Here is an 81,488-nt window from a genome sequence, read left to right as displayed (position 1 = left end):
TGAGCTCTGCTTCACAGCTGTCTGCTTGACATCATAGCAATGACAGGTTTTGAGCAACTACATCCCTGACAGCTCAGGTGTCATTGCGAGCGAGTCTTCGAGCGCGGCAATCCTTGTTGCGAGCGAAGCGAAGCAATCTCGTGTTAAGGCTGTTTCAAGTTTTTACGATTTTTGCTCATGATTAATGCACATTTGCCAGAAAAGTTCCCTCAAAGATGGAAGCTTTGCGCTTGGCACAGCTTCCTGCCCGGAGGCTTACAGCCCGGAGGGGGACTGTCCCTCGCTGTGTAAATTTTTCCATTAAAACAAATCTCTACCAGGAACCAATGCAGCATCAATCTTTTTTATTGTACCTCGCGGGGACTGTCCCAATTTCCAGAAAAGTGACAGTTCTTCGAGGTGGAGGCGGCTTCCAGCCGCATGGAATTTAATAGCCTGCAGGATGCAGGCTCCACTTTAAAGAAAGTTACTCACAGGTTCGGTCCCGGGCCCCCCAGGGGAGGAGCTGTTAAGAAACACGTAATGCTACCGATAGTGCTTGCAAGCCAAAAATTTCTGAGTTAATATTACCCTTATGGAAAACGAAATCATTCGCCGGGCACATGATAAATGCTTTAAAGGTTTCTTCAAAAGAAAGAACGTAGTTGCTGACTATATCAGGTATTATATTCCATACGAGATACGAAGACATGTTGACCTGAACAGTCTGCACATATCTATGACTGGATTTATATCCAGAGAAATGAAAGAGTATTTCTCAGATGTCATGGCCACACTCGATATCATTGGCAGTGCTAATTCTCTGCGCCTCTATTTTTTATATGAGCATAAAAGTTATCCTGACTGGTTTGCCAGAGTGCAAATGCTCAACTATGAAATTCAAAAATGGATTGAGTTAAAAACCAGTGATCAACTAAGCTCACACTTGCCTGTGATTATTCCGGTGCTTATTTATAATGGCAAAGACAAATGGAAGTTCAGCACTCATTTTGAGGATTACTTTGAACTGCCATCAGAACATTTTTTAGATTTCGTACCTAAATTCCGCCACATTCATCATGATATCGGCCGGATGGATGATGCAGCTTTTAAGACAAGCATAGTAATGGAGATATTTCATTTACTGCTCAAATACATCCATTATGATGAGCTTGAGTCAAAAGTTGATGAAATATACAGCCTGATAGCGAAATTGCCGGATGGAGACGAAGCCAGAGATTATCTGGAAATATCCATCAGATATATTCTTTCCATAGGGAAAGTTTCTCAGAAACGACTTGTCCATTCTGTAAAATACTTTGCAGGGGGTGAAAAAATGTACGGTGTAGCAGCACAAGAAATAATCAGCGAAGCTATTGCAAAAGAAAAACCTTACTGGGAGCAGCAAGGTGAAATCAAAAAATCTCAACAGTATATCATTGAAAATCTAACTGAAAGATTTGATGTGGTTGGACAATCATTATCTGAAAAGATTAAATCCATTCAGTCTTTAGATATCCTTAATATGCTGTTCAAAAAAACACTTCGTGTCAACTCAGTGGAAGAGTTTGATCAACTGGTAAACAAAGTTCTCAACTAAACAGCTTTTCATTAATTCCTCTCACTTTCCCTGGCCGCCTATTCCTTAACTGGAGCAGGCGGCTTTTTTGAGCCTTTGTAAGCCAAACCTTTAGTCTTCAGCCTTCAGCATGAAAAGTCCAGTTTTAGCCACAACTTGACGATTCTTGTTTAATGTGGGTTGTGGGCATAGCCTACATTAGACATCCTAACGTGCCTAAATTATAAGCGTTTGAAATTATGGAGCTTATTTTTTAAACTGTTAACACTTAACTGATAACTCACAAGACAAAAAGATGTTGAAAGCAAGCCTCAAGCTCCGTGAAAATGAAATTTCTTCTCTATATCCATAATCAGCTCAAAGAATTGGTCATCGGTCAGAATTCCCATTTCAAGTTCACTGGCAAAGCGATTAATAAGCTCATCTAACATTCGTTCCAGGTCTGCCACGGCCTGGTCGGTAAATTCCTGAATCACTTTTTGAGCCGCATTCCTATCTTGCTGCCAAAGCGCAAGATACTCTGTTTCCATGGAGGACTGTCTTACTGCGAGATCCGCTTCAAACTCTGCAATGGCTTGATGAGCCGTGGAGGCCAGTAGCGGATAGTCCTGCAGAACCAAAGCCTGCATCTTGCGAGAGCGCCAGAACATGGAGTGATCATCTATCTGCCCGGTAGCTCCCTGATAAGCAGAAGGCAAATCTATCAATCCCTTATAAAAAGGCATATAAACTCCAAGATCGGGCATACCCAGGGCTATGTAGTTGATAACCGCAATATCACGGGGTAAATCAGGACGCGTCTGGGTAATATGGGAAAGGGATGCGCGCATGACGCTAATAGGTCGGTAAACTTCTTTGGGGTTCTCATTCATATAGGGATCGTGTGGTGTTCCCTGGTAGCGGTTGCGCAGGCCCTCGGCAACGTCCTGTACAGTTAGTTTACGTTTCGGCTGGACAAAAACCGGAAAGAGGCCGTCCTGATACTCATACTCAATGCCGGAGAAAAGACGCAGCAATTCACGCACTCGTGGATAATTGTAGGTATGATCGTCCTTGCTGTTGCTGATGCAGCATTTGAAAAAATTGAAAGCCTCTTTTTCCGGGCTGTAAAGATGGTTTTGAATCAGAAATTCTTCAAATCCTTGAGAGGTCATGACATTCATGGGATCCTGAAAATCCAGCTCCTGAAAACGGCCCTGATTGGCAGACACAAAAAAAGTGTCTGCAGGCAGTCGCTGAGCTACCCAGTGATGGCCGGATGCTGTTTCCAGGTACCAAATCTCATTACGGTCGCTGAGTGCTACTCCAAAACCATCATCGCTTACTCCTGCATTTTCAATCATATGCCCCAAAAGGCGAATGCCTTCCCGGGCAGACGTTGCGTAGGGCAGAACAACCGAAGTGATGGAGTCTTCCGTAATACCAGTTCCCTGCACATAGGGATCTATGGCCAGAATGGATTCGCTGTTGAAAATGGTTTCAGTGGCTGAAATGGATACGCCATAGTCGTTAACCCCGGTTTCTTCAAAAGAAAGGTTTGTTTTGCCCTGGGACTGCCATTTGGGAAAAGCAACATATCCTAAGGCATTGGGAGGCATAGGCCAGGTAAAATCATTATCATTGGCAAAAAATACTTGCGCATCGCTGCGTGGAGCATGCCGGATGATATTTTGAGCATCTGATGCTCCGGCATTGTCTTCATTACGGGCAATGATAAGGGATCCGTCCTCAGTGGCCTCCGGCCCAATGAGGATGGTGGTGCAGGCTGCAACCGGTGCAGCAGGCAGAAAAAAAAGTACGGAAAAAACAAACAAAGCCAGCGTTGCAATCCCTGAAGCTGAGCTCCAGGAAGAATCATAATCACATTTCATAAAGTAATCTCCTGTTTCTCCGGTTTTTAAATTAGCATGATTTCTATAGTCGCCACGACATGTTGATTAAAATGCTGATAAGACTCAGATCTATATATATTCTGGTGCAAATTCAATGAAAACTTGAAAGTTAAAAGTTACGGTTCGCAATGAAACCTGAGATGTCAGGGATGTGGTTGCTCAAAACCTGTCGCCCACGAGGGAGCCTAAGCGACCGAAGCAATCTGCATGGTAAAACCATAATGCTCTGAATTTATTACATATACGATTGTAGTTACTTGTAAGCTCCCCACCCGGGCGGCCCGGGACCGAACGTGAGAGTAACTTTACGACTCTGTCACTTTTCTGTAAATTGGAACAGTCCCCGCGAGGGATTATAAAAAATGATTGATGTTGCATTGGTTCCTGGAAGAAATTTGCCTTAATGAAAAAATTTACACAGCGAGGGACAGTCCCCCTCCGGGCAGGAAGCTGTGCCAGGCGCAAAGTTTCCATCTTTGACGGAACTTTTCTGGCAAATGTGCATCAACCATAAGCAAAAATCGTAAAAATGTGAAAACTGTAAACATCTGATTTTATAAGCAAAACGATTATAGTTACTTGTAAGCTCCTCACCCGGGCGGTCCGGGACCGAACTTGTGAGTAACTAAAAAATCAACCTTAACACGTTAGAGATTGCCGCGCTCGAAGACTCGCTCGCAATGACAGCTGAGCTGTCAGGGATGTAGTTGCTGAAAACTTGTCACCCACGAGGGAGCCTAAGCGACCGAAGTAATCTGTATGGCAAAACCATATTACTTTGAATTTATTACTTATTTGGTTTTAGTTACTTAGAAGCTCCTCACCCGGGCGGCCCAGGACAGAGCCTTTGAGTAAATTTACGAGCAAGTCCCTGTGCAACTTCCAAAGGCCTGAATTATTTCCTGTTTTTTAAAAACAAACCATTATGCAGATACTCAACTTACATCATCTTTTTTCCGTCATTAAGCAGATGCCTGGTCTTACACTCATACTTGTAATCCTGCTTGCTTTATCAGCATGTGCTCCAAAATCTGTTCACACCCAGGAAAGAGCAGAGCCGATTATCACCCCTGAAGCTCCTTTTGGCCCCCCCCAGAGCTTTGAAGCTTTCATCAATACAGCTTTAAACAGGCAGCACTCGCCTGTTGAGACCCTGTTTACACCTATGGACAACGGAGAACCTGAAGCTTTATATCTCATTGTCAGAGAACGTCCGGTTCTTATTCTGGACAATAATGTTACCTCTTTTCAAGGAGGGCCTGACTACCTTGCAACCGGTTATACGGACGGGAGCATCCGCATTTTAGGCCGGCAATCCTGCTCCGGAGTTGTGCTTCCTGCCCGGGAAAATGTCCGTGGCGTCTGGTGGGACGGGTATGGACCATACCTGGCTGCAGCAGGCGAGGATAAATCAAAGCTGACACTGTTTGACTTAGACAGGTGCGCCGGAATACATGAAATCTCAGCGCCTGGGCCGGTATTTCTAACTGCCCTGTCTCGTTTCGGAAACCATATCGCCATCGTGGATGAAGGCAGAAGACTATGGGTCGGCAAAACAGGAAATGAACTTGAACACCTTGCAACGCTGCGCTATGATCCGCTGCAGATGGTTTTTTCTCCTGGCTCTGGAGTTCTGGTGCTGGTGGATGCTGCAGGCTGGCTTACTTTATGGACTGTGGACGACTATGAAATTCTTGAACAGGTTCTTATTCCAGGAGGCATATTCCAGCAGGCTGATTTTATTGGTGCAACACTTGTCCTGGACAACAATCTGCCCTCCCAGACTGCCTGGGATATTCCATCAGCCTCCAAAGCCAGCTTCTCAGAACTCTATGGCAGCTTTGTCCTTGACGACCGACTTCTTTATTATATGTACCCTGATTTTCAGTATATCAAAAAAACCTTCATGGGCAAACCTGAGTTTACAGTCGTAGCTGACCAGGATACAATGACCATCAAGGTGGTGGAAATTGCAGGCCGGGAAACATTTTACAGGGCGGCTGACGGAAACTTATCCCAGCATCAAACTCTGACTGATCCTGAAGAAATCAGTGTTGACATTTACGGTGGATTTACATGGGCAGGCGCTGAATATATCCTTGCAGACCCGGTCATGATCACAGATCAGCATGCACTCTGGGCAAGATATGTTGAAGGCCGCGGATATTACCTGTGGTGGACTCCTAATCCCGGATTAGATAAAATGAATTTTCCCCAAAAGCTTCCCCAGCGCGATAATATTCGAAAAGACATTCCTCCGCACTGGGAAAATATTTATTAACATCTTTATAGCTAAAAGCGTCACATCTAAGCGCGCTTGACCAGGTAAACATGCGTAAACATCAGACACACGGTTTCAGCCTCATAGAACTTATGATTGTTGTGGTCATTCTGGGACTTCTGGCTGGTCTGCTGGTGCCCAGAATCATGGACCGTCCCGATGAAGCCAGAGTCACCAAGGCTAAAATGGATATCAGGGTTCTGGAATCAGCCCTGCGCTTCTATCGCTTAGACAACGGAATGTATCCCACCACGGAACAGGGACTGCAGGCCCTGATCCAGCAGCCTGAGAGAGGACCTGAGCCGCGCAACTGGCGGCAAGGCGGATACCTTGAAACCTCAACCGTACCAAAAGATCCCTGGAGTAACGACTATATATACCGTTCTCCAGGCGCTCAGGGACGCGACTTTGAAATCATCAGCCTCGGTGCTGACGGAAGGGAAGGAGGGTCAGGATTTAACAGCGAAATAAGAAACTGGGAGATGGATCCTTGAATAGGGGACTCACTCTTGTGGAACTGCTCATAGTTCTTTTAATATTCAGCCTCGGCTGGTTCGCTTTATTGCCCCGTCTTGACTTGACCCGGGCAACCCCGGATTCCTGGCAGACACTGAACTCTCACCTGACTGCCATCCGTCAGGCAGCCATTGAAAGCGGCGTGCGTCAAAAAATCAGTTTTGCTCCTGGTCAGGACTATTTCCAGTGGCAGGATGAAAGGCTCAGACTTTCCGCGCCTGTTTCAAGGATTATGGTTAACAGCCAGCAGGCATTGTCCGGTCCTTCAAACTTTTTTATCTACCCGACAGGCCACATGGATGAAGTATTACTGGTTCTAAGCACTGGTGAATCAATGCGCTCTGAGCCTCTGTCATGTCTGATGATTCAATCAGAGTAAAATATTAAATGAACGTATCTATTCACCATGCTTTGAGGACAGCCTGCATCCTGGTTTGTTTTCTGTTGCTGCAAACTCCCAGCCGTGAGCCCGTAAGTCAAAACCAGTAACTTATTCACGTAGCTGAGAGTCCGTCTTCATATCCATGATTTTGACTAACGCGGGCTTTACCAGCAACTCCAAAAAAGATATTTGAACCGCCCGTTCGAAGACTCACTCAAGACGCAAAGGGCGCAAAGGAAGAAAGAAGTTTTTTCATTTGCCGGGGAACGGCAAATGAAAAGACAGCCTTTTTGAAAACCGATGCCCGGTTTCCAAAAAAATATTTTCTTTATTATCTTTAACTTTGAGTCCTTTGCCTGCCCAGTTGAATTGCTCGAAGAGCAAGCCCGAAGGGCATTCAACCGGGGCGCCTTTGCGGTTTAAATATTCTTGTTTTTTTATGTCATAGTTTCAGGAGTAAGTTACTTACGGGCTCACGGCTGGTCAAACAGGCAGCAATGGCGAAAACCAATCAGGATGCAGGCTTTACATAAAATGAAAAAATGTGGTGAACAGTTACAAATGGTCAATCAGGAAGGTTTTTCCCTGGTGGAAATCATTGTGGCCCTGCTGGTCGGCACTATACTCATATCTGCCTTATTCAGAATTCAGGGTTACAGCTTAGATCTGTATAGTAGAGACAATGCTGTGTGGGAAAACATCAACTTCTTTCAGGATATTTCCGTCAGGAAAGACATGGATGAGCTTGCCCGTCCTACAGGCATATGGACACAAGACCAATATCAATCTCAGATTGCATGGAGGACCATTCACATCTCCCGGGACAGTCATATGACTGAATGGGTTGGTCTGGAAACCAGGATCGACGAAACAGTATTTCGATGGTCATGGCCTTCGGTAAATTGAACATCAAAGGCTTTACCCTGGTAGAAGTTCTGGCAGGGCTAATCATTGCCGGCATCCTGTCCGCTATTCTGGCTTCAGTTATAAACCAGGGAATTCAGACAAGCCAGGCTTTGCTTGAAGAGCGAGACAGCAGCATTCACAAAGCAGCGCTGCGCAGAATTATACACCGGGATATTAAAAACATGGAAGTAAGAACTTCCATCAAACCTGAAACCTCAGGATTCAGCCTGATAACTTCTCACAATATTCTAACTTCAAATCCTTTGCCTGTCACAGTGAACTGGAATTTTTCCAATGGCAAAATAGTCAGGTCTGAGGAAAATGAAGAGCTACTCTACAGTGCTGAACAGATTATTCATCAAGATTTAAACAGCTATGAGCTGGATTTCTTCTGTATGACTCAAGACAGGTGGATCAGTTTAGACAACTGGCTTTTAATTGCTGAGAGAGGGGAACCTGTGGGTTTACGCCTGCGAATACAGTTTAAAGATCAAAAACCTTTTGCAATTATTGAAAATGCCCGGAAAATACAATAGCCTGAGCAGCACAAGAGAAAAGGGAGCAGCCCTGATATTAGTCCTTGCCGGACTGTTGAGCCTGTCAGTTGTTGTTTTGCGGGCAGGCGAAAAAACAGCAGTTACCTCACGGGAAATGTCCATGCTGCTTCTTGAATACAAAGCATCCGTCATGGCTCGGGAAGGAATCAAAACCGGCCTGAACCTGTTTGCCATGCATCAGGAGCAAGCTGAGGAACTGGGTTTTCAGCCCATTGTCTGGTCTGATCAGGGACTGTACATCTCCATAATCCCCTGCGCTTCCAAAATCAATATTGGAGCTGCCACTGAGACTCAAGCAGTGGGAGAACGATTCAGGCAAGCCATTTACAATCTTCTTACAACACAAGGCCTTTCTCTAAATGAAATGAACAGCCTTTTGTACTGGATAGGTGCTTCAGAGCCAATGGGGCCACATAATGATTTTTCTGTATTGCAACTGTCGGATGCACTGCCCTTTCAACCTCCGGAACGTATTCCAGACCGTCCTGAAGAACTCAAACTTGTGCCAGGTTTGGAAAATATTTCTGCAAGCTGGATTAGCAGCAAATTAACTGTCTGGAGTGCGTACCATGCCATAGACATCAATACGGCGTCTCAAACCATTGTTCTGGCCGTTTTACCGGAGCTTGAACATTATTGGGACCAGATCAGCCGCCTGCGCCAGAGCCAAAGCATTACTCATCCCAACGAACTTCTCAACAGAGTCGGCTTGGATATGGCCACCTACACTACTGTGCTGCCATATATTTCATTTCAGCCTGAATACTTTGAAATGACCGTGGAAGTACGTCAGGGGGCCTGGATGGAAAAGCACAGGATTATCCTCAAAGCCCATCTCATGGATCATGACACAGCACCGGAAATAGTAGCGAGGGATGTGCTGGAGGCAGGAAAGATATGATTTTACCCATACTTAGAAAATTCAGGGAATTTTACGCCATTACTTTTGAGAACCAGGAGTCTCTTGTCCATCACTGGAAAGAAGGCGCAGGCATTAGAGTCGAGGCTTCCCAACTAAAACGCAGACTTCCCATCCTGATCATTATTCCGGACCATTATTTTTTCTTTCATTTTATGCCCCACCTGCAGGGCTCAAAACGCAAGGCTCTGCGCCAGGCAGCACAATTACAGATTGGCAATCTTTTTCCAGAACCCCGGACAGATGAACGACCTGTAATTATTGATACCGGTAAATACATTTTAGGGTGTTATCCATCTTTAGAACTGAATTCCTTGCTCAAAAAACACAGCCACTACTTTGCCAATGCCCACGGCATAACCACCGGATTGCTTCTGGCCTTAGAAATGCTGCCTTTAGACAGCGATACTTCCTGGCTTTTGAGCACTCCGGGACAACCAGTTACCCTGATAAACCATAACACATTACAGTATTTTTCCGGAGATCAGCGCGAAATTGATCAGCGCGTAAATATGCTTTCCCATGAATATAGGCTTGAAAAAACAACTCTCAATGATTTGATCAGCCAGCTTTCCGTATCTGGCAGGCCATGGACAGGACTGCAACTGAGCCTGCCTCATTTTGAAAAGGACAACAATCTGACAGGCACAGTGCTGAAAGCAGCATTGATAATACTGACAACTGGGCTTCTTTTTTGCGCAGGCCAGTTTTTTCAGCTCCGCGCCGTCCAGACTGAACAGAAAGCATGGGAACAGGAACTCCAGTCATTATATGTCAGAGCTCTTGGGCCTGACCATGGAAGTGACCCTTACGGGCTCCTTTTATTCAGAGCCAACCAGACGCAAAACAAATCTCAAGGTGTAAATTTTATTCAGTTACTGGGACTCATCAGCCAGCACGCCCCTCAGGGTATGAACATTGAAAATATCTCCATGAGCACGGATACCGCCACCATTACCGTTAACATGGATAATTATCAGCAAATGGAAAAACTTCTGGAAGATCTTGCAGATAGTTCTGTCTACCGGTTTACGTTAGATCAGGCTGATTCAGTAGAGGGAAGAATAAACGCGGTGATGAGTGTAAGCATGCCGCATTCATAGTGCTAAATTATTACCACTGCAGCAACGATTTATTTATGTTGGGAGGGGACTGGCTATTTTTTCTGCTTAAGGTCGGCAAAAGTGCGTGCCCCCATGGACGAGGCAATTATTTAAACAAAATATCGCTGTAGCGCTACAAGACAGGAAAAAATGATCAAAATTACCAGCCTGCTGAACAATATGAATTTCAGCCGCGTCATGTCCCCTGCCCAGCAGAAAAGGGCTGCCTGGATGTTGATGGGCCTGTCATTCCTTTTACCTCTGTTGATCTGGTCATGGATTGACTCAGCATCTCAAAGCAGCCAGGAACGTAAAGAACAGGTAGTCTATCAATACAACAGAGCTCTTCCTCTGACAGCCGGGTTAGAGGCCCAGTTGTCCGGAGACAGATCCACAGACCGCTATCGTAACGTATCTCCTTTTGCAGCAGTCCAGCAGGCTGTCAGAGACATCAACCTTGAGCCCAACCTGACTTCTGTCCGCCCGGCTTCAACTCCAGGAGGGCGTGAAGGGGTTCGCATACTCGTTGAGAACCTCAATCTGCCTCAAATGATCTCTTTGTTTGACAGCTTCCAGAACCAGGCTGGCCTGGAGTTAGTATCGGGCAATATCAATAAAAGAGTGGACAATCCACAGCGCGTTGATATTACCTTACTATTGACCCGGTAGTGTCCTTCAGATCATTTCCTGCATGCCTGCAAAAAAATGTTCTTTGTCAAAAACATCGCTGTGATCAGCTGCAAAATTTTTTAATGCAGGGAAAAAGCTCTCCCACTCCTTAACTTCATTAACCTTTTTACCATTGACGAAAAATTTAAAAGTGGTGTCAGCAGGGCAACGCACCATGGCTATTTCTGCAGATCCATTGGAAGACCTGTCTGACCAGAAAGCGGTATAAGTATTGTCATCTCCTTCTGTTTTTTTGTACTTTTGAAAAAAATCTTCAAATATCTGCTTTATCTGCTGCCTGTCCATAAAATCTCCTTTTGGATATATTTTCCAGACAATCCGGACACATGGTATAAATCACTGTGTAAGTCTTTTCTAATGTTCCCTCACCCGGAGGGCTCAGATACTCAGCCTCTTCCCAGCTGTCCTGAGTCCTTAGCCGTCCACAGGAACTGCACCTTTGCTTCAATTGCAGAGTCTGATTTTCAGAATAGTTAAAGTGAACATTATGGCTGCGCTTTTCTGTAAACAATACGGTATGTTCCATCCTGAATGCCCCGCTTTCTTCTGGTACAATCTTCATGGACATATACCTTTTCATTTCAGGAGAATCACAGCGATAAGGCCTTTCCACAACTTTACCGGTAACCATGGCGAGCTTGATCAATGTGTCCACCCACATTCTGGTGGTATTGCCTTTGATAAAATGCCAGATAGGCCTGCCCTTAACATCCGGCTCCACTACGTTGCGTCCATTATTCTCAATGGCAAACTCATCCCAGGGACCACTTACAGCAGTAATGCGCATATCTTTGTCTAACCAGTAAATTATCTTTTTCTCCTGATTACTTTTTGTCATGGTCTTTCAGCCCGTCCAGTTCCTGCAAAATGTTGAGGGCCTCCTGATACTGCAAGCCTTCAAGGAGGGCTTCCATCAGACTGGTCTTTTCTTCACCCAGCTGTGCTGAAATTATTTTTTTTAACTCAGCAAAAAGCTTTTTGGAGTTCATGCTGTTATGGCGCAAACCTTGTGTCAGCCTGTATAGCTTTGCGCTGTATTCCTCATCAGACAATAGTGTTTCCTCTGTCCCCTGGTCTGATTCATGCCTGCCCAACTCTGCAATATGCTTCGGGGCAGCTTCAAAAACATCCTGAAGCTTCTGGTCAAGTTCTTTAATCAATACATCATACCCCATTCCCCCGGTGTTGAACTCTTTTTCCAGCCTGGATGCAATCCCGGCCAGCTTTTCAGCGCCCAGTGAAGATGCAATGCCTTTTAAAGAGTGAACCCTCATCCGTGCACTTTCAAAGTCTCTGCTCGCAGCCATGGTCTGCAGCTCAGAAACAACTTCCTGGTACTCATTGATAAAATTCTGCAAAAGATTTTTTACCAGCAAAGGCTTATCACCTGCGGTTCTAACGGCGAATTCGATATTCAGTACAGGACAGTCAGCATGCAGGCACAGGCTGTCGTGATCTTTTTCTGTACCGTATTGAGCACCTGCCATGATATCTGGAAGGTTTATATTCAGGATCCAGCGCATCAGTGCTATTTTCAGCGCTGTCGGTGCAATGGGCTTGGTCAGATGTTCATCCATACCTGCTTTAAGTGTTCTTTCCTTATCGTCTGCCAGGGCATGGGCTGTCATGGCCAGGATTGGCAGTCGCGGCACTTCAGGCTGTTCAGCATCCTGATCTGCAACTAAAGCCCTTTGTCTTTGAGCTTCAATCCTTCTAATCTCCCTGGTGGCATCATATCCATCCATGACCGGCATTGAAATATCCATAAGCACAAGATCAAAGCTGCCATCCATGGCCTTGGTCACAGCCTCCCGGCCATTATGGGCAAATTCGGTCTTTATGCTTAGATCCTTCAAAAGCTCATATATAATATCCCTGTTCATAAAATTATCATCAACCACCAGCACCTTTTTACCTTTAAGACCCGACAGGTCAACGTCTGCAGGCAATTCCCGGCTGAACCCGTAGTTTAACCCAGCAAAAACACTGGCCTGGTCTGCAACCTTTAATAAAACTGTGAAAGTAAAGGTGCTGCCTTTTCCTGGCTCGCTTTGCACATACACATCCCCGCCCATCATTTCCACCAGCTGCTTGGTAATGGACAGCCCCAGTCCGGTTCCGCCATATTTTCTGGTCGTGGAACTGTCCTCCTGCCAGAATGGGGAGTAAAGAAGGCTCAACTTGTCGGAACTCATGCCTATACCAGTATCCTGGACAGAAATCCTGATTGTTACAGGATCTCCTGTTTTGAAGTCAGTCTTTTTTGACATCTGCTTGCTGGTTTGGTCCAACTCAACCTTTATGGAAATTGTTCCCTCATGGGTAAACTTGACTGCATTACCTGCAAGATTGATAAGCACCTGGCCCAGACGAAGAGGATCTCCCTCAAAAGCGGCAGGCAGGTCCGGGCTTAATTCCACTGTCAGTTTAAGACCCTTTTCCTTAGTATTGATGGACATGATGGACTGCACATTGTCAAGAACATCCTGAAGTCGGAAAGGTACCTCTTCAAGCTCCAGATGACCTGCCTCAATCTTGGAAAAATCTAAAATATCATTAATTATGCCGATTAATGACCTGGAAGCCATGTCTATCTTTGCCACGAAATCACGCTGCTTTGGGCTCAGGTCGGTCTTCAGTACAAGATGAGTCATGCCGATTATCGCGTTCATGGGCGTTCTGATTTCATGGCTCATATTGGCGAGAAAGGCACTTTTGGCCTGGGTAGCCACATCTGCAGCATGAGCCATTTCATTAGCAAGCCTGGTGGCCTTTCTCAACTCTTCATTACTTTTAATCAGCTCCTTTTCTGCTGTTTTACGCTCAGTAAAATCAACTGCATTGCCTACAAAGTATAAAAGTTTTCGGGCATCATCAAATACAGGGGTAATTACGGAACGATGCCAGCGAATGGATCCGTCTTTGTGAAAAACCCGGTATTCCTGACCATCAACAGCCTTTTTCATGGTTAAAGTCTTCTGCATGTGTTTTTGACACTTGTCCAGATCATCAGGATGAATCAGGTTCTTAAAGTCTTTGTGCAGTATCTCTTCAGGATCATGTCCCAAAAGTGTTTTCCAGCTGGGTGAAACAAAATTGACTACTCCGTCCAATGATAAGGCATAAATAATACTCTGGCTGTTATCTATCAGGATCCTGTAATGTTCTTCAGCTTTTCTGAGGCTTTCTTCCATGAGTTTACGCTCGGTGATGTCATGGGCCACCCAGAGTACCTGATCGTGTTTATACTTAAAGACTTTGGCTGCAAACCAGTGTAATTTCCCCTCTATTTCCATGTTGTAATCAAGAGTTTGCGGATTGCCATCTGCAAGAACCGATCTTACTATATTATAGAACTCAACCGCTGCCTCTGCAGGCAGAACATCGCTGAAAGTTTTACCAAGCAACTCTTCCTTGGGCAGATAGAGAAGGTTCAGACCGGTGGGGGCGACCTCTACATACCTGCCCTCATTATTTATAACCAGAATAACATCCTGCATGGCTGCAAAAAAAGAGCGAAGCTTTTCTTCCGACTCCTGCAGGGCCTGTTCAAACTCTCTTCTTTCAGTAATATCTTGAGCCGAGCAGACCACATAGTCCACCTCTCCATCCTTGCGTTTGATGGGAGCTTTATAAACGGAAAAATATCTTGTACGGCCATACTGATCCTTGAACCATTCTTCCGCATGTACGGGCTCACCAGTCTCAAAAACTTTTCTGTTGGTTTCTAAAACCTTGCTCACCACATCTTCAGGGATAACATCATACATATTCTTGTAAGCAAGCGCTTTGGAGTCAAGACCGTAAAAATCAGCATGCGCCTTGTTGACAGCACCATAAGTATGCTCATTGGTCAGATGCCAGATCTGAATCTGAATATTATCAAGCAGTATCTTTTTTTCCTGATTCAGTTTCTTCAAGCGCAGATTCCATGCTATTCCAAAGATTAGCAGCAGAAAAGCACCGAAAGCATATTTATACAGAACTGTATAGTCAAAAGGTGTTTCCACAGTAATGTTTACATGTTCATTGACTATTCTGTCCCTCTCCCGGGGGGTTATGGTGACAATGGCCTTGCTCAGAATATCCCTGAGCTCTGTTTTATGTTTGAGCACCCCCATGCGCAGACGATTGATATAGTGCTCCCCGGGAGGCTGACCTGCAATTTTCAGGTTAAACCATCCATCCCTGCGAATGGTGTAAGCTGCTATGGTCAGGGAACGAAGGGTCATGTCAGCTTCTCCAGAGGAGACCATCTGATAACATTCGGCTTCAGTTTCTACAGTGATAATATTCAGGTTGGGGTAGTCCCTGCGCAAAAATTCCTCCATGGAGGTTCCATGTGGCAGAACTACTGTCCGGTCAACAAGCTCAGCTGGATCGGAGATATAAGGATGTTCATTTCTGGTTACAAAAACATTGGGGTCAACAAAAAGAGGCTCTGTAAAAATCAGCCATTCTTCTCGCTCTGCAGTCTGATTCAGGAAGGGTAAAAGCATGCAGCCGCCCTGCCTGGAAACCATCAGAGTTTCAGGCCAGTCTTCCGTTGGTACGATAGTAAAGGGAATATTCAGGCGATCTGCAACCAGGTAAACAAGATCAGCAGCAATGCCAGTAAAATTACCATCTGCATCCATACGCTCATAAGGTTCCCAGTCCGGATCAACGCACATGGTCACCTCACCGAGATCATTTAAATACTGTCTTTCCTGCGGGGTTAACTCCAACCCTGCAAGGATGTGACCTGGTGCAAGGGAGACAAATATATAGAAAAGAGTAACTCTAAACAATCTTGCAAGCATTTATAATCTCCAGAACTGAGCGATTCATAATTTCATAGTATATTATCGATATTTTCTTGGTCTCTGATTTATCTTTGATCTATTTTTTTTGACAAAAATTTACAGGTAGCTACAATCGTATATGTAGTAAAATCAGGGCACTATGGTTTAGCCATACAGATTGCTTCAGTCGCTTAGGCACCCTCGTGGGTGACAGATTTACAGCAACCACATCCCTGACAGCTCAGGTGTCATTGCGAGCGAGTCTTCGAGCGCGGCAATCCCTAACGCGCTAAGGCTGATTCTTAGCTACTCCCAGGGTCGGTCCCGGTCCGCCCAGGTGGGGAGCTTCTATGTAAGTAAAACAAAATTGATGGCAAATAAGACAGTTGATGTATTGTGATATAACTTTCACAATACATATCTGTCAGCCAATACGCAACAGCTATGTTCTGATTATATGTAATTATTAGTTGAGTTTTTTTGGGGTAGTGGCTATAAATTCAGCTGTCGGACTGTTTCCAGGAATCTGACAAGAAAATTCAGGAGGTTATGAATGAGTGAGAAAAGGGATGCCTTTGTCCAGAAGGTCAAAGGCAAAATTGATGAATGGAATGCTGAGATTGATCGCTTAAGCGCAAAGGCTGAGCAGGCTGAAGCAGAAGCCCGAATGGAGTATGAAGATGAGATAGCATCTTTGAAGTCATACCGGGATGATGCCCGAAAAAAACTGGATAAGCTGCAGAAAGCCGGTGAAGGCGCATGGGAAGACTTCAAGGCTGGAGCTGAAATGGCTTTTGACGCCATGAACGAGGCAATGCAATCTGCAAGGCAGAGATTCAAATAGTCATCCTTCTCCAAAGAACCCGGATATTTAACTGTTCGGGTTCTTATAATACTATTTTAATCAGTTCTTTCCAGTGTGAGGGGCATTCAAGACCCTGGAAAGTTTCGGTAAATACAAGATTTGCTTGAGAACTTTTATCTGGAGAGTTCCCGAGAATATAACTTTTAGCCAAGGATTTTTATGAGTTCCAGTTTTAATATTGATGATTATGATATCGGACCGTTTTACGACGAAATGTTCCAGGCTTCAGGGCAGCCCAGGCCTGGCACAACTCTTCTGCTGGACAAGCTTTCAACTCTGTCTAAACAGGATATTCTTGCCAGACAGGCCGCTGCTGAAAAGGCATTTTTTGACCTCGGCATCACCTTTGCTGTTTACGGAGACACTCAAGGGACAGAAAAAATATTTCCTTTTGATATTATTCCCAGGGTAATTGGAAGCGATGAATGGCAAGTCTTGGAAAATGGCCTTAAACAGAGAATCTATGCTCTGAATCTTTTCCTTGATGATATCTATCATGACCGGAAAATAATCAGGGACAAGGCAGTTCCTGCTGATATTATTGATTCATCAGCTGCTTATTTTCCCGAATGCATGGGCCTTAACCCGCCGCGTGGCGTATGGTCGCACATCACTGGAACTGACCTGGTTCGCGATGAGCACGGCCTGTTTCATGTTCTGGAAGATAATCTTAGGTCGCCTTCCGGGGTGTCTTATGTACTTGCCAACCGGCAGATCCTGAAAAAAACCTTTTCCCAGGCCTTTAGCGAGTCAAATGTCAAGTCAGTAGACAACTATCCTTCTCTTTTGCTGGACATGCTCCATGCCATTGCTCCACAGGCAAATCCTGCACCCAATGTTGTTTTACTTACACCAGGGGTATTCAACTCTGCCTATTACGAACACTCATACCTGGCTCAGCAGACAGGAGCAACACTGGTTGAAGGCAAAGACCTTGTAGTGAATGATGGCCTGGTTTATATGCGCACCACTAAGGGACTCATCAGAGTAGATGTAATTTATCGGCGTATTGGTGAAGACTTTCTAGACCCAAAAGTTTTTCGCAAGGATTCCCTGCTTGGCGTGCCAGGGATTATGGAAGTGTACAAAAAGGGCAATGTGGCACTGGCTAACGCTCCGGGTACAGGTGTAGCTGACGATAAGGCAGTGTATGCCTATGTTCCGGACATCATAAAATATTACCTTGGTGAAGACCCCATAATTCCCAATATACCAACCTATATCTGCAGAGAAAAAAGCCAGCTTGATCATGTTCTTGAAAATTTAGACAAGCTGGTAGTCAAAGCTGCCAACGAATCCGGAGGGTATGGCATGTTAGTCGGCCCGGCCTCCACAAAAAAGGAACAGCAGGAATTTGCCTCCAAAATCCGCTCTGATCCGCGTAATTACATTGCCCAGCCCACCATATCCCTGTCTCGGTGTCCGGTGATTGTTGAAGACCATTTCGAGGGCAGACATGTAGATTTCAGGCCCTATGTTCTTTATGGGCAGGATATTGAGGTTATTCCGGGCGGCTTGACCAGAGTAGCCCTGAAAAAAGGATCTCTCGTTGTCAACTCATCCCAGGGTGGCGGGAGCAAAGATACATGGGTTTTAAGTCAATAATTTTCCAAAAAAGGACAAGTCTTTATGTTAAGCACTGATGCTGATGCTGTGTTCTGGATGAGCAGATACCTTGAAAGAACAGGAAATATCGCAAGATTTCTGGACGTCAACTGGCATATGACTCTTGATGTACCTGGTCAATACGGAGAACAATGGAAACCACTGGTCATCACTACTGGAGATAAAAACTTTTTCGAAACCAGGTATGCTGATGAAAACAAGGAAAATGTCATCTACTTTCTGACTGCAGATGATAATAATCCCAACTCAATCCTCTCCTGCCTCAGAATGGCCAGACATAACGCAATGTGCATCAGGGATATTATTCCCACAGAAATGTGGGAAGCAATTAATGTTTTCTATCATTATGTTCAGGATGCCTGTAGAGATCCCAAGCTGATCCTTAAGCAGCCTGACACTTTTTGTGCCGAAGTCAAATGGCGCAACCTGACCATTGGAGGCATAGCCTCGGACATAATGGGCCATGATGAAGCATGGCGCTTTTTTCGTATGGGCAGACTGTTAGAGCGGGCAGACAAAACATCCAGAATACTTGATGTAAAGTATTTCATGCTGCTGCCCACCATCAACCATGTGGGAACAACATTAGATACTGTCCAATGGACGGCCCTGCTCAAGGCCATCGGCGGATTTCAGGCGTTTCGCCATACGCATGGCCGGATCTTGCCAGAAAAGGTAGCTGAGTTTATGATTCTGGACCACGAATTTCCCCGCTCCGTCCTGTACTGCCTGACAGAAGCCCAGCACTGCCTTCATGATATCACCGGTACCCGCATTGGTTACTTCACTAACCCTGCCGAACTGCAACTTGGTCAGATATGTGCCGGGCTTTCCTACCATACCATTGATGAAATATTCGAACAGGGTCTGCATGAGTTTATTGATGATCTGCAAATGAGGCTCAACGTACTTGGCAAGGCAATTTTTGAAACTTTTTTTTCAAGGCTGCCAGCCATTGAGACTAACCAGCAGCAATAACCTGTTAAACCCCAAAAAATACTGATTTCCAGCACCGGTGGCCTGAGGAAGCATTACGCGTTGCTGAAAAGTCAATATATTCTTTTGTAACACTTCAGCGACACATTATTTTAGTTAGAAGCTCCTCCCCCGGGCGGCCCGGGACCGAACTTGTGAGTAACTAAAAATCAGCCTTAGCACGTTAGAGATTGCCGCGCTCGAAGACTCGCTCGCAATGACACCTGAGATGTCAGGGAAGTGGTTGCTGAAAACCTGTCACCCATCACCCACAAGTGAGCCTAAGCGACCGAAGCAATCTGTATGGTACAATCATAATGCTTTGAATTTATTACTAATTTGGCTTTAGTTATTAGAAGCTTACTTAAATGGAGAAATCACCATGACCTTTTGCCTCGGAATTACTGTCAGCGACGGACTGGTCGGAATTGCAGATACCAGGATCATGTCCGGAAACGAGCTGACTACAGCCCCAAAAGTTTCCTGTTACAGCTTTGAGAACGGCTACGGTGCATTCTTTATGATGACTTCAGGTCTGAGGTCTGTCCGGGACAAGGTGATGACCTATCTTGATGAGGCCATTTCCATGGCTGACGAGCCCTATGACCGAATGTACAAGGCAGCTAATGCTGTGTCGGAGCAGATCAGAAAGGTGGCCGGGGAAGACCGGGAGTACCTGGAGCGTAGCGGCCTGAACTTCAACATCCATGTCCTCATAGGAGGACAACTCAAAAACGATGCTGAACATCAGCTGTATCTAATATACCCTGAAGGCAACTGGGTCATTATTACCCATGGCACTCCTTTTCATATAATTGGCGAAAGCGGATACGGCAAACCTGTGCTGGATCGAACTCTTAAGTTCACTGACAATATCGGTTTTGCACTGAAAGTTGGATGTCTGGCATTTGATTCCACACGTATCAGTGCTTCTGACGTAGATTTTCCTGTAGATGTTGTTTTATACTATAAGGACAGCAACCAGCTTGTGGAGCATCGCTTTGAAAAATCAGACCTTGCTGAAATATCCACCTGGTGGCAGGAAAAACTGCGCTCACTTGTTCATGAACTACCTTCAGAATGGATTGATAACATTGCCGCAAAGCTGACAAAAGTACAAAAATCACAAATCCTGCAAGCCAAAAATCAAGGCAGAGTCATTTGATATTTACTGTTAACCATACCACCTTTTATCAATATTCCAAAAATGTTTTCCTTGAACCTCACACCTTGAGGCTTTTTCCCCGCTCTGATCCAGCCCAGAGTATTCTGGAACACAGGCTTAAGATTAACCCTGAACCTGCCGGCATGTCCAAAGCTCTTGATCTGTGGGGAAACTCATATGCTCAAGTATGGTTCAATGATCTGCATCACTCTTTGAAGATAGTTTCCATTTGCCGGGTTAAGACCCAGCGGCAAAATCCTTTTGACTATTTTCTTCCAGTAAATGCCAGAACCATACCTGTTCAGCTTAGCCCATTAGAAAAACTTGACCTCAAGTCATGTTTGCAAACCTTGTATCCAGACCACGTTGATCACTTAAATGAACTGCAGAAGCTAAGCAGACAATTTATTGAAGATAGCCGGGAGAGTGTTGCTGAGTTCCTGCTCAACCTCAATTCCTGGATATTCTCCGAGTTTCAAAGAGAGGAAAGGCAAGCTCCCGGTATTATTGCTCCCTGCACACTTTTGAACTCCAGAACAGGCTCATGCAGAGACTTATCGGTTTTGTTTATTGAAATATGTCGCAGTGCCGGAATCCCGGCCAGATTTGTCAGCGGATACCAGGAAGGTGACCCTGACCTGCCTCAGGCAGAACTCCATGCCTGGGCAGAGGTTTACCTGCCTGCCATTGGCTGGCGAGGATACGACCCAACTTACGGCCTGGCTGTGGCAGACCGGCACATTGCTCTGGCAGCTTCACCATGGCCTGAACAAACTATGCCGGTTAGCGGAAATATCCGGGGCACTGGCGCAACATCCACCATGACCCATGAGGTGGTTATGAGGAGCTTTGACAGTAATTGAAATCTCAGGCCGAAGTTTTTTTTAAAACAAATTTGTGTGAGAGTTTGCAGCAGAAAAAAGTAGTCATTGTCGGATGTGGACCTGGTTCTGAAGAATATCTTACTTATCAGGCCCAACAGGAAGTCCGCATGGCAGAAGTAGTTATTGGACCTCCCAGGCTGGTCCGTCTGTTTGCTGAAATTAACGGACAGGTCATTTACCCGGCCCAAAACATTGCTGACACCCTGAAGGACATTGAACAGCAGCTTCACAATAAAAAACGTACAACCGTCCTGGTCAGTGGAGACCCCGGATGCTTCAGCTTGAGCAGGATAATTACAGAACGACTTGGTCCGGAAAGATGCAGGGTCATTCCAGGCATCAGCTCAGTTCAGCTGGCAGCGGCCAGGCTTTGCTTAGACTGGAGTAGATCGCAGGTCTTAAGTGTTCATGGCAGGCCTGTTTCCACAATTGCCTCAAAAATCAACAGCAATAATCCACTATTTATTATGCTGGGAAATAATCTAAGTGAACTCGCTCCATTACTGGAAATGACAATGCGCAAAAAAAAGGTGTATCTTCTGCAGAATCTGGGAATGGAAAGTGAAGAAATCCATGAGCTTCGCTGTACTGAAGACTTTCATCAGAATATCTCAAGCGCTGCTCTGCTGGTAGTGAAGTAGCAGGACACTAATAATAGCTCACCTGGCTTAGAGCACCTTACGCTCGATATTCTCCGCCGCTTCTTCGTGATATTCTCCCATATTGTATACCCTTACCTTGGTGCTGCGGGGAAATTCTTTTTTCAGCAAAGTTTTGAATAATTTCTTAATTTTCTTGAAAGGTACATTGTCAAACCGTTCGTGAAAAAAGCCGTTTTCAATAATTAGATAGCTATCCTCATCTTTTTTGACAAAAAATACATATCGGTTGCGTTTGTAGGTTCGTACGTCTAAGTAGTGCCCAACGGGCATACTTGCGAGCCGTTCCAGCACAGCAGGAATAATATTGCTTTTGGAAATCATATCTTATAGCATACTAAACTTTACAACTATGTCAAGCTGGCTGGAACTTTGTATCAGGATAACTGAACCAGCCTTGCACTCTGTGCGAACTGTATGCTACTGACAGCAGAAAATGTGATAATAAATTTAAACTTGGTGAAGTCCCGTATATGTATACAGATTTTCATACTCATATTTTTCATCCCAAAATCGCTGACAAGGTGCTGGACCATCTCCAACTGCACTATGGAATTCAGCCCGTTGGCACAGGACTTACTGATGATCTGCTGATGCGTTTAGATATGTCCGGGATTAAAAGGGCTGTTGTTCTTACTGCCGCAACAACTCCTGACCAGGTCATCCCAGCCAACAACTGGTCCATGCACCTGAATAAAACCTACACTCAGCTGCAAGCTTTTGGTACTCTTCACCCTGGATTCAAAGACTGGGAAAATGAATTGGAGCGCTTAGAGCAAAACAGCATTATCGGCCTTAAATTTCATCCTGACTTCCAAGGCTATGATCTTGCTGATCCTTTATTGAGTCCTATATTCGAAGCTGTCGGAAACAGATTCATTCTTATGTTTCATGTGGGAGACAGACTTCCTCCGGATCAAAATCCATCCAGCCCAGGAAAACTTGCTGTCATCCGAAAAAACTTTCCTGACCTGGTAATAGTTGCCGCTCATCTTGGCGGATATCTGCATTGGGATCATGCCTTGCACTTTTTAGCAGGAACTGATGTATTCTTAGATACTTCCAGCAGTCTGCCTTTCATCTCTCGAGAGTTGCTAATGAAAATACTTAAAAAACATTCTTTGGAAAGGATACTTTTTGGAAGTGATTATCCGCTTTTTGATCCCGGAAAGGAAATAGAACTGCTCAACACTAAGGCCTGCCTGTCTTCAAAAGAACTTGAGACCGTGCTCAGCAACGGGGCGAGAATTTTAGAAAAATTTTAACTCCACTCCGGAAGCGCCACCCAGCGCTTCCGGAAGTGGAGAACCTGCCCGGAATTGATATACTCATTCCGGACCGGGAGGAGGGTCAGTCAGTTAGCTCACTCTACCTGCAGGCCTGAACAATCTGGCCAATGCCTGCTTACGGGTATAGCGTCTTGGCCCGGCGTCTGCCACAGCCCTGGGATGAAACTGCCTTGGCTGTTCGTGGAAGAGGTAAATCACTCGCACTGCATTGGGGTCGCCCAGCACTGCATTGGGGTAAACCTTTTTAACCTCTGCCAGCCTTTCTTCTGCCAGCTCTTTCATGTCGTCAAGGTCACCAAAGTTCATGGTGCCGGTAGGACAACTCTTAACACAGGCAGGTACTAATCCATTCATCACACGGTCATTGCACATATCGCACTTGGACATAATCAGGCTTTCTTCATTTTCCCTGGGAATATCATAAGGACATGAGTTGCGAATCTCGTCAAAGAATAGATTCTGAGTACGCTGAGTAAACAGAATTGCCCCTGTATTCCAGTCTTCCAAAATAGCCTTTTCATCATCCATGTCACCCACCATTTTACATGGAGGGCTAAGGCAATGCCTGCACTGGTCAGGAAAAAACAGCCAGTTTTTCAGTTTATCGTTTTCTTCGATTTCCTTCATGAATACCAGCTTATAGGTTATGAAGGACAGATCTCTGGGATTCTGGTGTGAGCCCCAGTTGCGGGTTTCCTCAGCCGGCAGCTTATGCCACTGCTTGCATGCAACCTGACATCCACGGCAGGCTGTGCATTTCGTAAGATCTATAAAAAATCCTTTTCCATCCATGTTTCACTCCTCCTTACTTTTTTCGCACATTTGCCATGAAGGCCTTGGTCTGGGGAATACTGGTATTGGGATCACCAACAGAAGGTGTAAGCAGGTTGGCTGAGTCACCTCCGTACTTTGGATGCACCCATCCATAATGAAAAGGCACTCCTATCTGATGAATGGTCTGTCCCATTACCTGGAAGGGTTTAACCCTTTTTGTGACTATGGCCACAGCCTCTATCTGGCCACGTACAGTTTCCACAATACACATATCACCGTTTTCAATACCCCGCAGCACTGCCAGTTCCGGACTCAACTCTACAAAGTTCTGCGGCTCAGCCTCAAGCAGCCAGGGTGTCCAGCGGGTCATCAATCCAGTCTGCCAGTGTTCTGTTACCCGGTATGTTGAGCAGACAAATGGATATCTCGGATCGCAACTTGCAATTTTATCCATCTCAAAAGTAAGCGCAGTGGGATTATGCAGCACACTGGAAAAAGGATGCTCTTCAAAAGGACATTCCAGCGGCTCATAATATTCCGGAAAAGGACCATCATTAAGGCCGGGTCCGAATATCTGCCCAAGTCCTTGAGGGCGCATGATAAAAGGATGTTTTTCACCTGGTTTCCATCCACCGTCAGGGACATCACCCTGCCACGCTGAACCATCCCAGGATACAACTGCTTTCTCAGGAGCATAGGGCTTACCAGTTGGGTCACACGATGCACGGTTATAAATGATTCTTCGATTAACAGGCCAGGCCCATGACCAATTGGGAAACAGTCCAATGTTAGCCTGCATGTCTGTCTGTGTTTTATCGCGTCTGGCAGCCATATTGCCCTGCTCTGTATAGGAACCGCAGTATATCCAGTTGCCGGAACAGGTGGACCCATCGTCCTGCAGCATGGCAAAACTTGGCACCTGAGTACCTGCTTTGTATACAGTATTGCCTATGGTGGTATCCTTCAGAAAGTAACCATTGATGAGCTTGGCAACTTTATGTGGATCAAAGTGTCCGGTGTCATCAACCCATTGTTTGGTATTAAGACTTAACAGTGGTTCCGGATACTGGCCTCCATCCCTGCGGTACAAAGTTTTCAGCCTTTCCGCCAGGGCATACATGATATCTCCATCATGCCAAGTGTTGCCCAGCGGTTTTGCAGCTTCATATCTCCATTGCATCCAGCGTCCTGAATTGGTAATGGAACCTTCCTTTTCCATAAATACAGCACACGGCAGGAAAAAGACTTCAGTGTCAATTTCCTCAGGGTTCATACCTGGTCCTTTCCAGAATGATGATGTTTCATTGTGGAATATATTGACAACAACCATCCAGTCCAGCTTGGTCATGGCTTCCCGGTTTTTATTGGAATCAGACAAGCATCCGGCAAGATTCTGGCCCCAGCACAGAAAGCCTTTAAGGTTACCCTTAAGCATTTCATCAAACATCACCAGAAATGATGCGTCCTGACCAACATCCAGTTTGGGCATGAATCTGTACGCCTGAGCAAGATCAGTCTCTGGATACATGGCCTTGAGCAGGCTGGCTATGTATTTAGGCCTGTTCTGCCACCAATTGGCACTTTTGGGATCATTGCTTTGAGGTGTGGTCGCCTTGTTGTAATCGCTTAGAGTGGGCATATTTGCCCGGGGAGCAGGATTATAGCCTGGGATGATATGATACAGCAGGGCCTGATCTGTAGAGCCCTGTACATTGGACTCACCGCGCAAGGCATTGACCCCGCCTCCAGCTACGCCCATGTTGCCCAGCAGAAGCTGCACAATACTCATGGTCCTGATAATCTGCACGCCTGTAGTATGCTGGGTCCAGCCCATGGCGTACATGATGGTTCCGGCCTTGTCAGGCTGTCTGGTTTCAGTATAGGCCTGATACACGCTAAGCAGTTCTTCTTTTGAAGTGCCTGTTACCTGGGAGACAGTCTCCAGATCATAACGCTCAAAATGTTTTTTCAGAAGATTAAAAACACATCGCTCATTTTTAAGAGAGTTGTCTCTTTTTGGCACACCCTTGCTGTCGGTGTCAAAAGCCCAGTATGACTTGTCGTAAGTAGATGTTCTGGGATCAAAACCTGAAAACAGTCCATCATTAAAGCTGAATTTTCGGCCTACAAGAAAAGATGCGTTAGTATAATTGACAACATAATCTTTGAAGTAGTGATCATTATCTAAGATATACTTAACCATGCCCCCCAAGAAGGCCAGGTCGGAGCCTGATCTTAGAGGTACATACAGATGTGACTGAGTTGTAGTCCTGGTATACCTTGGATCCACATGGATCAGCTTTGCACCCTTGTCTTTGGCCTTGAGCACCCACTTGAAAGATACAGGATGATTTTCAGCAGGATTACTGCCCATCATTAAAATACAGTCACTGTTTTTTAAGTCAATCCAGTGATTGGTCATTGCACCGCGTCCGAACGACTCTGCCAGAGCCGCAACTGTTGCGCTGTGTCAAATCCGCGCCTGGTGCTCAATATAAATTAGACCAAGAGATCTGAGCATGGCCTGGTATGGCCACAATTCTTCGTTATCCAAGGCTGCAGATCCAGCTGAAGCGATGCCGTTACAGCGATTAACTTCCTGGCCCTGATCATTTTTCTCAGTAAAAGTCTGGTCGCGGGTGTCTTTGATTTTTCTGGCAATGCGGTCAAGAGCCCAGTCCCAGGATTTTTCTTCCCATTTAGCGCTTTTGGGAGCTCTGTAAAGGACTGTGGTTACGCGCTGGTCATTTTCTGCCAATTGATAAACTGATGCACCTTTGGCGCAGAGCGTGCCTTCATTGATGGGATGGTCCGGGTCACCTTCTGTATTGATGATGCGTCCTGGACCTTCTTTTGCGGTGTGTACTATAAGCCCACAACCCACTGAACAGTAGCAGCAGATGGTGGTGCTTTCCTTGGCCCAGCTTATGGGCAGCAATTGAGCTTCGGCTTCCATGGGCTTAAGATTGAAGCCCAGTCCGCCAAATGCGGTTACAGCAGTGGCTGTAGCCGACAGTTGGATGAATTCTCTTCGGCCTAATTTCATACTTCCTCCTGCAAGTTGATAAAAATTAAGTTCCGTTGGTTTCCCTGCTGAGGTGCATGAGCAGATCAAAACCCCAGGGGGAAAACTCCATTTCTAAGTGTGCCTTGTTCTCGACGGCTACTCGAACCAGACTTATCTGCCCAGCGGTCAGAACTGCCGGGGTCATATCAAAGCCAAGTCCGAAAAAAGGCAGTAATGGGTTGTGCATAGTAATAACCTTATGCGTTTGGGTGATGGTTTTACAAAACCAGACCAGGCCATGTTCAACGTTTAAAATACCTTGAGGCAATATAACGGAAAACTTGCCTTCAAGCCTTCCTGCCTGTCTCTTATTGTAACTGATGAGTGAGCTGGGGGGAAATGTCAAAATATTTTTTTTATTCAAGATCTGGCACAAACTCACATAGATGGGCACACAGCACAGGAAACATATCCAGAGTGCGATGATTGAATCTGAACTCAAGCTCTTTCAGGTAAAGCAGAAACCTCAAGGGGTTGACCGTCCTGAACCTTTCAAGCTTGGGCTTGGAATAGGCCCAGAACCATCGGTCTGTTTCAATGGGTAGCTTGTCCGATAGTTTCCCTTTTTTATGCCTTGCCATCAACCCGTCATCCCAGGCTACCAAGCTTAAATACTTCTTGTAGGGAGCAGTATAGACAATGCGCCCCATATGCCTTGTCTGCAAGTGAAAGTTCAGCTTGAAATGCAGCAGTGTCTCAAGATCGATATCCCAGAGAAAATCTATATATACCTTGTCCTGCAGGGGCAGGATACCCAGAACCGGAGAAGGGATGGCTGGAGAGGACTCTCCGCGAAGAAGGGACACAAGATTAAAGTTACGGATGATGAGCGGACCATCCAAGGATCCTGCGAGAAGAGAAAGTCGTGAGATATTGAGTGTTTTGCGGATGGAGTTATAGCTCAAGTTCAGCTGAGAAGACATCATCTCAGGATCCACTTCAAGCTCAAACAGCTTGATAAATCTGAGCCATTGTCTTGGGGAGAGCCTGGCAAAATTCAAAAATCTGCGACTGAAGTCGTGAAAAGTGTATCCGCACTTGGAACAGCGTCGTCTGCCAGACTCCAAACTGTAAACCTTTCGACAGGAGCATCTGGGGCAATATCTCTGGTGGTTTTTCCAGCAAAATTTCAACAAAAATTTTTTTGCTGAATTATGCGATTTTATTAAATGTTCATAGGTATTTAGCTTCATGCATCAATACATGTTCCAGTGTCAGATCTTGAGTTGGGCGGACTAATCATCTGTTCATCAGTAATATTTTGTTCTTTGCATGCAGATATATGTCCCAGACTATACCATAGTCTGCCAGAAAAACCAGGTCGTAACTCCCGTAATGACAATTACCAGTGAAATATAGGCTTTTTTTACCCGCAAGGCAGCAAGAGCGCTGATAGCTGCCAGAAGTATCAGGTGTGGCCAGGCCAGAGCTTCATCCATGGGTAAAAGTGCGATCCCTCTGTCAATAATCAGGAACATTACGTACATGCCTGTGATGCCGACCAAAAGATAAAGGCAGAACATTTGAAGCAGAGCCTTGCCGATCATGATGCCAGGCTTATAGCGTGCCGCAGTTTTCCTGCTCTGCTGCAAAATGATATTATAGTTTCTATTCTGGGTTATTCTATGCGCGCTTTCCAACCATGAACAAAAATATGCTACAGGAATAGTAATGACCATGATGGGAAAAATCTGTGAAGTGTGGCTAAGACCAAAGGTTTGAACCATGAGGATAGTTGAGACAGTACAAAACAGGGAGTTGGGAGGGATAAAAGTGCCGGTTGGAATTCTGTCCAGCCAGAGGAGCTCGAAAAAAACAGCGATGTACATGGCCGGAAAGATATCACCAGTAAGGATGGAAATCAGGAAACCAGCCACCAGCGGCCTGTCCAGCAAACCAAGATACAGACTGAGCCTGGTCAGGGAAAGCAGGGCAAAAAAAAACTGCCAGCCATGATGACCCAATGAATGCTGACTGCCTGAACATCTACCATTGATCTACCTGAATATGCTTATGTGGCACACAACGAAAATCTAAGCCCACGCCTTTTCTGGAAAAAAAATTCAAACAGGAACAATCATCCTTACTGAGAGCAATGTGTGCACACACCTGTTTTTTGCCTGGACCATAGTGGATATTTCCAATATTCAAAGAATCAAACACAAGACCCTTTTCAAAGGCCTGCCTGGCATCGGAACATCTGGCAAAAAGCACAAAAACAGATGAAAGCCTGTTTTTAAACTTTTTACGCACCACCTCTACACACTCATTAACAGGACTGAAAAAAATTTCAATGCCACTTGGCACAGCCAGTCCCATGATTTCCTGTCTGATAACATCCGAGGCCAGTTCATCGTTGACAACCAGCAGGTTCTTGCTGCCTGCAAAAGGAAGCCAGGTTTCAATAACCTGACCATGAATCAGGCGATTATCAACTCTTACCCAGAACATAAATTTTATGCCTTTTTCTGCGTGTCAGGAATTTTTCGTTTCAGCACTTCTCCTGCAACGAGAATGCCCTGCTTGCCTGCACCTTTTATTTCCTGAGCCAGATCTTCAATTTTCTTTGTCCTGCCGCCGAGAGCCTTTAAAAGCATTGGCAGGTTGACCCCGGTTATGACTTCAATACTGCCGGGATTTAAAAGGGAAAGACTTATGTTAGTGGGAGTCCCACCAAACATATCTGTCAGAATCAAAACGCCTTGCCCCTGATCCATCTCAGCCACCCTGGACTTGAGCTCTTCAATGATTTCATTCATTGGACGGGTGACATCCACTCCCAGAAAATGACAATTGTCATCATCTCCCATGATCATGGAAGCCGCGTTCAAGAGACTCTGGCCGAAATCCCCATGAGTAACAACAATAATTCCAATCATATATAACCCTGCGTTCAGACCATTATCTGAACTGTCGCGTTCATCCCAGATTAAAGTGTCGATGTTCTGTTGAAATCAGGTACCCCTGATCTTTTAAAAAAGCTGCTATCCGTTCGACTACTGCAACCGACCTGTGACGTCCTCCGGTGCATCCGAAGGCCATGGTCAGACGATAGCGGCCTTCATCCACAAACATGGGTACGAGAAAGGACAGGTAGTCTGTAGTTCTCAATATAAATCGTGCACCAGCACCTTGACTTAGAACATAATCGGCTATGACCTTGTCCTTTCCGGACAAGGGCCGGAGGTCAGTATCAAAATAGGGATTGGGTAAAAACCTGAGGTCAAAGACCATGTCTGCTTCAGAAGGTACCCCGTATTTGAATCCAAAAGAAATCAAGTGAATGCGCATACCTGCAAAGGATTGATCAAAGTACTCCCATTTTTCCTGAATAGTTCTTCTGAGATCATGAATTGAAAATCCGGAAGTATCCACCACAAGATGGGCATCACCGCGAATGGCATTTAGAATTGCCTTTTCCATCTCCAAAGCCTGATCAAGGCCGTAACTGCCTGATTCTAAGGGATGGGGGCGCCTCGTGGTGGCATATCTGCGCACCAGAATATCCTCCGAGGCTTCAAGGAAAATTATCTGCGTACATAAATTTACACCTGAAAGCCGCTCCCTGACCTTTATCCATTCCTCAGCAAAATCAGGCTGCCGCAAATCCATGCCCAGGGCCAGACCACGATAGTTTTTAGGGTTCTCACCGGCAAAAAGGTTCAGAACAGAAGGCACAAGACTGACGGGCAAGCCGTCAACAGTAAAAAAACCCAGATCCTCAAACACATTAAGAGCTGTACTTTTGCCTGCACCGGAAAGCCCTGTGACAATAATCAGCGGGTAGCAACCACTACCCGCTGATTCTGCTGTCTGAGATCTCAACGTCTGGTTATCAGATTCCATAAATCATCCCTGTCTGAGGCACTCATAAATGACTCCTTAAAAGACTGATCCTGAAGAAGCCTGGAAATATAGGCAAGTATCTTCAGGTGCTTGCCTGCACTTTTCTCCGGAGCAAGTACCAGAAAAAAAATATTGACCAGCTTGTGATCAAGGGAAGCAAAATCAACCCCTTGCAAACTTCTGCCCACCACAAGAAGCACTTTGTCCAGGTTGTCAAGCTTTCCATGGGGTATGGCTACTGCATCTCCAATACCGGTGGTACCAAGATTTTCTCGAAACAGCAAAACCTCAAAAATCTTCTGCTTATCCAGAAAGGGGTAAGCTGCCGTTAAGGGGCTGATAAGCTCAGCCAGAACTTCGGTTTTGGTTGCTGAAGCCAGGTCGGCAATAATCTGGTCTTTATCTAAATACTCAGTAAGGTTCATAAGTTACATGCCCGGATCAATAAACCCGAAGTCTCCATTCTTTCTTCTATAGACGACATTGATACGTTCAGTTTCAGCATTGAGAAATACAAGAAAATCATAATTTAAGCTTTCCAACTGCATGGCAGCCTCTTCGAGATCCATAGGCTTGGGTTCATAATGGTCAGTGGCCACAATTCTTGGCTCGCGTTTACCACTGTCAACAGGCCCGAAATTGATGATGTCCATCCTGACCTGTTTTTCCCTGGCTTTTTTCTTTTTGTCCTTTACTTTTTCCCGCTGTTTTCTAAGCTGGGCTTCCACCTTGTCCAGACTTAAATCCACCGTTGAATACATGTCCTCAGTTTCTTCTGTAGCTGATATATGCATGTCCTTGCCAGTTAGAATGACCTCAGCTATGTGACGAAATTTTTCCACCTCCAGATTAACCTGAAGTTCTGCAGCATCGTTTTCATTAAGATATTTTGAAAGCTTTTCATATCTCTCCTGAGCATACTTTTTGAGATGTTCAGAAGGCTCAAAGTTTTTGAAGTTGAATTTGATCTGCATGCTGATCCTCCTTTGAGATATCAAGTTGTGTATTGGTTGTATCAGTTATTATGATTTGGTAATCGTTCAGCCTTTTGTATGGAGGCAGGGGGCAGGCACTCCGGGCCCCACTTGAGCAGGAATGTCCAGATTCCTGAATATTCCGCCTTCAGCCTGAAAAGTCCAGTTAAAGACAATAAAGAAGACATTTTTTTAAAAACCAGGCATCGGTTCTCAAAAAGGCTGCCTATTAATTTGCCGCCTGCCTTGTTAAGCAGACGTAGTCTCCGTCGCAGACGGGTTTAACTGGGTTCCCCGGCAAATGAAAAAACATCTTTTTTTCCTTTGCGCCCTTTGCCTGCCCGGTTAAACATCGCTGAAAGCGTTCCTGCGCAGCAGGGTTTAACTGGGCGTCTTGAGTGAGTCTTTTTACCCAGTTGAATACACAAAGTGTAGGCTCAGCCATTCAACAGGGGCGAACGGGCGGTTAAAAAATCTGTAATAGTTTAGCCCTTTTCTAAGGAAAGCAGGGGACAGGCACCCCAACCCTTGTTTTTTGTTGATGTAAAACACAGACTTAATAAAACAAGGGCTGGGAGAGCCAGTCCACGTGCCACATGCAAATGGCTAAACTGTTACAAAAATCTTTTTTTGTGTTGCGGGCAAAGCCCGCATTAGAAAAAGGTGAACTCCGTCTCAATTCACATATATCAGTAAATGATCAGAAAAATTTTTTTCTTTTGGAGGACGAAGGTATCTTCAATGCAGCCCTGTACTTGGCCACAGTTCTCCTGGCAATATTGACCTCAAGCTGTTCTTTTAACGCATTGGCAATCACGTCGTCACTTAAAGGTTTTTTGGGGTCTTCTTCGGCGACCATCTTTTTTATGGCCGCTTTGACACTTTCAGACCCTACCACACCACCACTGTCCATGCTTAAAGAGCTGTTGAAAAAAAACTTGAGCTCAAAAACACCAAAGGGCGTTGAGACAAATTTATTGGTGGTAATCCGACTGACTGTTGACTCGTGCATATTAATATCTTCTGCCACTTCACGCAAAATAAGCGGCTTGAGCCTGGCAACGCCAAGTTCAAAAAACTCTCTTTGAAACTTGAGGATGCTCTCCATTACCTTGTACAATGTTCGTTGTCTCTGATGCAGGCTTTTCATCAGCCATATGGCAGAACGGGTTTTTTCCTGAATGTACTCGTTATCCTTTTTATTCTTATCGGTTTTTTCCAGCGAATCCTGATAAAGTGTGCTCAGTTGAATGGGGGGAATTCCATCTTCATTGAGCACGATGGCAAAATCCTCTTCATACTTGTAAACATAGATATCCGGGCTAACATAGACAATGTCCTCACTTCCGTAGCTTGCCCCCGGGTAAGGATCAAGGCTTTGCAAAATTTCTATACATTCCTTGAGGTAGTCCTTGCTTATCTTAAACTTCTTTAGAAGAGGAACAAAACGATTTTTTTCAATATCTTCAAGGTGTTCCGTGACCAGCTCAGTTATAATTGGTCCTGTTTCATTAAGGGCCCTGAGTTGAGTCAACAGGCACTCGCGCAACGTTCTGGAGGCAATGCCCACAGGGTCAAAATTCTGAACCTTGCTCAAAACTGATTCAACCTTGTCTTCTGTCAGATTCAGCGACTGGGCCAGTTCAGCTGTATCGGTCTTCAGGTAACCCTTTGAATCGATGTTTCCAATAATCTCTTCGCCTATCCTGATTTCTTCTGCAGTCAAATTCTGCAGATAAAGCTGCCAGGTAAGATGACCTTCCAAGGATGGCTTGGAAGAATACCTGGCTTCAAAACTCTGCATCTCCTCGGGAACTTCCCACTCCCTGGAACCAGCCTGTTTTGATGTGCTTGAAAAATGTCCGAGATAATCTTCCCAGTCAGCATTGTTGATCATTTCCTTTTCTTCGGCTGTCAACTTTTCTTTTACTTCTTTTCTGTCACGGGCCTCTCTTTCGCGATCCTCATCAGCGGCAGGCTGCAGCTCTTCAAGAAGCGGATTTTCAAGAAGTTCCTGCTGGACCACCTCAAGAAGCTCCAGCCTGGACATCTGCAACAATTTAATGGCCTGCTGCAGTTGGGGAGTCATCACCAGCTGCTGGGTCAGTTTAAGATTCTGTCTCAGTTCCAGGGACATAGTATTATTCCGTTAAGTCTGTTATCCATAATTAGGTATCTGTTCACACCACATTACTCTACTTTCAGATAAAGCCTGCATCCTGATTTGTTTTGGCCATTGCAGTTTGTTTGACCAGCCCTGAGCCCGTTAGTCAAAACCATGAACAGGGAAAACCTCTGGATTGTTTGAAACAATTAATGGTTTTGACTTACGGGCTAATGCTGGGAGTTTGCAGCAAAAGAAAACAAATCAGGATGCAGGCTCACCTCTCAGCATGGTGAATAGTTACAGTCTGATTTTATATATCAACAAAAAACAGGGACTGGGTGCCTGCCCACTGCTTTCTTATAAAAAGGGTATCTGTTTAGCGCTTTTAAGGAAAGCAGGGGACAGGCACTCCAGGACCCACTTGAGCATCAATTTGTGCTCAAAATGACTCATTTTTGGGACAAGTGGGTCCTGGAAGAGCCAGCCCCCCACCGGGCTGTATGCCTCCGGGCAGGAAGCCTTGCCACATCCAAAGCGCTAAACAGATACAAAAAAAAAAAATCCTAAACTGTTACATTTTCAAAGGATTTGAAAAATGCCTGAAAGCAGCGAATCAGCTTACCATACGGGAAAACATGACAAACTTACAAGCAAAAAGATTCACCAAGGTAGACTGCCCTTGCCCTGGTGTCATTGATAATCTCCTGAGGCGTCCCATCGAGTATAACTTGTCCGTCATATACAATGGAGGCTCTATCACAGATCCGCAGGGTTTCCCGCACGTTATGATCTGATATCAGCACTCCTATTTCTTTTTCCCTGAGCTTGAGAATGATTTTCTGAATATCATCCACAGCAATAGGATCAATACCGGCAAAAGGCTCGTCAAGCAGTATAAATCTCGGATCCTTGATCAGGGCTCTGGCAATCTCCAGACGTCTGCGCTCCCCCCCGGACAGAAAGGATGCTTTCTGGTGAGCCAGCTTGGATATGCCAAGCTCATCCATAAGCTGATCAGCTTTTTGCAGTCTGTGCTTTTTGCTTTTATGTGTATATTCCAGGATAAGCATCAGATTTTCAAAAACTGTCAGATTTTTGAAAATTGAACTTTCCTGGGGCAGATAACTGATGCCCAGACCAGCTCTACTGGGCAGCGACAACCCGGTAATATCCTGCTTGTCGAGAGATACGCCACCTTTGGTTGGCGTTATAATGCCCACCAGCATGTAAAAGGTCGTGGTCTTGCCGGCACCGTTGGGCCCAAGCAGCCCAGCCACCTCTCCCTGCCTGATATCTAAGGATATACCCTTGACCACAAGCTTTTTACCGTATCGCTTATAAACGTCAATGGCTTTAAAGCTGTTCACCCCTGGTTTATTCCTGCTGCTCGCTTTCTGAATAAAAAATTACTCTGACTCTTCTATCGGGTCCGCCCAGGACCTCGGAAGTATTTTCCAGCATGTTGATAAGAACAATCTCACCCTCAACCCGATTCTTGTCCTCCATAAGGACTGGGTTTCCTTCTAAGGTTGCCTGGCCAGTGTCAGGATTATATGTGAGCAACTCACCTTTACCCTCTCTGTTCATGCTCTTGATGCGCACATTGCCCCTGGCAATTATTTTTTCAATTTTATCCTGCTGATCAGCCTCATCCTGCTCTGCATTCTGCGGCTTTATATGTACATGCAGCTGATCAGACCAAAGCTCAAGCTCTGCCCTGATAACATGAACATTGCCGGAAAAGATTACAATATTATCGTGTCCGGTATAAGTCATCTTGTCAGACGTAATATCTGTAATCTGATCCTGAAGCCTGTTTTCAGCAAGAGCAGGAGCAAACGCCCACAATAACGAACAAAAAATAATTGTCAGGATTTTCATCAATTCACTGTCCTGTTTTGAAGCAGGGTTTTTACACCCCCAAGGGCCTCTAATCTGTCCTCATTTAAATAAAATCTGGCTTCCGGGCTGTTGAGGGCCATTCCATTGCCCACAAAAGTCACGCCTTCACGGAGAAGAATAAAATCCTCCTCTCCCATGTATGACGCTCTGCCGGACTCAATTATCAAACCACCATAATCCGCTCTGACATCAGGCCATAAATGCACCATATTTTCTGTTTGCAAAGCCTGGCCATGGGAAGCTGTGATCACTACAGGAGCAGAGTCTTCTTCAGTGTAATAGGTAATGACTGGATTATAAAGGACAAAAAGATCATCCTCACGCACAAAGCCTGCATTGTCAGAAATCACTTTCCATGTCTGGCGGCCATCCCTGCCCTTGGTCATAGTAAAATCACGGATATTCATATCTACTTCCATTTCAACATTCAGGTCGGTTAAACCCGGTCCAGGGCTTGTATGCCAGAAGGTAATGAACAGAAAAGATAAAACAGCCGCACTGAAAAATAATGGAGCAAATTTTTTAATCATCAAACTGCCACTTCTGCCATTGCTCCTCTCTCAGTCCACGAGCCTCCAGAATCAGCATAATTGCCTCACGCACAGCACCATATCCGCCAGACTTTTCAGTTACCATGCGGGCAATATTCTTGATCTCCGGTTGCGCATTGGCCACTGCCATGGGCACGCCTACCTTGAGCATGGGTCCGGCGTCCACCCAGTCATCCCCGAGATAGGCCATTTCATCAAGACCATACCCGGAATCTTCGGCAAGCCTCTTTAAGAGGGGCACTTTATTTATATGACCGTGAAAATAGTGAGTGATGCCCAGCTCAGTTACTCTGGACTCAACAGCCGCGGATGAAAGTCCGGTTATAACTGCTATTTCAAGCCCTGCTGCCTGGGCTGCCTTTATTCCCAGGCCATCCTGAACATTAAATCTCTTCATGATACGGCCCTGGCTGTCGTAATACAACCCACCATCTGTCATGACTCCGTCAACGTCAAGGATCAGCATTCTAATCCGGGAAAAAGCAAGTTTGAGAGCATCATTCATTAACAGCCTTCCTGATTTTCAGAAGAGTTTGTACAAGGGGTTTGAGCTGGTCCAGAGGCCATGAATTTGGTCCGTCACACAATGCCCTTTCAGGGTCTGGGTGAACTTCCATGAAAATGCCGTCAGCTCCGGCAGCCACTGCCGCCCTGGCCATCAAAGGCACAAATTCCCGCTGCCCCCCCGAAGACGTGCCCTTCCCTCCGGGAAGCTGCACAGAATGCGTAGCATCAAAAATTACCGGATGCCCCAACTCCTTCATAACAGGCAAAGACCGGAAGTCAACCACAAGGTTGTTGTAGCCAAAAGAAGTGCCTCTTTCAGTAATCCATATTCTGGCGCTGCTGCTGCGCTGTCTGATTTTGGAGACAGCCTGATGCATATCCCAGGGAGCAAGAAACTGTCCCTTTTTAATATTAACGATTCTCCCGGTATCAGCAGCTGCCAGTAAAAGATCAGTCTGCCTGCAGAGAAAAGCCGGAATCTGGATAACATCCGCCACTTCTGCAATTGATGCAGCCTGCTCTGGATGATGAATGTCCGTCAGGACAGGCAGGCCGGTCATTTCTTTAACCCGCTGCAGCCATTCCAACCCCTGTCCTAAGCCCGGACCACGAAAACTTTCTGCAGAAGTACGGTTGGCCTTGTCAAATGAGCTTTTAAAAAAAACCTGAATTTTCAGCTCCTGGGCCACCTCTAAGATTTTATGAGCAATATCTGAGGCAAAATCAGCCCCTTCTAAAACACAAGGTCCAAGGATAAAAAATAATTGATTCCCGCTCTGCCTGCCGTGGGTTGAAACAGAGCAATCGGTATTTTTTGGATCTGTTTGCACAATTCTATCCTGCAAGCCCTGCCGCTCTGACAAACTCTCTAAACAGAGGATGAGCACGCATTGGGTTGGATTTGAATTCCGGATGAAACTGACACCCCAGAAACCAGGGGTGATTTTCTAATTCAACAATTTCCACCAGGCTCTTATCCGGGGAAAGACCACTGAAAATCATACCCTCAGCTTCAAATTGCTGCGCATACTTTTTGTTGAATTCATACCTGTGGCGATGTCTTTCCATTATCTCCCGGGTCTGGTAGGCTTCATAAGCCTTGGTGCCTTCTGTAATGACGCAGGGGTAAGCACCAAGCCTCATGGTTCCGCCCTTGTTGCTTTCCTGACATCTTTTCTGCACAGTATTATTTCTAAAGTCAAACCACTCCTTCATTAAATAAATCACCGGGTGCTCAGTGTCAGGCGAAAACTCCTGAGAGTCAGCATCTCTGAGCCCCAGGACATTTCTTGCAAATTCAATCACAGCACACTGCATACCAAGGCAAATGCCGAAAAAAGGAATATTTTGTGAACGAGCGTAGCTGATGGCTGCTATTTTGCCTTCTATTCCCCGGGAACCAAATCCTCCGGGCACCAGAATCCCATGGAGACCGCTCATCTGTTGCTGCACATTACCACCAGGTATGAGGCTGTCTGAGTTAACATATCTCAGTTCTACTTCCCTTTCACTTTCTAAACCTGCATGCACCAGAGCTTCATGCAGGCTTTTATATGATTCCCGCAAATCAACATATTTACCCACTATGGCAATATTAATCTTGGGGCCTGGATGATGGAGCCGATGAACCAGGTTTTCCCAGCTTTGAAGGTTGGGATTTTTAGCTGGAAGCTTAAGCATAATGGCAATTTTCTGATCCAGGCCTTCTTCATACAAAGCCATGGGAACCTCGTAAATACTCCTTACATCCTTGGCCGTAAAGACAGCATCAGGGTCAACATTACAAAATAAAGCTATTTTGGATTTGATATCCTGATCCAGATCAACTTCAGAACGACAGAGTATAATATCTGCCTGAATGCCTATACTTCTGAGCTCCTTGACGCTGTGCTGGGTAGGCTTGGTTTTGAGTTCCCCAGCAGCCTTCATATAGGGCACAAGGGTCAAGTGAATATACAACACCTGATCCTTACCCAGCTCTCCTCGCAATTGCCTGATGGCTTCCAGAAATGGGAGCCCCTCTATATCGCCAACGGTTCCACCAATCTCTATGATGGCCACATCTTCATCGTTTTGGGCAACACTTTTGATGGCATTTTTTATCTCATCAGTTATGTGTGGTATCACCTGCACCGTGCCTCCAAGGTAGTCACCGCGCCGCTCCTTGGTAATAACAGAATGATAGATGCGCCCTGAAGTAAAATTGTTGATCTGGGCCATGGGCTGATCAAGATATCTTTCATAGTGTCCAAGATCCAGATCTGTTTCTGCGCCATCATCTGTCACATAGACTTCACCGTGCTGGAATGGATTCATAGTACCTGGATCAACATTAATGTACGGGTCTAATTTCTGAATGTTGACCTTAAGCCCCCTGGCCTTGAGCAAGGCTCCAATGGATGCTGCAGCCAGCCCTTTACCAAGGGATGAAAGCACGCCCCCGGTAACAAAAATAAACTTTGTTTTCATAAATCTTATCCACCTGTAGAACTGAAAGTTCAGTCAGCTTTATTAAACATAAATTTTGAACACTTGAAGCAGATATGGGCTCAGCTTACAAGTAACTGGAATCGTTTTGCTAATAAAATCAGACGTTTACAATTTTTATATTTTTACGATTTTTGCTCATGATTGATGCACATTTGCCTGAAAAGTTCCGTCAAAGATGAGAGCTTTACGCCTGGCACAGGGACTGTCCCTCGCTGTGTAAATTTTTTCTTTTAAGCAAATTTCTACAACGAACCAATGCAGCATGAATCTTTTTTATAGTACCTCGCGGGGACTGTCCCAATTTCCAAATATGGGACTGTTCTTCAAGGTGGAGGCGGCTTCCAGCCGCCTGGAGTTAAATAGCCTGCAGGATGCAGGCTCCACTTTAAAGGCATTTACTCACAAGTTCGGTCCCGTGCCCCCGGGTGAAACGATTACAAAAGATTCAAGCAAAGCACAAAGCCAAACCTATTAGCGTAATGTGGCTCTCTTGCCAAGCTCTTAATCAAGAGCTAAATTTCGGCCTTTATTGACAGGCAGTCAGACAGCGGTTATCTTGCTGTAAATTTTTTAAGGAGGTTTACATTGAATATTCTTATTTTTGGTCCCAACGGAAGCGGCAAAGGTACACAGGGCTCACTGGTTAAAGACAAATACGACCTGGCTCACATTGAGTCCGGCGCAATTTTCAGACAGCACATTGGCCAGGGAACAGAGCTGGGCAAAAAAGCCAAGGAATTCATCGATAAGGGAGAGTTGGTTCCTGATGACATCACTATTCCCATGGTCCTGGAAACACTGAAGGAAAAAGGAGCTGGCGGATGGCTGCTGGACGGATTTCCAAGAAATATTGTTCAGGCCCAAAAACTCTGGGATGCACTTAGTGCTGCTGGAATGAAACTAAATTTTGTTATTGAAATCCTCTTGCCCAGAGAAGTAGCAAAAAACAGAATCATGGGACGCAGACTTTGCGTTAATGATCCCAACCACCCTAATAATATCTTCATAGACGCCATCAAGCCCGACGGTGATAAATGTCGTGTCTGCGGAGGAGAACTAAAGTCCAGGTCTGATGACCAGGATGAAGATGCCATTGATAAAAGACACAATATCTACTATGACAAAGACACAGGTACACTTGCGGCAGCATATTTTTATAGAGACCTGGCCGGCAAGGAAGGCTTCAAGTACATTGAACTTGATGGAGAGGGCAGCATCAACGACATCAAGGACACCCTTCTGAAGCAGTTAGATTAAAGCTTTTCAGGATGAGCAGTCCAGAACAGGATAGCATGTTCTGACTTCCCGGCCCTGCTTTTGTCGCCTTTGTGAAACCAGCAATTGGCGATTCCAGCAGGGCCGGACAAATTCAAGCACAAACAAGCGGAGGCATAATGGAACTCAGCATCACCACTCCGGATCAAACGCTGCCCATCCACAGGGCATTTATTGTTAATATTGTAATTAAATCTTTTAAGGGCAGGAAAAATGTAGAGGTACACCTTTACAGACCTCAATGGGATAAAGCAGAGGAACAGTCATACCCATGGGACAGGCTCCTGGTTCAGCCTCCTTCTCAGACAAAAGACAAAGTTGACAAGTCACGGCAGGTTATACTGGAATCCTTTACCGAAGCTGAGCGTGACCAGCTGATAGACTATCTCAAGGAAAGGTATCAGGATCGCTTGACCCTGATAAACAGCGCCTTCCTGTCTTTTCCTGTTCCAGCAGGTCTCATGCCGCTTTCCATGATGCCTGAAAACGAAAATTTCGGGCGTATTCGTTTTGAACTCATCCCCAACTACTCTTTAGACTTTCAGGTACACGGCTTTTATGATCTGGGCGCACATGCCCCTATCCTCACAGGCGAAGAGCTTTAATCAGGATTGCTGATTAGCAACTTACCGTTTCAATCCTGTAAAAAATAACAAGAAAGTTTTTTAACCTTGAAAGAGCAATAACGCCCAGGAACCTTATTCTTCAGCCTTCAGTCTTCAGTCTGAAAAGCACGTTTATCGCCCCAACTTAACGATCATTGCTTAAATTGGGTTGTGGGCACAGCCCACATTAATACCACCAGGGAATGCCTTTGGGACCAAGCTTAGACCTTGCCCGGGTTATCTCCGGCCTGCTTTCCGGGCACTTCCAGGTAAGCCTGACCTCACCATGCTTAGCAGTATCCAACAGATTAATTTCATTTTGATTGATTATTTCAAGTACCTCATCATGAGGCACACCAAACCTGTTCATAAATCCTCTGGCCACAACTGCAGTGTCAGCACCTGTCCGGGCGTAAAGTTCGGGACTGGCGCTGGTGCGACTGCCATGATGTGGCACAATGATAACTTGTGCTGAAATATCCTGGCCTGTCTCGAGAAGAGTATCGATCCCCCGGGCCTCGAGATCCCCGGGTATAAGAGCTAAGGGATGGCCGTTCCAGATAAGCCTGAGTACAAGAGAGGTATCATTTAATTTGTCGAATTTTTCCGGATCAGATGGATGAAGCACTTCCAGCACCAGTCCTTTACTTAGATCCAGGTTTTCGCCACGCACCGATACCCGACTGGGAATATCCTGCCTCTCAAGTGCCTCATTTATGCGCCATGTATCCACCTCACCAGGCCAGATCCCATTATGCACATACTTATCTGCGCCAAGATATTTCAGGGGATAAATAAGACCACCATAATGATCCACATGGGCGTGGCTCAGAACAACCATGCTTAGATTATGAGGCCATTTTCTCCAGGTCAGAGAAGGAACCACTACCTGCTTGCCCAAGTCAAAATCAGGGTTCCAGCTTCCTCCTCCATCCACCATTACCGGACTGCCTCCCGGGTGTTCCAGAACAATCCCCTGACCCTGCCCCACATCCAGTATTCGCAGCACCACTTTATTGTCATCACCCGCAAAAAAGGGCAAAAATGCCAGGATCGCCACAACACCGGTCCCGATAATAAGCCTGATACTCCGGAAATCCAGTTTGCGGATATAAATTATCAAGATTAAAATCACCCAATAGGCCATTAAATGCTGCCAGGGTGGTCGATATGTCACTATGGGATGAAGCAGGTCTTTGTGCTGCAGGTATTCCAGGAAAACAATAAAATAGTTGAGGCAATACGCCGAGATGGACATCAGCACGCTGCCCAGCCATCCCATTCCAGGCATGAGTGAAATAAAAAGACCTGCAAAGCCCGCTGGCAAAATGATAAAGCCCAGAACCGGAAGCCAGAACAAATTCAGATATAAATGAGGACTCAAATAATTAAAAGTCCAGGCCTGAACAGGGAGCAGAGCTGCATTGGCGGCAATGGTCACACCTGCAAGCCCAAGAAAGTACTTTAGAATTCTGAAATCACTGATTTGTTTAATTTTTCTCCAGGCTGATTCCAGAACAGGCAATATTAATGCAATCCCGGCAACCGCAGTCAATGAAAGCTGCAAACGCAGGTCAAACACAGCCCATGGGTCCAGAATGGTAATGATTCCGGCAGCGAGAAACAGACCATCCAGCAGAACCCGTCTTTTATTCAGAAAAAGGAAAACGCCCCAACTGGCAAACATAATTGCGGAACGGATAAGTGTTGGAGGTGCCTGTCCCATCCATAGATAAAGCAGGCACAAAGGGGTGGCCAGCAGTACCCCCAGTTTCAGATAAGGCAGGTACAGATAGATTTTTGGATAAAAAAATCCCAGCAAACCGGCCAGAATAAAACCCATCCCTGCCATAATGCCAAGGTGCAGCCCTGAAAGGGCCAGACTATGAGCCAGCGAGGCCAGACGAATAGAATCAATGAGATTCTGATCAACAAGATACCTGTCTCCAAAAAGAAGGGCCAGACCCAGCCCTTGAACCTGCTGCTGTCTATGTGCAGAGAGGCTGTCAAGCTCAAAACCGCTCTGAGCCTGATCTTTTAGATGCTGCCTGGCTGAAGAGGAGGATCCCTTAGAACCTTCTATTCTGTGCCAGAAATGTTCGCCCCGGGTGTAACTTCTCCATAAAACACTCTGCGTACGCCAGAAAAACTCGCTGTTCCAGACCCCAAAATTTGCCATGCCATGTATTGGACGCACGTTGAGGTGGGCTTGAACATCTTGCCCTGGAAAGAGTTGGTCCGGCGTATCCTGCCAGGTCCAGACCAGTCGCCCTGGCAGGGGTTGCGCCTGTTCACCCCTGCCGAGAAAGAGATTACCCAGAATAACTCTCATTCTTTGACCAGGCAGAAAAGCAACTTCTTCCACCTGCCCCTGAACAACTACTCGCTGTCCGGAACTGATATCTTCAGGTATTTCTTCCGGCAGATCAGGAAGCCTGACAAAAGCCAGTGCCATGCTGAGGATAAATACACAAGGGATAAGCAGATTAAAGCGAAGAGATTTAAAAGGGGCAAACAACAGCAGCAAAAACACGCACGTCGCTGCAGGCCATGGATACTTCAGGGCCCATATGCCCAGCCCATAGGCAATGACCAGTTTTTGCCAGGGCAGAATCCCCTGGGGCAGATATGAATCTGAAAAATGACGCAATGTACTTCAAAAAATTTGAGCAAGTGGTCCTGGAAGAGCCAATGCCCGTGCCACACGCAAAGAGGGTGAACTGTTACGAAAAATTTAACCTTATAGCGTTTTATTGAAAGATTTGGAGTTAGGGTATAAATGCTTCAGGCAAACTGGAGAATATTATCTCACCGTGATCAGTTATATGGCGCAAAAATCCGCTTGGGTCATGATTCTCCTCAATTAGAACAGGTTCAATTCTTGTGTCTACATTATTAGCAATCTGATAAATCCTGGTCAAAAGATCCAGGTAGTCCACATCAATCCTGTCAACTATCACAGCAACATCTATATCGCTATCTTCACCAGGGTGACCGCTGACCCACGAGCCATACAGAATCACCTTTCGTGGGCTTATCTCCTGGACAAGATTTAGAGCGAATTGTTTGGCAATTCCTGTAATTTGATCTTTAACCATATAAAAAGTTTTTACACCCAACCTATCCCTTTCTTCCTGGCCTGTAGCTATTTTTTCAAAACCTGCCTTGGCTTACTGCCTTCCTGCGGACCCAGGATGCCATCTTTTTCCATCTGCTCGATAAACAGGGCAGCCTTGTTGTAACCTATGCGAAACCTGCGCTGAATTAATGAGATGGAGCCCTTGCCCTGATCCATGATAAATTCAACAGCCTGAGCATACTTGGGATCATCAATAATGGGATCTGATTCTCCTGCTGATCCTGAAGATTCACTGCCCTCGTTCTGTTTCCATTCAGCAAAATCCAGTTCAAACTCAGGATCGGCCTTGTTCTTCCAGAATTCAACCACCCTGGATATTTCATCCTCATCCACAAAAGCGCCATGAGTCCTCTGGAGCTGACCACCACTGGTTTTAAAAAGCATGTCTCCATGACCCAGCAGATATTCAGCCCCAATGGAGTCAAGGATGGTCCTGGAGTCATGTTTTGAACTGACCTGAAAGGCAATGCGTGAAGGAAAGTTAGCCTTGATGATACCCGTGACTACATCAACCGAGGGCCTTTGCGTGGCCAGTATGATATGAATGCCCGATGCCCTGGCCAGCTGAGCCAGTCGAACTATGGCAACTTCCACCTCTTTGGCCGCAGTAAGCATGAGATCAGCCATTTCATCAATAATCAGAACAAGGTAAGGCATAGCATGCAGGTCTTCCATGCCCTCGGGCCGATCCAGTCCCATGGCAGCCAGCTTCTGGTTATACCCTTCAATATTGCGCACGCCCAGCCTGGCCATTAGATCATACCGATTTTCCATCTCGTGCACTGCCCAGTCCAGAGCATTCTTGGCAAGATTCATATCCGTGACCACGGGATGCACAAGATGAGGCAGATCATTATAAACAGCGAGCTCAATTCGTTTAGGATCAATTAACAGCATTTTCAGCTCATCTGGACTGAAACGAAAAATCATACTCAAAATAAGGGAGTTCAAACAAACGCTTTTACCAGCCCCGGTTGCACCAGCTACCAGCAGATGAGGCATGCGAGCCAGATCCTCAACCTTGGCCTGTCCTTGAATATCTTTACCAAGAGCCAGAGGTATTTTTAGCTTTGATCTACCAAAAGACGGATTTTCAAAAATTTCTCTCAGATAAACCATTTGCCGGTTTTCATTGGGTATTTCCACGCCAATGGTGTCTTTGCCTGGAATAGGAGCAACTATGCGTACAGCTGTGGCTTTAAGGGCCAGCGCCAGATCATCACCAAGATTGGCAATACGACTGATCTTGATTCCGGGAGCAGGCTTATATTCAAACATGGTCACTACTGGACCAGGCTGGACATGTTGGACTTCTCCCTGCACAGAAAAATCTTCAAGACAGGACTTAAGGGCCCCAGCCATTTCTTTGATTCTGTCTTTATCAATATCCGGACCGCTTGTGTCAGCTTCTGTTAAAAGATCTAAAGGGGGCAAGGCGAACTTACTCAGCTTGCCAGGATCGATTGCCCCCCCGGATTCTTTGGCCTGAGTTGCACTTACAGACTTGAAACTCTTGTTGCCTGATGTCTTATTTTTTACCTTTTTTTGAATGTTTTTTTTTATGTTTTCTTCATCCTGTTCTGATTCATCGACATTCATGGCAGCGTCTCTGAGCCTGTGGAATATAAAAGCCCAGGAAAAACCTGTAGCTGTTTGCAGCCCCAGCAGAGTAATAAGAAGAATAAAAAGAAAACTCCCCCAAAAATTCAGAAGCGAATAGACATAGGCAAACATCAACCCGCCAGCAAAACCCGAACCCCTGATATTGAGAAGCGAAATATTTTCTTTAAGGGCTGGAAATTCAAACCAGATGAGAAAAGCTATGTAAAGCAGAATGACACCCGGCCAGCGCCACCACCTGGAATGAAAATAAGGCCTGAACAACAGCAGCGCAAAATAACACAGGACAAATGGCCAGATCAGGGCCCCCAGCCCGAAAAACTCTATAAATGTTCCGGCAGTATACGCTCCAGCCTTGCCAGCTACATTCTGGACAATATGCTCTGCACCTGGCTGGTGGTTCAAAGAGGGATCATGTGGTGAGTATCCAATGATACTGATGAACAGAAAAATTGCCGCAAAAAAGAGAATCAGAGCTGGAATTTCTCTGAGCAGTCTGTTGCCATCCATAAAAAAATGCTCCTGATGAATTAGGACTCTCTTCCGAGATAATCTTTGGAGCGAGTATCAATTTTGACCATATCCCCTTCATTGATAAATAGAGGTACGTTGACCACAAGACCGGTTTCTAAAGTTGCAGGTTTTGATGCCCCTGATACTGTATCGCCTTTCATGCCTGGCTCTGTTTCTTTCACTGCCAGCACAACTGCTGCCGGCAAATCAATATCTAATGGCTGGCCATTGTAGAACAGAGTTTTGACTGTCTGTCCGTCTTTCAGAAAACCTCCCTTGTCCACCATACTTTCATCCGGAATGGTAATTTGCTCATATGTTCCCATATCCATAAAAACATATCCGCTGCCGTCATGATAAAGATACTGCATGTCCCTGGTTTCCATATCAGGCTTGCCCACTTTTTCTCCAGACCTGAAAGTCTGGTCTACAGCACCGCCAGTGAGCATGTTTTTGAGTTTGGTCCGCACAAAAGCACCACCCTTGCCTGGCTTTACGTGCAAAAAATCAACAATTTCATAAGGGGTATTGTCGATTTCAATTTTCAAACCTTTACGAAAGTCGGTTGTCGAAAGCATTATTTTCCCTCCAGAGAAATGTTTATATCCAAATAGTCCACAACAGCCTGCAAGCCATAAACATAGCTCATTATGCCAAAACCGGCAACTACCCCCATACTGTGTCTCGCAGTAAGGCTGTGCTGTCTGATTTTATCTCTGCTCCAGATATTGCTCAGGTGAACCTCCACATATGGAATATTTATCCAGGCCAGACAGTCTGCCAGGGCCAGACTGGTATGTGTGTAGGCTCCGGGATTTATGACAATACCGGAAATCTTATCCTGCCAGGCTAGTTCTATCCTGTCTATGATATCTCCCTCACTGTTGGCCTGAAAAAAATCTAATTCAGCCTTTTGCAATACATTCTGACCATGCTTATCCAGTAGACTTGGGAGATCATCCATGGATTTTGAACCATAAATATCAACATTTCTTTTGCCAAGATACTTTAAGTTGGGACCATTAACTGTTAAAATAGAATATTTTTTTTTATTGTTCAACTGTATCCTCCTCATGTTTCATTGTCCCAGGCCTTATCTCAGGTGTTATCCAGATCTCCTGCACACCCGAAACATCTTCCTCTGAGTCATCGGTATCTCTTTGCACAGCCTGCACTCTAAGCATAGCCAGAAAAATCAGGTCATTGTAGTTAACCTCATGGTTGGTTTCCATAATTTCGGCCTGAGCTAATGCCCCTTTTCCGGCCCCTTGCGAGCGGCCCGGAGCATCCACAATCTGGACAATTTCACCAGAACCGAAAATACTGACCAAGTCTCTGCCGTGCTCCCTTATCCCTCTTCCTACCAGAAAAAAGGCCGGGAGGGTTGATGGATAGTCTTCAAACAATCTAACAACCACTCTATCCTTCCTGCCCACAATGGTTCTTTCTTCTTCCAGGCCGATTATTTCTCCTGCCAGGCTGTAATCGGGAAAGGCAACCAGCGAACACGTAAACTCCTGAGTCATATCATTTGTCAAAGGTGCTATTTCCGGCTTAATCTCCCCTTGTAAGCTTAGAAACTGGCGCGCACGGCCTGTATAACCGTCCTGACTGCCTTGCACAAGAGGCTGGAGATTAAGCACTTTCCTGGATGTTAACCTGAAACACTCTTTGCCTGCTTCATTCATAAACATGGCTTCCATGCCATCACCATGTTTGAGGACGTTTCCTGGCAAGGTAATACTGTAGGAAACTGTTTCTTCCATATGGCCATAGGATCCCAGGGAATCAAAATAAGTATCCTCTACATTTTTCCGGCAGGATACAAGAGACATAATGATAAACAGAAACCAGATCACAGCTTTCATAGTATTTTCTCCAGCGAAACTGACTGTTTACAATAAAATGTACATAACATATGTTGAATTCGGCTTAACCCACAACCCAAGCGAAAGGTTTATGGTTTAAGGCTGTAGGCTGAAGGCTGAAGACCTATATCCATAAACCTTGGACCTTAGACCTTGGACCTTGGACCTTAGACCTTAGACCTTGGACCTTGGACCCATAAAACATGTACAAACTGATACTCGAAAAAACAGCTTACACTCCAGCCCAGCTTTCCGGCATTGATATTCCCCAGATAGCACTGGCCGGCAGATCCAATGTAGGCAAATCATCCCTCATCAATACTCTTGGAGGCAGCAAAAAACTGGCCAGAACCAGTTCTTCGCCGGGCAAGACAAGGAGCATCAATTTTTACATGGTGCAACCTTCCGGATTTAGCCTGGTAGATCTTCCCGGGTATGGATACGCCAAATGCTCCAAGACTGAGCGGGAAAAGTGGAGCAGACTCATTGAAGCTTACATCCAGGACAACTTTCAGCTCAAAGCTGTAGTGCACCTGCTGGACTCCAGGCTTGAACCCCAGGCCCTGGATCTGGAACTGAGCCACTACGTACAATCTTTGAATATTCCGATACTACCCGTACTGACCAAGTCAGATAAGTGCAAGCAAAAGCAGTTGACCGCAATTTCCAGAACCTGGTCAAAAATCCTCGGCCTAAACTGTCCGCCAGTGGTCTTTTCCGCCAAAACAGGTGCAGGCCGTGACAAACTATGGGAATTGATAATCGAGTCAGCAACCCCATGATCAGCCCCAGGCTCATTCCCGGCGCGACCAGATAATCTGGCCCAACCCCAGCGTTCCAAAAAGGACGTTGGCAAGCCATGCACCCCAGAATGGCGGGATGAGACCTTCTTCAGCATAGCTCACTCCAAAAACATAAACCGTATAATACAAAAATACAACAACAAGCCCAAGGGTAACTAAGGCGTAAACATTCTTTATCAGGGTAATCATGGCCAGACCCAGAATGGTCATAACAACCAGGGCAAAGGCATAGGCGATTTTACTGTGCCAGGCAGTAGCAAGCCTTTCAACGTTAGAGCCACTGTCACGCAACTGAGTGATCACTGTGCTTAGGGTAAATATTGACAGCGACTCGTAAGGCAGCCTGGAAGCAATGGCCGAAAATGAAGAAAGGTCGGTTCTCAAAGTCATTTGAAATTCTTCCTGAAATGTGACTTTATAACCATGGACATCAGTGATAACTGGCTGCATGAGCTTCCATACGCCTTTCTCCACCTGAAAACCTGGCGCCCTGATTATCTCCTGGATGGTATCCTGCCCCTTGAGTCGATGCACAATAATTTCACTGCCCATATTGCTGTCAGGCCAGACCTGCCTGATAAAAACAATAGTCTCATCTTCCTTGAACCACAAATTTTCAATACCCCTGCCCTCAATCTGACGCTGCCTGATGTCCGAGTCCCAGATAATCTTGGTTTCCTGATAACCCCTGATTCCGATGGTTTCAGCAAAAAGCAGCAAAATAAAAAACATGATAAAAGAGTAGGCAATAAAGAACATGGCAGGCCGAACAAAGGAAATGGCGCTGGTTCCCAGAGCAGTCATTTCATGGTTGCGATACATAAGCGCCAGCTGAATAATAACCGCAAGCATGAAAATGGCAGGCATGATCTGCGTTACAATGAGAGGAATTTTGTAACCAAAATATCTGAGAGCCGTTGTGACATGAATGCCGGATTCCACCACTGCGTTCATTCTTGTCACAAAGTCCACAATCAAGTAAATGGCAATCCCTGAAATCAGGATGATGGACATAAGAATGAAATTTTGCCGTAGCAGATATTTATGCAGGATGGTCAGCATTGTCTTCTTTTCCCAGCAGCTTTTCTGACATTGCTTTAAGGTTAAACTGTCTGCCCTTGCCAAAAAAATAAAATCCTGTTGCTGCTATGCCCGCAAAAAGCAAATTTGGAATCCACAAGGCAAGTGCAAGTGGAATCAGGCCCATTTCCCCCAGGCTGTAGCCCATGGTAAAAAGACTATAGTACGCCAGAAAACATACTATGGCCAGGAAAAGCCCCCAATTACGCCCCACTCCCTGCAGAGACATCCCTAATGGGAGGGCAAAAAAGCCCAAAACAAGACAAGCCATAGGCAAGGCAAATCTTTTGTGTTGTTCTAATATGACAGAGCGATAATGAGCAGATCCTCCCTCTGCTTCCAAACGGGCAGTACTCAATTCAGACCAGGACATTTCTTCAGGGTCCTTGTCACTTAACTCCACGCTGCCTATAAGACCTTTCAAATCTAAACGGACTGTGTACTCGCCAAAAGTGACCACTGACACCTCATTCCTGTCAAGGCCGTAAATCCTTCCATCTTGTAAAATAAACAGTATTTCCCCCTGCTCAGCGTCAGAAACAATTTTTCCAGTTGGTGCAACTATGGTCAAAGGAACATCCCCGCGAGTATCATCCCTGATGAACACCCCCTTAAGTTCACTGGTGTCCAGATCAGTCTGCTGGGCATAAATGGCCAGTCCCGGCAAATGCTGATTAAAAATACCAGGTTGCACTGACACCTCTGTCTGGTCACGGATCATTTCCAGGGCTGTCTTTCTAAAATTGTCCGCTCCCCAGGAAACAAGTTCCATGGACACAAACAATGTGATGCCAAAGGCAGCAAATGAAAATATTAGCGGTGCAAAAAACAGATTGCGTATTGATATGCCGCTGGCTTGCAGAGCTGTTAACTCACGGTCCGAAGCCATGCGCAAAAAGCACAGAAAAATACTCAGCATGCAGGCTATGGGAATTACCAGGCTCATAAAGGATGGACTCAGATAGAAAAAAGCCTTGAGCACATCCAGTATAGCAATATTCTGCCCCACAAACACATCTTTAAGATCAATCATCCGACCGATGACTATAAGCGATATCATGGAGGTCAGGGTGATCACAAATATGAGGCTGACCTCCTTAAGTATCTGTTTGTGGAGTATTTTCATATTCTAAATTAAATCTTCCCTCTGACCATGTCCTTCCACTTCTTATGCTCTTCCCAGGAAAACCCATGTTTCGAACACGGCCATATAGAGTTGTTGTGCACCAGGGGGTCAGAGAGTGAGAATCTGGAATAAGCGCATGCCTTATCAAAAAAGGGTGTACCCGGAACTGGCGAGTAAAAATTTATTTCCGGCTTAAGCCCGAGTGCATGACAACTGATGATTGTCGCTTCCAGATCCTTATCACTTTGCCCCGGCAATCCTCCGAGAATATAAACAACTATATCGTCCTTGACAAATCCTGCCTGCTCCAGATTGGCGATGCCTTGTTCAAACTCTCTTAGCTGAAGCTTGGTATCCTGCCTTCTGCTGAAATTGGCAGTCTCCAGCCCCAGCTTTACAGTGCCAAGTCCTGCCTGCCTCAACATCCGGCATGTTCTGGGAGTCAGGTATCTTATATGCAGGGCATTGGGAGCATGCAGCCCAATTTCTAATTTGTTATCAATGACATAGCTTAGAACAGGATGTAGAATACCCGGCGCATGCACAAGCAGGGCATCATCATAAAAGGCAAAATCCCTGACCCCTCTTTGATATTCCTGATTTAAGTGCCTGATAAGAGTTTCAGGGGTAGATCTGCTGAATCCCGGATAAATCACCGACGCTGCACAATAGGGACAGTTGAAAGGACAACCTCTCGTGGTCATTAAGATTGAAAAGTCAGGGGCGGGATAAAAGGAAACATCAGCCCTCATGCCGGCATCAACAGGCAACTGCGGTGTTTTGCGTCCAGAGATGCTCCAGAGCCGATTCCAGTTGTCTGAACGCTCAAGAGGACCTGAAAAGACAAAGTCCGCTCCTGTGCCCATGGCATGATCAGGACATAATGTGGCGTAAATACCGCCAAGACATACAGGCGTAAAGGGAAACAGCTCCTTGATAAGCCTGATGGCAGCCATGACACCAGGATACCAGTAAGTCATCAGTGAGGTAATTAGGATCAGATCAGGTCCAGGCTCCAGATCAGCCATTGCATCAACAACATCCTGCCGTGAAGCTCCGTAGCGGCTGAACTGTCTCGGCACATTTTGCAGGGCCCAGGGCTTGGGAAGTGGAAGTTTCGGGTATCGGCCCCGCCCTGTTCTTTGCGGTTCCGGCCAGGATCCGGGAAACATCTCACGAGCCATGAAGTCAACCAGAGCTGTATCTGCACCTGCCCTGTGCAGCATGTCAAGACAGCACAACAATCCTGCAGGTCTGGACCAGACATTGAATGCCGCAAAATCATAAATCCACGGGTTGACCCCGAGAATCTTCAAGGCTTTTGAATCACCTGAGCACTTCCAGGTAATCTTGTGCGGTAGAGGCCTCATTACTGTCTGGACTTTGTTGTATAATACTTTCAAACCACCTCATTGCTTCACGATCCCGACTGAGTCCAAGCAGCAGCTCAGCCAGCATCAGTCGAAGCTGTGCACTGTCGGGACGAGAAGTTACTCCAGCTTCAAGGACCTCAACAGCTTCAGCATACCTTTCAGCCTTCTGCAGCAATTGGGCAGTCTGTACATAGAGTGGAATATAACGTCTGTTCTTTTCAATGCCCAGCACGGACCATGATAAAGCCTCATCATACTTTTTCATTTCAATATTAAGAGAACCTAAATTATATGCGGCAAATTCAGGAGTCATATACTCACTGACACTCAAGGCCTGTTCATATGCGTAAGCTGCTCCAGCAAAATCGCGCATGGACTGCCGCACCTGCCCTAAATTGTTCCAGGCTTCTCCATAGTCGGGATCTAATTCCACAGCACGCTCAAATGATGCTGCAGATCTTGAAAAATCATCCAGGACACTGTAAGTCATACCCAGGTTAAAGTGCAGGCGCGGATTGTCCGGGGCAATGCCCTGTACAGTCCGCAATTGATCCAGAGCCATTCTTGGCTCTGATTCTAACAGATATCTTTCCGCCAGATCCAGACGAATTTCAACCTGCCCACTTGAAACAGCCTGCACTCGTTCACCAGTATGAGCACACCCATATATAAACATTAAAAGTAAAATGAAAACTAATCCGAGGTTTAATTTTGTGCTTAGCACCTTTTTACGATCATACCTACTTTTGGGTTGTGGATAAAACACGCCTCAGATGACCTTATTCAGGGAATACTCTATAATGGCCTCTGCTCCCCTGGCCTGCAACTGAGGCACCAGGTCGCGAACCTGATTCTCCTCGACTACAATCTCCACAGACAACCAGTCGGTATTATATAAATTGGCTACAGTAGGAGCGGTCATGCTGGGAAGAAGGTCCATAATGTCATCCATACCATTTTGAGGCACGTTCATTTTCAGCCCAACCAGACGATCAGCCCTCAAGGCTCCATGCAAAAGGGTATTGATGGTTTCAATCTTTTTTCTCTTCCAGGGATCATCCCAGGCCTTTTTATTGGCTATGAACTGGGTATTGGTTTGAAGGAGTTCTGCAATAATTCTCAATCCGTGAGCCTTAATTGTGGTCCCGGTTTCAGTTACTTCAACAATGGCATCAGCCAGGCCTTCCACAACCTTGGCCTCGGTGGCACCCCAGGAAAACTCAACTTCCACATCAATGCCTGCGTTTTTAAAATAATTGAAGGTAAAATTTTTGAGTTCGGTGGCAATTTTTTTTCCTCCGAGATCCTCAGGTCTTTTGTAGGGAGAATCGCCGGCCACAGCCAGAACCCACCTGGCCGGTCTGTTGCTGACCTTGGAATAAACCAGATCTGATACCACCACCACATCAGAGTTATTCTCCATAATCCAGTCTTTGCCGGTAAGGCCTGCGTCCATGGTTGCATTTTCAACATACCTGGAAATTTCCTGGGCCCTGCAAAGAGAACAGACCAGTTCATTATCATTGACTTCAGGAAAATAATTGCGATGATGAGGCTTGATTTTCCAGCCAGCCCTGGCAAAAAGGCGCATGGTCGCTTCCTGAAGCGAACCTTTGGGAATCCCCAGCTTCAAAACATTATCATCTATCATTTACTTATATACCTCCTTGGGATCAAAAACCATGCTTTCGCAGACTTCAAAGCCCGAAATGCCGGCTTTGGTAAAGAAACAGCTCTTATAACCCTTATGACAGGCAGCGCCCCCGACCTGTTCCACTTTATATAGAATTGTATCTAAGTCGCAATCCACCCTGATTTCTTTAATTTTCTGCACATGGCCGGAGGTTCCTCCTTTATGCCAGATGCAGTTCCTGCTGCGGCTGTAATAATGTGCTTCTTTGCTTTCCAGGGTTTTATCCCAGGCATCTTCATTGACATAGGCCAGCATTAGCACTTCCCCTGTAGCATGTTCCTGCACAATGGCTGGCAGCAGGCCGTTTCCCTTGGCAAAATCCGGTTTCAAAACAAATCTCCTTTATTGGTAACAGTTTAGCCTTTTTTAAGGAAAGCAGGGGAGAGGCCCCCCCGCACTTATTATTCTAAAGGATGATTGACAGGATTTTAATAATAAGTGCGGGAAGAGCCAGTCCCCATGCCACATGCAAATGGCTGAACAATTACCTTTATTAATTTTTTGCGTCATTCAACTTCTTATGACATCCGCCTTAAGTTGACCACATGCAGCCTGTATATCCGCCCCCATACTTTTGCGCAGCATCACTGTGAAACCTTTAGATCTCAAAAAATCCTGAAAAGCTTCAACACTTTCTTCAGTTGATGACTGAAAACTACTGTCAACCCCTGGATTAAAACGCAGCAGATTAATTTTGCATTTCACCTTAGATAAAATTTTGCATAATTCCCCTGCCTGACGTAATGAATCATTAACCCCTCTGAGAAGCATATACTCAATAGTAATTCTTTCCCTCGGAGCTAATGGATAAGTTTCCATGTCCTTAATTAAATTATCCAGGTGATGTGCTGATGCTCCAGGCATGATGGCTTGACGGGTTGTTTGATCAGGTGCATGCAGAGATACTGCAAGGTAGCACAATTGGGACTGACCTAATTTATTCAGCCCGCCTGAAACTCCTGCAGTGGACAAGGTAATCTTTCTGCGAGAAAAGTTAAGTGCGTCCGGACACCTGAAAATTTGCAGAGCCTGATGGACCTGTTTCCAATTAAGAAGAGGCTCACCCATTCCCATCAAGACTAAATTATTCACAGGCATCAAATTACCTGAACCCAGCAGATATCTGCGAGCAGCAAGAACCTGCCCTGCTATCTCACCTGCGCTCATCTGACGCTCAAAACCCATGGTGCCTGTACTGCAGAACTGGCACCCAAGAGCACACCCGACCTGCGTGGATAAACATTGAGTATAATGATCGCCTGCAGGTATGAGTACACTTTCCACTGACTTGCCATCTTTCAGCAAGAGCAGCAGCTTAATTGTGCCGTCAGAACTTCTGGCAGCACGAGCAACCCCTGGTGGCTCTATGGTATATTCCTGATCCAGCCTCAAGCGCAGCTTCTTGGAAACATTAGTCATGGACGAGAAATCATTACAATTTTTCCCCCATATCCACTTCATAATCTGAGACGCCCTGTACAAAGGCTCATCCATGGCCTGCAGAACCTGCTCCAAACCTTTCTTGTCAAGATCAAGCAAATTCTTTATTGAATTTTCTCCTTCTCCTGATAGCGCATAATAAAATCAATAGCTTCAGGGACAGATGTTACATCTCCTGCAATCTGTGCCTGCAAAAGCGCTTCTCGAATCAGACCCACAGCCGGCCCTGGCTTGATATCGGTGAAATCCATTATTTCATGTCCATTAAGCAGCGGTTCCAGCATCTCTTCAGACAACTCTGCCCGCTCAAGCATTTTCATATTATGATTGAATTCTTTATAGCTTCCGTTTCTAGCCTTAATATCGGCTCTGGCCATTTCAATCAGTCTGGGATACTCATCCAAAGCCTTGAATCTTCTAATCCCTTTGTCTGTGAGCATGAAATGAAAGCGCATATGATGCCGCACAAGATGGCAGATCAAGTCAACTTCATCAGTATTGAACCTGAGCCTTTTGAGGATTTTTCTGGTTACCTTGGATCCAATGCGATGGTGCTGATAAAAGGTCATTTTGCCATCAAAATACTCACTGGCAAACAGCTTGCCCACATCATGAAATTGGCAGGCCATGGTACCGTACCAGTCATAGGGCAACTCTTCTGGATACCTCCGCATGACCTGCACAGTATGATCCCATACATTCTCTTCTCCTTCTTCAGCATTCTTGACCTGCCTGACCCGGCTAAGAGAAGCCAGTTCCGGCACAAGACCATGCAGAATCATGCTGTCAAAAAGAAGCTGGGCAAAGATATGCATATTTTCAGCCTCAACCTTGCGCCATTCATCCATAAAATCTGTCACTGAGACATAGTCAAGCACTCTTCGGCAGGCCCTGACTATGGCCAGCCAGGTATTGCCTTCAATGGGCAAATGATAGTTTGCTGAAAAGCGCAGGGCCTTTATGGCCCGTAAATAGTCTTTCTTCAAAGTTTCATCAGGAATGCCTTCAAAGCAGATATGACCGGTATCAAGCTTTTCAAAACCATCATAAACATCGTGGGCTTTGGGTATGTACGGGCAGGCCCAGGAAAGAGGAAGATCGCCCACAGACTCAAGCTTTCTGACAAGCCTTGGAGTCAGTCTTGCTATGGTGCCATCGGTGTATGAACTTTCAATAACATCTGCAGGGTAAAAATTAAAAATTGCATCTCCCTGTCTAAGAGTTCCGGTTAACTCAGCTGAACCGGATGATTCCAGGTTGGGGAAAAGTCTGGAAAGCTCATCTGCGTCAAGATCAGTGCAGATATCGACTTCAAGGTCATTTTCAGCCATTGCTCTTTTCTGCAGCGGTGCATTTATGACGTATGCGTCATACCCGTTACGCATTATGGTCTTGCAGAGGGCGGCAGCATCCTTAATGGGCTGTGGCATTCTTCTCTCCTTGGTTCCGCAGCAGCGGATTTTTAAACGGGTAATTTTTTACTTGGTAAAGCCTGGTGAATGGTCACAAATATATGGAAAAAAAATTTTCCTCAAGTCTTGACAAGGGGCATTTTTTTATTTGGTAACAATACTTTAGACCTACCGCCTCAATCCTGCATCAAAAAACAGAAAACCTTGACAAGAGCAAAAAATGTCTAAAATTCCAATTCTTTAACCTTCAACCATAAACCTCCAACCATAAACCTTCAGCCTTCAACCTTCAACCTTCAGTCTTCAGCCTTCAGCCTTCAACCTTCAGCCTTCAGTCTTCAGCCTTCAGCCTTCAACCTTCAGTCTTCAGTCTTCAGTCTTCAGTCTTCAGTCTTCAGTCTTCAGCCTTCAGCCTGAAAATTCCTGTTATTCATTTTTTCAAACTGCCCCTGAACTCTTCAAAAGAATCAATACCCAGTTCCCGAGTGAGTTCCCTCAGTTCATTCACAAGAGAAAACAGCCGATCAGGCCTGGTAAACGTGGCTGTGCCCACCTGGACAGCGCACGCACCAACTAACATAAATTCAAGAACATCCAGAGCACTGCTGATGCCCCCCATGCCGATTACCGGAATCCTCACACTGCTGCATACCTCATAAACCATCCTCAGAGCCACCGGTTTGATTGCCGGACCGGACAGACCCCCAAATACGTTGGCGAGACAAGGTTTTCTGGTCCTGACATCTACAGCCATACCACTCAGGGTATTGATAAGTGAAATACAATCCGCCCCGGCAGACTCCACCGCTCTGGCAATTACCTTAATGTCAGTTACATTGGGGCTGAGCTTGACAATAACAATTTTTTTTCCTGCCTTTGCGCGCACCTTGCGCACCACCTCCGCAGCAGCAAGAGGATCCTGACCGAACTGCACGCCGCCTTCCTTGACATTGGGGCATGAAATATTGACCTCAAGGGCAGCCACACCAGGCTCAGAACTGAGTATTTCAGCAAGTTGCGCAAATTCACCTGCGCTTTGTGCATACAGATTGACTATTACAGGAGTCCTGTCCCAGGGAAGAAGAGGCAGCTTGTCCTGAATAAACCTTTCCACACCTATGTTTTGCAGACCTATGGCATTGAGCATTCCACAGGGTGTTTCGGCAATTCTGGGCATGGGGTTGCCGGATCTGGGCTTGATGGAAAGCCCTTTCACTACAATGGCCCCGAGATCTTCCAGGTTACCATAAGGTATAAATTCCAGTCCATAGCCAAATGTGCCAGAAGCACTCATAATGGGATTTTTAAGCTCAAGACCGGCTATATTTACATTTAAGTTCATGTGTCTCTCACACAGCTTGTGATTTTTTTGGTCAGCATTCATAATCCAAAAGCACCTGGTCTGCCATGAATACAGGCCCTCTGGTGCAGCTTTGCAAATATTCACCCTCAGGTGTTCTGGCAACACATCCCAGACAGGCTCCAACCCCGCAAGCCATCTTGTTCTCTAATGAAATCTGAACTTCTGCACCTGACTGCAACGCGCATTCTTGAACGTATTTGAGAAAAGGTGAAGGACCGCAGGCCATAACAGCCCTATGGAGAGCGTATCTGACTATGTGTTCTTTTAATTCCTTTTGAAATTGCACAATAGCTTCATCTGTCTTTTGTTGCATGGCCTTTTTTTCCATAACCTCCGGCAACTCCTCCCAAGGGTAGCGATGAAGATCAGCCCGATGACCAAACAGCATCAGTAGCTGTTCAGGACGGGGATGAGTTTTACAAAAGCCCACAAAAGGGGCAATCCCCATGCCTCCAGCAAGAATCATGACTTGCTTGTTGCTTTCCACCCTGAACCCGTTGCCCAGCGGACCCCAGACCTGAACTTTTGCTCCAGTTCCAAGTTGCCTTATCCTTCTGGTTCCTCTGCCCACTACCTGAATAAACAGACGCAGATAATCCCTGTTGGATTCACAAATGGAAAAAGGCCTGGGCCAGACTGGATCATTGCCCCAGTCTTCAGGCCGGATCATGACAAACTGCCCCGGCTTGTAACTTCCCGGCAATGGATCCAGAAAAAGATTCACAAAATCAGGGCTGCCAGCACAGGTTATGGCCTGAACGTTCATGGTCAGACAAGAAGGATTTATACTTTCAGGTTGTAACTCGTTCATTTTTGTAACTCCGCCGCTAATTCCAGTCCTTTGTCGCCTCCCACCATTCTGGCCAGTTCCTGCCTTGATTCCTGAGGACTGAGACTGTGGCATAAAGTAAAGGTCTGCTCATCAACTACACTTTTGAGTACCACAAAATGCCGCTGCGCCAGACAGGCCAGTTGGGCCCAGTGGGTTATAAGGATGATCTGCCTGTCCTTAGCAAGGTCCTGGATACGTTTCCCCACCTGGTTTAAAATGGTTCCACCGATTCCGGCATCAACCTCATCAAATAGAAGTGTCGGCAGATTCTGCTCAGATCTAAGCCCCACCAGAGCAAGCAAAAACCTTGACAATTCCCCACCTGACGCAATCATATCCAGGGGCTGAGGTGGTTGCCCCGGGTTTGGCACCCATAAAAGGCGCAGCCTGTTCTCTAATATATCCGGATATATTTCTTCAGGCGAAAATTCAAATTTAATGGATACATGCTGAGAAAAACCAAGATTACTAAGTTCCTTCTCTAACTTGACCTGTAATTGCCGCGCATGGTCCTGACGAAGAGCATCTAACTCATCCACAACTTTGAGCAGCTCATCTTTAAGCTTTTTTTCCTGTTTTTGCAGTTGTTTAAGTTTCAGCCCTCCCTCATCCAGAAATGAGATGGTTTCATCAATCTCCTGCTGAAAGCTCAGTATTTCTTCCAGACTTCTGTTAAGCTTTCTTTTGAGTTGAGAAAGCTTCCACAGCCTTGCCTCCACAGCTTCAAGCTCGGCTGTGTCTGCATGAGCGCTGGTGCTTCTAAGCCCTGAATCCACATCATCCAGCCAGGCCTGGAAATTTTCTGCTTCCTGGGCATAACTGGCAAATTCGCTATTATGTTCGGCAATAATGTGCAGACTCTTTTTAAGCTGAAAAAAAGTATCTTTCAGGTTATACTCCGGACTGTGAAGAGTATCCAAAGCCTTTTGCACAGTCTCTGCAAGCTGTGCTTTGACCCGGATATCGTGACGTTTCTGCAGCAGGCTGTCTTCTTCACCCTGCTCCGGGGCGACCTTTTCTATCTGCTCACTCTGGAAGTCAAGATACTCGCGCTTCTCAGAAACTTTGTCCAGTCTGTCCTGAAGGGATTTTTTTTCCGCTGCCAGTCTGTTTAATTCCTGCAGCAGTTCGTCTCTGCGTTTAAGGGGTGCTGAAGAAGGCAGAAAGGTATCCAGAATCTGGCCATGATAACCTGGCTTAAGCAGCTTCTGCTGACCATGCTGGCTGGTATGAATTAAAAGCTTTTCTCTGAGCCCCTGAACTTTTTCCTGCGAGCTTAATTTGTCATTGAGAAAAAACCTGCTTCGCCCGGATTCAGCCATTAGCTCCCTGCGCAGAATCAGCTCCTGTTCTTCGAGTACGAACATAGCCTCAACCACAGCTTTTTCAGCTTCCGGTCTGATTAGGGAAGATTTAATCTTTTCACCCATAATAAAGTCCAGAGCGCGGAGAATAAATGACTTTCCCGCTCCGGATTCACCAGTCAAAACATTAAGGCCGGGATGAAATTCCAGCTCCATATCATCAATAAGAGCCAGATTTTTTATTCTTAATAACTCAAGCATTGTTTCAGTTTCCTGTTGTTCCCCAGTCTAAACACCTGCGAAGATAACCCTTGCCATCCCTGGCAGCCAGCATATCTTTAAAAATTTCATCTTCACCACTTTTACGGGCATTGTCCAGCCCCAGAATGAGCTCCTCCAGCCCTTGATGCAGCCGGAAACTTCGCAGGTGATACATGGCTAATTCAAGGTTCCAGCGCCAGTTGCGCCTGTCATGAAGGCTTTCGTATGACAAAATCTTAAGTACCGTTGACTCAAGCCCTACCTGGCCTTGCACAATTCTTTTGATTTTCAGCAGAATTTCCTTATCCCCCGGAGCCTCCCTCGCAGCCTCTACAAGCCACTCCATGGCTGCTTGCGGCAAATGCCTTTTGATATCATATAAAAAGCCCTGTCTGAATCTGTATCCCTGCCTTGCAAGTTCGTTAGCCCAAATCAGCTTGAGTTGCAAAGGCGATTCTGGCTCTCTATATGGTACCTTCACCCTCAAACAGTGACGTTTCCAGAATTGCACAGCCAGAGGAAAATGCCCTGCATGCAGAGCAGCACCCGAGCAGGTCTGATTGACCATAAGATCATGATCATATTGTCTTTGCTGTAAAACAGGTATGATCAGATCCAGAAGCTTTGCAGCACTGTTGCTGTGCAGCCTGATGATGGCAGTCAATACTTCCTCATCCAAAGGGATGGAAAAAATCATTTCATTGATCTTTTCTTTGCCAAGATAAAACCTTGAACTGTCCCATAGCTCAAAAATACTCAGGTAAAGATTTTTTCTTTCATCTCTGGAACTGCCTGAGCGTCTAATTTCAGCTATCATTTTTAACAGATCTGCTGCTCGGTTACTCGGTAAATGGCAGGCATTTGTCCTGTTCCAACCTTTGAACGCAATCTTTTTGGCAAGAGTTGGGTTGCATCTGTAGAAATTTAACTTGTCCTGAAGTTCAAGAACGTGCTCAAATAAAACCACTTCTTTTTCAGGAATATAGAGCTCAGCAACATCCTCCATCAGTTTTTGACTAAGAACCAGGGACCCGCATGAAGCAGCTTCAAAAAGCCTGAAGTTGATTTCCCCGGCAATGGACTCGTTGGGGACATATTTTGTTCTGGCATACAAATCCAGCATCTCAGAAAAACTGAGATTCTCTTCCACTCTGGCCTGATAATTTTTTTTCAAAAATTCAGCCATCCAGAATCTGGTCTGTCTATGCTCGGTTATGCGCCCCACAAAAGCCATTTCAATATCTTTTTGAGACCATGGATACCACGGCCTGGGCCTTCCAAACCAGGGCAGCCAGCCTGCTTCCTTGCCACTGTTACTAATAAATTTCTGTACCCAGGATTTTTGAGTAGTCAGAACCAGGTCAAAATTACGCGCGTAAACTTTGTGCCAGAAAAAATTAAGATGGGTGTCTATGGACCAGTAAACTTTATGGCAGGAAAAATTTTCAAGACCATCAAGCACAATCCGGGGACCCAGTGTTTCCTGCTGTATTATACATTGTGGTTCAAAGACTTTTACTTCTGGATGTCGATCAAGCAGGCATATTCCCGGAGGTGGCTTCAACTCAAGCACATCATGGCCCATTGCGCGCAATTCATTGGCCAGAGCCAGGTGTATCGCAATAATTTTCATTATATTCAGCTTTGCTTTAACCGTGGGTCAAGCAGGTCCCTGATGCTTTCTCCAAGCAGATTGTACCCCAGAACTGTTATCAGAATGCTTATCCCGGGAAAGATGGACAACCAGGGAGCGATACCCATCACATCCTTGCCTTCCATAAGAATATTGCCCCAGCTTGGGGTTGGTGGCTGAACGCCCAATCCCAGAAAACTCAGGGCTGATTCGGTCAGAATTGCTGCAGCCACGCCGAGAGTTGCCGAGACAAGTACGGGCGGCATGGCATTAGGCAGAATATGTCTGAAAAGTATACGGGCCGTACCTGCCCCACTGAGCCTCGCGGCCTGCACAAATTCTCTTTCGCGCAGGGTAAGGGTCTCCGCTCGCACCAGTCTGGCAACTCCCATCCACGAAGTAAGACCAATTACAACCATAATATTGGTCAGGCTGGGTTCAAGGAAAGCAATAACTGCGAGAATCAGAAAAAATGACGGAAAACAGAGCATCACATCTACAAAGCGCATGATTAACTCATCAACCAGCTTCCCGAAATAGCCGGCAACAAGCCCCAGAATCACCCCGATAAAAATGGAAATGCCAACAGCAACAAACCCGACCCACAATGAAACCCTGGCCCCGTAAATCAGCCTGGAAAGGATATCACGACCCAGATTGTCCGTTCCCAGAAGATACGAAGATGACGGTGGAAGCAGGATGGCATCAACATTGATGGATGTGGGATCATACGGCGCAATCCAGGGAGCCAGCAAGGCAATAATACTCATTCCGCCCACAATGGTCAGACCCAGGGTCAAAAGGATATATTTGGACGAAAACAGGGTCAGCACAAACCTGGAAGACACTTTTTACGACCTCCCCGCTCCGAGCCTGATGCGCGGATCAGCAAGAGCGTAGCCTATGTCAGCAAGAAGATTGCCTGCCAGGGTCAGCACTGATACCAGGACCAGGTTGCCCATTATCAGAGGATAGTCCCTGGCCAGCACAGACTGATAAAACAATTGTCCAAGCCCGGGCAATGAGAATACAGATTCTACAATAATACTTCCACCGATTAATGTAGGCACAGAAAGCCCCAAAATTGTTATAACCGGCATGAGGGCGTTACGCATGGCATGCTTGAAGACCACTACCCTGGTAGGCAGACCCTTGGCCCGCGCAGTCAGAATATAATCCTGGCGCAGCACTTCCAGCATGGAAGTTCTGGCAAATCTGGACATGCCGGCCAGGCCCGTTATGGTAAAGACAAATATTGGCAGGGTAAGATGCTTTACAAGGTCCACAAATTTGCCCCAGAAACTTAGGTATTCAAAATCCAGTGATGTTACTCCTGAAATGGGGAACACAGGCCAGTAGATACCGAAAGCCATCATAAGCAGCAGGGCAAGCCAGAAACTCGGCATGGCAAAGCCTATAAATACAAAAATGGTCATGCACCGGTCAAACCATCCGCCCTGGTAAAGAGCAGAAAAAACGCCTATGGGGATGCTTATGCCAAGTATTAGAATCAGAGAAATGATGTTAAGACTTAACGTGAGAGGGATACGTTCTTTAATCCTGTCCCAGACCGGACGGCTGTCACCGCTTAAAGAACGTCCAAAATCAAGCTTGACTATCCTTTGCAGCCAGTTGATATACTGTATATGTATGGGCTGATCAAGTCCGTATATTTTTTCAAGACGTTCTCTGGCTTCTGCCCCTGCTGTAGGGCTGAGGGTGGTCTGCATATCCGTTGGTGAGCCGGGTGCCAGATGTATGATCCAGAAGCTTAAGATGGTTATGCCCAGCAGAACCGTAGTCAGCCACAAAAGCTTGGAAAACAGTCTTTTGAGGAGAATCACCTTGGCCTGGTCCGGTTATTGCTCAACTTTTAGAGCCCTGGTCATAAGTTCTTCCACTGCTGACCTGGGATCTTTCTGTTCAAAAAGTACATTATAAACCTGCTCAGTAATGGGCATTTCCACATGCAAGTCTTTGCTCAGACGGTATACAGACTCAGTGGTCTTCACTCCTTCAGCCACTGTTTTACGCACCTTGAGAATATCATCAAGCGTCTTTCCCCGTCCAAGTTCTAAGCCCACCTGCCTGTTTCTGCTCAGATCCCCTGTACAGGTCAGAACCAGGTCACCCATGCCTGACAAACCCATAAAAGTTTTTTCCTTTCCTCCCAAAGCAACGCCAAAACGACTCATCTCCACCAGTCCTCTGGTAATCAATGCAGCCCTGGCATCATGCCCGAATTCCAGGCCGTCCGCTATCCCGGCTGCAATGGCCATGATATTTTTCAGTGCTCCTCCAAGTTCAACACCTCGGTAATCAGCATTAAAATAAACACGAAAAAAATCAGTGGATAAAATTTCCTGAAGCCTGGCCCCCAGTTCCTGGTCTTCACAGCCCAGACTGACTGCGGTAGGCAGCTTTCTGCTTACCTCATCGGCAAAGGAGGGTCCGGAAACGACAGAATATCGGGGGTTCTTACCCCTTAGCGCCTCACTGATAACACTGGACTGAGGCTTTAGCGTTGTCAGCTCTATCCCTTTACTGGCACAGATTATTACTGGATTGTCTAAAAAAAGATCTTTAAAATCCTCTAAGACTTTACGCATGAACTGACATGGAATAACCACCAGACAATAGTCAACTCCATGTAAAACCTCATCAGGCTCATGGCTGACTTCAAGCCGAGATTCAAGGCTGTATCCAGGAAGATACCAGGTATTTTCACCTTTTTTCTTTATTTCCTGGACAAGCTCTTTTTCCCGGGCCCACATGGACACTTTAAGCCCTTTGGTGCAAAGCATATTGGCCAGAGTGGTTCCCCAACTGCCAGCACCGAGCACAGCAATTTTACTCATTAAAAAAACTCCACGAACTATGTTCTATGCCTGAAAAAGTTTACGGCTATTGCCACCTGTTTTGCACGTACCGAAATATTTCCGTCACATCGCGATGACGAACAGGGGCAAAGGGTCCCTGAGCCACGCTCGCGTTGCATCCGCCATTGCTTTCATACACACTTTCACGATAGCTGAGAATGCCAATATATGGAGTCCTTCCAGAGTTGGTTTTCTTGACCTGAATTGTGATGGTAGCTGGATCAACCTGGTGGTAGCGGGCAACAAATAGAGTCTCGGACGGACCTACATAGAGATTTTCCGGAGTGTGCACAAAATTTTTATTGATAATCTGAACTCTTGCCTTGGCAAAATCATGAAACAAAGAGTGCAGGGAATGATTCTCATCCAGAATGACTGAATCGGCCTTTGCACTGCTTTGCACTCCAGGCAGAATAGCGATACTGAACATTAAGCTCAGGAAAAGTAAATATCTGATTTTCATGGCTGCCACCGCAATTTAAAATGCCCGGCAACTGGAGTGTTGCCGGGCATAATGATCTTTTGATTATTGCAGTTTCATTTCAACACGACGGTTGAGGGATCTGCCCTCCCTGGTGTTGTTGTCAAATTGAGGCCTTGTTAATCCATAACCCTTGGTTTCCAGACGATTCCTGTCAACTCCCTGCTCTACCAGAAAATCAGCAACAGCCTGGGACCTTCTCTGGGACAGTCCCATATTGTAATCTGCGGGTCCAATGTTGCAGGTATGGCCTTCTACCACGACCTTTTGCCCAGGACGAGCTTTGAGTATTTCGGCAGCTTCCCTGAGAATCTCCCTGTATTCTGGCTTAATCACAGCGCTGTCAAAGTCAAAGGTGACATTGCTGAAAACAATGACTTCTTCAACAGGCTCAGGCTTGGGTTCAGGTTTTGGTTCAGGTGCAATTACGATTTCGCGGGTTTCGTAAAAAACTCTCTGAATAAAGTCTGCTCTTACAAAATCCTTGGCAACTAGCTCACCGGCATCTGCGGTCACTGTGCAGGCATTAAGGCCGGCAAGCTGGTCAATAAAGGCCTGCTCATCAGATGTAACTGTACCGGCAGAAGGCTTCTGGGCAAGGCTTACAAAGTGAAAGCACAGCCTGTTGCCATACTTGCTGTACATATCGCGCATTACAGCCTTTGGCTCTACTCCGACATTGGATTCGCCATCTGTAACTACAATGACAGCAACGCGATTACTCAAGCCTGAAACATAATTGTCAAGCTTCATAAGATCCTGTCCCATGGGAGTGGTGCGGCCAAAAACATCAAATTCGGTTGGTACGGACTGTACAGCACCAGCTATAGCCTGACGGTTGAACCCGGACACAGATCTGAATTCTTTGTAAGGCGCAAACGAATACACGCCAAAGTTAGCATCAAGTTCAGGCACCTCACTGTTAAGAGCAAGAACTACGTCCCTGGCCAGCTCGGATTTTTTCATGCCTTTGTCACGATAATCAAATCCCATTGAACCTGAATTATCAATCAAAAAGATAAAATTTTCCGCCCTCGGCTCAATCACGGTCCTGGTCTGCTGAGCAAAGCTTGCTGAACTCCAGACAGTTATAAATGTCAGCAACAAAACTACTACAAACCCTTTTAAAAATTTTGTCATAAACAATATCCTCCTGTATTTGATTAAAATTTCAAAAAATTCAGTCCCACCTTCATTCTATGGCCGGGAATTGCTCAAAAGGGGGACTGAATTAAACCTGTCACACATAAAAATAGCTAATCTTTAAGGCTGTTGCGAAACATCTGCAGCAAACTCCTCAGGCCGCCACTTACATGTCATAGTGTTTCTTAAGCTGCATAAACCTTTCGCCACAATAGAGCCTGCACTGATTCATACAAAAAGCCTCATAACTATATAATTACATAACATAATCAAAAAGATCAATCAAGCAAGGGCATAAAGAGATAAAGTAAGTAAAAGCTCGGCCCTTAACAAGTGCTCAGCTCCCGCATCCGGGACCTAACCGAAAAGCAGCTTAACCTTGTTACCAGGCTTCAGCCAGGAAACAGGGCCCTTTTGCCGCCCTCAAAGCAGATGGACTATCCAGCGGGAAAAGAGCCAGTCCCCCTTTCAGCTTAAATAATGTTTTGCTTTATTGTTGAGCTGTTATCGGAATTACAAGTTTAAATTTAGTTTCATTACCAGAAGAGTGCATATCCACTTTCCAGTTCTGCCTTCCAGCTAAGAACGCACATACAGGCAAACCCATTCCAAGATGATCTTCTTTGGATGTACTGCCGGCCAACCATGGGTCAAGATCTGCAACAACAGTAAAGGAAGTAGTTTCAATATTCAAGTTATGACCATCCACTGCTGCATCAATGATGATGGTTTGCTTGTCCTGCGACTCTTGTTCCTGACAGGCCTCTACCGCGTTTCTTATCCCCTGATCAACACAAAGAGTCAAGTAAAAAGGTGAAATCAAAAGATTAATATCCGACTTTTCGAGCTTGATCTGACATAAAATTTTATGTTTGAAAAAAAGATCATTTTCCCAGAATTCGATGATCCATTCTAAAAAATCTTTAATATTCAGCTGTGCTTTATCCTTTTGACCAAAAAAGCTGCATCTGCTGCTTTTTTGCAGATACTGCACCATCTTGCCGGCACTGTTAGATGACTTGGCGAGTCTTTCTCTAAAATCCCCCAAGGGCTGGGCTGCTGAACTCTCAGCCTTAGCATTGAGCATGGATAGCTGCATATCCATGATGTGAACGTAGTTGTTCAGATTATGAATCAGACCGTTAACCATCTGACCAAGCCCGGCCATGTAATAGAAGTCAGCCAAAGCCATGTATTTTTCATCTGTTAGCTTCACTTTTACTGCCTCGAATCTGTTCTCTTTGTTCCTGAAATACGAACTGGACAATTTTTTCCCGCTCAATATCCCTGACACTGGTGAACTCAACAACCCATACAGGAATCTTTTTGATCTTTTCCATACGATGGATCCTGCCTACAACCCCCACAACCTTTAAAGGAAATTGAGATAAAATTAAAGCCATTTCCAGGTTATCATCCACCTCAAAGGAAGTCTCTGAAACAAACTGCAACCCGGCTCCGCTGATCTCAATCACTTCAGCAGCTATGGGAAAATCATCCTGAATGCTGCCCTGATTTAATAAACTGAGAATCATATTAAGCTTTTCGTCCATACCTTTTAAAAATGCCACCAATTCCCTCGGTATGTGTGAACCATATAGATTTTTGGAAGTCTGATCATCTGTATCACATGCAAAACAGCCCGTAAAAATGGGCTTAGTATCTGCAAAAGGTGTCTTTCTGGCATAAGCCTTAATTCTGGTGGTTACCCGGGAGTAATTTCTATCCTTTACACTCATGTTGCACCCCACAATATATGTAATAGTTTAGCCCTTTTCTAAGGAAAGCAGGGGACAGGCACCCCAGCCCTTGTTTTTTGTTGATGTAAAACACAGACTAAATAAAACAATGGCTGGGAGAGCCAGTCCCCCTCCGGGCTGTATGCCTCCGGGCAGGAAGCCGTGCCACATGCAAACGGCTAAACTGTTACCAATATATGAATCAGTTCAGCAATTACAGTATAGTGATCACAGCCCCTTTCAGCAGACTAAAAGTCTCCATTGGCTTCAGTATGCATGGCACCCACAGGACATATTCTGGTACACATGCCGCATGCATTGCACTTGTTGGCGTCAAAAAGTATTGTTCTCGTTTCCTGCTCTATGCAGAGGGCCCTGGCAAGACAAAGGGCCGTACACATGCCGCAGTGAGTGCAGGATTCATCATCCCGACTGATGGAGCGGGCCACGTCCTGAATACTTATTCCATGCTCCTGCAGGTAAGAAATGCCTTTCTTGTAATCATCCTCTTTGCCTGATAGCTCCAGAATCATGTGACCTTCCTCTCGAGGACTGATCCTGGCTTTAAGAATATTAAAAGTCAGATCAAAGTGTTTGGCCAGATTGTACATCATGGGCCTGCGCACAACATCTGATGCAAAATGCAGAGAAATTATTTTTGAGTACTGTTTTTTTGAAGAATCCATATCCGGTCATCCTTAAAAAGCATTATTAGTGAGTGACTTGCCTCGATTGCGTAATGGCTGGAAAATTCTAAGTGTAAGGCCGCAGCCTGTCATGGCAGCTTTTTTTCAATCTGAAAGAAAAGCTCTGGCTCTTCGAGCCTCTGCACTGTCAGGAAAACGATTGATGAGCTCATTTAGAACCAGCCTTCCGGGTTCTTCACGATCAAGATTCATAAATGACATACCCTGCTTGAGCATGCTTGCACTCAACTTGCTGCTGTCGGGATAGTTAGTAATAACCTCCTGATAAGCCAGGACAGCCTGAGCATATTTCTGCATCTGGAAAAAACTTTCACCCTGCCAGAAAAAGGCGTTGGAAGCAAGGGCATGACCTGGAAAGTTATCAGTAAACTCCTCCCACAGGGCTTGAGCCTGATCATAGTCGCGGTCATAAAATGAATCCAGTGCTCGTTGATAGAGTTCCCTGGCTGCCCCTTCGTCAGCAGGGTCGGAAACACGGACCCGCTCAGTCTCCAGATCAGGAGCATCCGGCAAAGGTGTTCTTTCAGCAACTTCAACGCCCAGCTGGCTGGACATCATTTGTACTGAGCGATCCAGATCGTCTGTTTTAACTCTGAGCTGACCAAGTATACGCTGCGCTTCCTGGCTTTGCGACCTGTTTTCCAGCATCTGCCTTTCCATGGCATCCAGAGTTCCTGTCAAGGTGGCAATCTGCACCCTCATGGATTCCATCTCAGCCCATAAGTTGGCCTGAGTTGTCTGTACTGATCCTCCAGCTTCAGACATGGCTTCTTCGAGAGCTACAATCTTTGCACCGTAATCTTCCAGCTGCCGAATAATTTCCTGATTATCCTGCTGATGTTTTCTTTCAATTGCCATGATCTGCTGACGAAGTCTGTCAACATCAGACTGACCAGTAACACAGGCACTCAACAATACCAAGGATAAAGCTGAAAGCAAAAATTTAACCTTAAACACTTTTGATAACTCTCCTTCTGCCAAAGACAAGGTAGGCCAGTCCCCCGAGAACAGGAATAAAAACTGCCAGGGCAATCCAGATCATTTTTTCCTGGGGTGTTTCAAAATCATTTTTGAAAACATGCAGTATTGCCCACAGATTTGGCAAAATTGGCAGTAAAACTAATACTATCAGAACTGGATTTTCAAAAAAAACATCATACATTCATTATCTCCAAAGAAACAATTTAACTTCTTGCGTCTGACTCGGGAGCATTACGCATTTCTGAAAAGTCAATTGGGGACAGTCCCCATGCCAAGCTGTCACAATCTGGTTTTAACCCCAAAATAGCTATAGCTTTCAGAAACGCGTAATGCTCTCTATGACTAAGTGCAGACAACCCTGGATGCCTGCAATTGTCTGTCATTGATTTATGAACTGGAAACAGACCTTTTTAGCAGTACGACCCCGGTTACAAACACTGCAATCCCCAGCACCTGGTTAATTGATATTATGCCAAGTTCTGGCTGAAGATCACCTCGAAACAGGTCCATGGCCATTCTGAGCGGCACATAAATTGTGAGAAACAATCCGGCAAATCTGCCCGGTTCTGCAATCTTGTTTCGAACCAGCACCAGAAAAATAAAACACAGAAAAGCTGCAAGGGCCTGATAAGCCTGAACCGGGTGCATGGCCACAAAAAGTGGTCCAACAGCATCTGGATGAGTATAAGTTATGCTCCAGAACAAGTCAGTTGGTTTTCCATAAGCACATCCTGATGCAAGACAGCCAAGCCAGCCCACACCGATCCCCAGAGCGGCACCAGGGGCAGCAGCATCCAGCCATTTGGCTACTGGCTGCTTTTTATAGTGCAAAAACACGATCAGCATCAAGGCGCTGCTCACCGCCCCGCCCATAAAAACAACTCCACCCTTCCAGAGCCTCAGGATATCCAGAAGATCATCACTGTACATTTCAAAGTTGGCAGCAACAAAAACAAGACGGGAACACAGAATACCGCCTAAGATAACATAGAACCCGGCGTCAAGTACGAGACGGTGATCCAAGCCCCTTATTTCTGCTTCACGCATGGTCCAGGCCATGCCAAGCAAAAACGCGGCTGAAACAAAGAAACCATACGAATAAAAAGCAAAATGACCAAACTCAATCAGAACCGGATGCATATCTCTTTTTCTTGTAAAATGAAACCAGCAGCAAAATGGCTCCTGTTGAAATAGCCATGTCAGCTACATTGAAAGCTGGCCAGTGATGACCACCTATATGAATATCCAGAAAATCAATGACCATGCCAATTCTGATACGATCAATAAGATTTCCCAGGGCCCCGCCCAGAATAAGACCTAAGGCAGTAAACAAATAAGGATCATGACGGTCCACTGTCCTTAGCAGATGAAAAATCAAAACGACGGCCAGGCCTGTAACACCGATGAAAAAATAGGTCTGCATGTTGCCCTCAAGGTCTGCCAGAAAACCAAAGGCAGCACCCTTATTAAGCACATGAACCAGATTAAAGAATCCTGGAATAACTGTTTTGGACTCCCACAACGGAATGGTGTTTTGAATCCAGACCTTGGTGATCTGATCCATGATCAGAATTACACCAGCTAAAATGAATACAATTTTGTGCTTTAGTTTCATTGTCTTGCTGTAATATTTAAGAGTTTATGTGGTTTACTGTTTCAATCCTGCAGTATAATACAGGAAAACTATTCGAAGTTGACAAGAGCAATAATGACCTGGATCCTGCACCTTCAGCCTTCAGCCTGAAAAAAACGGTTATCGCCCCAGCTTAACGATCCTTGTTTAAGTTGAGTTGCAGGCACAGCCCAAATTAGTCCAATGTCAGTTCTTTCATGATCCCAGAACACCTTGGGCAGGCCATTTCAGAATCCAGGGTTTCGTTGTAAATCCAGCACCTGGAGCATTTTTCACCAGGTGCCCTGCTTACTTCCACCATTAGTCCGTCCATTTCCTGGCTTTTGAATATGCCTTCCGGGGCCTGATTCATGGGCTTAACAACTGCCTTGGACACAATAAATATAAAGCCCAGTTCCTTTTCCAAGGCCTTAAGACCATCAAACTTGTCTTCGTCTACATACAAAACCACCATGCTGTCTAAGGAGTGCCCCAGTTCCTTGGATTTTCTCAAGGGTTCAATAGCTTTGGTTACTTCCTGGCGCACTGCGTAAACCATATCCCACAGATCTTTTTCATCCTGACCTGAACCAGGGTAGTCCTTAAAGTCAGGCCTTAATCCAAAAACAGTCCGGCCGTACCTTTTAAGCTTCTGAGGAAGATGCTGGTAAATTTCTTCAGCAGTAAAGCTCAACACTGGCGCCATGTTGCTGAGCATGGATTCAAGCATCAGGAAAAGAGCTGTCTGGGCGGACCTTCTTTCTAAGCTTTTGGGAGGATAAACATACAATCTGTCCTTGATGATATCTAAGTAAAATGAAGAAAGCTCCACAACACAAGTATTATGCAGAGTATGAAAAATTTTGTGAAACTCGAATTTTTCATAAGCCTTTTGCATGGTGCTGTGTTTATTTAGAATCAGGGTCAAGGCATATCTATCCAGAGGGAGCAGTTCATCATTGGCAACCATATCTTCTGAAGGATCAAAGTCAAAAAGGTTACCCAGAAAGTAACGGGAAGTATTTCTGATTCTGCGGTAAGCATCAACCAGGCGATTGAGTATTTCATCGGAAATGCGCACATCTTCCTGATAGTCCACTGCAGCTACCCATATGCGCAAAATCTCAGCTCCATACTTGTCGATAATTTCCTGGGGAGCAATGACATTGCCGAGAGATTTGGACATTTTGCGTCCATCCCCATCTACTACATAACCGTGCGTCAAAACCGATTTGTAGGGTGCCTGCCCTCGAGTACCGACAGATGCAAGCAGAGAGCTGTGAAACCAGCCTCTATGCTGATCCGTTCCTTCGAGATACATATCAGCAGGATATGTGCATTCCTTGCGTTTTTCAAGCACTGCAGCAAAACTGGTGCCGGAATCAAACCAGACATCAAGAATATCGTCCTCTTTTTTCCAGTCTTGTGATCCGCATCCAGGACAGGTCAGACCATCAGGCATCACTTCATGGAGGTCAGCCTCAAACCAGTAGTCGCAACCTCGCTCATGAGCTTCAAATTTATCAGTAATGGAAAAAATCCATTCCGGATCCATATAGGTATGGTCGCATTTGGAACAAAGCAGTGCTATGATGGGCACTCCCCAGTTTCTCTGTCTGGATATGCACCAGTCAGGTCGATTTTCAATCATGGAATAGATACGCTGCCTTCCCCAGGCTGGAATCCATTGAACATCATTCATGATGGCGTCTAAGGCTCTGGAGCGTAAGTTATTTTTTTCCATGGAGATAAACCACTGGGTGGTGGCCCTGAATATGACCGATTTTTTGCAGCGCCAGCAATGGGGATAAGAGTGTGAAAGCTTATTCTGATTCAATAGCAGACCAGCATTCTCCAGCTTTTCAATTACCAGCGGATTGGCTTCATGAACATTTTTACCTTCAAGAAAGTCAATGCTGGATAGAAATCTGCCCTGATCGTCAAGTGGAGAAAGTACCTCAAGACCATACTTCATGCCTGTTTCATAGTCTTCACGACCATGACCGGGAGCAGTATGCACTAAACCCGTACCTGAATCCAGAGTTACATAACTGGCCAGAACCAGAGGAGATTCGCGATCAATAAAGGGATGAGCGGCCTTTATACCTTCAAGCTCAGCACCCTGCACCTTGCCCTGAATTTCATAAGCCTTCCAACCGAAAATTTCAGACAGGTCAGAGACAAGTTCAGTTGCGAGAATATAGTGAGCATTGTCTGCCTTGACCAGACTGTACTCAAATTCAGGATGAACAGCTACAGCCATGTTGCCGGGTATGGTCCAGGGGGTGGTGGTCCAGATGACCGCAAAAGTTTTATCTAAGTCTGCCTGGGGAAAAGTATCCTTGACTTTGTGATCTTTGACGGGAAAAGCCACAAAAATGGACGGAGATGTGTGATCATCATACTCCACTTCGGCCTCTGCCAGTGCTGTCTCGCAGTCAATGCACCAGTAAATTGGCTTTTTTCCCCGAACAACTGAACCGTTTTTAATGAAATTGCCCAGCTCTCTCGCTGTTGCTGCCTCGTATGAAGGATGCATGGTCTGGTATGGATTGTCCCATTCTCCCATCACTCCCAGGCGCTTAAATTCCTTACGCTGAATATCTAAGAATTTAGACGCATACTCACGGCAGATTTTGCGAATCACAATGGAAGGTACAACTTTGCCCTTGGCTTTCAGTTCCTGAGCTACCTTATGCTCAATGGGCAGCCCATGACAATCCCATCCAGGAACGTACTGCGCGCAAAAGCCCATCATGTTTCTGGATTTGACAATAATATCTTTTAACACCTTGTTCATGGCCGTGCCCATGTGGATATGGCCATTGGCGTAAGGAGGACCATCGTGCAGCACATAGGGCTTACCATTCACATTGGCCTTAACCATCTCCTGGTAAGCATTGATTTCCTCCCAGAAGCTCAGCATTTTGGGCTCATTCTGGGTCAGGTTGGCCCGCATGGGAAAAGAAGTTTTGGGAAGATTGAGGGTCTTTTTATAATCAGTCATTTACTCCGCCTTTATTCTTGAAAGATTCAACTGCAAAAACTCACGTAACTATTCACCACATACAGCCTTTCTATTGAACTGTAGTGGATTCCGGCTTTCGCCTGAATCACGAAGAAGAGCAACTACATGCCTTAACCGGAAACCCGGACCAGATCCGGGGTCAATGTGGAGGCGGCTTCTAACCGCCTGTGCCTTAATAGCCTGCAGGATGCAGTCTCCACTTATCAAGGCAGTTACTCGCAGGTTCGAACCCGGCCGCGCCCGGGTGAGACGCTTCTAAAATTAGAGGCATGAATATAGATTTTTATCCTGATCCAGAAAATCCGGATAAATTTTGAAATTGAATCATACCCGCAAGGAAGTCAAGTTTTTATGATAGTTTAAGGTTTACCCTGAACTTCCCAGGCACAACAACGCAACCTGGAAAGTTTTTGCATCTTGCGAAAATTAAGGCCAAGAACTTAACACTACAGCAACACTTTATTCAAGCTATAAGTGGACTGACTCTTTTGCAGCCTGATTATACGGCTGATTTACGATTTGAGATCGGCAAAAGTGTCGCTGTAGTGTTGAAAGGTCTTAACTAATGCGGACTGTGCCCACAACCCAATTTAAACAAAGATTGTTAAGCTGTGGGCGATAACCGTATTTTTCAGACTGAAGGCTGAAGACTGAGGCTGAAGAATAAGGTTCCTGGGCATTATTGATCTTTCGAGGTTAAAAAACTTGCTTGTTTTTTTCTACAGGATTAAAATAGTAAGTTACTAAGAACATCTTTCACAGCCTTGTCTGACCAGCTCCTCAAAATAGACAATGGTTTTTTTCAAGCCCTCTTCAAGGGGTATTTTAGGTTCCCAGCCAATTTTTTCTCTGGCCAGGCTGATGTCTGGACGTCTCTTCTGAGGATCATCTTCAGGCAATGGCCTGCGGACCAGGTCTGACTTACTGTTAGTAAGCTCTACAATGGTCTCGGCAAGCTCTCTTACTGTGAATTCTCCGGGATTGCCCAGATTTAACGGTCCCTGGAAGCCTTCATCGTTATTCATCAATTTTATAAATCCGTCCACCAGGTCATCAATGTAACAAAAGGACCTGGTCTGCATGCCATCACCATAAAGAGTTATAGGCTCATTCTTCAAAGCCTGAATAATAAAGTTGGATACAACTCTGCCATCTGCGGGATGCATTCGGGGGCCGTATGTATTAAAAATTCTGGCAACTCTTATCTCCAGATTATGCTTGCGCTTATAATCAAAAAACAACGTCTCTGCGCAGCGCTTGCCCTCATCGTAGCAGGAGCGCGGCCCTATGGGATTGACATTGCCTGTATAGCTTTCAACCTGAGGATGCACTTCTGGATCACCATAAACCTCGCTGGTGGAAGCCTGGAAAATTTTACAGCCCAGCCTTTTGGCCAGTCCCAGCATATTAATGGCACCCATTATGCTGACTTTGGTGGTTTGAACAGGATCACGCTGATAATGTATAGGCGAGGCAGGGCAGGCCAGATTCCAAATCTCATCAACTTCTACATATAATGGAAACGTAATATCATGACGCAAGGTCTCAAAATGATCACTTTCCAGAAGGTGTGCAATACTGTCCCTGCTGCCTGTAAAGTAGTTATCCACACAAAGAACTGAATATCCGTCATTAATTAATCTGTCGCAAAGATGAGACCCAATAAACCCTGCGCCCCCTGTAATAAGGGCAGTTTTCCTGAAGTAATTGATCATTGATTGCTCCAAATTGTATACACAATATTTAAAATGTTAAGTAACTATTCACCATGTTGCGTGGTGCATCTGCAACCTTCACACTTCACACTTCAACCTTCAGCCTTCAGCCTTTAGCCTTCAGCCTTTAGCCTTTAGCCTTCAGCCTTCAGCCTTCAGCCTTCAGCCTTCAGCCTTCAGCCTTCAGCCTTCAGCCTTTAGCCTTTAGCCTTGAGCCTTCAGCCTTCAGCCTTTAGCCTTCAGCCTTCAGCCTTCAGCCTTCAGCCTTCAGCCTTTATTTAGCCTTCAGCCTTTCAACCAGACTGGCCCGTAAAGTTGCTCGCAGGCGTGGTCCCGGTCCCCATGGTGAGGTTTTTGAAAGAAAATAATTTCCAGAGAAAAACTTACTCTTGCATTTTCGCATGTTGCTATATCTGCAAGCTTGAAAAGTCAATGCTGGCCGGACTTTTGTCCGAACATAGTCAAAACGCTAACAGTCTTTTCAGGGTGAAAACCGCCTACAAACATAATCTTGGCAAAAATACTGAATCCTGATAGATACATACAAAGCATATCCTTTAAACATCAAGATGCCAAATCCGGTAATTTCAAATGAACTATCTAAGATTTATCTCTTTTATGTTTTTCTTTTCAGGCTTTCTCATTCCAGTGAACTCAGTGCATGCAAATGATTCAGATCAATTGTATTTGGAGGTTCAGAAAAAACAAATTACCCATTATTACGAAGCAATAGGAACTATTCGTCCCAAAGAAAATCCAACCATCAGCTCCCGGGTTCAGGCCGAAGTTCTTGAAGTACTGGTCAATCCCGGTGATGAGGTTGAACCCGGTCAACTTATGATTCGTCTGGACGACAGAGAGTTTAAAAGCCGTCAAAAGCAGGCTGTAGAGCAGTATCAGGCTGCCAGAGCTGCTGTAAGACAGACTGAACAGGAAACTGCCAGGGCCCGGGCTGTTTTGGATGAAGCCTCTCTTGAGTATGACCGACATAAAGATCTTTATGCCCGCAATGTTGTTTCCAGGCAGGAACTCGACAGAACCGCCTCCACATATTATCAGGCTTTGGCCGCACATAAGTCCACGCTTATGGCCGGCCGGAATGCACTGCATAGTGAGGCTGCAGTTAGAGAGAAAGTTAAAGAACAGAACGTCTTGCTTCAATATACTGAGATCAGAGCAGCTAACTCAGGCCAGGTTGTACAAAGGTTTACGCACCCGGGTGACATGGCTTCGCCAGGTAAGGCTTTACTTGAAATGCAATCCAGAAACCTCCCACGCTTGGAGACCACTATCCCTGAAAGGCTAATTTCACGTATAGCTTTGGATCAGCAACATATTGTCAGGGTTGATTCTATGAAAACAAAGTTCCAGGGCAGGGTTGTTGAGATTGCGCCCCAGGCTGATAGGGCTGTACGCAGTTTTCTCATTAAGCTGGATATTGAGCCTGGCACGCATGTTCTTTATTCTGGAATGCTTGCCAGACTGTTACTTCCTTTAGAACATGAAGACGTGATTCTTATACCGGAAAATGCTGTTCGCTTTCTAGGCCAGTTGGAGACAGTCATGGTCATGGAAGGTGACAAAACACAGTTCAGACATATTCGCTCCGGCAGACAAATCAATAATATGATCGAAATTCTTTCTGGTTTAAATGTCGGTGAAAAAATTGTCATTGAACAGGAAGGTTCCAATTAATATGCCCAGCACTCCCGTCCAGTCCTTCCTTAAGCCTTTTATCACTTCCTATCTTGCCCCGATTCTGCTTTTCCTGTCCCTTTCTCTCGGCATTCTGGCCATGAACATTACTCCGCATGAAGAAGAGCCGCAAATTGTGGTGCCCATGGCAGATGTCATAGTGGATGTACCAGGAGCAAGCGCCCGGGAAGTGGAAAAACTCGTGGCAACCAGGCTGGAAAAACTCTTGTGGCAATTAAACGGTGTCGAATATGTTTACTCCAGTTCACAAAGAGACAGAGCAATTGTAACCGTACGCTTTTTTGTGGGCCAGAACTTGGAAGAATCCCTGGTCCGGCTGCACAACCAGATCTTCATGCACAAGGATCAGGTCCCTTCCATAGTGTCGGACTGGATAATCAAACCTGTAAGTATTGATGATGTTCCCATTCTAAATATTACACTTTTTTCTGATAAATACAGTGATTATGAACTACGCCGATTTGGTGTCGAACTCCTGGCCAGGCTGTCTGAAGTTGAAAACGTATCCAGAACCGGGGTTTACGGCGGCAGGCGTGGCCAGGTTCTGGTGGAGTTAGACCCGCAGGCCATGGCTGGCCGGGGGATTTCACCAGCCCGGATATATCAGGCCATAGACAATGCTGATTACTCTCTGACTTTGGGGCATTTTCCCCAGGGCAACAGGCTTTTTCAGGTACTGGGAGATGCCTGGCTTACCCATGAGGATCAGGTAGCTGATCTGGTAATCGAGAACATAGATGGCCTGCCTGTATATTTAAAAGATGTAGCCCGTGTTACCTACGGCCCAGCCGAACCTGAGTACTATACCCGCCTGGGTTTATCTGAAAGTTATCAGAAAAGTGCTTCAATGCAGCACTTACCGTTGTCTATGCCTTCAGTCACCCTGGCCCTGGCCAAAAAACAGGGAGCCAGTGCTGTGGCTGTGGCAGACAGTATTCTTGACAAACTGGATGAACTGGCAGAAGTTTTTTTGCCTTCAGGCGTTTACACTGAAGTCACCCGTAATTATGGCCTGACTGCCCATGAAAAGGTCAGCGATCTTTTTCGCTCCCTGTTCTTTGCTGTTACTACGGTAGTTCTGGTCCTAAGCCTTACTCTTGGATGGCGTCCGGCACTGGTGGTGGGACTGGCCATACCAGTAAGTTTTTCACTGGCCCTTTTTGGCAGCTACCTGCTTGGCTACACCATCAACCGGGTCACCCTTTTTGCACTTATCCTCTCTCTCGGACTCGTTGTAGACGACCCCATTACCAATGTGGACAATGTTAAACGTCATATGGCCATGGGAGGAAAGGATCCGGCAAACGCTGTGCTCAGCGGGGTCAGCGAAGTGCTTGTACCTGTGGTCATGTCTACCCTGGCCATTATTGCCTGCTTCCTGCCTCTTTTTTTCATAACCGGCATGATGGGACCCTACATGGCCCCCATGGCTGCCAATGTTCCCCTGACAGTTACATTTTCTACATTATGTGCTGTAACCATAGTACCATGGCTGTGCCACCGTTTTTTAAAGAGCACACCTGTAAGCAGCACTGTATCAGAACATCAGGGAGTTCCAAACTGGCTTTCGCACGGCTACAGAAAAATCATGCTTCCTTTCCTGAACTCACCCTGGCTGCGCCGCGCCCTGTTCGCCCTGGTTGCAGTCATGCTTCTGACAGCTGTTTCTCTGGCCATATTCAGATTTGTACCCCTGAAGATGCTCCCGTTTGACAATAAGGATGAATTTCAGGTCGTAATAAATATGCCTGAAGGTTCTACTCTGGAGCAGACAGACGCTGTTTTGCGAGATTTTGAAGCGTATTTTTCCTACATCCCCGAGATAACAACTTTTACCAGCTATGCCGGCATGTCTTCCCCCATGGACTTCAACGCCATGGTCAGACAGTACTATGCCAGAGAAAGAGCCAATCAGGGCGATATCCGCATAAATCTTCTGCCCAGAAAAGAAAGAACGACTGACAGCCATGCACTGATACTTTCCATGCGAAGGGATCTGGAGAACATCGCTCTAAGATATGGAGCTGTAATGGAGCTAGTGGAAGTTCCCCCTGGACCGCCTGTGCTGGCTACCATAGTGGCAGAAATATATGCTGAACCTCATAAAACATACCCGGAAATGATATCCGCAGCAGAGCATGTGAAAAAAATAATGATGGAAAAGGAATTTATCCGGGATGTGGATTACAGCGCCCAATACCCGCACAAGCGTTATGATTTTGTCCTGGATCGAACCAAGGCAGCACTTCATGGCTTAGATGCCCGGGAAATAATGCAAAATATGAATATTTTCATTAAAGGAGCAACTCCGGCTCAGTTGCACAGCGCCAATAACAGGGAAGCCCTTGATATCCGCATTGTCCTGCCCTTAGAAAAACGGGCAGGCATAACAAATCTTGAGCAGTTGCAAATGGTCTCTCAAACCGGCCATCTCATCCCCATAGGCGAACTGGGACACTTTGAAAAAGTTGCTGCAGACGAGCCTGTCCTGCATAAAAATCTGCGCCGTGTAGTTTATGTTACTGCAGAAATGGCTGGACAGCCTCCAGGTGAAGCCATTCTGGATATGAAGTCCAGCCTCAAGGCCAACCCGCTCCCTCAAGGTTTTATTGTGGACTGGCAAGGTGAAGGAGAATGGAAAATAACCATAGATGTGTTCAGAGATCTCGGACTGGCCTTTGCATTTGCTCTGGGTGCTATTTATCTGCTGTTAATCATTCAGACTGGATCCCTGGGACTGCCCCTGCTTATAATGTCTGCCATTCCTTTGACCCTGATGGGCATCATGCCTGGATTCTTTCTTTTGAATCTGATAGTTGGCAAAGAAGTGGACGGCTTTGCCGATCCGGTCTTTTTTACAGCAACTGCCATGATCGGC

Annotated in this window: 75 protein-coding genes (1 of these 75 running past the window's edge); 21 read left to right on the top strand and 54 right to left on the bottom strand. The window is 45.7% G+C overall.

What is annotated here, in order from left to right:
• The first annotated feature begins 574 nt into the window (after window positions 1-574).
• Window positions 575-1,579 carry an Rpn family recombination-promoting nuclease/putative transposase gene (locus tag LZ23_RS00975; protein ID WP_045210761.1) on the top strand — a complete coding sequence of 335 codons (1,005 nt, stop codon included), beginning with the start codon at window positions 575-577 and terminating at the stop codon, window positions 1,577-1,579.
• Window positions 1,580-1,869: 290 nt separating this feature from the next.
• On the opposite strand, the gene LZ23_RS00970 is transcribed toward LZ23_RS00975, so the two are convergent.
• Window positions 1,870-3,429: a C69 family dipeptidase gene (locus LZ23_RS00970; protein WP_052507002.1), complete on the bottom strand. Its 1,560-nt coding sequence runs from the start codon at window positions 3,427-3,429 to the stop codon at window positions 1,870-1,872.
• Between the two features lie 946 nt (window positions 3,430-4,375).
• Here LZ23_RS00970 and LZ23_RS00965 point away from each other — a divergent pair.
• The 8 genes from LZ23_RS00965 to LZ23_RS00930 all read left to right on the top strand — a co-directional run bounded on the left by LZ23_RS00965 (window position 4,376) and on the right by LZ23_RS00930 (window position 10,783).
• Window positions 4,376-5,731, top strand: a complete 1,356-nt coding sequence (locus LZ23_RS00965) for a WD40 repeat domain-containing protein (RefSeq protein WP_045210759.1) — start codon at window positions 4,376-4,378, stop codon at window positions 5,729-5,731.
• Between the two features lie 50 nt (window positions 5,732-5,781).
• Window positions 5,782-6,225 (top strand): type II secretion system major pseudopilin GspG, encoded by a 444-nt coding sequence (gene gspG, locus LZ23_RS00960; RefSeq protein ID WP_045210758.1) that lies wholly within the window; start codon window positions 5,782-5,784, stop codon window positions 6,223-6,225.
• A complete protein-coding gene (locus LZ23_RS00955) occupies window positions 6,222-6,626 on the top strand; it encodes a prepilin-type N-terminal cleavage/methylation domain-containing protein (protein ID WP_052507001.1) in 405 nt (134 codons plus the stop codon). Before gspG ends, LZ23_RS00955 begins: the two co-directional genes overlap by 4 nt.
• A gap of 537 nt (window positions 6,627-7,163) precedes the next feature.
• Window positions 7,164-7,535 carry a prepilin-type N-terminal cleavage/methylation domain-containing protein gene (locus tag LZ23_RS00950; protein ID WP_198145869.1) on the top strand — a complete coding sequence of 124 codons (372 nt, stop codon included), beginning with the start codon at window positions 7,164-7,166 and terminating at the stop codon, window positions 7,533-7,535.
• Window positions 7,511-8,071, top strand: a complete 561-nt coding sequence (locus LZ23_RS00945) for a PulJ/GspJ family protein (RefSeq protein WP_045210752.1) — start codon at window positions 7,511-7,513, stop codon at window positions 8,069-8,071. The genes LZ23_RS00950 and LZ23_RS00945 overlap by 25 nt, the downstream gene beginning before the upstream one ends.
• The gene (locus LZ23_RS00940; RefSeq protein WP_045210751.1) at window positions 8,052-8,993 is read left to right on the top strand and encodes a type II secretion system protein GspK; all 942 of its coding nucleotides are present in this window, start codon (window positions 8,052-8,054) and stop codon (window positions 8,991-8,993) included. The genes LZ23_RS00945 and LZ23_RS00940 overlap by 20 nt, the downstream gene beginning before the upstream one ends.
• A complete protein-coding gene (locus LZ23_RS00935) occupies window positions 8,990-10,114 on the top strand; it encodes a hypothetical protein (protein ID WP_045210749.1) in 1,125 nt (374 codons plus the stop codon). The genes LZ23_RS00940 and LZ23_RS00935 overlap by 4 nt, the downstream gene beginning before the upstream one ends.
• 150 nt (window positions 10,115-10,264) lie before the next feature.
• Window positions 10,265-10,783, top strand: coding sequence for a hypothetical protein (locus LZ23_RS00930; RefSeq protein WP_045210747.1), 519 nt, complete (start codon window positions 10,265-10,267; stop codon window positions 10,781-10,783).
• Window positions 10,784-10,789: 6 nt separating this feature from the next.
• On the opposite strand, the gene LZ23_RS00925 is transcribed toward LZ23_RS00930, so the two are convergent.
• From LZ23_RS00925 to LZ23_RS00915, 3 genes are read right to left on the bottom strand one after another with little or no spacing between them, the layout of a single operon-like run.
• Window positions 10,790-11,089: a hypothetical protein gene (locus LZ23_RS00925; protein ID WP_045210745.1), complete on the bottom strand. Its 300-nt coding sequence runs from the start codon at window positions 11,087-11,089 to the stop codon at window positions 10,790-10,792.
• A complete protein-coding gene (locus LZ23_RS00920) occupies window positions 11,058-11,642 on the bottom strand; it encodes a PhlB family protein (protein ID WP_045210744.1) in 585 nt (194 codons plus the stop codon). The genes LZ23_RS00925 and LZ23_RS00920 overlap by 32 nt, the downstream gene beginning before the upstream one ends.
• Complete coding sequence (locus LZ23_RS00915; protein ID WP_045210742.1) at window positions 11,629-15,606, bottom strand: PAS domain S-box protein; 3,978 nt, start codon at window positions 15,604-15,606, stop codon at window positions 11,629-11,631. The genes LZ23_RS00920 and LZ23_RS00915 overlap by 14 nt, the downstream gene beginning before the upstream one ends.
• Window positions 15,607-16,141: 535 nt before the next feature.
• On the opposite strand from LZ23_RS00915, the gene LZ23_RS00910 reads away from it, so the two are divergent.
• The 6 genes from LZ23_RS00910 to cbiE all read left to right on the top strand — a co-directional run bounded on the left by LZ23_RS00910 (window position 16,142) and on the right by cbiE (window position 21,744).
• Window positions 16,142-16,432, top strand: coding sequence for a sll1863 family stress response protein (locus LZ23_RS00910; protein WP_045210740.1), 291 nt, complete (start codon window positions 16,142-16,144; stop codon window positions 16,430-16,432).
• A 180-nt stretch (window positions 16,433-16,612) separates the two neighbouring features.
• Entirely contained in the window at window positions 16,613-18,058 is a 1,446-nt protein-coding gene (locus LZ23_RS00905) for a circularly permuted type 2 ATP-grasp protein (RefSeq protein ID WP_045210739.1), read from the top strand.
• A 24-nt stretch (window positions 18,059-18,082) separates the two neighbouring features.
• Complete coding sequence (locus tag LZ23_RS00900; protein ID WP_045210737.1) at window positions 18,083-19,057, top strand: alpha-E domain-containing protein; 975 nt, start codon at window positions 18,083-18,085, stop codon at window positions 19,055-19,057.
• Between the two features lie 379 nt (window positions 19,058-19,436).
• Window positions 19,437-20,219: a proteasome-type protease gene (locus LZ23_RS00895; RefSeq protein ID WP_045210735.1), complete on the top strand. Its 783-nt coding sequence runs from the start codon at window positions 19,437-19,439 to the stop codon at window positions 20,217-20,219.
• On the top strand, window positions 20,216-21,082 hold the full coding sequence (locus LZ23_RS00890; RefSeq protein ID WP_045210733.1) for a transglutaminase family protein: 867 nt from the start codon (window positions 20,216-20,218) through the stop codon (window positions 21,080-21,082). Before LZ23_RS00895 ends, LZ23_RS00890 begins: the two co-directional genes overlap by 4 nt.
• A 44-nt stretch (window positions 21,083-21,126) precedes the next feature.
• On the top strand, window positions 21,127-21,744 hold the full coding sequence (gene cbiE / locus LZ23_RS00885; RefSeq protein ID WP_198145868.1) for a precorrin-6y C5,15-methyltransferase (decarboxylating) subunit CbiE: 618 nt from the start codon (window positions 21,127-21,129) through the stop codon (window positions 21,742-21,744).
• A gap of 27 nt (window positions 21,745-21,771) precedes the next feature.
• Here the strand turns inward: cbiE and LZ23_RS00880 are convergent, their stop codons facing one another.
• Entirely contained in the window at window positions 21,772-22,086 is a 315-nt protein-coding gene (locus tag LZ23_RS00880) for a hypothetical protein (RefSeq protein ID WP_045210730.1), read from the bottom strand.
• A gap of 149 nt (window positions 22,087-22,235) precedes the next feature.
• Between LZ23_RS00880 and LZ23_RS00875 the strand changes: the two genes are divergently transcribed.
• Window positions 22,236-23,027, top strand: a complete 792-nt coding sequence (locus LZ23_RS00875; RefSeq protein ID WP_045210729.1) for an amidohydrolase family protein — start codon at window positions 22,236-22,238, stop codon at window positions 23,025-23,027.
• 93 nt (window positions 23,028-23,120) lie between these two features.
• On the opposite strand, the gene LZ23_RS00870 is transcribed toward LZ23_RS00875, so the two are convergent.
• From LZ23_RS00870 to pyrG, 17 genes are all read right to left on the bottom strand, one after another.
• Window positions 23,121-23,843: a 4Fe-4S dicluster domain-containing protein gene (locus tag LZ23_RS00870; protein ID WP_045210728.1), complete on the bottom strand. Its 723-nt coding sequence runs from the start codon at window positions 23,841-23,843 to the stop codon at window positions 23,121-23,123.
• Window positions 23,844-23,856: 13 nt separating this feature from the next.
• Complete coding sequence (gene fdnG, locus LZ23_RS00865; RefSeq protein ID WP_084590835.1) at window positions 23,857-26,871, bottom strand: formate dehydrogenase-N subunit alpha; 3,015 nt, start codon at window positions 26,869-26,871, stop codon at window positions 23,857-23,859.
• A gap of 25 nt (window positions 26,872-26,896) precedes the next feature.
• Window positions 26,897-27,256 (bottom strand): hypothetical protein, encoded by a 360-nt coding sequence (locus LZ23_RS00855; RefSeq protein WP_157493062.1) that lies wholly within the window; start codon window positions 27,254-27,256, stop codon window positions 26,897-26,899.
• A complete protein-coding gene (locus LZ23_RS00850) occupies window positions 27,249-28,085 on the bottom strand; it encodes a transposase (protein WP_045210723.1) in 837 nt (278 codons plus the stop codon). The genes LZ23_RS00855 and LZ23_RS00850 overlap by 8 nt, the downstream gene beginning before the upstream one ends.
• A gap of 99 nt (window positions 28,086-28,184) precedes the next feature.
• A complete protein-coding gene (locus LZ23_RS00845) occupies window positions 28,185-28,856 on the bottom strand; it encodes a PTS sugar transporter subunit IIC (RefSeq protein ID WP_045210721.1) in 672 nt (223 codons plus the stop codon).
• A 22-nt stretch (window positions 28,857-28,878) separates the two neighbouring features.
• A complete protein-coding gene (locus LZ23_RS00840) occupies window positions 28,879-29,343 on the bottom strand; it encodes a PTS sugar transporter subunit IIB (RefSeq protein WP_045210720.1) in 465 nt (154 codons plus the stop codon).
• Window positions 29,344-29,348: 5 nt separating this feature from the next.
• Window positions 29,349-29,771, bottom strand: coding sequence for a PTS sugar transporter subunit IIA (locus LZ23_RS00835; RefSeq protein WP_045210718.1), 423 nt, complete (start codon window positions 29,769-29,771; stop codon window positions 29,349-29,351).
• A 40-nt stretch (window positions 29,772-29,811) separates the two neighbouring features.
• Complete coding sequence (rapZ, locus tag LZ23_RS00830) at window positions 29,812-30,738, bottom strand: RNase adapter RapZ (protein ID WP_084590833.1); 927 nt, start codon at window positions 30,736-30,738, stop codon at window positions 29,812-29,814.
• Window positions 30,714-31,163 (bottom strand): PTS sugar transporter subunit IIA, encoded by a 450-nt coding sequence (locus tag LZ23_RS00825; RefSeq protein WP_045210716.1) that lies wholly within the window; start codon window positions 31,161-31,163, stop codon window positions 30,714-30,716. The genes rapZ and LZ23_RS00825 overlap by 25 nt, the downstream gene beginning before the upstream one ends.
• Before the next feature lie 3 nt (window positions 31,164-31,166).
• Window positions 31,167-31,712, bottom strand: coding sequence for a ribosome hibernation-promoting factor, HPF/YfiA family (gene hpf / locus LZ23_RS00820; protein ID WP_045210715.1), 546 nt, complete (start codon window positions 31,710-31,712; stop codon window positions 31,167-31,169).
• A gap of 700 nt (window positions 31,713-32,412) precedes the next feature.
• The gene (rpoN, locus tag LZ23_RS00810) at window positions 32,413-33,849 is read right to left on the bottom strand and encodes an RNA polymerase factor sigma-54 (RefSeq protein ID WP_045210712.1); all 1,437 of its coding nucleotides are present in this window, start codon (window positions 33,847-33,849) and stop codon (window positions 32,413-32,415) included.
• A gap of 614 nt (window positions 33,850-34,463) precedes the next feature.
• The gene (gene lptB / locus LZ23_RS00800) at window positions 34,464-35,186 is read right to left on the bottom strand and encodes an LPS export ABC transporter ATP-binding protein (RefSeq protein WP_045210708.1); all 723 of its coding nucleotides are present in this window, start codon (window positions 35,184-35,186) and stop codon (window positions 34,464-34,466) included.
• A 7-nt stretch (window positions 35,187-35,193) separates the two neighbouring features.
• Complete coding sequence (locus LZ23_RS00795; RefSeq protein ID WP_045210706.1) at window positions 35,194-35,700, bottom strand: LptA/OstA family protein; 507 nt, start codon at window positions 35,698-35,700, stop codon at window positions 35,194-35,196.
• A complete protein-coding gene (gene lptC, locus LZ23_RS00790; RefSeq protein WP_045210704.1) occupies window positions 35,700-36,251 on the bottom strand; it encodes an LPS export ABC transporter periplasmic protein LptC in 552 nt (183 codons plus the stop codon). Before lptC ends, LZ23_RS00795 begins: the two co-directional genes overlap by 1 nt.
• Complete coding sequence (locus LZ23_RS00785) at window positions 36,244-36,777, bottom strand: KdsC family phosphatase (protein ID WP_045210702.1); 534 nt, start codon at window positions 36,775-36,777, stop codon at window positions 36,244-36,246. Before LZ23_RS00785 ends, lptC begins: the two co-directional genes overlap by 8 nt.
• Complete coding sequence (gene kdsA, locus LZ23_RS00780; protein WP_045210701.1) at window positions 36,770-37,609, bottom strand: 3-deoxy-8-phosphooctulonate synthase; 840 nt, start codon at window positions 37,607-37,609, stop codon at window positions 36,770-36,772. Before kdsA ends, LZ23_RS00785 begins: the two co-directional genes overlap by 8 nt.
• Window positions 37,610-37,613: 4 nt before the next feature.
• The gene (gene pyrG / locus LZ23_RS00775; RefSeq protein ID WP_045210699.1) at window positions 37,614-39,248 is read right to left on the bottom strand and encodes a CTP synthase; all 1,635 of its coding nucleotides are present in this window, start codon (window positions 39,246-39,248) and stop codon (window positions 37,614-37,616) included.
• Window positions 39,249-39,854: 606 nt separating this feature from the next.
• Between pyrG and LZ23_RS00765 the strand changes: the two genes are divergently transcribed.
• Both LZ23_RS00765 and LZ23_RS00760 read left to right on the top strand, forming a co-directional pair.
• Window positions 39,855-40,526 carry an adenylate kinase gene (locus tag LZ23_RS00765; RefSeq protein WP_045210696.1) on the top strand — a complete coding sequence of 224 codons (672 nt, stop codon included), beginning with the start codon at window positions 39,855-39,857 and terminating at the stop codon, window positions 40,524-40,526.
• A gap of 137 nt (window positions 40,527-40,663) precedes the next feature.
• Entirely contained in the window at window positions 40,664-41,149 is a 486-nt protein-coding gene (locus tag LZ23_RS00760; protein ID WP_045210694.1) for a KOW domain-containing RNA-binding protein, read from the top strand.
• Between the two features lie 187 nt (window positions 41,150-41,336).
• On the opposite strand, the gene LZ23_RS00755 is transcribed toward LZ23_RS00760, so the two are convergent.
• The 6 genes from LZ23_RS00755 to LZ23_RS00730 form a co-directional block, all read right to left on the bottom strand.
• On the bottom strand, window positions 41,337-43,799 hold the full coding sequence (locus tag LZ23_RS00755) for a DNA internalization-related competence protein ComEC/Rec2 (protein WP_045210692.1): 2,463 nt from the start codon (window positions 43,797-43,799) through the stop codon (window positions 41,337-41,339).
• Between the two features lie 118 nt (window positions 43,800-43,917).
• A complete protein-coding gene (locus LZ23_RS22080) occupies window positions 43,918-44,247 on the bottom strand; it encodes a nucleotidyltransferase domain-containing protein (RefSeq protein WP_157493061.1) in 330 nt (109 codons plus the stop codon).
• A gap of 47 nt (window positions 44,248-44,294) precedes the next feature.
• Complete coding sequence (locus tag LZ23_RS00745) at window positions 44,295-46,418, bottom strand: DNA translocase FtsK (RefSeq protein ID WP_045210690.1); 2,124 nt, start codon at window positions 46,416-46,418, stop codon at window positions 44,295-44,297.
• Between the two features lie 20 nt (window positions 46,419-46,438).
• Entirely contained in the window at window positions 46,439-46,999 is a 561-nt protein-coding gene (efp, locus tag LZ23_RS00740; RefSeq protein ID WP_045210688.1) for an elongation factor P, read from the bottom strand.
• On the bottom strand, window positions 46,999-47,481 hold the full coding sequence (locus LZ23_RS00735; protein WP_232300328.1) for a type II 3-dehydroquinate dehydratase: 483 nt from the start codon (window positions 47,479-47,481) through the stop codon (window positions 46,999-47,001). The genes efp and LZ23_RS00735 overlap by 1 nt, the downstream gene beginning before the upstream one ends.
• Entirely contained in the window at window positions 47,471-48,289 is an 819-nt protein-coding gene (locus LZ23_RS00730; protein WP_045210684.1) for a hypothetical protein, read from the bottom strand. The genes LZ23_RS00735 and LZ23_RS00730 overlap by 11 nt, the downstream gene beginning before the upstream one ends.
• 203 nt (window positions 48,290-48,492) lie before the next feature.
• On the opposite strand from LZ23_RS00730, the gene yihA reads away from it, so the two are divergent.
• Window positions 48,493-49,071 (top strand): ribosome biogenesis GTP-binding protein YihA/YsxC, encoded by a 579-nt coding sequence (yihA, locus tag LZ23_RS00725; protein WP_045210683.1) that lies wholly within the window; start codon window positions 48,493-48,495, stop codon window positions 49,069-49,071.
• Between the two features lie 12 nt (window positions 49,072-49,083).
• Here the strand turns inward: yihA and LZ23_RS00720 are convergent, their stop codons facing one another.
• From LZ23_RS00720 to LZ23_RS00595, 26 genes are all read right to left on the bottom strand, one after another.
• A complete protein-coding gene (locus LZ23_RS00720; RefSeq protein ID WP_045210681.1) occupies window positions 49,084-50,154 on the bottom strand; it encodes an LptF/LptG family permease in 1,071 nt (356 codons plus the stop codon).
• The gene (lptF, locus tag LZ23_RS00715) at window positions 50,135-51,298 is read right to left on the bottom strand and encodes an LPS export ABC transporter permease LptF (protein ID WP_045210680.1); all 1,164 of its coding nucleotides are present in this window, start codon (window positions 51,296-51,298) and stop codon (window positions 50,135-50,137) included. The genes LZ23_RS00720 and lptF overlap by 20 nt, the downstream gene beginning before the upstream one ends.
• A gap of 8 nt (window positions 51,299-51,306) precedes the next feature.
• Window positions 51,307-52,701, bottom strand: a complete 1,395-nt coding sequence (locus LZ23_RS00710) for a B12-binding domain-containing radical SAM protein (RefSeq protein WP_157493060.1) — start codon at window positions 52,699-52,701, stop codon at window positions 51,307-51,309.
• The gene (locus LZ23_RS00705; protein ID WP_045210676.1) at window positions 52,625-53,311 is read right to left on the bottom strand and encodes a tetratricopeptide repeat protein; all 687 of its coding nucleotides are present in this window, start codon (window positions 53,309-53,311) and stop codon (window positions 52,625-52,627) included. Before LZ23_RS00705 ends, LZ23_RS00710 begins: the two co-directional genes overlap by 77 nt.
• A gap of 129 nt (window positions 53,312-53,440) precedes the next feature.
• Entirely contained in the window at window positions 53,441-54,322 is an 882-nt protein-coding gene (gene hisG / locus LZ23_RS00700) for an ATP phosphoribosyltransferase (protein WP_045210675.1), read from the bottom strand.
• Window positions 54,323-54,694 carry a phosphoribosyl-AMP cyclohydrolase gene (gene hisI / locus LZ23_RS00695; protein WP_045210673.1) on the bottom strand — a complete coding sequence of 124 codons (372 nt, stop codon included), beginning with the start codon at window positions 54,692-54,694 and terminating at the stop codon, window positions 54,323-54,325.
• Window positions 54,695-54,874: 180 nt separating this feature from the next.
• Window positions 54,875-55,903 carry a dual-specificity RNA methyltransferase RlmN gene (gene rlmN, locus LZ23_RS00690; RefSeq protein ID WP_332308247.1) on the bottom strand — a complete coding sequence of 343 codons (1,029 nt, stop codon included), beginning with the start codon at window positions 55,901-55,903 and terminating at the stop codon, window positions 54,875-54,877.
• A 5-nt stretch (window positions 55,904-55,908) separates the two neighbouring features.
• Window positions 55,909-57,234, bottom strand: a complete 1,326-nt coding sequence (locus LZ23_RS00685; protein WP_045210670.1) for an HD domain-containing protein — start codon at window positions 57,232-57,234, stop codon at window positions 55,909-55,911.
• Between the two features lie 412 nt (window positions 57,235-57,646).
• The gene (locus LZ23_RS00680) at window positions 57,647-58,558 is read right to left on the bottom strand and encodes a dihydroorotate dehydrogenase (protein WP_045210805.1); all 912 of its coding nucleotides are present in this window, start codon (window positions 58,556-58,558) and stop codon (window positions 57,647-57,649) included.
• A gap of 31 nt (window positions 58,559-58,589) precedes the next feature.
• Window positions 58,590-59,390 carry an iron-sulfur cluster-binding protein gene (locus tag LZ23_RS00675; RefSeq protein WP_052506997.1) on the bottom strand — a complete coding sequence of 267 codons (801 nt, stop codon included), beginning with the start codon at window positions 59,388-59,390 and terminating at the stop codon, window positions 58,590-58,592.
• Entirely contained in the window at window positions 59,387-60,976 is a 1,590-nt protein-coding gene (locus LZ23_RS00670; protein WP_045210668.1) for a DNA repair protein RecN, read from the bottom strand. Before LZ23_RS00670 ends, LZ23_RS00675 begins: the two co-directional genes overlap by 4 nt.
• A 4-nt stretch (window positions 60,977-60,980) precedes the next feature.
• Window positions 60,981-62,609 (bottom strand): glycosyltransferase family protein, encoded by a 1,629-nt coding sequence (locus tag LZ23_RS00665; protein WP_045210667.1) that lies wholly within the window; start codon window positions 62,607-62,609, stop codon window positions 60,981-60,983.
• Between the two features lie 5 nt (window positions 62,610-62,614).
• Entirely contained in the window at window positions 62,615-63,457 is an 843-nt protein-coding gene (locus tag LZ23_RS00660) for an ABC transporter permease (RefSeq protein WP_045210665.1), read from the bottom strand.
• Between the two features lie 3 nt (window positions 63,458-63,460).
• The gene (locus LZ23_RS00655; RefSeq protein ID WP_045210663.1) at window positions 63,461-64,453 is read right to left on the bottom strand and encodes an ABC transporter permease; all 993 of its coding nucleotides are present in this window, start codon (window positions 64,451-64,453) and stop codon (window positions 63,461-63,463) included.
• Between the two features lie 15 nt (window positions 64,454-64,468).
• Window positions 64,469-65,467, bottom strand: coding sequence for an NAD(P)H-dependent glycerol-3-phosphate dehydrogenase (locus LZ23_RS00650; protein ID WP_045210662.1), 999 nt, complete (start codon window positions 65,465-65,467; stop codon window positions 64,469-64,471).
• Window positions 65,468-65,513: 46 nt separating this feature from the next.
• A complete protein-coding gene (locus LZ23_RS22075; RefSeq protein ID WP_052506996.1) occupies window positions 65,514-65,951 on the bottom strand; it encodes a hypothetical protein in 438 nt (145 codons plus the stop codon).
• A gap of 63 nt (window positions 65,952-66,014) precedes the next feature.
• Window positions 66,015-67,109: an OmpA family protein gene (locus tag LZ23_RS00640; RefSeq protein WP_045210660.1), complete on the bottom strand. Its 1,095-nt coding sequence runs from the start codon at window positions 67,107-67,109 to the stop codon at window positions 66,015-66,017.
• 493 nt (window positions 67,110-67,602) lie between these two features.
• Window positions 67,603-68,328 (bottom strand): sensor histidine kinase, encoded by a 726-nt coding sequence (locus LZ23_RS00635; RefSeq protein ID WP_045210658.1) that lies wholly within the window; start codon window positions 68,326-68,328, stop codon window positions 67,603-67,605.
• A complete protein-coding gene (locus LZ23_RS00630) occupies window positions 68,312-68,851 on the bottom strand; it encodes a PilZ domain-containing protein (protein WP_045210656.1) in 540 nt (179 codons plus the stop codon). Before LZ23_RS00630 ends, LZ23_RS00635 begins: the two co-directional genes overlap by 17 nt.
• Window positions 68,852-69,099: 248 nt before the next feature.
• On the bottom strand, window positions 69,100-69,537 hold the full coding sequence (locus LZ23_RS00625; RefSeq protein WP_045210655.1) for an NIL domain-containing protein: 438 nt from the start codon (window positions 69,535-69,537) through the stop codon (window positions 69,100-69,102).
• Window positions 69,538-69,642: 105 nt separating this feature from the next.
• The gene (gene ybgF, locus LZ23_RS00620; protein WP_045210653.1) at window positions 69,643-70,515 is read right to left on the bottom strand and encodes a tol-pal system protein YbgF; all 873 of its coding nucleotides are present in this window, start codon (window positions 70,513-70,515) and stop codon (window positions 69,643-69,645) included.
• Window positions 70,508-70,720, bottom strand: a complete 213-nt coding sequence (locus LZ23_RS00615) for a PLD nuclease N-terminal domain-containing protein (RefSeq protein WP_045210651.1) — start codon at window positions 70,718-70,720, stop codon at window positions 70,508-70,510. Before LZ23_RS00615 ends, ybgF begins: the two co-directional genes overlap by 8 nt.
• A 206-nt stretch (window positions 70,721-70,926) precedes the next feature.
• Complete coding sequence (locus LZ23_RS00610; RefSeq protein ID WP_045210650.1) at window positions 70,927-71,679, bottom strand: prolipoprotein diacylglyceryl transferase; 753 nt, start codon at window positions 71,677-71,679, stop codon at window positions 70,927-70,929.
• Window positions 71,660-72,154 (bottom strand): signal peptidase II, encoded by a 495-nt coding sequence (gene lspA / locus LZ23_RS00605; RefSeq protein WP_045210648.1) that lies wholly within the window; start codon window positions 72,152-72,154, stop codon window positions 71,660-71,662. The genes LZ23_RS00610 and lspA overlap by 20 nt, the downstream gene beginning before the upstream one ends.
• 193 nt (window positions 72,155-72,347) lie before the next feature.
• Complete coding sequence (gene ileS, locus LZ23_RS00600; protein ID WP_045210646.1) at window positions 72,348-75,158, bottom strand: isoleucine--tRNA ligase; 2,811 nt, start codon at window positions 75,156-75,158, stop codon at window positions 72,348-72,350.
• A gap of 764 nt (window positions 75,159-75,922) precedes the next feature.
• On the bottom strand, window positions 75,923-76,894 hold the full coding sequence (locus tag LZ23_RS00595; RefSeq protein WP_045210644.1) for a UDP-glucuronic acid decarboxylase family protein: 972 nt from the start codon (window positions 76,892-76,894) through the stop codon (window positions 75,923-75,925).
• A gap of 591 nt (window positions 76,895-77,485) precedes the next feature.
• Between LZ23_RS00595 and LZ23_RS00585 the strand changes: the two genes are divergently transcribed.
• The gene (locus LZ23_RS00585; protein ID WP_045210641.1) at window positions 77,486-78,589 is read left to right on the top strand and encodes an efflux RND transporter periplasmic adaptor subunit; all 1,104 of its coding nucleotides are present in this window, start codon (window positions 77,486-77,488) and stop codon (window positions 78,587-78,589) included.
• A gap of 1 nt (window position 78,590) precedes the next feature.
• Window positions 78,591-81,488, top strand: the 5' portion of a protein-coding gene (locus LZ23_RS00580; RefSeq protein ID WP_045210639.1) for an efflux RND transporter permease subunit. Its footprint extends 306 nt past the window's final position; 2,898 of the gene's 3,204 nt are visible here — the first part of the coding sequence; it begins with the start codon at window positions 78,591-78,593; its stop codon lies off the right edge, out of view.

The sequence above is a fragment of the Desulfonatronovibrio magnus genome (assembly GCF_000934755.1).
Lineage (GTDB): Bacteria > Desulfobacterota > Desulfovibrionia > Desulfovibrionales > Desulfonatronovibrionaceae > Desulfonatronovibrio > Desulfonatronovibrio magnus.
This window is presented reverse-complemented; position numbering and strand designations above follow the sequence as displayed.

Excerpts from the sequence above, each read along its gene's own strand:
- LZ23_RS00975 (WP_045210761.1), top strand. The coding sequence starts at position 575 with ATGGAAAACGAAATCATTCGCCGGGCACATGATAAATGCTTTAAAGGT.
- LZ23_RS00970 (WP_052507002.1), bottom strand. The coding sequence starts at position 3,429 with ATGAAATGTGATTATGATTCTTCCTGGAGCTCAGCTTCAGGGATTGCA.
- LZ23_RS00965 (WP_045210759.1), top strand. The coding sequence starts at position 4,376 with ATGCAGATACTCAACTTACATCATCTTTTTTCCGTCATTAAGCAGATG.
- gspG (WP_045210758.1), top strand. The coding sequence starts at position 5,782 with ATGCGTAAACATCAGACACACGGTTTCAGCCTCATAGAACTTATGATT.
- LZ23_RS00950 (WP_198145869.1), top strand. The coding sequence starts at position 7,164 with ATGAAAAAATGTGGTGAACAGTTACAAATGGTCAATCAGGAAGGTTTT.
- LZ23_RS00945 (WP_045210752.1), top strand. The coding sequence starts at position 7,511 with ATGGTCATGGCCTTCGGTAAATTGAACATCAAAGGCTTTACCCTGGTA.
- LZ23_RS00940 (WP_045210751.1), top strand. The coding sequence starts at position 8,052 with ATGCCCGGAAAATACAATAGCCTGAGCAGCACAAGAGAAAAGGGAGCA.
- LZ23_RS00935 (WP_045210749.1), top strand. The coding sequence starts at position 8,990 with ATGATTTTACCCATACTTAGAAAATTCAGGGAATTTTACGCCATTACT.
- LZ23_RS00930 (WP_045210747.1), top strand. The coding sequence starts at position 10,265 with ATGATCAAAATTACCAGCCTGCTGAACAATATGAATTTCAGCCGCGTC.
- LZ23_RS00925 (WP_045210745.1), bottom strand. The coding sequence starts at position 11,089 with ATGGACAGGCAGCAGATAAAGCAGATATTTGAAGATTTTTTTCAAAAG.
- LZ23_RS00920 (WP_045210744.1), bottom strand. The coding sequence starts at position 11,642 with ATGACAAAAAGTAATCAGGAGAAAAAGATAATTTACTGGTTAGACAAA.
- LZ23_RS00915 (WP_045210742.1), bottom strand. The coding sequence starts at position 15,606 with ATGCTTGCAAGATTGTTTAGAGTTACTCTTTTCTATATATTTGTCTCC.
- LZ23_RS00910 (WP_045210740.1), top strand. The coding sequence starts at position 16,142 with ATGAGTGAGAAAAGGGATGCCTTTGTCCAGAAGGTCAAAGGCAAAATT.
- LZ23_RS00905 (WP_045210739.1), top strand. The coding sequence starts at position 16,613 with ATGAGTTCCAGTTTTAATATTGATGATTATGATATCGGACCGTTTTAC.
- LZ23_RS00900 (WP_045210737.1), top strand. The coding sequence starts at position 18,083 with ATGTTAAGCACTGATGCTGATGCTGTGTTCTGGATGAGCAGATACCTT.
- LZ23_RS00895 (WP_045210735.1), top strand. The coding sequence starts at position 19,437 with ATGACCTTTTGCCTCGGAATTACTGTCAGCGACGGACTGGTCGGAATT.
- LZ23_RS00880 (WP_045210730.1), bottom strand. The coding sequence starts at position 22,086 with ATGATTTCCAAAAGCAATATTATTCCTGCTGTGCTGGAACGGCTCGCA.
- LZ23_RS00875 (WP_045210729.1), top strand. The coding sequence starts at position 22,236 with ATGTATACAGATTTTCATACTCATATTTTTCATCCCAAAATCGCTGAC.
- LZ23_RS00870 (WP_045210728.1), bottom strand. The coding sequence starts at position 23,843 with ATGGATGGAAAAGGATTTTTTATAGATCTTACGAAATGCACAGCCTGC.
- LZ23_RS00850 (WP_045210723.1), bottom strand. The coding sequence starts at position 28,085 with ATGAAGCTAAATACCTATGAACATTTAATAAAATCGCATAATTCAGCA.
- LZ23_RS00840 (WP_045210720.1), bottom strand. The coding sequence starts at position 29,343 with ATGTTCTGGGTAAGAGTTGATAATCGCCTGATTCATGGTCAGGTTATT.
- LZ23_RS00835 (WP_045210718.1), bottom strand. The coding sequence starts at position 29,771 with ATGATTGGAATTATTGTTGTTACTCATGGGGATTTCGGCCAGAGTCTC.
- rapZ (WP_084590833.1), bottom strand. The coding sequence starts at position 30,738 with ATGGAATCTGATAACCAGACGTTGAGATCTCAGACAGCAGAATCAGCG.
- LZ23_RS00825 (WP_045210716.1), bottom strand. The coding sequence starts at position 31,163 with ATGAACCTTACTGAGTATTTAGATAAAGACCAGATTATTGCCGACCTG.
- hpf (WP_045210715.1), bottom strand. The coding sequence starts at position 31,712 with ATGCAGATCAAATTCAACTTCAAAAACTTTGAGCCTTCTGAACATCTC.
- rpoN (WP_045210712.1), bottom strand. The coding sequence starts at position 33,849 with ATGTCCCTGGAACTGAGACAGAATCTTAAACTGACCCAGCAGCTGGTG.
- LZ23_RS00795 (WP_045210706.1), bottom strand. The coding sequence starts at position 35,700 with ATGAAAATCCTGACAATTATTTTTTGTTCGTTATTGTGGGCGTTTGCT.
- lptC (WP_045210704.1), bottom strand. The coding sequence starts at position 36,251 with ATGATTAAAAAATTTGCTCCATTATTTTTCAGTGCGGCTGTTTTATCT.
- LZ23_RS00785 (WP_045210702.1), bottom strand. The coding sequence starts at position 36,777 with ATGAATGATGCTCTCAAACTTGCTTTTTCCCGGATTAGAATGCTGATC.
- pyrG (WP_045210699.1), bottom strand. The coding sequence starts at position 39,248 with ATGAAAACAAAGTTTATTTTTGTTACCGGGGGCGTGCTTTCATCCCTT.
- LZ23_RS00760 (WP_045210694.1), top strand. The coding sequence starts at position 40,664 with ATGGAACTCAGCATCACCACTCCGGATCAAACGCTGCCCATCCACAGG.
- LZ23_RS22080 (WP_157493061.1), bottom strand. The coding sequence starts at position 44,247 with ATGGTTAAAGATCAAATTACAGGAATTGCCAAACAATTCGCTCTAAAT.
- LZ23_RS00745 (WP_045210690.1), bottom strand. The coding sequence starts at position 46,418 with ATGGATGGCAACAGACTGCTCAGAGAAATTCCAGCTCTGATTCTCTTT.
- efp (WP_045210688.1), bottom strand. The coding sequence starts at position 46,999 with ATGCTTTCGACAACCGACTTTCGTAAAGGTTTGAAAATTGAAATCGAC.
- LZ23_RS00730 (WP_045210684.1), bottom strand. The coding sequence starts at position 48,289 with ATGAAAGCTGTGATCTGGTTTCTGTTTATCATTATGTCTCTTGTATCC.
- yihA (WP_045210683.1), top strand. The coding sequence starts at position 48,493 with ATGTACAAACTGATACTCGAAAAAACAGCTTACACTCCAGCCCAGCTT.
- LZ23_RS00720 (WP_045210681.1), bottom strand. The coding sequence starts at position 50,154 with ATGCTGACCATCCTGCATAAATATCTGCTACGGCAAAATTTCATTCTT.
- lptF (WP_045210680.1), bottom strand. The coding sequence starts at position 51,298 with ATGAAAATACTCCACAAACAGATACTTAAGGAGGTCAGCCTCATATTT.
- hisG (WP_045210675.1), bottom strand. The coding sequence starts at position 54,322 with ATGATAGATGATAATGTTTTGAAGCTGGGGATTCCCAAAGGTTCGCTT.
- LZ23_RS00685 (WP_045210670.1), bottom strand. The coding sequence starts at position 57,234 with ATGCCACAGCCCATTAAGGATGCTGCCGCCCTCTGCAAGACCATAATG.
- LZ23_RS00680 (WP_045210805.1), bottom strand. The coding sequence starts at position 58,558 with ATGAACTTAAATGTAAATATAGCCGGTCTTGAGCTTAAAAATCCCATT.
- LZ23_RS00675 (WP_052506997.1), bottom strand. The coding sequence starts at position 59,390 with ATGAACGAGTTACAACCTGAAAGTATAAATCCTTCTTGTCTGACCATG.
- LZ23_RS00670 (WP_045210668.1), bottom strand. The coding sequence starts at position 60,976 with ATGCTTGAGTTATTAAGAATAAAAAATCTGGCTCTTATTGATGATATG.
- LZ23_RS00665 (WP_045210667.1), bottom strand. The coding sequence starts at position 62,609 with ATGAAAATTATTGCGATACACCTGGCTCTGGCCAATGAATTGCGCGCA.
- LZ23_RS00650 (WP_045210662.1), bottom strand. The coding sequence starts at position 65,467 with ATGAGTAAAATTGCTGTGCTCGGTGCTGGCAGTTGGGGAACCACTCTG.
- LZ23_RS22075 (WP_052506996.1), bottom strand. The coding sequence starts at position 65,951 with ATGAAAATCAGATATTTACTTTTCCTGAGCTTAATGTTCAGTATCGCT.
- LZ23_RS00640 (WP_045210660.1), bottom strand. The coding sequence starts at position 67,109 with ATGACAAAATTTTTAAAAGGGTTTGTAGTAGTTTTGTTGCTGACATTT.
- LZ23_RS00630 (WP_045210656.1), bottom strand. The coding sequence starts at position 68,851 with ATGAGTGTAAAGGATAGAAATTACTCCCGGGTAACCACCAGAATTAAG.
- LZ23_RS00625 (WP_045210655.1), bottom strand. The coding sequence starts at position 69,537 with ATGGATTCTTCAAAAAAACAGTACTCAAAAATAATTTCTCTGCATTTT.
- LZ23_RS00615 (WP_045210651.1), bottom strand. The coding sequence starts at position 70,720 with ATGTATGATGTTTTTTTTGAAAATCCAGTTCTGATAGTATTAGTTTTA.
- LZ23_RS00610 (WP_045210650.1), bottom strand. The coding sequence starts at position 71,679 with ATGCATCCGGTTCTGATTGAGTTTGGTCATTTTGCTTTTTATTCGTAT.
- lspA (WP_045210648.1), bottom strand. The coding sequence starts at position 72,154 with ATGAAACTAAAGCACAAAATTGTATTCATTTTAGCTGGTGTAATTCTG.
- ileS (WP_045210646.1), bottom strand. The coding sequence starts at position 75,158 with ATGACTGATTATAAAAAGACCCTCAATCTTCCCAAAACTTCTTTTCCC.
- LZ23_RS00595 (WP_045210644.1), bottom strand. The coding sequence starts at position 76,894 with ATGATCAATTACTTCAGGAAAACTGCCCTTATTACAGGGGGCGCAGGG.
- LZ23_RS00585 (WP_045210641.1), top strand. The coding sequence starts at position 77,486 with ATGAACTATCTAAGATTTATCTCTTTTATGTTTTTCTTTTCAGGCTTT.